The 115343-nt window shown below is 61.5% G+C and carries 99 protein-coding genes and 2 tRNA genes (1 of these 101 running past the window's edge); 49 read left to right on the top strand and 52 right to left on the bottom strand.

The features are described 5' to 3' along the window. From PLL20_02235 to PLL20_02205, 7 genes are all read left to right on the top strand, one after another. A protein-coding gene (locus PLL20_02235; GenBank protein HPD28785.1) for a DUF2961 domain-containing protein crosses the window boundary here: on the top strand, positions 1-396 show its 3' end. Its footprint begins 2046 nt before the window's first position; 396 of the gene's 2442 nt are visible here — the last part of the coding sequence; its start codon lies beyond the left edge, outside the window; the stop codon is at positions 394-396. 220 nt (positions 397-616) lie between these two features. Then, entirely contained in the window at positions 617-2146 is a 1530-nt protein-coding gene (gene rfaE2 / locus PLL20_02230; GenBank protein HPD28784.1) for a D-glycero-beta-D-manno-heptose 1-phosphate adenylyltransferase, read from the top strand. A 145-nt stretch (positions 2147-2291) separates the two neighbouring features. Next, positions 2292-2825 carry a bifunctional pyr operon transcriptional regulator/uracil phosphoribosyltransferase PyrR gene (gene pyrR / locus PLL20_02225; protein ID HPD28783.1) on the top strand — a complete coding sequence of 178 codons (534 nt, stop codon included), beginning with the start codon at positions 2292-2294 and terminating at the stop codon, positions 2823-2825. Beyond that, positions 2822-3823 carry an aspartate carbamoyltransferase catalytic subunit gene (locus PLL20_02220; protein HPD28782.1) on the top strand — a complete coding sequence of 334 codons (1002 nt, stop codon included), beginning with the start codon at positions 2822-2824 and terminating at the stop codon, positions 3821-3823. Before pyrR ends, PLL20_02220 begins: the two co-directional genes overlap by 4 nt. 326 nt (positions 3824-4149) lie before the next feature. Next, positions 4150-5559 (top strand): hypothetical protein, encoded by a 1410-nt coding sequence (locus PLL20_02215; protein ID HPD28781.1) that lies wholly within the window; start codon positions 4150-4152, stop codon positions 5557-5559. Positions 5560-5590: 31 nt separating this feature from the next. Further along, positions 5591-6883 carry a hypothetical protein gene (locus PLL20_02210; GenBank protein ID HPD28780.1) on the top strand — a complete coding sequence of 431 codons (1293 nt, stop codon included), beginning with the start codon at positions 5591-5593 and terminating at the stop codon, positions 6881-6883. Between the two features lie 62 nt (positions 6884-6945). Beyond that, positions 6946-7872: an endo alpha-1,4 polygalactosaminidase gene (locus PLL20_02205; GenBank protein HPD28779.1), complete on the top strand. Its 927-nt coding sequence runs from the start codon at positions 6946-6948 to the stop codon at positions 7870-7872. Here PLL20_02205 and PLL20_02200 read toward each other — a convergent pair. The 4 genes from PLL20_02200 to PLL20_02185 all read right to left on the bottom strand — a co-directional run bounded on the left by PLL20_02200 (position 7866) and on the right by PLL20_02185 (position 10360). Beyond that, a complete protein-coding gene (locus tag PLL20_02200) occupies positions 7866-8450 on the bottom strand; it encodes a hypothetical protein (protein HPD28778.1) in 585 nt (194 codons plus the stop codon). The genes PLL20_02205 and PLL20_02200 overlap by 7 nt on opposite strands. Positions 8451-8634: 184 nt before the next feature. After that, a complete protein-coding gene (locus PLL20_02195) occupies positions 8635-9258 on the bottom strand; it encodes an RNA methyltransferase (GenBank protein ID HPD28777.1) in 624 nt (207 codons plus the stop codon). Positions 9259-9460: 202 nt separating this feature from the next. Continuing rightward, a complete protein-coding gene (locus tag PLL20_02190; GenBank protein ID HPD28776.1) occupies positions 9461-9907 on the bottom strand; it encodes a DoxX family protein in 447 nt (148 codons plus the stop codon). A 261-nt stretch (positions 9908-10168) separates the two neighbouring features. Next, positions 10169-10360 carry a hypothetical protein gene (locus tag PLL20_02185; GenBank protein HPD28775.1) on the bottom strand — a complete coding sequence of 64 codons (192 nt, stop codon included), beginning with the start codon at positions 10358-10360 and terminating at the stop codon, positions 10169-10171. Between the two features lie 713 nt (positions 10361-11073). Here PLL20_02185 and PLL20_02180 point away from each other — a divergent pair. From PLL20_02180 to PLL20_02165, 4 genes are all read left to right on the top strand, one after another. After that, on the top strand, positions 11074-11793 hold the full coding sequence (locus PLL20_02180) for a PTS sugar transporter subunit IIA (GenBank protein ID HPD28774.1): 720 nt from the start codon (positions 11074-11076) through the stop codon (positions 11791-11793). A gap of 90 nt (positions 11794-11883) precedes the next feature. Further along, positions 11884-12222 carry a DUF6504 family protein gene (locus PLL20_02175; GenBank protein ID HPD28773.1) on the top strand — a complete coding sequence of 113 codons (339 nt, stop codon included), beginning with the start codon at positions 11884-11886 and terminating at the stop codon, positions 12220-12222. Between the two features lie 92 nt (positions 12223-12314). After that, entirely contained in the window at positions 12315-13154 is an 840-nt protein-coding gene (locus PLL20_02170; protein HPD28772.1) for a CPBP family intramembrane metalloprotease, read from the top strand. 150 nt (positions 13155-13304) lie between these two features. Further along, the gene (locus PLL20_02165; GenBank protein HPD28771.1) at positions 13305-13931 is read left to right on the top strand and encodes a TIGR00730 family Rossman fold protein; all 627 of its coding nucleotides are present in this window, start codon (positions 13305-13307) and stop codon (positions 13929-13931) included. Positions 13932-14179: 248 nt separating this feature from the next. On the opposite strand, the gene PLL20_02160 is transcribed toward PLL20_02165, so the two are convergent. After that, positions 14180-14253, bottom strand: a tRNA-Val gene (locus PLL20_02160). A gap of 450 nt (positions 14254-14703) precedes the next feature. On the opposite strand from PLL20_02160, the gene PLL20_02155 reads away from it, so the two are divergent. The 5 genes from PLL20_02155 to PLL20_02135 all read left to right on the top strand — a co-directional run bounded on the left by PLL20_02155 (position 14704) and on the right by PLL20_02135 (position 20348). Continuing rightward, a complete protein-coding gene (locus PLL20_02155; GenBank protein ID HPD28770.1) occupies positions 14704-17106 on the top strand; it encodes a hypothetical protein in 2403 nt (800 codons plus the stop codon). Between the two features lie 92 nt (positions 17107-17198). Further along, positions 17199-17495 (top strand): J domain-containing protein, encoded by a 297-nt coding sequence (locus PLL20_02150; GenBank protein HPD28769.1) that lies wholly within the window; start codon positions 17199-17201, stop codon positions 17493-17495. Positions 17496-17527: 32 nt separating this feature from the next. Continuing rightward, entirely contained in the window at positions 17528-18223 is a 696-nt protein-coding gene (gene grpE / locus PLL20_02145) for a nucleotide exchange factor GrpE (GenBank protein HPD28768.1), read from the top strand. Next, positions 18220-19986, top strand: coding sequence for an Hsp70 family protein (locus PLL20_02140; GenBank protein ID HPD28767.1), 1767 nt, complete (start codon positions 18220-18222; stop codon positions 19984-19986). The genes grpE and PLL20_02140 overlap by 4 nt, the downstream gene beginning before the upstream one ends. Continuing rightward, positions 19983-20348, top strand: a complete 366-nt coding sequence (locus PLL20_02135; protein HPD28766.1) for a hypothetical protein — start codon at positions 19983-19985, stop codon at positions 20346-20348. The genes PLL20_02140 and PLL20_02135 overlap by 4 nt, the downstream gene beginning before the upstream one ends. Here the strand turns inward: PLL20_02135 and PLL20_02130 are convergent. After that, a complete protein-coding gene (locus PLL20_02130; GenBank protein ID HPD28765.1) occupies positions 20288-21286 on the bottom strand; it encodes a glycosyltransferase family 4 protein in 999 nt (332 codons plus the stop codon). The two genes, PLL20_02135 and PLL20_02130, sit on opposite strands and share 61 nt — an antisense overlap. Positions 21287-21543: 257 nt before the next feature. On the opposite strand from PLL20_02130, the gene PLL20_02125 reads away from it, so the two are divergent. After that, entirely contained in the window at positions 21544-22830 is a 1287-nt protein-coding gene (locus PLL20_02125; protein ID HPD28764.1) for a hemolysin family protein, read from the top strand. Then, the gene (locus PLL20_02120) at positions 22827-23816 is read left to right on the top strand and encodes a CNNM domain-containing protein (protein HPD28763.1); all 990 of its coding nucleotides are present in this window, start codon (positions 22827-22829) and stop codon (positions 23814-23816) included. The genes PLL20_02125 and PLL20_02120 overlap by 4 nt, the downstream gene beginning before the upstream one ends. A gap of 141 nt (positions 23817-23957) precedes the next feature. Here PLL20_02120 and PLL20_02115 read toward each other — a convergent pair whose 3' ends face one another. Next, the gene (locus tag PLL20_02115) at positions 23958-24728 is read right to left on the bottom strand and encodes an SDR family oxidoreductase (GenBank protein HPD28762.1); all 771 of its coding nucleotides are present in this window, start codon (positions 24726-24728) and stop codon (positions 23958-23960) included. Positions 24729-24739: 11 nt separating this feature from the next. Continuing rightward, positions 24740-25735: a DUF5107 domain-containing protein gene (locus PLL20_02110; GenBank protein HPD28761.1), complete on the bottom strand. Its 996-nt coding sequence runs from the start codon at positions 25733-25735 to the stop codon at positions 24740-24742. A 90-nt stretch (positions 25736-25825) separates the two neighbouring features. Between PLL20_02110 and PLL20_02105 the strand changes: the two genes are divergently transcribed. Together PLL20_02105 and PLL20_02100 are read left to right on the top strand one after the other, a co-directional pair. Next, positions 25826-27478 (top strand): sodium/solute symporter, encoded by a 1653-nt coding sequence (locus tag PLL20_02105; GenBank protein HPD28760.1) that lies wholly within the window; start codon positions 25826-25828, stop codon positions 27476-27478. A gap of 9 nt (positions 27479-27487) precedes the next feature. Next, entirely contained in the window at positions 27488-28207 is a 720-nt protein-coding gene (locus tag PLL20_02100; protein HPD28759.1) for a hypothetical protein, read from the top strand. 44 nt (positions 28208-28251) lie between these two features. Here PLL20_02100 and atpC read toward each other — a convergent pair whose 3' ends face one another. From atpC to lpxK, 16 genes are all read right to left on the bottom strand, one after another. Continuing rightward, entirely contained in the window at positions 28252-28650 is a 399-nt protein-coding gene (gene atpC, locus PLL20_02095; GenBank protein ID HPD28758.1) for an ATP synthase F1 subunit epsilon, read from the bottom strand. A 204-nt stretch (positions 28651-28854) separates the two neighbouring features. Further along, positions 28855-30321 (bottom strand): F0F1 ATP synthase subunit beta, encoded by a 1467-nt coding sequence (gene atpD, locus PLL20_02090; GenBank protein ID HPD28757.1) that lies wholly within the window; start codon positions 30319-30321, stop codon positions 28855-28857. A 99-nt stretch (positions 30322-30420) separates the two neighbouring features. Further along, complete coding sequence (locus PLL20_02085; GenBank protein ID HPD28756.1) at positions 30421-31146, bottom strand: SGNH/GDSL hydrolase family protein; 726 nt, start codon at positions 31144-31146, stop codon at positions 30421-30423. A 23-nt stretch (positions 31147-31169) separates the two neighbouring features. Continuing rightward, complete coding sequence (gene atpG, locus PLL20_02080) at positions 31170-32048, bottom strand: ATP synthase F1 subunit gamma (protein HPD28755.1); 879 nt, start codon at positions 32046-32048, stop codon at positions 31170-31172. 42 nt (positions 32049-32090) lie between these two features. Continuing rightward, positions 32091-33752, bottom strand: coding sequence for a F0F1 ATP synthase subunit alpha (atpA, locus tag PLL20_02075; GenBank protein ID HPD28754.1), 1662 nt, complete (start codon positions 33750-33752; stop codon positions 32091-32093). 20 nt (positions 33753-33772) lie between these two features. Further along, positions 33773-34372, bottom strand: a complete 600-nt coding sequence (gene atpH, locus PLL20_02070; GenBank protein HPD28753.1) for an ATP synthase F1 subunit delta — start codon at positions 34370-34372, stop codon at positions 33773-33775. A 25-nt stretch (positions 34373-34397) separates the two neighbouring features. Continuing rightward, complete coding sequence (gene atpF / locus PLL20_02065) at positions 34398-34994, bottom strand: F0F1 ATP synthase subunit B (GenBank protein ID HPD28752.1); 597 nt, start codon at positions 34992-34994, stop codon at positions 34398-34400. Positions 34995-35108: 114 nt separating this feature from the next. Continuing rightward, positions 35109-35420: an ATP synthase F0 subunit C gene (atpE, locus tag PLL20_02060; GenBank protein ID HPD28751.1), complete on the bottom strand. Its 312-nt coding sequence runs from the start codon at positions 35418-35420 to the stop codon at positions 35109-35111. A 182-nt stretch (positions 35421-35602) separates the two neighbouring features. Then, positions 35603-36493, bottom strand: coding sequence for a F0F1 ATP synthase subunit A (atpB, locus tag PLL20_02055; protein ID HPD28750.1), 891 nt, complete (start codon positions 36491-36493; stop codon positions 35603-35605). Further along, a complete protein-coding gene (locus PLL20_02050) occupies positions 36490-36909 on the bottom strand; it encodes a hypothetical protein (GenBank protein HPD28749.1) in 420 nt (139 codons plus the stop codon). Before PLL20_02050 ends, atpB begins: the two co-directional genes overlap by 4 nt. Continuing rightward, entirely contained in the window at positions 36903-37190 is a 288-nt protein-coding gene (locus tag PLL20_02045) for an AtpZ/AtpI family protein (GenBank protein HPD28748.1), read from the bottom strand. The genes PLL20_02050 and PLL20_02045 overlap by 7 nt, the downstream gene beginning before the upstream one ends. Before the next feature lie 532 nt (positions 37191-37722). Then, positions 37723-38454 (bottom strand): cobalamin-dependent protein, encoded by a 732-nt coding sequence (locus PLL20_02040; protein HPD28747.1) that lies wholly within the window; start codon positions 38452-38454, stop codon positions 37723-37725. A 527-nt stretch (positions 38455-38981) separates the two neighbouring features. Beyond that, the gene (gene truD / locus PLL20_02035) at positions 38982-40232 is read right to left on the bottom strand and encodes a tRNA pseudouridine(13) synthase TruD (GenBank protein ID HPD28746.1); all 1251 of its coding nucleotides are present in this window, start codon (positions 40230-40232) and stop codon (positions 38982-38984) included. Positions 40233-40297: 65 nt separating this feature from the next. After that, positions 40298-41239 (bottom strand): 2-dehydropantoate 2-reductase, encoded by a 942-nt coding sequence (locus PLL20_02030; GenBank protein ID HPD28745.1) that lies wholly within the window; start codon positions 41237-41239, stop codon positions 40298-40300. 43 nt (positions 41240-41282) lie between these two features. Then, positions 41283-42122: a thymidylate synthase gene (locus tag PLL20_02025; GenBank protein HPD28744.1), complete on the bottom strand. Its 840-nt coding sequence runs from the start codon at positions 42120-42122 to the stop codon at positions 41283-41285. Further along, positions 42100-43215, bottom strand: coding sequence for a tetraacyldisaccharide 4'-kinase (gene lpxK, locus PLL20_02020; protein HPD28743.1), 1116 nt, complete (start codon positions 43213-43215; stop codon positions 42100-42102). Before lpxK ends, PLL20_02025 begins: the two co-directional genes overlap by 23 nt. A gap of 513 nt (positions 43216-43728) precedes the next feature. On the opposite strand from lpxK, the gene PLL20_02015 reads away from it, so the two are divergent. Together PLL20_02015 and PLL20_02010 are read left to right on the top strand one after the other, a co-directional pair. Beyond that, positions 43729-44205, top strand: a complete 477-nt coding sequence (locus PLL20_02015; protein ID HPD28742.1) for a hypothetical protein — start codon at positions 43729-43731, stop codon at positions 44203-44205. 58 nt (positions 44206-44263) lie between these two features. Continuing rightward, the gene (locus PLL20_02010) at positions 44264-44617 is read left to right on the top strand and encodes a Rieske 2Fe-2S domain-containing protein (GenBank protein ID HPD28741.1); all 354 of its coding nucleotides are present in this window, start codon (positions 44264-44266) and stop codon (positions 44615-44617) included. 22 nt (positions 44618-44639) lie between these two features. Here the strand turns inward: PLL20_02010 and PLL20_02005 are convergent, their stop codons facing one another. The 4 genes from PLL20_02005 to PLL20_01990 all read right to left on the bottom strand — a co-directional run bounded on the left by PLL20_02005 (position 44640) and on the right by PLL20_01990 (position 49020). Further along, positions 44640-45113 carry a PilZ domain-containing protein gene (locus tag PLL20_02005; protein HPD28740.1) on the bottom strand — a complete coding sequence of 158 codons (474 nt, stop codon included), beginning with the start codon at positions 45111-45113 and terminating at the stop codon, positions 44640-44642. A gap of 250 nt (positions 45114-45363) precedes the next feature. Next, the gene (locus PLL20_02000; GenBank protein ID HPD28739.1) at positions 45364-47508 is read right to left on the bottom strand and encodes a hypothetical protein; all 2145 of its coding nucleotides are present in this window, start codon (positions 47506-47508) and stop codon (positions 45364-45366) included. Between the two features lie 127 nt (positions 47509-47635). Further along, positions 47636-48394: a zf-HC2 domain-containing protein gene (locus tag PLL20_01995; protein ID HPD28738.1), complete on the bottom strand. Its 759-nt coding sequence runs from the start codon at positions 48392-48394 to the stop codon at positions 47636-47638. Then, positions 48391-49020: a sigma-70 family RNA polymerase sigma factor gene (locus PLL20_01990; protein ID HPD28737.1), complete on the bottom strand. Its 630-nt coding sequence runs from the start codon at positions 49018-49020 to the stop codon at positions 48391-48393. Before PLL20_01990 ends, PLL20_01995 begins: the two co-directional genes overlap by 4 nt. A 155-nt stretch (positions 49021-49175) precedes the next feature. Here PLL20_01990 and smpB point away from each other — a divergent pair, with 155 nt between their 5' ends. After that, positions 49176-49643, top strand: a complete 468-nt coding sequence (gene smpB / locus PLL20_01985) for an SsrA-binding protein SmpB (protein ID HPD28736.1) — start codon at positions 49176-49178, stop codon at positions 49641-49643. 143 nt (positions 49644-49786) lie between these two features. On the opposite strand, the gene PLL20_01980 is transcribed toward smpB, so the two are convergent. After that, entirely contained in the window at positions 49787-51160 is a 1374-nt protein-coding gene (locus tag PLL20_01980) for a sigma-54 dependent transcriptional regulator (GenBank protein ID HPD28735.1), read from the bottom strand. A gap of 211 nt (positions 51161-51371) precedes the next feature. Further along, the gene (locus PLL20_01975) at positions 51372-52817 is read right to left on the bottom strand and encodes a UDPGP type 1 family protein (GenBank protein HPD28734.1); all 1446 of its coding nucleotides are present in this window, start codon (positions 52815-52817) and stop codon (positions 51372-51374) included. A 271-nt stretch (positions 52818-53088) separates the two neighbouring features. On the opposite strand from PLL20_01975, the gene PLL20_01970 reads away from it, so the two are divergent. Beyond that, on the top strand, positions 53089-54045 hold the full coding sequence (locus tag PLL20_01970; protein HPD28733.1) for a DUF362 domain-containing protein: 957 nt from the start codon (positions 53089-53091) through the stop codon (positions 54043-54045). A gap of 265 nt (positions 54046-54310) precedes the next feature. On the opposite strand, the gene PLL20_01965 is transcribed toward PLL20_01970, so the two are convergent. Beyond that, positions 54311-54397, bottom strand: a tRNA-Ser gene (locus PLL20_01965). A gap of 413 nt (positions 54398-54810) precedes the next feature. Between PLL20_01965 and PLL20_01960 the strand changes: the two genes are divergently transcribed. After that, positions 54811-57381 (top strand): ATP-binding protein, encoded by a 2571-nt coding sequence (locus tag PLL20_01960; GenBank protein ID HPD28732.1) that lies wholly within the window; start codon positions 54811-54813, stop codon positions 57379-57381. A 139-nt stretch (positions 57382-57520) separates the two neighbouring features. Here the strand turns inward: PLL20_01960 and PLL20_01955 are convergent, their stop codons facing one another. Continuing rightward, the gene (locus tag PLL20_01955) at positions 57521-59617 is read right to left on the bottom strand and encodes a sodium:solute symporter (protein ID HPD28731.1); all 2097 of its coding nucleotides are present in this window, start codon (positions 59615-59617) and stop codon (positions 57521-57523) included. A gap of 238 nt (positions 59618-59855) precedes the next feature. On the opposite strand from PLL20_01955, the gene PLL20_01950 reads away from it, so the two are divergent. Both PLL20_01950 and PLL20_01945 read left to right on the top strand, forming a co-directional pair. Further along, positions 59856-60779 (top strand): NAD-dependent epimerase/dehydratase family protein, encoded by a 924-nt coding sequence (locus PLL20_01950; protein ID HPD28730.1) that lies wholly within the window; start codon positions 59856-59858, stop codon positions 60777-60779. A 406-nt stretch (positions 60780-61185) separates the two neighbouring features. Continuing rightward, a complete protein-coding gene (locus PLL20_01945) occupies positions 61186-61887 on the top strand; it encodes a hypothetical protein (protein ID HPD28729.1) in 702 nt (233 codons plus the stop codon). A 94-nt stretch (positions 61888-61981) separates the two neighbouring features. Here the strand turns inward: PLL20_01945 and PLL20_01940 are convergent, their stop codons facing one another. The 5 genes from PLL20_01940 to PLL20_01920 form a co-directional block, all read right to left on the bottom strand. After that, the gene (locus PLL20_01940; protein ID HPD28728.1) at positions 61982-62407 is read right to left on the bottom strand and encodes an SxtJ family membrane protein; all 426 of its coding nucleotides are present in this window, start codon (positions 62405-62407) and stop codon (positions 61982-61984) included. A 2-nt stretch (positions 62408-62409) separates the two neighbouring features. After that, positions 62410-64224: a carbamoyltransferase gene (locus PLL20_01935; GenBank protein ID HPD28727.1), complete on the bottom strand. Its 1815-nt coding sequence runs from the start codon at positions 64222-64224 to the stop codon at positions 62410-62412. Positions 64225-64239: 15 nt separating this feature from the next. Continuing rightward, a complete protein-coding gene (locus PLL20_01930; protein ID HPD28726.1) occupies positions 64240-64419 on the bottom strand; it encodes a DUF5989 family protein in 180 nt (59 codons plus the stop codon). Positions 64420-64459: 40 nt separating this feature from the next. Continuing rightward, entirely contained in the window at positions 64460-66286 is a 1827-nt protein-coding gene (locus tag PLL20_01925; protein ID HPD28725.1) for a tetratricopeptide repeat protein, read from the bottom strand. Between the two features lie 377 nt (positions 66287-66663). Further along, positions 66664-67311 (bottom strand): hypothetical protein, encoded by a 648-nt coding sequence (locus PLL20_01920; GenBank protein ID HPD28724.1) that lies wholly within the window; start codon positions 67309-67311, stop codon positions 66664-66666. A gap of 676 nt (positions 67312-67987) precedes the next feature. On the opposite strand from PLL20_01920, the gene fba reads away from it, so the two are divergent. The 7 genes from fba (at position 67988) to PLL20_01885 (ending at position 75571) form a co-directional block, all read left to right on the top strand. After that, entirely contained in the window at positions 67988-69001 is a 1014-nt protein-coding gene (fba, locus tag PLL20_01915) for a fructose-bisphosphate aldolase class II (protein ID HPD28723.1), read from the top strand. 189 nt (positions 69002-69190) lie between these two features. Beyond that, positions 69191-69685: a GNAT family N-acetyltransferase gene (locus PLL20_01910; protein HPD28722.1), complete on the top strand. Its 495-nt coding sequence runs from the start codon at positions 69191-69193 to the stop codon at positions 69683-69685. Between the two features lie 138 nt (positions 69686-69823). Further along, positions 69824-70135: an MTH1187 family thiamine-binding protein gene (locus PLL20_01905; GenBank protein ID HPD28721.1), complete on the top strand. Its 312-nt coding sequence runs from the start codon at positions 69824-69826 to the stop codon at positions 70133-70135. A gap of 41 nt (positions 70136-70176) precedes the next feature. Continuing rightward, a complete protein-coding gene (locus PLL20_01900) occupies positions 70177-71172 on the top strand; it encodes a helical backbone metal receptor (GenBank protein ID HPD28720.1) in 996 nt (331 codons plus the stop codon). Between the two features lie 369 nt (positions 71173-71541). Further along, the gene (locus PLL20_01895; GenBank protein HPD28719.1) at positions 71542-72597 is read left to right on the top strand and encodes a type II secretion system protein; all 1056 of its coding nucleotides are present in this window, start codon (positions 71542-71544) and stop codon (positions 72595-72597) included. Between the two features lie 872 nt (positions 72598-73469). After that, the gene (locus PLL20_01890) at positions 73470-74516 is read left to right on the top strand and encodes a TIM barrel protein (protein ID HPD28718.1); all 1047 of its coding nucleotides are present in this window, start codon (positions 73470-73472) and stop codon (positions 74514-74516) included. Positions 74517-74626: 110 nt separating this feature from the next. Beyond that, a complete protein-coding gene (locus PLL20_01885; GenBank protein ID HPD28717.1) occupies positions 74627-75571 on the top strand; it encodes an endonuclease/exonuclease/phosphatase family protein in 945 nt (314 codons plus the stop codon). Positions 75572-75867: 296 nt separating this feature from the next. Here PLL20_01885 and PLL20_01880 read toward each other — a convergent pair whose 3' ends face one another. Beyond that, complete coding sequence (locus PLL20_01880; GenBank protein HPD28716.1) at positions 75868-76833, bottom strand: hypothetical protein; 966 nt, start codon at positions 76831-76833, stop codon at positions 75868-75870. Positions 76834-77130: 297 nt separating this feature from the next. On the opposite strand from PLL20_01880, the gene nuoD reads away from it, so the two are divergent. From nuoD to PLL20_01820, 12 genes are all read left to right on the top strand, one after another. Then, a complete protein-coding gene (nuoD, locus tag PLL20_01875) occupies positions 77131-78363 on the top strand; it encodes an NADH dehydrogenase (quinone) subunit D (protein ID HPD28715.1) in 1233 nt (410 codons plus the stop codon). 291 nt (positions 78364-78654) lie between these two features. After that, entirely contained in the window at positions 78655-79227 is a 573-nt protein-coding gene (locus PLL20_01870; GenBank protein HPD28714.1) for an NAD(P)H-dependent oxidoreductase subunit E, read from the top strand. 92 nt (positions 79228-79319) lie between these two features. Beyond that, complete coding sequence (gene nuoF, locus PLL20_01865; GenBank protein HPD28713.1) at positions 79320-80669, top strand: NADH-quinone oxidoreductase subunit NuoF; 1350 nt, start codon at positions 79320-79322, stop codon at positions 80667-80669. A gap of 131 nt (positions 80670-80800) precedes the next feature. Further along, positions 80801-82426: a molybdopterin-dependent oxidoreductase gene (locus tag PLL20_01860; GenBank protein HPD28712.1), complete on the top strand. Its 1626-nt coding sequence runs from the start codon at positions 80801-80803 to the stop codon at positions 82424-82426. Positions 82427-82428: 2 nt separating this feature from the next. Then, positions 82429-83637: an NADH-quinone oxidoreductase subunit NuoH gene (gene nuoH, locus PLL20_01855; protein ID HPD28711.1), complete on the top strand. Its 1209-nt coding sequence runs from the start codon at positions 82429-82431 to the stop codon at positions 83635-83637. Continuing rightward, complete coding sequence (locus PLL20_01850; protein HPD28710.1) at positions 83634-84974, top strand: endo-1,4-beta-xylanase; 1341 nt, start codon at positions 83634-83636, stop codon at positions 84972-84974. The genes nuoH and PLL20_01850 overlap by 4 nt, the downstream gene beginning before the upstream one ends. 14 nt (positions 84975-84988) lie before the next feature. Beyond that, positions 84989-85582 (top strand): NADH-quinone oxidoreductase subunit I, encoded by a 594-nt coding sequence (locus PLL20_01845; GenBank protein HPD28709.1) that lies wholly within the window; start codon positions 84989-84991, stop codon positions 85580-85582. Next, the gene (locus PLL20_01840; protein ID HPD28708.1) at positions 85579-86424 is read left to right on the top strand and encodes an NADH-quinone oxidoreductase subunit J; all 846 of its coding nucleotides are present in this window, start codon (positions 85579-85581) and stop codon (positions 86422-86424) included. The genes PLL20_01845 and PLL20_01840 overlap by 4 nt, the downstream gene beginning before the upstream one ends. 106 nt (positions 86425-86530) lie before the next feature. After that, complete coding sequence (gene nuoK / locus PLL20_01835) at positions 86531-86833, top strand: NADH-quinone oxidoreductase subunit NuoK (protein ID HPD28707.1); 303 nt, start codon at positions 86531-86533, stop codon at positions 86831-86833. A 73-nt stretch (positions 86834-86906) separates the two neighbouring features. After that, positions 86907-88898 (top strand): NADH-quinone oxidoreductase subunit L, encoded by a 1992-nt coding sequence (nuoL, locus tag PLL20_01830; protein HPD28706.1) that lies wholly within the window; start codon positions 86907-86909, stop codon positions 88896-88898. A gap of 7 nt (positions 88899-88905) precedes the next feature. Beyond that, entirely contained in the window at positions 88906-90678 is a 1773-nt protein-coding gene (locus PLL20_01825) for an NADH-quinone oxidoreductase subunit M (GenBank protein HPD28705.1), read from the top strand. Next, complete coding sequence (locus PLL20_01820) at positions 90671-92251, top strand: NADH-quinone oxidoreductase subunit N (protein HPD28704.1); 1581 nt, start codon at positions 90671-90673, stop codon at positions 92249-92251. Before PLL20_01825 ends, PLL20_01820 begins: the two co-directional genes overlap by 8 nt. Here PLL20_01820 and PLL20_01815 read toward each other — a convergent pair. Further along, entirely contained in the window at positions 92217-93605 is a 1389-nt protein-coding gene (locus tag PLL20_01815; protein ID HPD28703.1) for a Gfo/Idh/MocA family oxidoreductase, read from the bottom strand. The genes PLL20_01820 and PLL20_01815 overlap by 35 nt on opposite strands. A 273-nt stretch (positions 93606-93878) precedes the next feature. Between PLL20_01815 and dapA the strand changes: the two genes are divergently transcribed. Then, complete coding sequence (gene dapA, locus PLL20_01810) at positions 93879-94748, top strand: 4-hydroxy-tetrahydrodipicolinate synthase (protein HPD28702.1); 870 nt, start codon at positions 93879-93881, stop codon at positions 94746-94748. Between the two features lie 129 nt (positions 94749-94877). On the opposite strand, the gene PLL20_01805 is transcribed toward dapA, so the two are convergent. From PLL20_01805 to PLL20_01755, 11 genes are all read right to left on the bottom strand, one after another. Then, positions 94878-95840, bottom strand: coding sequence for a type II secretion system F family protein (locus PLL20_01805; protein ID HPD28701.1), 963 nt, complete (start codon positions 95838-95840; stop codon positions 94878-94880). A 4-nt stretch (positions 95841-95844) separates the two neighbouring features. Further along, complete coding sequence (locus PLL20_01800; protein HPD28700.1) at positions 95845-96828, bottom strand: type II secretion system F family protein; 984 nt, start codon at positions 96826-96828, stop codon at positions 95845-95847. A gap of 64 nt (positions 96829-96892) precedes the next feature. Next, positions 96893-98380 (bottom strand): CpaF family protein, encoded by a 1488-nt coding sequence (locus tag PLL20_01795; protein HPD28699.1) that lies wholly within the window; start codon positions 98378-98380, stop codon positions 96893-96895. Between the two features lie 53 nt (positions 98381-98433). Further along, on the bottom strand, positions 98434-99627 hold the full coding sequence (locus tag PLL20_01790) for an AAA family ATPase (protein ID HPD28698.1): 1194 nt from the start codon (positions 99625-99627) through the stop codon (positions 98434-98436). Positions 99628-99834: 207 nt separating this feature from the next. Further along, the gene (locus PLL20_01785) at positions 99835-102048 is read right to left on the bottom strand and encodes a TadG family pilus assembly protein (protein ID HPD28697.1); all 2214 of its coding nucleotides are present in this window, start codon (positions 102046-102048) and stop codon (positions 99835-99837) included. Positions 102049-102171: 123 nt separating this feature from the next. After that, a complete protein-coding gene (locus PLL20_01780; GenBank protein HPD28696.1) occupies positions 102172-103791 on the bottom strand; it encodes a type II and III secretion system protein family protein in 1620 nt (539 codons plus the stop codon). 36 nt (positions 103792-103827) lie between these two features. Next, on the bottom strand, positions 103828-104925 hold the full coding sequence (gene cpaB / locus PLL20_01775; GenBank protein ID HPD28695.1) for a Flp pilus assembly protein CpaB: 1098 nt from the start codon (positions 104923-104925) through the stop codon (positions 103828-103830). Between the two features lie 178 nt (positions 104926-105103). Continuing rightward, positions 105104-105544 (bottom strand): TadE/TadG family type IV pilus assembly protein, encoded by a 441-nt coding sequence (locus tag PLL20_01770; GenBank protein ID HPD28694.1) that lies wholly within the window; start codon positions 105542-105544, stop codon positions 105104-105106. A 12-nt stretch (positions 105545-105556) separates the two neighbouring features. Then, positions 105557-106111: an A24 family peptidase gene (locus PLL20_01765; GenBank protein ID HPD28693.1), complete on the bottom strand. Its 555-nt coding sequence runs from the start codon at positions 106109-106111 to the stop codon at positions 105557-105559. Between the two features lie 270 nt (positions 106112-106381). Next, positions 106382-106558 carry a Flp family type IVb pilin gene (locus PLL20_01760; protein ID HPD28692.1) on the bottom strand — a complete coding sequence of 59 codons (177 nt, stop codon included), beginning with the start codon at positions 106556-106558 and terminating at the stop codon, positions 106382-106384. Positions 106559-107150: 592 nt separating this feature from the next. Further along, on the bottom strand, positions 107151-109976 hold the full coding sequence (locus PLL20_01755) for a glycosyl hydrolase family 28 protein (GenBank protein ID HPD28691.1): 2826 nt from the start codon (positions 109974-109976) through the stop codon (positions 107151-107153). Between the two features lie 146 nt (positions 109977-110122). On the opposite strand from PLL20_01755, the gene PLL20_01750 reads away from it, so the two are divergent. Together PLL20_01750 and PLL20_01745 are read left to right on the top strand one after the other, a co-directional pair. Then, positions 110123-111331: a metallophosphoesterase gene (locus PLL20_01750; protein HPD28690.1), complete on the top strand. Its 1209-nt coding sequence runs from the start codon at positions 110123-110125 to the stop codon at positions 111329-111331. Between the two features lie 268 nt (positions 111332-111599). Then, a complete protein-coding gene (locus PLL20_01745; protein ID HPD28689.1) occupies positions 111600-113543 on the top strand; it encodes a hypothetical protein in 1944 nt (647 codons plus the stop codon). A gap of 262 nt (positions 113544-113805) precedes the next feature. Here PLL20_01745 and PLL20_01740 read toward each other — a convergent pair whose 3' ends face one another. Next, a complete protein-coding gene (locus tag PLL20_01740; GenBank protein HPD28688.1) occupies positions 113806-114333 on the bottom strand; it encodes a hypothetical protein in 528 nt (175 codons plus the stop codon). Between the two features lie 144 nt (positions 114334-114477). After that, a partial coding sequence (locus tag PLL20_01735; GenBank protein HPD28687.1) for a glycoside hydrolase family 130 protein occupies positions 114478-115343 on the bottom strand: 866 nt, incomplete at its 5' end.

Raw genomic sequence — 115343 nt, 5'->3', positions numbered from 1 at the left:
CTCGACTTCGGCGCCAGGTATGCCGGGAACGACAACCAGGAACTCACCTGGCAGCCGGTCAGCAGTCAGGACGGCGTCATTATGCTGCAGGGTAGATTCAAGCCCTCTGAAGACGTCGTCGTCTACGGGGCCTGCATCGTCCGTTCGCCGAAGGCCGGGAAACGCACCCTGCTGGTGGGCAGCGACGACGGCATCAAAATCTGGTTGAACGGCAAGCTCGTCTGGGAGCACCTGGTGCGTCGGGCCATCAAGCCTGACGAGGACCGCATCGAGGTCGAACTCAAGCAGGGAGACAACCTGCTGCTGCTCAAGCTCGACCAGGGGCCCGGCGACATGGGCTGGGCGGTGCGGTTCCTTGATCCGGCGGATGAGTTGCAGTTTGCACTACCGAAGTGATTCCCGGGAGCGGCCTTTGGTTTCGCTTACCCACATTCGTGAGGACCTGTGCTTCGAGCACGACTGATGCGCTACCTGCTCGACACCGGCATTTTTGAGAATTGTCAATCGCCAGCGCCGATGCCCGATTGACGCTTTCGGTCGAGACACTTACGATGTTTGCCGGCCGTGGGGCACCCACGCGGATGGGCTGCCCTAAGGTCTTTATTCGGCGTATGTTATGGTAGCGATCCGCCGCTGCTGCGGCGAGGGCCGCGAGTTGATCCCCCGTTTGATACAACTGGTTCAATCATTCGGTCGTCAGCGGGTCTTGCTGATCGGTGATCTCATTCTGGATCGCTACGTCTACGGCGACGCGGAGCGAATCAGCCCGGAGGCGCCCGTCGTCGTGCTCCGCAAGGAGCATGACGAAGAACGGGTGGGCGGAGCGGGCAGTGTGGCTGCCGGCATGCGCGAGCTGGGGTTGGAGGTGGTTATTGTCGGTGCGGTGGGTCTGGATGACGCCGGTCATCGGATTCGGGCTTTGCTGGAGGCTCAACGGATCGGAACGCGGGGTCTGATCGCCCTGAGCGACCGTCCGACGACGACCAAGACGCGTTTCATCGGCCTGGCTCAGCACCGCCACCGCCAGCAGCTTATCCGGGTGGACGACGAGGTTACGCATCCGCTGTCGGAGCCGGACGCGGCTCGAGTTACCCAGATGGCGGTCGCGGGTGTCAAGGACGTTGCTGCTGTCTGCCTGGAGGACTACGACAAAGGCTTGCTGAGCGAATCGTTGTGTCAAAAGGTCATCGCCGTCGCGTCGGCCGCCGGCAAGCCCGTGCTCGTGGATCCAGCCCGCCTTGGCGACTACAGCAAGTATCGAGGGGCGACGTTGCTGACGCCGAATCGGGCCGAGTTCCAATTGGCGTCGGGCTGCCGTGATACATCGGTGGAAACCATTCTGGTCAGCGCTCACGGGGTGATCGAGAAGTACGACCTGGGCGGACTTCTGGTTACGGTTGATCGCGACGGAGCGATTCTGGCGGAAAAGGGCAGGAAGGCAGTGCACATCGCGACGCGACCTCGCGCGGTCTACGACAATACCGGGGCGGGCGATGCCGTGTTGGCCATGCTGGCGGCGGCAATTGTCGCCGGAGCAACGTGGGAGGAGGCCGCCCGGCTAACCAACATCGCCGGCGGTCTGGAGGTGGAGAGATTCGGCTGCGTTCCGATCACGCAGGAGGAGGTCATTGCCGACCTGCGTCTGTCAGCCGGGGCGGGAACCGGCAAGATACGCACTGCCGATGAACTCGTCACGGAGTTGTCTCTCCGGCGAAGCCGCCACGAAACGGTGGTATTCACTAACGGCTGTTACGACATTCTGCATGCCGGTCACGTTCGTTTCCTGGAACAGTGCAAAGCTCTCGGCAATATCGTAGTGGTCGGTCTCAACTCCGATGCTTCCGTTCGCGCTCTGAACAAGGGCAAGGACCGTCCGATCGTTCCCGAGCGGCACCGAGCCGAGGTGATCGCGGCATTGCAGAGCGTGGACTACGTGGTTCTGTTCGATGAACCGACGCCGCTGCGGCTGATCGAGAAGATACGACCGGAGGTGCTCGTCAAAGGGGAAGATTGGAAGGACAAAGGGGTCGTCGGGCGTGAGTTCGTCGAATCGCAAGGCGGGAAAGTGATTCTGCTGCCGCTGGTCGAGGGTTTGAGCACGACGAGACTGATCGAGCGGATTCGCGCGGGGGCGTATGACGAATAATCCCGATGCGGCCATCGCTTCCGATCATGGCTGACTGCTTTATGGGCTGGAGGCCCGCAAGAATCTGCGGCATGATATCGGCCAGTCCGCGGGAATCCTGCAAACCTTGCCCAAAGGGCGTCGGGCCGGTACCCTATCGTGGATCATGAAGTCATCGTCATCAGAAGTGTTGCTTGACGCCGCCGGCATTGCCGCGGTACTTGAGCGAATGGCCCGGGAGATCTTCGACAGCCTTCCGGAAGGCGTGCCCGTGGCGATCATCGGGATCCTGCGGCGAGGCGAGGTTCTCGCGCAGCGTATACAGACCGCCCTGCTTCGGTTGGGCGCTCGGGACATTCGCCACGGAACGCTCGACATCACCCTGTATCGCGACGACCTGGCGAGCATCGGTTCTCAGGCCCGGCTAAGGCAAACGGCTATCGACTTCGACATCGAGGGTGTGTACCTTATCTTGGTGGATGACGTCCTGTACACGGGGCGGTCGATTCGATCGGCCATGGACGCCCTGGTGGACCTGGGACGCCCCAAGGCGATTCGCGTCGCGGTTCTGGTCGAGCGGCCCGGCCGCGAGCTGCCCATTCAACCCGATTTCGTGGGTGTTCGTATCGGACGCGAGGATATGCCCGTCACGGTCAGCCTGGCCGAGTCGGACGGAATCGATGAGGTGCGCGTCGGATGAAAACCGACACAAGAACCGCGGCTGCGCCGGCAGGGGCCGGGCCGGCCCCGAAGCCGGAACCGGAGTTCACGTGGGCGCGGCGACACCTGCTGGGGCTGGAAGACCTGAATCGCGAGGAGATCCTGCACATCTTCCGCACGGCCGAGAGCCTGCAGGACATCTCGACCCGGAGCATTAAGAAGGTTCCATCGCTTCGTGGGCGCGTCGTGGTCAACTTGTTCTTCGAGAACTCGACGCGAACCAAGACCAGTTTCACGCTGGCAGCCCAGCGGCTATCAGCCGATGTCATTGATTTCACCGCCGCGAGTTCGTCCGTTGCCAAGGGGGAGTCGCTCCGCGACACCGTACGAAACATCGAGGCGATGGGCGTCGACACATTCATCATCCGGCACACGGCGGCCGGGGCCCCCCACCTGATCACCCGTTGCACGCAGTGCCACGTCATCAACGCCGGTGACGGGCAGCACGAACATCCGACGCAGGGCCTGATTGACATTTTCACGATTCGCGAGCGAAAGAAGCGGATCGAAGGGCTCAACGTGGTGATCGTGGGCGACATCGCCCATTCAAGGGTAGCCAGGTCGAATTTCTGGGGCTTGACGCGACTGGGGGCGCACGTAACGTTCTGCGGTCCGACGACCCTGGTACCACAGGCATTTGAAAAGTTTGGTGCCCGGGTGACACATAATCTCGATGAAGCCATCCGCGACGCCGACGTCATCAACATGCTGCGCATCCAGCACGAGCGGATGACCAGCAGCGTGTTCCCCAGCACGCAGGAGTACGTCCGTCTTTTCGGCCTGACCAGCGAGCGCGTCCGGCACTGCAAGCCCGACGTGCTGATCCTTCACCCCGGCCCGATCAACCGCGGGGTCGAGCTGGCCAGCGACGTGGCGGACGGCCCCAACAGCTCGATCCTCCGCCAGGTCTCCAACGGGCTGGCGATCCGGATGGCCGTCCTGTTCCTGCTTAACCAGACGTCCGAGGCAGCGAAATGATCGCCCTCTTGGGGGGCAGAAGCGTTTGACAGGCAAGACCGGCCGCACCTGTGATGAGCATGGGAGCGGTACCCTTGCGTGAGCCCGGTTCGACTGCGACGGAGCGAGGAAAACCTAAGGCGGACCACCTTTTTACGGGCCGCAACCCAAGCGCTCTGCGATCCAGAAACATGCGCGCAGAATGCACGCCAGTCGCGACGGAAGAGACTAACCGGTGTGGATGCCGGCGATGAGGGCCTGGAGGACCGGCAAGCATTCAACGGCAGCCATGCACAACAAGTCGTGTCGAGATGGCCCGCAACTGAGTAGCGAGAGAGGTATTCGGAATGAGGCGCGTATTTACTTTCCTCACATGGGGCGGGATTGTCATAGGCTTGACCTTGGCCGGAGTGACCTGCAATGCGGGCAACGACGGAGCGGATAACGGAGGCGGCGATGGAAATGGTGGAGGCGGTGGCGATGGGCCGGCCCACCTTGTTGAAGTCCCTGACCCACTCTCCGGGGACAATCCGCGGTATCCGCTTGTGACAAAGAGCGTGCCGGCCGCCGGCGGTTCCGTGACGGACGCGGCCTTCGGGATTGCCCAAACGCGCGTCGTGCAGACCGAGGGTTTGCGGCATGAGTACTCACGTCTGGACCCGTTCAACAGCGACCGTACGCTGATCCTGCTTCTGCTCACATCGGCCGGCGAGTGGCGCGTCTACCGCACCCAAAGCGTACCTTACGACCAGAGCGGCAATCTCGTCCGCACGCTTGACCTGGCTGAGCCTCGATGGGACCCCAGCGACGCGAACCTCGTCTGGGGGCTTCGCGATTTCCAAATCGTTACGGTCAACGTCCAGACCGGAGACGAGACCGTGGTGAAGGACTTCACGCAGGACGCGACGATTGCGCCGATCCTGACGGCTAATCCGGACCTTTACCGGATTACGATGAAGGATGAAGGCGAATCCTCGACCGACAATCGCTATTGGGCGTTCATGCTCCAGGGCACGGCCGACGACTACCGGCCGCGATACCTGCTGACCTGGGACCGGCAGCAGGATCTCGTGCTCGGCACCTGGGCCATTCCCCTGAACGAATCACGCATTGACTGGGTGGGCATGTCGCCGCTGGGCAACTGGGTGGTGATCGGTGCAGATTGGGACAACGGTGGGGGCAAGTCCGGCATGGTAATCGCCGATCGGGGGTTCTCGCAGTTCCACCAGATCGACTACAACGCGGGCCACTCGGATGTCGGGTTGGACAGCGAGGGTAACGAGGTCATCGTTCTCCAGAGCAACCGGACCGATTCCATCGACATGCTCCCGCTGAGCCCGAACACCGAGCCGGTCGACACCGGCGAGAGCTATGCAGGCACGGGACGCGTCCAGGTCATCCGCCTGTTCTACGACTCAAGCTCGCCCCTGGGCCTGAACAGCGGGATCCACATCTCCTGCAATGCCCCCGGCTGGTGCGTGGTGTCGACGTTCACCGAACCGGGCCTGCCCGAGCAGAACTGGCTGGACCGCACGATCACCCTGGTCAGACTCGACCCGAGTCACCCGCGCGTGTTCTATCTGGCCAAGGTTCACGGCACGGCCGGGGCCTATTGGGAGGAAACGCAGGCCAGCATCACGCGCGACGGCTCGCGCGTTGTCTGGGCCACAAACTGGAACCGGAACGTCGGCCAGGAGCGGGTCTGGCTCATACAATTGGAAATCCCGGACGAAGCGATGGCTTCGATTGGTGGTTAAAGATCATCGTTTTCACTATCTGGAGGATCCCATGATGTGGCGTCGCCTGAACAAGCTTGGGCCGATGGTGGTCATGCTGGTTTCACTCTGTTTCGGAGCGGTGTGCACTCCGAACGACGACGAGAACGGCGGCGAGGTCGACCTGCGCGACTTTTCGCTGCCGGTTCCGCTGTTCGCCGGCGACAGTGCCTGGAACCAACGTGCCGATCAGGTGTCCGTGCTCCCCGAGAGCGATCAGCAGGTCCTTGCGCTGTATCGCGTACTGCTGGGCGACAAGACCTCGCTGCGGCCGGCCGGCACGGGCCTGACGCAACCGTTCCCTTTCATGTTTGTGAATTACGACGAGTACAGCATTCCAATCTTCGAGATCGGCGACGAGCAGCAATCGGTGCTGCTGCGCGATTATGAGGGCAACCCGAGCGGTTTGAGCAATCCCAAGCTGCCGCCCAATCCGGATGATACTGTCCTGGTTCCTGCTCCGGCCGGTATCATCCGGCCTTCAGGCCCGGCAAGCACGGACGCCGATGGGCACCTCGTATTGTATAGCACTCAGATGGCGGTCGAATATGATTTCTGGAACGCAACTACCATTAGAAACGTGTTTGGCCGTAGCCTGGGCGGCGGACGGTCCGGTGCTGCGGTGCTGGCTGCCGGGGCGATCGATTTCTTTGATGTCCACGGCAGGGGCACCAACAATGACGGGCTCTACAGTGCCCGGGCAACAGGTACACCGCTACTGGCCGGCTTGATCCTGCCCGAGGACGTCGAGAGCGGTCAGATCGCCCACGCGCTTGCTTTTGCCATCCCGGGACCGCGGAACACCGCCGCTGATCCGACCACCCCCTCGAATTTGGATTACGTATATCCCGCCTCGACCACCGAGACGGTTTTCTACAGTGTCGACTCAAATGCGCTGGCTGCCGGCCAGCGCATCAGGCTGAAGACGACCATCGTCGACGACGAGGGCGAAACCATCGACGAGTCGCAACTTGCCCCTATCACTCAGATGTTTCTGGAGGCACTTCGCACCTATGGCGCTTACCTCGTGGACAATGCCGGTTCGATGGCCTTCTCCGCGGAAGATATCCACTCGGCCAACCTGGATATGACTGACGACGAGGTCAATGACTTGATCAGCCAACCGACGGGCACGCCACTTCCCACAGGCAAAACTCGTTGGCAGGTTGTCATCGAGAAGCTGAATGAGGAGCTCGAACTTATCCCAGTGGCCTGGTCGGCCAACCCAAACCAGAGCGCCGCGACGGCGACGTTTGACGTCGCGAATATCGAGGTCGTTGAGAACGCGACAGTGCCACCGGGTTGAGGAGCGCCAGGCGAGAGGGCGCATGGGCTGATTCAGGGACTTAACGTGACGGAGAATCTGCAATGAACTGTTCTCAACGGCGGGTCGCGCATCTTCCGATTTCGGGGTTACTCCTGCTCGGATGTCTGCTTCTGACCGCCATGCTTTCCGCGGCGAGCTGTGTCCCGTCGACGGATGATCCCGACGGCGATGGGGATCCGATCGACCCGAATAATCCCCCCATCACCGACGGCTCGTGGTACCGTCCGGCCGTCACGGCCACCTGGCAGTGGCAGCTCCAGCCCAACACCGCGGGCAACATCAACACGGCCTACGACGTCGAGGTCTATGACATTGATCTCTTCGACACACCCGATTCCGTGATCGCCGACCTGCACGCTCAAGGACGCAAGGTGATCGCCTATTTCTCGGCCGGGACGTACGAGCCTTTTCGTTCCGACGCGAACGAATTCCTGCCGGCCGAAATCGGCAACAGCCTTGAAGACTTTGCCGATGAACGCTGGCTCGACATCAGATCGGAAAACGTCCGGCGGATTATGCTCGCCCGGCTGGATCACGCCATGCTTCGCGGCTTCGACGGGGTCGAACCGGATAATGTGGACGGGTATGCCAACAATTCCGGCTTCCCGTTGACTGCAGCGGACCAGCTCGCCTTCAATCGATTCATCGCCAACGAGGCGCACAAGCGGAACCTGGCCGTGGGCCTCAAAAACGACCTGGACCAGATCACGGAACTCGTTCAGTACTTCGACTTCGCAGTCAACGAGCAATGCCACGAATACAACGAATGCGATCTGCTGAAGCCGTTTATCGACGCGGGCAAACCCGTCTTCAGTGCCGAGTATGCCGGCCGATACGTCAACCTGCCTCTGATTCGCAATCAGATGTGCGCCGACTCGCTGAACCTGGGTCTGCGGACGCTGGTCCTGCCGGTCGACCTGGATGATTCCTTCCGCTTCAGTTGCGATCCGTCCGGTCCAGATTACTGATAGGGCAGAGTTGCGGAGCACTCGGCAACAATTTTGATGAACTGGCTGTCGACGAGGTTGCTGGTGAAGACCTTGTCGGTCACCAGAGTCACGGTGTTCGGTTCGGCGAACTCGTACACGGCAGTCACGACACCGATCATGGGAAGTGTGCCGTAACCGGTCACTTCGACGGTTGCGGTGGCGTCGGCGACGACCTCAAGCCGATCGACGGCCTTATCAACAGAGCGAACCGTGCCGGTTGCGGTCTGACCCGAGATGGTTGTCGAGTCAGTCGACCCCACTACGATGGGATCGCGGTTCGAGTCGAGGAGGCCCCCGCTATCATCGAAGCTGAAGGCAACCGAAAAGGACGGGGTTGTCTGACCGAGAAGCGTTTCATCCTGCCCTTCCTGGACGAGGCTGGTCGTCTCGGTGCACTCCAACGTGCCGGCGTAGGTACCCTCGGGAATGCCTTGTCCGCCGGGCACCGGATCGTAGTCTCCGTTATCGCCTCGGTTATCAGGCGGCGTGCAACCGCCCGCGGCCAGAGCCGTCGCCACAACCAACAGAAGTACGGCAGTGCTCAATCGAAACGTCATGTCTGGTTCCCCATGTATCAGCGAGATTCAAAGAGCCACACCGGTAATGATACGGGCTTGGCTCTGTCGCGGCAAGGGCCGGCAGAGTCCGTGTCCGTCACCCGACAATGCCACAGAAGAGAATCGCCTCGGATAACGCCCCGTGGACGATTCCCTGCTCTCTTGGAGGCCGTTCGACCACTCATCAGCCGGGGGGGCAGGGCCGGTTGGCGGCCTCAACGCCGCTTCCTGAGGCTTCGGTTTTGTGGATCGGCGGGTTGAGTTGCGGGGTATTCAAAGCGGTCAATGGTCCGAAAACCCGCGTGGCTCTCTTGGAAACCCGGTCGTACATGATAATGGCCGCGGCCGTCGCCAGGTTGAGGCAATAGGCGGCGCCCGGAATTCTGACGGCATGCTCGCAACAGGCAACCACTTCGCGAGGCAGGCCGTAGTCCTCGGCGCCGAGCAGATAGCACGCCCGCTCGGGATGGCTGAACCGCGGCAGGTAGACGGCTTCCTCGACGATCTCCACCCCTACGAGGCTGCATGCATACGGCAGATGATCGCGCAAATCGTCCACGTCCCGGTATCGGAAGACCGGGACGTGCCGCCACGCGCGAGCCGTGTCGGCTGCCTGCAAGCGAAAACGCGGCCCCACGGTGAAGACAAACGACGCCCCGAAGGCATAGGCGTTGCGCAGAATGGTGCCGAAATTGTGCTCCTTCTTGGGGTGATAGACCCCGATGCCCCAATATCCCCGATCGGGCAGGTGAGGAGCACGAGGCTTGTCTTCACGAAGCAGCGGCTTTCGTTTGGGTGATTCGTTCATTGATCCTGAATCCCGCTCACCTTGTTCAGTATACCGGCTCGGCGGGCACGAGAGAAACCCCGTCGAGAATGCAGACAACCGATCTTTGTCGTTGGACTGCATCCTGAAGACAGTGCAGGACAGAGTCTCAGTGTGCCATTGACCGATGAGCTGCGGGTTCCACACCGGGCTTTCACGACGCACACCCTGGAATCCGGCAGGATCAGCGGCTCGTGCTCCTGCCGCGAAATGAGTCGACGCTGAACGTCCCCGGGCCCGTGACCGCCAGCAGGAAGGCGAGCGTCAGGAGAATCACGTTGGAGTGAAATGGGCCACCCTTCTCGGGAAAGAACGCACCGGCCTGATAAAGAGCAATGGTGAAGCTGACCAAGGCCAAGGCCGCCACGGCGGCTGCCAACCTGCCATAGAAGCCCACAATAAGCGCGACGCCAACGAGCACTTCGACGAAAGGCAACGCGTGACCATAGGGCATGGCAAACCAATCCGGCAACCACAACGGTTTCAGTGACGTGAAGCCACCTTTGTAGAAGGCTTCCACACCCGACTTGATCTTTCCTATACCTGCAAAGAAGAAGTAGAGGCCGAGAGAACAGCGACTGAGGAACAACGCCAGAGTCATCATACCGTAGCCTTGCTGTGAGGTGGCCATCGCATGCTCCTGTCAATCAGGACAACCACGTGAATCCGTGCCATGGCCTTCGGGCCTCAACCCGAGGTCAGTTGGGTGATAGCCTACGACAGGAAAGGATGCCGTGCCAGTGGCAGGATATGCTTTGACCGAGCCCGGGTTTGACATTTTCATTCGTGCAACGGCCGATCGTCCGAGGATGGCGAACGCGGCGGAGACGACAAATCCTCACCCCGTCGCGCCGCCCGGTCAGTCAAGAACCCAGACGACAAGATCGGCGTATCAGACGTGCTCAACCTGCTGCGGTTCCCGGAGATGCTGGAAGAGGTTTCTCAGGGTCCGCTGCTGGTCCTTCAAATCGTCGCGATAGGTCCGGGTCCTGGTGTGTCGGATTTCCGGTCCGAGATCGGCGATCTCTCGCTCCACCAAGGCCAAGAGCACCTCGCGTTCCTCAGGAGTAAGCTCGATCTTCATCGCACACCTCCTGGTCCCCTTTAATTCTACCTTCGGATCAGCGGGACAATCCACTTTTTTCTGCTCGGTCCGGGCGAAGCGGAGAAGTCTTTGACGTTTGGTCAGTGCCGCGGGGGCAGCCGGCCCGCAGAGGCAGGCCAGGGGAGCTTTACAGTCTGGGCGGCTCTTTCAGGACGCTTGCGCGTCAGCGAGGAACCCTTGACCGATCTCCATAAGTGGTCAAGGGCAGGCCGGCCCGCAAAAGGGCCGGCACCACACAGGGCCGTTGCCCCACGGTTCTGAAAAAGCCCTTATTGGTACCCCGCCCCAGATGTCACGGACACGCAGCCCAGCGGGTCTTGGCTGATATGGCCGTGCTTGGAAGCGAGACACGATCTCGGTTTATAGGACCATGGAGGTGCTAATTGCGATGAGCTGTGGCAAATACATAACGGATAGGACGTTGGCCATGCCGTGTGTCCTCACGGCTGCACGAGCGCGTAGCGTTTAAGGACGACCTTCTTCTGAAGGATGTTGCCTCAGTAGTTCTGGTGGTTGCTCAGGCTGTCCTTCTACCGCGTCCGGACCGATTACAATATTCCAGGCCGGCGGGCATCCGCACGGCGCGAGAGTTGTGCTGTTTCCGTCAAGGCTTGTATGGTTGGCCGCGGTGCTTGCCGCGAGCCGGGACGTACTGCCGCAAAGCCTTGGCGAGACAAGACCGGGTTGTACGCATGCCCTATCGCAACATGAGTCTCGATGACTTCGCGAGATATGTGGGCATGGATGCGCGCGACGTGAAGCGGCTGGCAGACCGCGGCAAGCTGCCAGGGCAGAAGATCGGCGGGGAATGGCGATTCAACCGGGCACGGGTCACGGAATGGCTCCAGCAGGAAATGCATACGCTTGGCGAGGAGCGGCTGATCGCCCTTGAGCGAGGCATCCGATCGAGTACGGGGCAGTCGTCGGCAACCGACGAGTTGACAGTGACCGACATGATCGGCCTCGAAGGGATTGACCCCTCACTGCCGGCCCGGACACGAGCCTCCGTCTTGCGTGAGCTGGTGAACCTGGCCGACCGCACGGGTCTGCTGTATGATCCGACGGGTCTTTTGAGTGCCCTTGAGCAACGTGAGGAGATGTGCTCGACTGCCCTGCCCAACGGGGTGGCATTACCTCACCCGCGACAGCCTATGCCGTATGTCTCGGCGGAACCGCTGATTTGTGTCGGCCGTGTGCCAAAGGGCATCGGCTTCGGATCGACATCGCGCGAGCTGACACATCTCTTCTTCCTCATCTGTTGTCACCAGGATCACCATCACCTGCGGGTTCTGGCGCGGCTGGTTCGAATTCTCGTACCTGAGACGATCTCAACCCTGCTTGCGGTTGAAACACGCGAGGAGATGCTTCAGATCCTGATCGCGGCCGAAAAGGAAATCGTGACCGAGAGATAGGCAATCAGGCAGCATTCCCGGGAGGCGGAGGCGGACCCGGTTTGGGCGTACTGAGCATCCGGCAAGGGTCAGGTCGTTCGGGTGGGCGCCATGTGCGACGCGAGCTGGGGAGCCGAGGAGTTTATCAGCGAGCCGATCATCCCTGCCTCGGGAACCGGCGACATAATGGCCATGGCCCGCAGTGAGCCGGGTCTGCCGGCGCGGTTCACATGGCGGCAGCGGGAGTATGTCATCACCGCCGTGCTGAAGGCCTGGAAAACCAGCTCTCCGGAAGGTGGGACCGGCCGTCTGTATCTGCGCAAGCACTGGTACACCGTGCAGACCGATGTTGGACCGCGAATGACGCTCTACTGCGAACGTCAGACCCGCAATCGACGGAATCCCAAGGCCCGCTGGTGGCTCTATAGTGTCCAGGGGCATACCCGCTAAGCGGCGCATCGGGCTTTGCTTGCCCCTTTGCGGCTCGCGGCGTATCCAACTATAACACAGGCCATCTCGACGTTTGGAGGAGCCTGACCCACATGGCACGCGCTGACGGAACGTCCCGCCCGCATACGGCGGCCGGCTGGCTGGCCTCGCTGTTGGTCTTTTTCATCGGCGCGGTCTACGTCTGCACGTGGTGGGGTCTTGGGATTGCGTGGGCCCGCCTGTGGTTGCCTCCTATACTGGCCCGGTCCTGGGGCGGCATTTCCCGTGCAGTGAGGCGGTGGGAGGGCGACTCATTCTGGCGATGGCTTCTGACGCAATACATGATTGCGCTTGTGCCGGTTGTGATCTGCGCGGTCCTCGGACGCAAACCGCGCGACTTGGGCTTGGGCCGCTTCAACGTTCTCGGGTGGCGGCTGATCGCAGTCAGTGTGGTCCTGTCGATTCCGTTCGGTTTGCTAATTATCTGGAGCGATCCTGGCTCCATACCGCTACCGCAGACCTGGTCCGAAGCAGCGTCTTATTCGGGACGGCTCCTGGCCATTGTGCCGGAGCACGTGCTGGTTTGCGGATTGTTCGTTGCACTCATGCTTCCGGACCGTCGCTTGCCGGCTCGCGTGCCGGTGGCGGCGGTCAATGGTGCCTGGCGGCGGCGAGCATTGCGATGGTTGGGGCTTGCCCAGCCTGTCGAGGGCAGCCGTGTACTGGCATGGTTCGGGCTGACCGGAACGTCACTGGTGGCGGTAGTGACATCCGGCATCCTCTTCTGGCTTGCTCACCTGGGCAAGCCCAACATCATGGAGGTGAGCCTTTCGCTGCCGGGCGGTGTCGCCGTTGCGTACGTCACGCTGCGGACGGGCTCGGTCTGGCCGGCGATCATCGCCCACTTTACGATGAATCTGATCCCGGGGGGTATTGCCATGCTCTTCGGGTAACCGGCCGCGTAGGCCGATAGCGGTCAGAAGTTGACGACTGGGGGAATATCAATGCACATAGTGAATCCCAGGCCACGTTTCGAAACCAGCCCGGAAGAAACCTGGCGTATTTTTCGCATCATGGCCGAATTCGTTGAAGGATTCGACGTCATGGCGCGCATCGGTCCGGCGGTCACCGTCTTCGGCTCGGCCAGGACCAAGCGCGGGGCGCGGACCTACAAGCTGGGCGTCGATGTAGGTCGGCGACTGGCGGAGGCAGGGTTTGCGGTGATCACCGGAGGTGGCGGCGGCATCATGGAAGCGGCCCACCGCGGCGCGGCCAAGGTGGGCGGGACGACCGTCGGCCTCAACGTGGTGCTTCCCCACGAGCAGAAACCTAACCCCTACATCGAGATAGAGGTCGATTTCGATTATTTTTTCGTTCGCAAAGTGATGTTCGTGAAATACGCGGTGGCCATGGTCTGCCTGCCGGGCGGTTTCGGCACGCTCGACGAGTTCTTCGAGAGCATGACGCTCCTGCAAACGCAGAAGACTCCGCCATCTCCGGTAATACTGATGGGCAGGGACTACTGGAGACCGCTGCTCAAGTGGGTCAGGACGACGGTGCTGAATAAGTATCAGGCGATCAATCCCGAGGATATGAACCTGTTTACCCTCACGGATGACCCGGCCGAGGCCGTCGATATCATTGTGAAGAAATACCGTCAAACGGGTACCCTGTGGGAACACCCGGTGCGCAGTCATCGACGGCGAGCACCCACGAAGCCGAAGGATTGAGGTCATTCCCGGCGAATGAGTTCGCTTTGCGGCCTGTTCCCGAGCGCGGATTCGATCAACGACCGCGCCGATCGGCCGTGGCGATTCCCGGCCGTCGCGCGGAAGGCTTGGATTGCCGACCCATCCCCCGACTTATCGATACCCTCCGTCGCTCGCCCGCGTTTGCGTGCAGAATGGGTATCCCGAAAAGCCGGAATCTGCCGGACGTCCGAAAACACGGTGAGATGATTGGAGCTGTGCCCTGGGATTGGGCGTAACAGGACTCGAACCTGTGACCTTACGGGTGTGATCCGTACGCTCTAGCCAACTGAGCTATACGCCCTCAATACCGGTTATTGTACCATGGTCCCGGGTGGAGGCAAGGTTCGGAATAAGGCCTGCGAGACTCTGGTGGTCGTGGCGAAAACTCACAGCCGCCCTTCTGCGAGAGCCTTGAGAGACCTTGACTTCGGGACACGACGACGTGCACAATACTCCTCGTGCCGAAGCTTGCGCCTCGGGAGCGGTCCGGTACCCTGGGCGGGCAGCGAGGAAGGCAACCTGGAACCCTGGCCGAGGGCGGGCCGCGCCGGAATCAGGTAGCTCGACCTTGCGAGACGGCCTTTGCTGCTAGAGGGCGGCGAGATGACATCGCTTGTGGCCAGTGCGGCGCTATTGGCCGCCTGGTGGGTCAGGCTCCGGCGCGGACCATGCTGAATGAATGAGCGCGAGTTTGGAGAACTCGCACTGAGGCGTCGTCCTGAGGGGAATTGCCCAGAGAGAAAAAACGCCAATGGGACGGAAAGGACACAAGTCCGGGCGAAACCCTATCATTGAGTACCGACGGCTCTCCACGGACGATCTTCGACGCAGAATTGAGCAGTGCCGCGAGAAAGGCGACACTCGAACCGCCATCGACATGGCCAAAGAATGCCATCGTCGGCAGCCAAGCCCGGAAAACTCCGATCTGCTCGGTCATCTCTACCTTGAGCGCGGTCGCCGGCTGATCGAGAAGAACCTGTTCGCCGAGGCACTGATGGTCCTCAATAACGCCTTGAGCCTCGGCCAGGGCAGTGCGGACCTCTTGTGGTTGATGTTCGAGTGCGGCCTTCGCAGCCGGCAATATGAGACGGCTCTGTCGGCGTTGAGGCGGCTGAACGACCCGGCCGAGCAATCGCGAGCTTCGCGATACCTGGCCGACGAGGCGATTGCACGAGGCGAATCGTTGGACCGGTTTTGCGAACCGGCGACGCGCGAGGATGTGCACAGAATACGGCGGGCTTTCGCGGCCTTTGAGAAAGGAGACGACCCGGCGGTCACGGATGAACTCAGGGGGATCGGCCTGACGAGCCCGTGCGCGGGATGGAAATGGCTGCTTCTCGGTCTGGCGGCGTACACTCGAGGTGACCGCGACCGTGCCCGCCTGAGTTGGGACAAATGTGGGACCGAGGGGCGGCCGGGACGCCTGGCGGCAATTCTCCGATCAGGCCTGTTGAACGACGGTCGGGACGGCGAGCTGACACCGGCGCTTCGCGAGAGGCTCATAGAGCATTTTGGCAGTCCTCGCCTCGCCCTCTTGACGCAAATAAAGGAGCGTCTGGCCGGCAAGGACGTGAGGGGCGCCTTGGACGGATGCGCCCGTCTCCTGGCGAGGGTGGAAGCGAGCGAACGCGAGGCCTTTGCCCAACGGCTTGGCCGCGCGATCTGCGAGAAGATGGGTAACGATGAAGATACCGTCCAACGCTTCAGGCGAGTGTTGGGACCGCTCCCGGAAGACCCATTTCTCTATCGGTCGGCGGCGCTGTCTCTCGAAGGCTCTTTCCCCTCGGACGCCATCGACGTCTGGTCCTGCTTCATCGATACATTAGAGCATGTGAAAGGAATCGCACCGCACCTGTTCCCCCGGGCCAAGGGCCTTGTGCTGCAGCGGATGGGTGACCTGGCGATGCAAGCGAGCAAGGTCGACGGCTTCGAAGCATTTCTCGGCTTGGCCTCAGGCCGCTGCAATGAGGCGATCGGCTACTACAGGCAAAGCCTCCAGGAGTATGCGGAGGATAAGACCAGCCACGAAAAGCTGATGGCCGCGTACCTGTTGCAGAACCAGCCCAAGAAAGCCGAGCGGCACGCTCGCGAGGTTCTGCGCCGATGGCCAAACGATGTTAACACCCTATTGTTCCTGGGACTCCGTTGTATCGACAGAGCTGCGTTTCGCAAGGCGTTAGACTACCTGAAGCAGGCTCTGCGAGTCGATCCCGCCGACAGTCAGGTTCGTGCGGGCATAGTGTTGTGTTATCTCAAGTCGGCCCGGCGGCGATTGCGGCAAGGAAACCTGGACCAGGCTCGCCAGGATTATGAGGAAGCCCAAGCGGTGCTCGATCCCACGGCATCCAAGGCACTCTTTTTCTGCAGATGGGCGGCGCTGGAATGGCGGGCCGAGAAGCCGGATCGGGCGCAAGAGTTGCTGAGCCAGGCCCTGGCCGGTCGCGAGGAGCGGGTGGTGGTCTATTTCGTTCTGGCAATCGAACTGTCCGTTGCGCAAGCCCCGCCGGAGGTGCAGCAGAGATTTGACAAGTTGCTCGAAGAGGCCTTGGCCGATGAGCCAAGCGGTGCGGCTGCAGCCCGGATGGCCGAGTACGTGCTTCAGATGGCCGAAGAGGGCGTGGATTACCCGAAATCGCGGATACATGCCGACCTGCTTGTCGGCTATGTCTCGCGAGCCGCGGGACGGTCGACCTTCTCGGAACTGCAGTTGCTGCAAGTCTGCGAATACCTCGAAGATCGGCAGGAGTGGAAACTGTTGGAGCGTCTGGCGCACCAAGGCTGCGACCGGTTCGTCGGAAACCCTCACTTTCCGGTGTTTCTGGGCCGCTCGCAGCGCGGCCTCGGCCGTCGACGGTTGCCGGCCCGTACGCGACGGCTACTGGAACGCGCCTACGAGCAAGCACAGGCGCAACACCGGTTCGATCTCTCGGCCGAGATATCGTCGCTGCTGGATGAGCCGCAACCCTCGATGTCGCACGGCTTCGGCGATTTCAGGTCACTGTTCAATGCGCTGGCGCACATGCTTGATGCAAGCGAGGCTGAGGATGATACCGGTCGAAAACCTTCGACCTCTCGGAAGAAACCTCGGAGCAAAGGCATCGACATGCAAAGGATATTCGAATGGATGCAAGAGGGAATGGATGAGGAGAACTAAGGCGGACCGCCTTTTTGCGGGCCGCAACCCAAGCGCTCTGCGATCGAGAAACATGCTCGCAAAATGCGAACCAGTCGCGACGGAAGAGACTAATGGCGAATCCGTACAGCATCCTGAATGTCAGGCCGGAGGCCGGCGATGAAGAGATCCGGCGGTGTTACTTGGAAGCGGTGCACCGGTTTCCGCCGGAACACTGCCCCGAGCAGTTTGTATCCATTCGGCAGGCATACGAGACCATCAAAGATGAAGGCGCCCGACTGGAGTTTCTTCTGTTTGACGCCTCACAAGGAGAATCGATCGACGAGCTGATCGAGGAGGAAAGATGTCGGACAACCCCCAAACGTGCGGGTCTGGCGGCATTATTGAGCCTTCTGGGCGAGACACGATAGTCCCGCCGGAGGCGCGGCAGGAAATCGAGGCGGTGCTCTCGACGTTGCGCCAGTGGCTGCTGGAGTCGGAACAGTGGCGTCATGCGCTCCTGGCCCCGCAAGAAAACGTTGATGCGGCAGCGCGGGTCGATTTGCACACGTTGCTGAGCGAACTGATCGCGCTGAAGCAGGAAGTCCGGCTGGAGGCACGAGGCACCAAGACCGCGCGTCAGGACCTTGATCGAGCCATCGACGAGTTTCATGAGGGCATCGAAGAGGTTTCGGCACAAACCCAGAAGCTGTTCGATCCCCTGCTGCGCGAGCGGGATCGCCTGCGGGACGGTTTGAACTCCCAGATGGATTCACAGCTACGGTCCTGGGTGGAGGTGCTATTGGATCTGCGCGAAGCCCTGTCGCGGGGCGAAGAGACCTCCCGTCAGGCGGCCCGGCGTGTCGGATGGCGTCGTTGGCTGCTGCCCCGAGGCCTTCTGGAAGGTCTCCACGAAGGATACATGCTGGGGCTGCGTCGCATAGATGCGATCCTGGAAGCCCGCGGGGTCCGTCCTATCGAGTGTCTCGGCAAACCCGTTGATCCGGAACAGATGCGGGTGGTCGATCTGGTCCGGCGCGACGATCTGCCGGCGGGCCACGTAGCGGAGGTGGTACGCGCCGGCTACACCTGCGATTCGAAGGTCATCCGCTATGCGGAAGTCCGGGCGGTTGCCCGCCAAGAAGGAGAGACAGCATGAGCTCGGAACCGATCATCGGCATTGATTTGGGGACCACCAATTCGGAGGTGGCGGTTCTCGAAAACGGCCGCCCTCGCGTGCTGACCGAAAACGGACAGGCCATTCTTCCCTCGATGGTCGGCCTGGCCGACGATGGGCGGCTGTTGGTCGGTGAGCCGGCGAGAAACCAGTGGCTGCTGGCTCCCGATCGAACGATCCGTTCGGTCAAGCGGCGCATGGGCGAGGACGTGAAACTGCGCATGGGGGACCAGGAGTTCTCTCCGCAGGAAGTGTCTGCGATCATTCTGCGAACGCTCAAGAACCGGGCGGAACGTCACCTTGGCCGCCCGGTCGGCAAGGCAGTGATAACCGTCCCCGCGTACTTCAACGACGCCCAGCGTCAGGCGACCCGTGAGGCCGGCGAGTTGGCCGGTTTGGAGGTCGTGCGGATCCTGAACGAGCCCACTGCGGCGTCGCTGGTCTATGAGGCTGGACAATCCGCGCCGCAGAAGGTCATGGTGTACGATCTCGGCGGCGGAACGTTCGACGTAAGCATCGTGAGGATCGAACAAGGCGTGATCGAGGTGCTGTCCAGCCACGGAGACACGCACTTGGGAGGCGACGACTTTGATGCCCTGCTCATCGAGCACGTGGCCGGCCGCTTCCAAGAGCAACACGGCGTCGACCTCCGGGCCGACCCCCGGGCTCATTCGCGATTGTGGCGGGCGGTGGAACAGGCCAAGATTCTCTTGTCAACCACGCCATACGCTCAGGTCAACGAGGAGTTCATCTGTGAGAAAGACGGGATTCCTCTTAACCTGTCGATGGAATTGAGCCGAGGCGACTACGAGGAAATGATCCGTCCGCTGATCGACAAGACCATGGAAGCGGTACAGGTGGCCTTGAAGGACGCCGGCCTGACTGCGGGCCAAATCGACCGAATCGTTCTGGCCGGCGGGGCCACACGAACGCCTCTTGTCAGCGAGGAATTGCGGAATCGCACCGGCCGACATCCCCACCAGGAGGTGGACCCCGATCTCTGCGTTGCCATGGGAGCGGCGATCCAGGCAGGCATCATCCAAGGCGAGAGCGTCTCCGCCGTGCTGGTTGACGTAACGCCCCACACCTTCGGCATCAATTGCCTGGGTGAGCGTTTCGGCCTGCCTTATCCCTACTGCTTCAGTCCGATCATCCATAAAAACACACCGTTGCCGGCATCACGAACGGAGGTGTACTACACGGTCTGCGAGGACCAGGAGCGAGCGGTCATTGAGGTTTTTCAAGGTGAACATCCCGACGCGCTCAAGAACGTGCGCATCGGTCGGTTCACGATCGAGGGCTTGAGCAAGGGGCCGCCTCAGAGCCCGATTACCTGCCGGCTGGACCTTGATTTGAACGGGATGCTCAAGGTGACCGCTCAGGAAAAGAAGACGGGGCGGCAAAAGCAGATTGTCATTGACAATGCGATGAGCCGTTTCGAGAAAACAGAAATGGCCGATGCGGCCCGAAGGCTGCGGGTTCTGTTCGGAGATGACGAACAAGAACAGGCATCCGCGCCCGAGGCCGATGCCGTTTCGGAGGCGGCGGAATCCGATCACCCGGCACGGGAGGTCGTGCGGCGGGCACATGCGGCGCTCAAGGACGTGGCCGGCAAGGATCGTGAAGAGGTCCTGGGACTGCTTCAGCGGATTCACGATGCCATAGAGAAGAATGACCGGGAAGATGCAGATCGAGCCGCCCAGGAACTTGACAGCATTTTATACTATCTGGAGGAGTCGAAATGAACGACCTCTCCGGATCGGATGCCTTTGGGAAAGGTCGTGAGCGCTGCCCGACCTGCAATGCCCCCCGGCAGGCGGAATCGGTCTGCTATCGCTGCAAGAGCGACCTGTCGTCATTGATCGTTCTGGAGAGCCGCGTCGACAACCTGCGGGCACACGCCCGTCGCTGTTACGCCAGAGGATGGTATCGCCGGGCGGCGGAACTCACACGGGAATTGCTTTCCCTGGAGGCATGCTCAGAAGATCTGGCGCTGCTGGCCTGCGCCAGCCTGATGAGCGGCGATTTCCCCTCGGCGGTCCATGCCTATCGCCGGAACGTTTTTCTCTCACAGGGCAACAGCAGTTGCTCCATGAGCGACACGTAAGCATCGAGGCACTTCTGGGCGCAGCACATTTGATCGGCCTGGCGCAAGGCCTCCTGAGCGCAGCGGCGGCGGGCCTCGGCATCCTCCCAGGCCGTGCGAATCCGGGTGGCCAAGGCGTGGGGTTGCGAGGAACCCACCAGAAAGCCCGTCTGCCCGTCGCGAATCAGCTCTCGGACGCTCGGACCGTCGGTCGCAACAATCGGTATCCCGGCCGCCATTGCCCAAGCCAACCAGCCGGTTGAATGACTCTGGTCATCGGGCCATATGAACATGTCACTGGCTGCGAGGAGATCGGCCGGCCCGTATTGCTCGGCTGCAATTCGGAAGATCTGTGGGCAGTAACACTCCTCGCTGAGGTGCCTTGCCCGCCCGTCGCCACGAAACCCACCTGGCAGGATCATTCGGACATCCGGCCAGATCTGGTGCAGAATCGCTGCAGCCCAAACGGCAGCATACTGCCCTCCTTTCCTTCCGGGCGGGCAAGCGGTCAGCAAGACTCGCGCATCCGCCGGGAGGCCCATTTCCGATCTGACACGTTGCCGATCTGCATGACGAATCTCCGCCGGATCGACGCTGGGCCTGATGACCCGCACGCTGTCACTCTTCAAACCCAAGCGAATCAGTTGTTCTCTGACTGAATCGCTCAGACATACAAAATTTGTCTGCTGAGCGCGTTTTCGCCTCATCAGATGCCCGAAAAGAATGCCGGGCATTCCGATAGGGCTGGACAGGATCGTCAGCGACGGCTGATCGCTGCCCTCGCGGCTGAAGTCGAGGTATGGTGACCAGTCCCACATCAACAGCAGATCGAAGGACTTCCGCCGCAACAGCCGGACAGCCCGCGCACCCGGAAGCATGGGCATCAAGGAGCAGCCGTGCACGCGCTCGATCGGCACCGCCGGCGGTAGGCGCAGCACCGGGGCCGGTCGTCCGATCATGAGAACAGCTTGCGAGAAACGCTCGGGCGGCAACCGGTTCAGGAGGAGAGAAAGGTGCGCAAGGGCGTCCTCAGAGGTCGACTCGTGCACAGCATGGAGCAAGCGGGCGGCCATGACCTCATCATGCTCGAGGTCTGGCCCGCCTTCAAGTTGAGGACACCCCGCCGTTTTGCGAGCGTTGGCGGAGACGGTACACTCTGGCTCGTCCTTCTGACACCCCATCGGCCGGCGGTGTTATCCGGGCGGGCACGGAGGTTATGGGTTTCAAAATTCTACTGCTTCTGATTCTGCTGCTGGCATCAGCGTTCTTCAGCGGGGCCGAAACAGCCCTGTTCTCGCTGAGTCGCCATGAATTGATGCGGTTCCGCCAGGATAAACGGCCGTCGAGGCAGATGGTCGCCGACCTGATGCGTCATCCGCGCCGGCTGCTGCTGACGCTGATGATCGGCAACGTGTCGATCAACCTGTTCATTTTCGCCGCCAGTCTGTCGCTGTCGCAGTCAGTGCTCGGCAGAAATTCGGCCCTGGTCCCGATCATCGGGTTGGCTTCGCCTATCCTGGTCACGTTGTTCGGAGAAATCCTGCCGAAGGGAGCCGCGATTCTGCTGAGGGTTCCGCTGGCCCCTCGTCTGGCTCCCATGGTCCGGTTTACCCAGGTCATTCTGACCCCGTTTCGTGCGTTGCTCGGAACGCTGCTGGTCGAACCGCTGACTCGTCTCTTGGTCGGCACACCCAAGCCTGACGAATACGTCACCGTTGAGGAGCTGCGCGAACTGGTCGAGATGTCGGAGCGGCACCGCGTGATCGACGCTCACGAAAACGCCATGCTCGACCAGGTCATTCAGCTCGGCGAGTTGCGGACCAAGGACATCATGATTCCCCGGGTGGACATGATCGCCTATGACGTTCACGGAAACCCGCATGACCTCGAACGGCTGATGCGGAAGCATGAATTCACCAAGATACCGGTTTACGACAAGGACATCGATCGGATTGCCGGAATCATCTATGCCAAGGATCTGCTGCTGCACCCCGGCCGTCCGCTCGCACAACTGATCCGGCCGGCCCATTATGTCCCCGAAGTGGTCACCATCACCCAATTGATCGAGGAGTTCCGCCGGAAGAAGACGCAGCTCGCCATTGCGGTTGACGAGTTCGGCGGCGTGGTGGGTCTGGTCACGGTGGACGACATCGCGAAGCTGATTGGGGGCGGGTTGGGTACTGAGGGGGAATCGGAGCAGGACAGACTCTGGGTCCGGCTTGATGAGCGACGTTACCGCGTCTCCGGCGGGATGAGCATCCATGACTGGTCCGAGCAGTTCAAGATGAGCCGGCTGGACGAGGAGGTAACCACCCTGGCGGGTCTGATTCTCGCTCGGCTGGGCCGGCTGCCGGCCGTCGGGGACAAGCTCCGGCTGGGTAACCTAGTCCTGACGGTTGAGGCACTTCGGGGACGACGTATCGAATGGGTTTTGCTGGAACTCGTCGACGGTGGATCGAGTGCCGCGCCTGTCGATGGGAAGCCCGGAGGAGACTGCCCATGATCGCGCTCCTGCTGGGCACATTTGCAACCGCAGTCACTCTGGCCATATCAGGCTTTTTTTCCGGGGTTGAAATGGGCCTTTACTGCGTCAATCGAGTCCGCCTGAGGCTTCGCGCCGAACGCCTCGAAGCACTCGATGCCCGCGCGCTGATCGATCTCACCGACCGCCAGGACGAAAGCATTCTCGGTATCGTTCTCGGCAACAATCTCGCGAATTATCTGCTGACAGTCGCGGCCACGTTTCTGATGGCCTGCGGCATTGGCGTCGAGTCCTCGAAGGTGGAGTTCTACACGGCCGCCATGCTCTCCCCGCTGGGATTCGTCTTCGCCGACGTCGTCCCGAAGAACTGGTTCCGAGCGGAAGCCGATCGGCTGATGTACCGTTGCGCCCGGCCGCTGCGAGCCATGATCCTGGTGCTCCGTCAGACGGGCATCCTCTGGCTTCTCGGGCAGGTCACACGGTTCAGCATATGGCTGTCCGGCCATGAAGCAGAGAGCCGGATGCACGGCCCACGACGTGAGGTGCTCGGCCTCTTGCGGGAAGGCGCCGCGGAGGGAGCTCTGACGACCGAACAGGCGGAAATCGTCGAGCGAGTGATGAATCTGTCGAGCGTCCGCGTCGGTTCGATCATGATTCCGCGCCGCCGCGTGGCCAGCGTCCCCATCACCGCAAACCGCAGTCAATTCCTCCGGGCGGTTCGGAGCCACAGCTACTCGCGGATGCCGGTCGTCGACCGAGACGGGAAGACGGTCTCCGGCATCGTCAGCGTCTGCGACGTGCTCGCCGACGATACCGATGCGAGTATCAGCAACTTCATGCACCCCCCCATTGCGCTCCAGGCTCAGGACTCCGCCGCGCGGGCCATCATTCAGCTCCAGCGAGCCAACGAGACCATGGCCGTGGTTAACGATCCGCGACGAGGCTTCGTGGGCATCATCACACTCAAAGATGTAATCGAGGAAATCTTTGGCGAATTGCCCGCGTGAAACATCTGATCAAGGCAGCGCCTGCCAAGAGAGTCCTGCCTGCAGCGTTCTGGCTCTCTCTCCTGTCAGATGTGCGATTTGTGCGCGCACGTGTCTGTGGCACGGGGCGCTTCAATTGCGGCCCGCAAAAAGGCGGTCCCCTTAGAATGTCACCGTCAGGCCTCCGTCGACGATCATCACATGACCGGTTATGTAGCTTGACTCCCGGCAGGCGAGGAACAGGATGGCCGAGGCGATTTCCTCCGGCCTTCCCGCACGGGCCATCGGGATTTTGCGCGCTTCCACGTAGAACCTCTTGAACCAGTCGCTTTCCAGCTCGTTCCTGCCGTTGTAGACCGACATCGGCGTGTCAACAAAGCCCGGCGCGACGGCGTTGACGCGAATGTTGTGCGGAGCGAGTTCCACCGACAGGGCTCGGCTGAACTGGTTGACCGCCGCCTTGGCGGCCCCATATCCCGAAGCCCCCGGCTCGGCCTGCGTGCCATGGATGCTGGTCACGTTGACCAACCGTCCAGGCGTCTTGTTTGCGATCATCACCCTGGCCGCCTCCCGACAGAAACGAAACGCACCCACCACGATGATGTCGAAAATGTCCCGCCAGGTCTCAAAGTCGGCGTCGGGAAACCCCACAGGGTAGGCGACGGCGGCATTGTTGACGACCACATGCAGCCCTCCGAGCTTGGTCGCGGCCGCAATCGCGGCGTCGACCGTCTTCTGGTCGCGAACATCGCCCGGCACGACGGCCAGCCGGTCGGTTCGGCCTGCGGCTCTGGCTGTTTCCTCCAGCTTCTCGCGTCGTCTGCCGACCATCACAACCGACGCCCCTTCTTGGACGAAGCGGAGAGCCGTTGCGGCACCGATTCCCGTTCCCGCCCCGGTTATGATCGCAACTTCGCCGTCCAGAAGACCCATGTGGGCAGCTCCTATCTGACGCGCCCGTCTATGCTGATATGCTCAATCCGGTCGCGTCCCGTGAATACTACCGCGGCCGTCTCCGTCTCCACGACCTGCCCGGAGTCCAGGTGACCACACCTCCCGCTCGTGGAGGCGGTCGCCAGATCACCAGGAAAGCCGGTCGCGGCCTCGGGAATGACCGTGCAGAGGCCTCGCCATCCCCCGTAGGTGGCGAACAACCATAGAGTATTGAAGAGCTGGTTGTCAAAAGCCAGACCGAAACCGCTGCGCGTCGCGTGGTCAAGATGGGCATACCAGCCCTCGTGCAATTCGGTCAGGTAGACCATCTCGAAATGCGGCACATCCACCCCCGCCGGGACACGGCTCATATCGAACAGCTTGCCGTCACGGCCGGGGACCTGCGGCCAGTTGAACTCCAACGGTTCCGCGGCCAACCGGCCCAGCCCCGGACTGCCAATGATGCCCTTTCCGGCGGGAATGACGAACTCTGACTGCGGGCCGACGGACAAAGCCGGATGGATCGACCAGACGTAGTCGAAACCATGACGACCGAGGTGGCTCAAGCGATACTTCACGCGGACGACGGGCGATGATGCCGCCAGGGTCATCCATCGTTCCATTCGCGTCGGCGTGACACCCCCTTCGGCCCAGAGGTGCAATGTCAGCTCGGTCCGACTTTGCAGGACTTCCCACTCGAAAGGTCGGGTCCAGTATTCGCCATGATCGGGGTACATCTCGTGGTTGTAAGGCCCGGCCTCCCCGTTGGGGAACAGCTCGTCCCAGCCGCCGCTGAAATTGTCGTCGTAGTTCATCCCGGACGGCATGATTCTCGGCATGATCCGAGGATGCTGCCACAGGAAGTCGCGGTCGGTCGGCTTGTGGACCCAATGATAGATCTTGCCGCCCAGTTGAGGCAGCACATCAATCCGCAGCACGTCGCTCTCGATCCGCAGAACGCTGCATTCGTTGAGCTTCCAGTCCTTCTCGAATCGAACATAGCCCACGAGACCGTCTCCTTTTCGATTGGACCCGGGATGATAACACGGTTACACTTCCAGCGGTATAAGCAGGTCCGCCCCATGGAGACGTGCTGAATGCTCGCAAGCAGTTACCAGCCTGTCGATTATGCCATCATCATTATCTATTTTATCCTTACGTTGGCCATCGGGTTGTGGTCAGCAAGAAAAGCCAAAGGGGGATCCAAAGAGTTCTTCATCGCCGAGCGGTCGCTGCCGTGGTGGGTGGTCGGCTTCACCATGGTCGCGGCAAGCATCAGCGCTGAGCAAATGCTGGGCGAGGTCGGATACGGCTTCGGGGCCGGGTTGGTGGTCTCGAACTGGGATCTGGGTGTGTACCCTTCCCTGACGCTGATGATTTTCGTGTTCCTGCCGCTGTATCTGCGCAGCGGCACGACGACGATTCCCGAATACCTTGAGAAGCGGTACAACAAGACGACGCGTCTGCTTTTTGCCGTGTACACCGTCTTCAACAACGCCTGCGTTACGCTGGTCATGGTGCTGGCGCTGGGTGCCACGGCGATGAAGTACTTCCTGGGAATCCCGCCGATTCTGGGCACGGCGATCCTGGCCGTGTTCACGGGCATCTACACCGTTTACGGCGGCATGTCCTCGGTCGCATGGACGGACACCTTTCAGTGCATCCTGCTGCTCGCCGGCGGTCTCACGCTTTTCGGGGCGGGGCTCAACGAGGTACCCGGTGGGTGGTCCGGGCTGTTGGAACGAATGCGGGACGCAGGCTCGGCACATCTCATCCGGCCGATGGATGACCCCTACGTGCCTTGGCCCGGAGTGATCCTGCTGATGTTGTCAACCAACGTCTGGTACTGCTGCACGAATCAGTTCTACGTTCAGTCCTGCCTCGGGGCCAAAGACGAACGCCACGGTCGCATGGGTGTGCTCTTGACGGCCTTCCTTGGGCCGGTTCTGACTCTTTGCTTCGCCTTTCCCGGCTACATCGCAAGTGACCTTCTGAAGCAGGGCGTGCTGCCGGCCCTGCCGCTCACACCGGACGGCCAGCCCGACGCCAATGCCACGTACCCGCATCTTGCGCAGTTCCTGCTGGGTCCGGGGCTTCGAGGCTTTCTGGTCGCCGCCGTCCTGGGGGCGATCATGTCGAGCGTGAGCGCCATCGTGAACGCCACCGCCAGCGTCTACACGATCGACATTCACCGACGCTGGCTGCGTCCGGCCGCAAGTGATCGCGAACTGGTTCGCGTCGGCAGACTGGTCGGTTTGGTTACCCTGCTCGTCGCGTTCCCGCTGACCCTGCTGGCGAGCAGCTACCGCTATATCTTCACCTACTCGCAAAATGCCTGGTGTATTCTGGCCATCCCGATCATGCTGGCGTTTACCTATGGGGCGTTGTGGAAGCGCACGACCGCCAAGGCGGCGACCGCAACGTTTGTCTTGGCCGCGCCTTTCGTCGCAGTGCCGTTCGTCTGGGGCAATCCCGATGACAACTGGCTGCGACTGCCATTCATCTCAGGCAGAATTCACCTGTTCAACTTTGCCTTCGTGCTTTGGATCGCGGCGGCCGTCTTCATGATCGCGGTCAGCCTGCTGACGAGGCCGGCGCCGGCGGAGGCCGTCGCCCCGTATGTCTGGAGACCGTCGCTCAACCTGCCTTCGCCGGAGCATCGCGGGCAGTATCCATGGTATCAGACCGTCGGCTTCTGGGCCGTTATCGCGGCAATCATGTATCTGATCATCTATGTGATATTCTGGTGAAGACCGATCATGTCAAGACTCATCGCCCTCTTCGTGCTATTCATGCCGCTGTTCGGTTGTGTCCGGATGTCCGGTTCAGCATCGCACCGCGCGAGCCCGCCCGTCTTCCCGGGCCTGCCGCTTCTGGTCGACGAGGACTTCGACAAGCCTTCGACGCAATGGGAGCTGGACGATCCACGGGCGTGGAAGTTCACGCGCGACGGCGACAGAACGGTACTATGTCTGGCCGGGAACAGCAGCTACAAGCCGCCGTACCGGTCGCCGACCGGAATGGCCTTGCTCAAGGACGTCATCGTGTCCGATTTTGTCCTTGACGCGCGGGTGCGATCGACCAAAGCTGATTATCCGCACCGTGACATGTGCCTTTTCTTCGGCTACCAGGACGCGGCGCGGTTTTACTATGTTCATTTCGGGCTGAAGTCGGACGACGCGTCCAACACGGTCCACATCGTGAACAACGCCGACCGTCGCCCAATCGTTAAGACGCGGACAGACGGCACGCCGTGGACCGAGGGCTATCACCACGTTCGCGTGGTCCGCAAGGTCGCCGCCGGCACGATCGAGGTTTTCTTCGACGACATGACGCAACCGTGCATGACCGCTGAGGACAAGACATTCACGTGGGGCCGAATCGGGGTGGGGTCTTTCGATGATGCGGGCAACGTTGACCGGGTGATCCTCTGGGGCAGGAAGGTCAGTCTTCCGGCGACACGAACGGTTGTGCCTTGATTGTGAGAGGAAATCGCGACCCGCACGGGCGCGGCGCGATGCGCCTACATCAAGGCCATGCGGAGCTGCGCCCGTGCGCCGGCCACGATCCGGTTCTTGCGACGAAGGGCCGCGTCGTCACCGGCCGGCATTTTCAGGGCTTCCTCGAGGCGGGCTTGGGCGTCGGCCGCGGAGATCTCTTCCGGACGCAGGGCTTTCTGGGTCAGAACAGTCACCTGGTTCTCGATCACCTGTGCAAAACCGCCGTCCACAAACCAAGTTTGCGTTTCCGTGCCCTTGCGCAATCGCAGGCTACCCGCGCCCAGCTTGCACAGAAGTGGAGCGCGGCAGAACAGCACGCCGATTTCGCCGTCATGGGCAGGCAGCACCACCGACTCGACGTCGCCCTCAAAGACCCGGGCCTCGGGGGTCAACACGCTGCACTTGAAGGTCTTCTCTGCCATCGCAATAACCCGGGCGAATTCAAAGCTGGGAATCAGGCATCGAGGATTTGAGATTCCACATTTCAGAGCTCACATTTCAAATCTCAAATCCGAATTCTCGCATTCGAGATCTCAGGAACACTCGCAATCCCGATTCTTCACCTCAGATTCTCCATCATCGCTTCCTCATATTCAACTCGGTCCTCAATCCACCGTTCTCAATTCTCAATTCTTCGCCAGTTTCTCCGCCTTCGCGGCCGCGTCTTCTACGGTCCCCACGTACATGAACGCCTGCTCGGGCAGGTGGTCCCATTTGCCCGCGCAAATCTCTTCAAAGCTGCGGATCGTGTCTTCCTTGCGCGTGTAGTTGCCGGGATAACCGGTGAACACCTCCGCCACGAAGAACGGCTGAGAGAAGAACCTCTCGATTTTCCTCGCCCGGCTGACCAGGAGCTTGTCCTCCTCGGAAAGCTCCTCGACGCCCAGAATCGCGATGATGTCCTGGAGGTCGCGGTATCGCTGGAGAATCTGCTGCACTTCTCGGGCGACCTTGTAGTGCCGCTCGCCAATGTACTGGGCGTCAAGAATACGGCTGGATGAGGCGAGAGGATCGATCGCGGGATAGATGCCCTTCTCGCTGATTCCGCGGGCCAGAACGATGAATGCATCCAGGTGCGTAAACGTGGTCGCCGGCGCCGGGTCAGTCAGGTCATCGGCGGGCACGTAAATGGCCTGCACCGAAGTGATCGCCCCCTTCTTGGTCGAGGTGATCCGTTCCTGGAGATCACCCATCTCGGTGCCGAGGGTCGGTTGGTAGCCGACAGCCGAAGGCATTCGGCCCAGCAGGGCGGAAACCTCCGAGCCGGCCTGGGAGAATCGGAAGATGTTGTCCACAAAAAGCATGGTGTCGGCCCCGGACTCATCGCGGAACCACTCCGCCATGGTCAGGGCGCTCAGGGCCGCCCGGAGGCGTGCGCCCGGAGGCTCGTTCATCTGTCCGAACACCATAGCGGTGTGATCCATGACCTGTTTGACGTTGCCCTGGGCGTCCTTGAAGGTCGCCTCTTGCATTTCGAGCCAGAGGTCGTTGCCTTCGCGAGTACGTTCTCCGACACCGGCAAACACGGAGTAACCCGAATGCTCGCGGGCGATGCGGGCAATCATTTCCTGCACGACGACCGTCTTGCCGAGGCCGGCACCGCCGAACAGGCCGATTTTGCCGCCGCGGACAAAGGGGGCCAACAGGTCGATGACCTTGATGCCGGTTTCCATCATCTCCGACTTCGGGGTCAGGTCGGCGAAATCGGGCGGTGCATGGTGGATCGGCCGGCGGGACTCGGCCTTCACCTCGCCGCGCATGTCGATGGGTTCGCCGACGAGATTGAACACACGGCCGAGGGTTTGCATGCCCACGGGCACGGTCACCGGACCGCCTGTGTCCTCGATCTGAGCACCCCTTACCAGTCCGTCCGTCGTGCCCAGAGCAACGGCCCGCACCTTGCCGCCGCCCAAGTGCAGGGCAACCTCGCACCAGAGCGTCTCGCGTTCGGTCATGCCCAGGACCTTACGTTCAACGTTCACCTTCAGGGCGTTGTACAACTTGGGCATCCGGTCCTCGTCGAACTCCGCATCGAGCGTGGAGCCGATCACCTGCGTCACTCGCCCGAAATTGCGACCATTTGACTTTGCCATAATTGTCGTTCTCGTTCACAACCGCCCAATGGGCTATGCGAAACAGGTTTCCGACCTGTTACTGGCCGGCAAGATGCCGGCCCCACACCTCACACTGCCTCAGGGCTGTCCAGCCTCGGGAAAGACCTTGGCCAGATCCGTTGCTCTCATCTTCTCGTCCGGCACACCGAGCGCCCGCAGCAAGCCGACAGCCATCAGCACATCGCCGGCGGGCTTCATGTGCACGCCATCAGTGGTAAAGAACCGCTCTTGCGACCCGGAATCCTTTTTTCGTTTCTCGATCGCCTTGAGAAACAAGGCATGCAAATCCACGTATTGGCACTTGTTCCGCTGGGCCACCCTCTTGCCGGCGGCCACATAAGCGGCCAGCCGCTTGTTGCCCTCCGAAGCCGGGTCTTCCTCAATCACCGTGGGTGCCAGCACCAGCACGCGAGCGCCTGACTCCTGAGCCATCTTGACCATACGTTCCAGGTTCCGCTCGTAGGCTTCGAGCACCCGCGGATCAGGCCGATCGGCCATTCGATGCCAGACATCATTGATCCCCACGCTGACGGTCACAATTGCGGGGCTGCGGCGAACAACGTCTTTCTCAAAGCGGGCGACCATGTCCTCGGCCTTCTGACCGCCGACGCCCACATTGACGATCGGCGGAATCTTCATCCCCGCGTACTGCTGGGCGAACACCGCGTCCATCGCCCTCAGGTAGCCGCCCGCCTGGGTGATGCTGTCCCCCATGGCGACGATCTGTTGGCCGGGCCCGATCTTCATCTCGGCCGGACGGGTTGCCGGCTGGGTCGCGGGCGGCGGCGCAAGCGAAAGAATCATCGAAAACAATCGTATCGGCTCCATTACCTGAGTGCCTCCGCGCCGCTGACGATGTCCAGCAATTCCAGCGTAATCTGCGATTGCCGGGCCCGGTTGTAGTGCTGGGTCAGCGTTCGGATCATGTCTCCGGCCGCATCGGTCGCGGACTTCATCGCGACCATGCGGGCCACCTGCTCGCTCACCGCCGCGTCGATGAAACACTGGAATAACCGGACTCTCACGGTTTCCGGCAGAAGTTCGGCCAGCAGTTCCTCGGGCGGCGGCGTAAAATCATATTGCACGGGGGCGGCGGCCTCGCCTGTTTCGGTATCCGGCTCCGGCGGCTCGATCGGCAGCAACTGCATGACGTGCGGACGCTGCACGCCTGCCGAGAAAAACCGCATGTATGCCACGTGGACGGCGTCGATTTCCTGGCGCTCGTAGGCAGCCATTACGTCCGCGGCGATCGGCTCGATCTCGACGTACTGCGGCTTGTCTTCAAATCGCGTGTCGGTCGCCGCCATGGCACGCCCGAGGAACTTGAAGTACGAGATGCCTTTCTTGCCCGTCACATGGATATCGACGGTCTCGCCTGCCTGTTCCCGGACTTTCAGGTGCTCGATCGCCGAACGCAGGATTCCGCCGTTGTAGCCGCCGCACAAGCCGCGGTTACTCGTGATCACGATCAAACGCGACCGCTTTGCCTGATCGTTCACCTTCAGCAGGGGATGAGACAGGTCGCCCTGCCCTCGCGAGAGCCGGCGCACCAGGTCGGTGATCCGCTCGGTGTAAGGCCGGGTCTTGGTGGCACGGTTGAAAGCGGCCTGAAAGCGTGCGGTTGCGATCAACTGCATGGTCCGCGTGATCTTGCGGATGTTGATCACCGCCTTACGGCGTTTGATGATCGCCCGTGCCTTGGCCATCCGATCGTCCTCTGCCCCTTGGCCCCGTCCGATTGGCGTGTTTTACTTGCTCGCCATGAAGCGTTTCTTGAAATCGCTTATGATGCCGACCAACCTGTCCCGGAGTTCGTCCGTCAGGTCGCCGCTTTGTATCAGCTGCTCGCGAACCTCCGGGTACTCGTCACCAACGTGCTTGAGCAAGGCGGCTTCAAACGCGGAGATCCGGCTGAGCGGCACGTCATCGCAGAAGCCTTGCGTTCCGGCGAAGATGCTGATCACCTGGTCGGCCACGTGCATGGGCGCATACTGCCCCTGCTTGAGCAGTTCGACCATCGCCCGGCCGCGGTCCAGTTGCCGCTGCGTCGCGGCGTCGAGGTCGGTGCCGAGCTGGGCGAAGGCTTCGAGCTCCCGGAAGGCGGCCAAGTCAAGCCGCAACGATCCGGCGATCTTCTTCATCGCCTTGATCTGGGCTTTGCCGCCGACGCGCGACACGCTGATGCCGACATTGATCGCCGGCCGGACGCCGCCGAAGAACAGGTCCGGCTCAAGATAAATCTGGCCGTCGGTGATGGAAATCACGTTTGTCGGGATGTACGCCGATACCTCGCCTTCCAGCGTCTCGATGACCGGCAGGGCCGTGAGGGAGCCTCCGGACCCCGGAATCTTGCGGATTTCGTAGTCCGTCCTGCCGAGCGCCTTGAGATCCCTCTCTGCCTCCGCTCTTCCCGGCTTGCCCACGTAAACCTTCTCGTTGATCGCCGGCTTGTAGTTCGCGGGGGCCGACTTGGGAACCAGCACATAGCGCGTCGCAAGCTTGCACGATCGTTCGAGCAGCCGGCCGTGCAGATAGAACACGTCGCCCGGGTAAGCCTCCCGGCCGGGCGGCCGGCGAAGCAGCAGAGACAACTGGCGATACGCCGCAGCGTGCTTGGTGAGATCATCGTAAACGCACAAGGTCGCCTTGCCCTGCTCGTACATGAAGTATTCGGCCATGGCGCAGCCGGCATAAGGCGCGATGTACTGAAGCGGAGCCGAATCGGAGCTGCCGGCCGAGACGACGATGGTGTAATCCATGGCCCCGTGCTGGCGAAGGGCATCGACCACCCCGGCGATGGTCGACTCCTTCTGCCCGATCGCGACGTAGACGCAAATCACCCCGGTGCCCTTCTGGTTGATGATGGTATCCACGCCGATGGCGGTCTTGCCGGTCTTGCGGTCGCCGATGATCAGCTCACGCTGGCCCCGGCCGATGGGAATCATGCTGTCGATGGCCTTGATGCCGGTCTGAAGAGGCTCATTGACCGGTTCGCGTCCGGCGATGCCCGGGGCATTCGATTCGAGCGGGCGGCGGAGGGGAGTCTCGATGACGCCGGCGTTGTCCAGCGGCCGACCCAGCGGATCGACCACGCGACCGATCATCGCCTCACCAACGGGCACCGAAAGCAGTTGTCCCGTGCCGCGGACGGTATCGCCTTCCATAATGCCGAGGTAATCGCCCAGGATCACCGCGCCGATCGAGTTTTCTTCGAGGTTGAAGACTTGACCGATGGCCCCGTTCTGGAATTCGAGCATTTCGCCGGCCATCGCGTTGGAGAGACCGTAGATCTGGGCGATGCCGTCGCCGACCTGCAAGACCTTGCCCACTTCGGCGACGTCGATCTCGCTCTTATACTTCGCGATCTCCTCCCGCAGGACCGACGCGATCTCGTCTACCTTGAATTTCATATTCACACCGTTTGCAATTGTCACGCCTCAAGGACGTATCCACGTCCGCCGTGAATCTCCTCAGTCGCGCGCTCGCGCATCCGCCTGAGCGTTCGGCTGATCCGCGAAGCCACGCTTGCGTCAACCTGGATGTCACCGTAATGGATGACGACACCGCCGATCAGTTCGGGCCTCGTCTGTTCGATGAGGATGGCCTCTTTCCCGATTCGGGCGCTCATTTCCTCGCGAATCGCTTGCCTCTCGTCATCCGCAAGCGGCATGGCCGTCTCGACGATGACTTCCTGCTGATGATGCTTCTCCTCCATGCGCAATTCCACGCATCGGCCCACCTTGCGCAGGAGGTTCAAGCGCCCCCGGTTGTTCATGACCTGCAGAAGGTTGACCAGCAAATCGCTCATGCGCCCCCTGAAGATGCGCTCGATCGACTCCCGTCGCGGTTCATCGTCCACCGAGTCCGCCGCCAACATGCGGCATAGATCGATCTCTCGCTCGATAAAGCGCATGAACTCGGCCATTTCGCGGGCGATGGCCTCCTCCTCGCCGCGTTCGGCCGCCGCCGTGAGCAGCGCTTCGGCGTACACGTCCGCAAGGGCCATGCTTTCATCAAAGGTATGAGCCATCTTCATTTCACCCGGTGATGCCTGTTCAGTTGCGACTTTCGGCGCCCCGCTCTTTGAGCTTTGCCAAGGCCTCGCCGACGAGCCGTCGGTGATCTTCGGGGGTCAACTGCCGCTTGAGCACCGCCCCCGCCATCTCCATTGCCAGCTTTGCGGATTCCTCGTGGAGGTCCCGCAGGGCGGTGTCGCGGGCGATGCCGATCTCGCGCTTGGCCCGCTCGATCAGCGCCTCGGCGTTGCGGCGGGCTTCATCTTCGATCCTTCGCTTGACCACTTCCGCGTCGCGCCGCCCCTCTTCGACAATGGCACTGGCCTCCTGCTTGGCGTTCTCCAGCCTTGCGGTCAGCTCTTTCAGCCGCGTCTCGGCCTCCTCGCGATCGCGCTTGGCGCCGGCCAGGGAATCGTGAATAAACTTCTCCCGATGCTGAAGACCGGTCAGCAACGGCTTCCAGGCAAACCTGCCCAGAATGACCAGCACGAGCATAAAGATGACCAGAGACCAGACAAGATTCCCCAGGTCTCCGCCGAAAAGGTTGGGCCGGCCGTCCTCACTGGCTAACAGGGTGCCGGCCGTCGCAAGATGAAGTACCGCAATCACCATGTAATTGTGCGCTCGAGCTGTCATCCGTCTCCATCTCCCGCATGGCCGTCTCGAAACCGCATGCAAGAAGCCCCGCGCGCCGCTCACGCGCAGACGCACTCGCAGGGCAAGCGGCGCCGAAGCCGTTCTCGCTCACTCTCAAAAGAACAGCACCAACAGGCAGACCACCACGGCAAACAACGTTGCACCTTCGACCATCGCCGCGGTAATCAGCGTCGTCAGGTTGATCTGGCTGGCAACCTCGGGTTGCCGGGCCATGGACTCGACGGCGCTGCCGCCGATGCGGGCAATGCCCGCGGCGCCGCCTATGATCACCAGGCCGGCACCGATGGCCGCGCCCAGAAAGCTCGCGCCCTTATCCTGGAGCAACAAAAAACCCTTGCCTTCGGCCGCTTTGTCCGATCCGGCTGCCGCAGCCTCGGCGGCCATCGCCGGTGCCGCCAAGACCATCACTGCCAACGCCGCCGTCATCATCACTCGCTTCATGTCTCGCATTCCTTTCTCTTGTGAAGCCGGTGGAAACGGCTCCTGCCGCTCGTCAATCCTAACGCCATCGCCTCTCGGCCTCGCGGCCCACGGTTCCACTCCGTGGGCATGGCAGGGTGACTTCTCAATCATCGACGCGCCACTTCTCAGTGACCAGGCTCCGCCCTGACCTCCTCGCCTTCCTGCTCTTCACCGTGTTCGGAATGAATGTTGACCGCCAAGCCGATGAACACCGCGGTCAGGAACGTAAAGATAAAGGCCTGGAGAAACGCCACAAAGATCTCCAGGAACGTTATCGCCACACTCCCAAGCACCACAAACGGAGCCACAACCAGCAGGGCTAACGCGGCGCTGGCTGCGCCGGCCATCGCGATGAAGCTCAGCAACACGCCCAGGAGAATGTGCCCGGCCAGCATGTTAGCAAAGAGACGAATGGCGAGCGCCACACACTTGACCAGCAACCCGAATACTTCAAGAACCGCGATCAGACAGTTGATCGGAAACGGCCCCATGAAGAAGTGCTTCACATACGCCATCCCGTGAATCCGCAACCCGTTGGCGATCACCATCACGAGTGTGCACGCGGCAAGCGTACCCGTGGTGTAGATGTTGCCCGTCGCGGTTCCGTAGATGCCATGCCCGAAAATCGGCTTGGTAATCGGCTCAAGGGGCAAGAGACCCAGGAGATTGCAGGTCAGAATGAAGAAAAACGCCGTCCACAGATAGGGAATGAAGCGGTCCGTATAGGGCCCGAGATTCGGTTTCGCCACAAACTCCCGAAGCATTTCGCAGATCGTCTCGACCACGTTTCGGCCGCCGCGCGGCGTCATCCGCGTGATTTCGTCTCCCCTCTGCGGTACTCGAACCAGTCGCGGCAGCAGGATGATCAGCAGCACGGCCGCCACGATCATCATGATGATGTGGTTCGAGATCAATGTGAACGTGTGCAATGGGCCATCGTGACCAACCCTCTTCCACGCGTAATCGACCACGTGCGTCAGAGGATTTGAGCCGGTTGCCAGAAGATCCATCATCATGCCCGCTGCCCCGTGACTCTGTTCCACCGAAGCAATACGACGGTCTCAAGCTTGACCATCACCACGTACGCGATAGCCACCCACGTCAAAAACACCTTTGGTTCTGCCCACCGACGCCAAGCGATCACGACCATCGCGCCTACGGTCAGCACCAGCCGGATCAGGCCGACCTTCAGTCCGGCCTGCAGCCGCCCTGCTGCGTCGTCCGAAACCATCCGCCGCAGCGCCGGCAAGAGCGTGGCGTACACCACCAGCACTACAAGCAATTGTCCGGCAACCATTCCCTCCATGCCCGCCCGACCCCCGATGCGCCATGTCGGATAGCAGCCTGCGGCAGCCAGAACGACTGTCGCCATCCCGGGCAGGCAGAGCAACCACGGAACCTTGGATGTCGATACCACAGACGAGCTCACCACGATGTCGTCCCGTCAGGCCCCACGTCTTTGCGATTCTTTCTTTCTCGTGCTCGTGGCGGTTCCGCCATCTCATGCGTGGCGCGCCGGATCAGATTGTAGAGGCCTCCCACTATCCCCACGATCGCGCATACCAGCAGGCCCCAGGGTCTCGTGCCGAAGTGGCGGTCGATCCACCAACCCAACAGGCAAGCCCCACCCACACCCGCCGCCAGTTCGACACCCGCGCCGGCCAGTTGCATTATGCCTGGCGGCAACCGCCAAGGTGACTTCGGGTCGCTCATCGCGCTCTCCGAAAGCGGCCGTCCTGTCGATTCCCTTCCTGCCAGATGAACGTTTCCGCACAGACAAGCTCGTGCAGCCACCTGCCTGCGGTCGAGGCGAGTCGCCCTGCATGGTTACCTTGCCGCGCCCGGTCCGCGCCGAGACCCAGCCGCGCAGCGGATCGGAAGTTTAGGCTCGCTCATCGCGAGGGTCAAGCCGCAGACCGAAAGCTCACTCGACGTAACACTCTATCGGCACGGGAAGTGCAAAAAGCTGACCGGCGGGCTTCCGCTCTCCGGGATCCGGTGTGTTGCTCAACAAGGGCGAACCGGCAAGGTTAGTACGGCAGGCTGATTGCCGACGTTACAGTCTCATGACTGAGACATCCGAGACGGCCGGCCGTCTGATCGAATCGTCGGAAAACGAACAGGCCTCAGCCCCACTGCCTTGGTTCCGAAGTCGGCCGTGAGGCTGGGCCTGTCTCACTGCCCCCCATGCGCCCGTCCGTGGACGGTCCGATCCAGGCCTCCTCCATGAAGCCGGCGCGGACGTCTACGCCTCCAACTGCGCCAGCAAAGGGGGACGACGACGGCGACGGCGCTTCTTGGGAGCGCCGGGAATTCGAATCTCAGGTTTGCGCGGTTGCGCGCTTGCTGCAATCTTCAAGGCCTCGGCGGCATTGGGCGCAAACAAGTCGGCGTTGACCTCCTTCCACAACCCCTCCGCACGATTGAACACGCCGCCGGAAATCATGATGTTCATCGTCGGATTGCTGCCGACCTCGCGAATCAGATCAATAAGCCGCCGTACGCCGGGAACACCGCCGGGCTGCGTGCCAAAGATCATCAGGATATCCGGGCGCAGCCGCCCCACCAGTTCCAGGATCTCATCATCGGGCACCCCTCCGCCCACAAAGTACACGTCCCAGCCATCCGCCTCGAAAAGGTCGGCGCACATCTGGGCGCCCAGCTCCTCGGGTTCTCCTTCCGCACAGGTCAACAGCATGCGTTTGCCGTTTGCCTCGCTTCGCGGCAGTCTTGCCTGTAACTGGTCAGCGAGTGAACGGCTGATTCGTACAGCCATGTGCTCAGCGGCCAGGCTGATCCGGTCCTCGCGGTACATCTGCGCTACGTGCTCCATCGCCGGCCAGATCACACTTCGGTAGACCTGCCTCGCTTCAAGCCCTTCGTTCATCGCCTCTTCGAGCACATCCCTGCACTCCTGACGTCGCCCTGCCAGTAGAGGTATCATCAACCTTTGGAAATGACGCTCTGCACTCATCATCACGCTCCAGGCTCTTCGGCCAACGATCGGCGCAGGGAATCTCCGCACCGCCTCACCACACCGGGTTTTCTGATGTTCCCACCCGTCGCATCATGCGTTAGATGGAAAGTCTTCCGCTAGGGAAGCCTGACATGCCGGCTGCTCCGCGCCAGCAACGATGAAATGTCGCCTCTCACCTTGCCCCAATTTTCTGCCCCTACTCAGAACCTCACCAAGTCTACCCTGTATGTCAATCTGGGTAATCTGGGAATCATGGCGAGACTTTCATCGGCGGGACCTCTGAAAAAACTTGAACGGCCCTGCGTAACTTGCGCTAAAGCCCCCCACCGAAGAGAAAGACGGACGACTTGCGTCCCATAAAAACGGCCATTCAGGCTGCTGACAAGGAACCGCAGCTTAGGTCGCGCTCCAGCAGGCAAAAATCGTCCTTCCCCGAAGCACAGAATGCAGTGTCGAAAACCCGGCTGGATCGCGCCGCATACCAATCCTTTTTCGGCGCCGAAGGGAGGGAATGCCTTGTTGAGGCGTCACTCCTCCCCCACCTCAGTGCCTTGTCCGACAGTCTTGCAGATTTCACGCAGCACCGTCGTCGCGTAGCAACCGGCTTCGAGCCGCATGCTCAGCAGGATGTATGGTCCAGCATCATCTTGTCCTGCATCGACCTCGACGTCCTGCGGCTGGAAACGCAGCGGGCGCCGACCACCTTTGACGCGATGCCTGCCGGCCTCGCGCCATTCATCCGGTTTCGTGCCCTCCGCGTTAATGAGAGCCGTTTCCACTTGCCCGGGCTCGCCGTGGGGGTAAGTCATGCGATAACCAAAGAGCGGGCCAGTTGGAGAGATCTCGAAGGCATCGCAACGGGGTTGCTCGCCGGCGACGTCCTCGACCCGGAAGACGGCGCCTTGCGGATGCCGCCAGGCCAGATCACCGACCATGAGCCGATCGAGACCACCGATCCGCCCGGCCACAATCTGGTTGAACAATTGAGACTGGTACGCCGAAATGTAGAACCGCTGGAGCCGCATGTCGATGGAACGGATTGCCTTGCGAGCGTTGCCGTTGAACTTGATCAACATCCGGCAGACGCGACGCTCGTTATTGAACGGGTAGGGCCAGGCATTTGCCGCTCCCTGCAGGTCTCCCTGGTCGAAGAGTTCACGGGCCCGACGAACGTCGCCGTAATCAGAAGGCTTCACTCGCCCGAGAAGCACCTGAACCATCTCGTCGTAATCTTCCCGCAGAAGGGCCCGGCCGATCTGCCACGTGTCTCCGCGCATTCCAAATCGCTGCGGGCCGAAGTAGTTCGGTACTCCCCGCTTGCTCAACACTTCCATCGTTGCGCGGACATCACCGACGCGAGCCGGGTCAACGTCGCGGATCCTGATGAGGAAGCGATTGCCGGCCAGGTGTCCGAGCTTCAGTTTGTTGGTGTGCCGCGAGACGTCCACAATTCGCATGCGAGGAATTGAAAGGGTCCGAATGGCATCAGGATCGGCATGCTCAACGCTGAACATCTGCGTTGTCACGGCATCGGCGTCTTTGAGACCGGCGTAGCCGACATCGCGAGGCGGCCGACCAAGCGCCCGGGCTATTTCGGCCACCGCGCGCATCGTGGACAAGCCGGTTTTCTCGACCCGGAAATAGACATGCGTCCCCTGGCCCGAGGGCGGGTAAAGCGGCACCTCCTCGACGACAAAGTCTTCGGGACGCGTCTTGATACGACCGCCGATTCCCGGCACGTCCGCAGTCAGGTACGGCAATTCGTCCACGTTCAGCATGAGGGCCTGCCTTATCTCATGGCTTTGGTGCACAGCCTTTTCAGGGAGGAAACCACCGTAACGGCTCACCAGCGGCTTTCCGAAACGTTGATCTGGCCGCGGTTGAGCCTGTCCAGAAACGAAACCAGATGATACTGCGTTTCAATAGCGGGAACGGGTACGCCTGCGGCGGCCGCCTGACGCACCGGTTCGCCCAGAATGGCTTCGACCTCGAGCGGTTGCCTGTTCTGGTAGTCGATCAACATTGACGGCCTGTACGGCGGCATGTCCAGAGTGTTGGACATCATTTTCTCCGTCATGACGGGAATATCGATGGAACAGCCGTGGGCGTTGCCGGCTCGGCCGGTCTCCTGCATCAGCGTCCAGGCAAGTTGCCTGAGGCCGGGGTCGTTGACGATCTCGTGCGTGGTCACTCCGCCGGCGGTAACGGTCAGCGTACTGAAAGGGATGTTCCACATCAGCTTCTCCCATCGGGCCTGTTTCAGAGAAGGCCGCACCATGGTTTCGATGCCCGCCTCGGCAAAGAGCCCGGCCATCGCTTCAACCCGCTCGAGGTCGTCGAGGAAATGGCCGAATGCCACCCGCCCATAGGCCAGGTGATGCACCACGCCCGGCTCGCCCCGGTTGATGCATACGAAAGCCATTCCGCCGAACACGCGCTCGGGCCCGAACCACTGCACGAAACGTTCTTCGATGCCCAATCCGTTCATGAGTGCAAGGATCGGCGTCTCCGGACCGAGACAGGGTCGGATCAGCCGCTCGGCGTCGTCGATCGCCGTCGCCTTGAGCGCGCAAATCACCAGATCGACCGGCCCGATTTCGGCCGGATCGCCGAAAGCCGCCGCCTTGATTCGAAAATCGCCCTCGCAGCTCTTGATGGTCAGGCCGCTTCGCCTGACGGCCTCAAGATCGCGGCGCATCAGGAAACGAACGTCATGACCGCACCGTGCCAGCTTGGCCCCGTAGTAACAGCCCACCGATCCGGATCCAATGATCGCGATTCTCATGACCGCATGCGTGCAAGCGGCGCGGCTTTCCGGCCGTAAGGTCCTAGCCTGTTGCCGTCAATTCCGCCCGCCGTTTGCGAACCAGTTCCTTTTTGTCCTGAGGCATGTCCTGTTCGGCCAGCAACACGTCGCACCCTTCGATAAACATCTCACGGGCAAATCCGGTGTCCCAGACCCGATCCCCCACCGCGCGGTTTTCAACCGTCTTGAGAAAGCCCTGGAACTCCTCGAAGTAACTGCCGTAGATGTGGAACGAATCGGCGATGTGGATGTACTCGCCGACTACGACGCCGATGTCTCTGGCCATCTGCGCCTGAAGCTCCACGAACGCGAACATGTTCATGAAAGCCGCCTTGTAAGCATCGTTCGACCGCATGTGCACGTTCATGTTGAGCCGACCGTTCTGAATGCGAAACCACATCCGCTGCAGGCAGGCGGGGTCGCTGATGCCGAGATCCTCCCACGCTTTCCAGGTCACCGCCTGAGCCCGCCGCGTGTACCAGCAGTCCTTAAGCAGCCTGACGCACGTGGCGATCTGGTCGATCTTCCCGCCGCCGGCCCACGGTGGGTCATACTCAAACAGACGTTCGTGATACGTGTATTCCCACTTACCCTCTTGTGGGGCAATCCAGTGATCGTGAACGCCCAGCAGAACCTCATCGCGATACTTCTCAAGGTCATCGAGGCCCCCCGGAAACGCCCGATGCAGGCGGGGTTCGGACATGGGCTCGGTGACATGAATCATTGCCGTCACGTCCCGGCTGTTGGGATCCTCGGGCTTGTCATATTGGGTGGGAAAACGCTCCCCCTGCTCCCAGCACGCGATGACCGCTTTCTCCCATGCCATCGGCAACGTCTTCTCAACGATGTGAATGCTCTTCATCCAGGTCTCCGTTTTCCTTGGCGGCCAGGGTCTCCGGCTCGGAGTGCTCCTTCAGCACCTCGTCGATCAGTCCGGACAGTATTGCTTCGCCGTCATCCAGCATGTCGATCTCGACGTGAAGGGCGACGACCGGCAAGGGCCAGTCGACCTTCAAAGCCTCCAGTTTCACCGCGTCTTTCTCGGTGGTGATCAACGCGTCGAGCTTGTTTTGTTCGGCCCAGCGTCGAATCATCTCCGCATCAGCGGCGGTGTAGCAGTGGTGATCCGGCCACCACTGGATTTGCGCCACGCGAATTCCCATGTCAGCCAACGTGCGCTCAAATGCGTCCGGTCTGGCGATGCCTGCGAGGCAACCGATCCTGTCGGCCGGGGGCATGGGTACGGGAGCACCATCCAGCCCGGTGAACCCGCGTGGCCGGTGCACCGCGCGTACCACCGGGGCTTCCGGATGCAGCCGTCGGACGTTCTTTTCCAACTCGGCCACCTGGACTGATCCGGCAAGATCGCATCGGGTCAGAACCACGGCGCCAGCCCGGGCCATCCCTTTCAGAGGCTCCCGAAGCAGACCACGGGGCAAGAGATGCCCGAATCCGAACGGACGGGTTGCATCCACAAGCAAGAGATCCAAATCGCGACCGATCCTGCGATGCTGGAAGCCATCGTCCAGAATCACAGCCTGGACCCCATAATGCTCGACCGCGACGCAACCGGCCCCGTACCGGTCGGGATGGGCAACCAGAACCGCCTGCGGGTATTGCCTTGAGAGCATCAGCATTTCATCAGCCAAGCCTTCTTCGGACGCCTTATAGCCCCTGCTCAGAACGGCGGGCTTAAGCCCCCTGCCAAGAAGCTGACGACACAACCACCCGCACATTGGCGTCTTACCGGTCCCGCCGACCGTCAGGTTGCCGACAGAAATCACCGGGACATCAAGCCATTTGGGCAGCGCTACCGAGTCATACCAGGCATTCCTCACTACCAAGAGGCTGCCATACCCCTTCGAAATAATCCAGAGCGAGCCCCGGGCCAACGAGGCAAGCAGACCTCGCCGCTGACCGCTGACGATCTCCATGTAAGTCGTTGACTCGGCCATCTTTCTCTTCAAAGGCAGCCGCCGACCACCTCACATGGCCGCCGACGCGCCGGCGACCTTTATCTCACCACCTCCTGCGAGCGTCAAATGCCCCGGGCGGTCTTGGCGCCTGCTGAGAACCTGCAACCGGGCGGGGACCGGGCAAAACGGTCCGCCTCCTATCAGCGACGCCGGCAGCTCGATCGCTCGGCCGAGGCGATGGCCAATCTGAAAACAACCGCCGGATAGAGATACACAACCCGAGGCAAATATGGAGATACGCAGTGTGCCAGCCCGATAAGACATAAGGCGCGGCGCGCCAGATTGACGGCGCTGTGGGCGAATGAACGCCAAGCAAACGCGTTTGGAAAGCGTAAGTCTATAAGCAACAAACACTTGCGTCCCCAAGTCGCCGAACAACGGCCTTTGATGGAACCATCCGAGTCCGCCAAGGCCTTCGCTGTGACCGCGGGAGGACTTGATATGCGGTTGGTGTTTCCCGGCCCTATCCGTACAATGCGTGCGGTGGAAGCAATGACTCGAAGCAAAGACTATCCGATCGTTCGTTTTCTGATCGGATCCCTCTACGGGATCTCGATCCTTTCGCTCCTCTTCGGGCTGGCCTCCGGGGCCTACTTGTGGGTCCATGCGGAGGCCCTGCGAAGCAGCGTGATAGCCGGTGGTCCGCTGGCCGGCACTCTCAGCCGGTTCTCAAGTTCTCAGCAACTTTATCAGGCGGCGGCTATCCTGGCCGGGGCGGGGATGGTGGGCTTCCTGGTCTTCGGGGCCCTGGGACAGATTTTGGCCATTCAACGTGACCGGGCCATCAACGCGTCGCTGCAGACCCAACTGCTGGAAGACATCCTCGAACTTAACGAGGAGATCACCCTGGCCTCGCGACAGTCTCGGGTGGAGATCTGCGAAGGTTGCGGCCGTCTCGGGTCCCTTCACCGCATCGAATCCGGACAATGGGTATGTCGCGAATGCCGGCTGCAGCTTCGGACGGCGTGACCGCCTCACCTCGCCGGATCCTCACGGCCCGCGACGTGCCGAGCGCGCGAGCGAACACATGCCGGATTACGTTTTCGTCATCGATGCCAGGGACGTCCCGCCCGGACGCGCAGTACCGGCGATGGTGAACGATCGCTGGTTCGCCGTGTGTAATGACAACGGCATCTTCCACGTAACCGCGTTCAACTGCCCGCATGAGAACGGACCGCTGGGCAAGGGGTACGTACGCGATGGGGCTCTGATCTGTCCCGTTCACCACTGGCCGTGGGATCTCAAGACCGGCCTGACGGATCCCCGGATGCCACACCTGCGGCTGAAGATCTACCCGTGCGAATTGCGCGACGGCAGGGTATACGCGGACATCACCCACCCGATCCCGATAGGGAATCGGAACCTCTCCGGATCACCGTAACCCTTACGCAGGAGCCGACAGATCAGACGTCAGCGAGCGGCGGCTCAGGCGCGGCGGATTCGAGCGTTTGCGCAGCCTCGTCCTCGTTTGAAATGACGTGTCCGCTCAGCCTGCCTTTGAACTCAGCGCCGATCTCGTGAATCATGCCGCTGATGTGACGGCATCTGGCGACCCGGGCAAGCAACTCGACGGTATAGCCTTTCCGAAAGGGGATCTGAATGCGGAGCATCTGACCGACCTGCAGCATGCGGTGATGAAGAAAAGCTAAACCATGAAGCGAGATGTTGCGCGTGGGAACCTTGAAGCTGACGGCCTCCCGCGAGGCCTTATCCAGAATGGACACCTTCACATTGACCGACCGGAACGGCTTGCGAATCGAGCGGCGATGCTCCGAGGCCTTTGTCTCTTTGCATGCCTTGTCCATGTCATCCAACAAGGCGTTGAGCTGCTCGTTGGTCAGTCCGAGCAATCCGAATTGTTGCTCCGTCACAATCATGGGCCGGACCCGAGCTAACAGGGTTGAACGCCGACGCGGAACAGAGGTGGCGCTCTTCGTTAATGTCCTTCGGGGAAACAAGGAAGGGGCTTTAGCAGAGCCTACGGCGGAGAGCCTCTTTCAAACGAGTCCGCCGCTGCCGGGAGAGGGAATGACTGCCTTGGCGCGATGAATCGGATCACCAAGGACCGAGAATACCGGCACGGTTGATACAGGGACAACCGCCGCAGACGGCATCTCTCGCGGCACCTCATTCCGACGGCCGTGTTGAATGGGCAAGGCGCAGCTCGAGGTGGGCTTTGAGCCTTTCGGGGCCCGGGCGCCAGACGGCATAACCGGCGGTTGGAAACGGACGCAGAAAACCGGCGATCTGCTTCAGCAAAGTGACGGGCTGAACGGTCCGTGCCGACTCCGTCACCGCAGGCATGGTTATCGCCACGTCCTTTTCACGACCGCCGCGAAGGATTCGGAGGGTTACCTTTCCGCTCTCCCCGGCCACCGACAGTAATTGCCGTAGCGATCGAGAAGGGTCATCCTCGCTGAGCACGTGTCCGTCGACGCGCAGTATCAGGTCACCGGGCTGAAGAACACCGAACGCGGGATAGCCGGGGAGGGTCTGGCCTACCTCGACCGCCGACCGGACCGCCCGGGCGGTGGGCACGACGCCCAATTGAACGCCCATGCTCCGCTGTCGACGCTCAAGATCCCGCCACCACTCCGCCAGCAGCATCTGCGGATGGTAAGCCGAGACGTAAGCGACCCACGAGTCCAGCATCTCGGCGAGGTCACGGGGCTGGCCGAGAAGCAACATCTGCCCGACCGTTCCAGACTGGCTGACTTCGGCAACCAGGTGCGGCATCAGCCCGGGGGGCAGCAACTGTCCCTCCCCGCGCCTGGCAGCGACAATTTCATGTACGACATCTGTGTTCGTGCCGATAATCAGCCAGCGATCCCAGACGATCCAACTCAGTTCGAGATTAAGGAGGAAGGGGCATTTGGTGCGCGACTCAAAAAGGCGCCTGAGCGACACGGAGACCATCTGGCCGCCGCCGCGTTCGGGAACCCTGCTAACCACTCCGCCGGCGTCACCGGGCGAACGGCTTGCAACCAGATACTGGAGGTTGAGCGTGATCCGCTCGAGAGCTGCTTCAACCGCATGTGGATCATCGGTTTCCACGAGCATGGCCAATACGGGAAGAATCAAGACCGGCTCGCGCGCCGCGGGGCCGCTTGCCGCGCTCGCGGGTGCCGCCTCAAGCGAGGCGGAAGGCGCCGAAGACGCCGGGGCAGGCATGGTCGTCGTGCCGCGAGCAGTCGCAACATCGGGCTGGAAACTGCTTGCCGTCCCGGCGAACATCGGGCGTCGGGCCAACACAAATACCGCGCTGTCTCCCAAGTGATCGAGTAGTTGCCATTCGATGGACCTGCCGGGCATATCCGCCAACAGTACCTCGATGATTCCAGTCGGGTCATCCACCTGAAGACGCCTGAAACGTTCGACAAAGTCGATCGGCCGGGTCCAAGCGGCAACAACCGAAGCCGGCAACCTCGACAATGCGTCGGCGGCCAACGGCGGGGCCGGCTGCGGTTGGGAATCCGGATCAGCGTGGGCGTCGACATCGAACATCAAACCCGCCGGGCTGACGCCGACTCCGATCGCGACGGACCGCAACTGCACCCAATCCGCAGGCCACCACTGGCCGAGAATGAACCTTGCTTCGGCCGCCCGCGCGGTCGAACCGGCGTAAAAGATGATCTGCGCTCCCGTTGGCAGGCCGGCCATTCGCTCGCGAAACTCGGCCATGTCGCCCAGAGTCGCGCCGCCGTCGCTTTCCCAAAGGGCTACCGTGCGCCGATACAGGTTGATGGACTCGCCCGACCGGCCCAACACGGCGACTCGTCCGTCGCAGGCCAGTTCGTGCTCCTGCGAAAGCCTGTACACACGCACCTTCGGAGAAGACGAGGCCAGGTGAGGTTTCATGACCGTCTCGAGCCCAGAGACGTCCTCCGGCTCGGCAAGCAGTACGGCATCACCCAAACCACTCCAACCCTCGGCCGCGAAGGCGATCGGACCGGAGAAAAGCAGATCGGCGGCCTTGGGATCCTGCAAGCCCACGGTCTCGGCAAACCATGCCCGCCAAGCGGTGGGCTGAGCAGCCGGCGGTGTCGTGTCTGGTTGCGTTGCTGCGCCAGACCCTGACGTGACCAGGTCCCCAACCATTCGAGACATCATCAGATCAAACGGGGTGCCTGCGAAGGAGCCCAAGGCGTGGAATTCGAGATACAAGCGGGCATCCGCGGGAACCGACCGGGCGAGCAAAGCCGGCGAGGTGGCATCCGCAGCCATGGTGCCGGCCATGCCAAGCCCCAAGCTCAGCCAACATGCCGCCGCCATACGCAATCCAGACCCGCCGGGCATGGCAAAACAAACCCCCTGACGGCCCCCGCCGTTTTACCATTAAACAACACACGTACTATACCATTGGATGACCCGGCAACAACCGTGGCCGGATACGATTGGATCACAGCGGTTCGAGCAGTTGATCGTTGCCGGAGTCGCCACTGTTCTCGAAACCCGTCCCCGGTGAATTCAGCAACTCCTGTTCGGCACCCGGCTGATCCGCCGACCGCTGACCTGAGGATGCCCTGCGCGGCGAACCGGCGTCCTGAGCCGCAACCTGAGCGTTCGTTTCCGCCAAGGCTCGCTGGAACAGCAGCTCGAGATGGGAGAAGTTGTTCTTTGCTCTCTCAACGGTACGGCTGGTCCGTTCGACGACGGTCGTCAGGATCGAGTCCATCAGAGCAGACGAAGGCATCTGGGTGGCGGGCAGATTCGGATCCGGATTCCCTTGTGCGGAGGACCCGCCATAAACCGCTGTCGTGCTGCCAGGGGGCACTTCCACCCGGACCGCGACACCCGTCTTGGTTTGTCGCTGCGGGGCATCCGGCCACATCAGCGTGAGGCACAAGGCGATGCTGGCGGCGGCGGCCAGCGGGGAAGCCACCACCACAAGGGTACGAGCCCAGTGCCGGCGGCGGGGTTGAGAGGCCAATTGAGCACGACGGGCCAAGAGAACGCGATCGGTGAAGGAGTCGCTGAGCTTCGGTTCACGGCGCCGATCCAACATAATCACGTCGCCGCACGCCTCGAGCATCGCCAGCTCGGTCTGACAGGCTGAACAGCTCAACTGGTGAGCATGCAATTCCGCCTGCAACGACGGGGACAACTCCCCATCAAGGTAGCGGTCGAACAACTGTCGTGCATGTTGACAAGTGATCATGACGCCGCTTCTCTTAAAGCCTGAACCTGTGTCCAATCCTTTACCAGACCGGACAATGCGTCCCTGAGGCGACCCCGGGCACGGTGCAGATGACTCTTGGCCGTGGCCATGGGTATCCCGAGCGTTTGCGCGATCTGGTCACAACTCATCTCTTCCCGATAAAACAACAGGATGGCCGCTCGCTGCTGCACGGAAAGCTCGTCAACGGCCTCCCAAATCTTGTCCTTCAATCGCCTGGCTTCCTCGCTTTCGGCCAACTGCATGCAAACGTCATCTTCGGATGCCGAAAGATTCGAGAAATCGACCTCGCCCGTCAGGGCCTTCTTGCGCCGGATCTGGTTCAAGCACAGCCGATAAGCAATGGTGAACAACCAAGTGCTGAACCGATACTCAGGCGAAAACGAGTCGAGCGAACTGAACGCCCGAAGGAACGCCTCCTGGCAGATCTCTTCGGCGTCCTCATGATCCCGCAGGATTCGCCACACAAAGGCAAAAAGCCGGTCTTTGTGCGAATCGACCAAGCGGCGCGCGGCATCCTCGTCCCCGCCTCGGGCTTGGGCTACCAGCCTTCTCTCCATCCGCCTGGTCAGCCTCTGAACACCGTTCTCGGCCTGCCGCAGGATCATGTCTCTTCTCGGTTAATTATACATGCGCGCGCCGCCATAGTTGCACTTGATTGGCAGCTTCTAGAGCACCCGCTAGAATACGCCCTATAGCCTGGCCCGACAAGCCCGGCCCGGCTTCTATATTGTCGGTTTAATCTTCTGGGAAATCAACAGTTATGGCCAGCCAGACGCCCGAGCAGCGACGGATCGTCAACAAGAAGGCCAGGCATCAGTATCACATTATCGACACCGTCGAGGCCGGCATTGTCCTGACTGGCTGCGAGGTCAGGAGCATCAGGGAGGGACGAGCACAAATCACAGACGGCTTCGTGCGCATAAATGGCTACGAGGCAACACTTTATGGATGCCAGATCGATCGCTACGAACACGGCTTTCAAGCAAGCTACGACCCAAAACGCAAGCGCCGGTTGCTCTTGCATCGCCGAGAGATCCGACGACTGTCCTCCCAGTTGGCCCAGAAGGGCTGCACCCTGATACCGATAAGCATCTATTTCAATTCACGAGGTCTGGCGAAGGTTGAACTGGGCTTGGCCATGGGCAAAGCACAATACGACAAACGCCAAGATCTCAAGAAACGCCAGCACCAGCGGGATATCGATCGGGCTACCGGCCGCCGCCGATGACGGGGTGAGGACCTGATCGACCGGCTCCCATTCCGCCGGGTCTTGATAGCCTGTATGTGGCAGGGAGTTGTGGGCGTCACAAAGAACGACGGCCGGCGTTTCCACCGGCCGCCGAAGAACCCTTAAACGGCAGGCACGACCAGCTAGGCCAATTCGCGTTTGGCAGGCTTGCCCACCATACCGTACTTGGCCATCTTGTCCCTGAGCGTCGTTCGTGGAATGCCAAGAAACTGGGCAGCCTTGGCCTGATTGCCGGCGGCCTTTCGCAAAGCCGCGTCAATCAGCGATTGTTCGACCCCGGCGATGGTTTCCGTCAAACCCGGATGCATGGTCGTCTGAGCCACAACCTCCTGGCTCGCCTGGCCCGCCGAGGGCACCAGGATATCACGCGGTTGAATCTCCGGCCCGGTGGCGAAGGCAACCGCTCGCTCAAGCACGTTTTCCAGTTCGCTGATGTTGCCCGGCCAGTGGTAGGACATCAACACGTCCATGGCGTGGGTGCTGATGCGGGTCGGCACCGGCTTGCCCTCGGCCGCCTTGGCGGAGTGGCGCAGATAATGGGCCGCCAGCGCGGGAATGTCCTCGCGGCGATCTCGCAGCGGCGGGATCACGAGGTGCACGGCATCAAGACGATAGTAAAGATCCTCGCGGAATTGGCCGGCTTCGACCTTGCGCCGGAGATTCTCCTGCGTCCCGAACACCAGTCTGGCGTCCAACCGCACGCGTCCGCCGCCCACGCGATTGAAAAAGCCCTCATCCATGGCCTGCAGGAGTCGGGCCTGCAACGGCATCGGAAGAACCTCGATCTCGTCGAGGAACAACGTTCCTCCCGCCGCCTCCTCCAACCGCCCGATACGTTGAGCGGCCCCCTCGTCGCCGGTTCCGAACAATTCGCTTTCCAGGACCTCGGCGACACACGCGGTGCAGTTGAATCTTACCAGCGGACCGGCCGACCGCTTGCAGAGCTGGTGGATCGTGGCGGCAACCCGCTGCCGGCAGGTACCGGCCTCGCCCTCGACCAGGACGGTTCGGTCGCTGTCAGCCACGGCCCGTATCTGCTCGAAGAGCCGCCGACTGGCATAGCTCTGGCCGACCAGTTGGCCCAGTGTTTCCGGACCGCCGTGACCGTTGCCTTCCGCCGACCGGCAGGCCAGCAACCGATCCAGTTTCTCAACGAGCGCCTCCGTCGCGAAAGGCTTGTTGATGTAATCGTAGGCCCCGCGCTTGATGGCCTCGACCGCCGAATCCACCGTGCCATAGGCGGTCATCAGAATAACGTGGGTTCTTGGCGAGCGCGACTTGACCGCCTCAAGCAGTTGAATGCCGTCCATCTCCGGCATACGCACGTCGGTGATGACGACATCCACGGGGCGCGTCTCGATCAACTTCACCGCAGCCGCTCCGTCGGCGGCCTCAAGGACGGTATAGCCTGCCCCCGCCAGTTCGATCTGAAGCGTCGCCCTTTTCAGTGGCTCATCATCAACGACCAGCAATGTACCCTTGGATGAGTCTGTCATGATCAAAATCCCTTCGTGAACGATTGCCGATGTGTCATCCACTCCACATTCCACTCGCAGGCAATCCCAGCGGCCCTAGTCTAGCGAGCGGTCAACGATTTGCAACTCTATTCTCGTGCCCCTTCCGGTGCCCGTCAATGCGTTTTTGCATCCGAAGCCGTCCAATCGCGAATCCGGCACCCTACGCGACGTGCCAAGACCCCATTCGGCGCTACTCCCAGTAGTGGGCACCCCCCGGGGTGATCCTGGGAGGTGTTGACATTTGCTCGCGCAAATGGTCCGCATCCAGAGCCAGAAGAGGACTGATCTCGAACAGACCATCCGGTTCCCCCTCGCGCCAGGGAACGGCATGACCGGCAGACTCCAGCCAGCGGGCGGCGCGCCGATTCAAGTCCCGGCGCGAGCTTTCGGCGCTGTCGACGCCGGTTACGTTCTTGACCGGGCTGAACTCTTCTTCTCTGATGGTTTGCAGGATCAGAGGTTTCCCAGCTAACGGAATGGCGTCGAAAATAAAACTCTCCAGCTTGACAGCATTGGGCTTCTCAGGCTCGATTCGCCGGCCCCTCTCATCGACGTAAGGCACCTTCTTCACCGCGCGATGCCAAGGCAGCCCAAAATGTGCCTCATCGGCCGTCAGTCTTTCCACAAAACGGCGGCTCAGCAGATGAATGGCGATGCTCCCGGCATCAAAAAGCCGGTTCCCGTTGGCATCGCGGGCATGCGCCAGCTCGTCGGGAAGGTCGGAGTACTCGATCACCATGGCCTTACCGTCGCCGATCACGAAATTCCCCACTCGTTCGAGATCGTCGACCTTGGGGATTGTTTTGCTTGACATTTCCGAGCCGGTCATATCGTGCAGCCCGATGAACAGCGGATCGATGGCCTTAACAAGGGGGTTGTCCACCTGGAAATAGCTCAAATGCTCAATGCCGGCCTCGGCCATCTCCGCGAGCATTCCCGATCGCCGCAAGGCCAGCAAGCTGCCTCCGTGTCCGTCAGGGGAAAAGGCAATCCGGTGTTTCTGGTCAAGCAGAATCTTCCCGTCCATTGAGAAAGCCGGCATGATGCCTTGCCGGAAAAACCGAACACGCTGCGGCCTGAGGCCAAAAAAGTGATTGGCTTCGAAGAACGCGACCGTGTCGGCATGGTTTTGAGGACTGGTCATGATGTACCAGTGCAAGTCGGCCCCGTAACGACGATTCGTACCGCGGATGAATTCGGCAAAGAGCTGAAAAAGGGGCTTGCTCTTGACGGGAGAAATGGGGAAAGCCCCCTTAGGACCGTCAAAACCCAGCCTTGTGCCTTGGCCTCCGGCCACCGTCAGAGCGGCCACCTTGTTACGGCGTATCAGGGAGACGCCCCGCTTTACCGCGTCAGCATACAAGCCCACTTGGTCGATTCCCGGCCGGGCAGGATAGCAGACGACCGGTCGGATGTCGCGAGGCAGGGTGAAAGGCCGATCGGCCATCACATGACTCTTGATCAGACCCGACAAGCCGGCAAGGTTGATCCGGTTAATGTCTTCCAGCAGGAGCTCTCTTTGCTGATCGTCCAACTGATGCCAATGGGCCAGCAGATGGGTCTGATTGGCCTCCCGAAGACGGGCTTGGATCGCCTTTGCCTGTTCCGACTCACTCTGGATTATTGGAGAGTTCATGCGCCGCTCACGCAACCATCCGGTTCACGCGTCCCTCCAGTCAAATAACCTTATGGTCGACAATAGGTTAGGGGCGCAGACCCGGGTGTCGCGGGACAAAAAGGCAGACCTCAGGGCACCCCTGTCGATCGTCGATAACTATAGGCGCGACAGCGTTCTGGTCAACAAACAACAGTGTCACGGGCCACCAGGCGGTGCGCCGGGTGTCGGGATGCGATCTGAGAACCGCCGCACATTCCTGAAACGGGTCGGCCAAGCAGGTTTGGCGACGATGGCAGGAGGACTGCTGGCCGGCCGCAGCCTGCAAGCCGCTCAGGATCCTGCGACCACTCTACCGGTTCTGCAAACCAGGCCGGATACGGGCCCCATTGACAGCCTCCTGAAATCCACGGTCGTTCACATTCGCAGATCCGAGGTCGTCGACCGCCAAACCATTCATCCTCCGCTTGTTCGTGAGATGCTCGAAGAGAGCCTCAAGGTGCTGACCGACACGCTGCGGCCTGCTGATGCATGGAACAGACTGTTCAAACCGGAGGACGTCATCGGAATCAAGTTCAACCAGGTCGGGGCAAAGGAATTCAACACCACGGAGGCGATCGCGGCCCAACTGGTCGCTTCCCTCGGCGACGCGGGTTTTTCACCGGCTCGGATCATGCTCATCGAAGTCCCGGCACCGCTCGGCGCTAGTTTGGGCACACGGCCCGAGGTCACCGGCTGGAGTGGCGGCGAGGTAGCCTTTGACGGCGGGTCGGAGGAGTTGGCGGCCGTCTTGCAGGAGGTCACTGCCATCATCAACGTACCATTCCTCAAGACGCACAACATCGCCGGCATCACGGGCTGCCTGAAGAACCTCTCGCACGCGTTGATACGGCATCCCGGCCGCTATCATGACCACGGCTGCGCTCCTTATGTGGGCAACATCGTGGCCCTCCCACAGATCCGCAACAAGCTGCGCCTTAACATCGTCAACGCCATTCGCGCGTTATACAAGGGTGGCCCAAACGTTCGACCGGACGGAACGTGGGATCACGCCGGACTCATCGTCTCGCAAGATCCTGTCGCAGCCGACGCCGTCGGTCTCGAGATCATCAACGACCGACGCGGCCGTCTCGGCTTGGCGTCCATCGGCACCGGCTCCGGCCACGTACCGCATATTCGCGCCGCCGCAGAGTTGGGCCTCGGCACCGACGACCAGGACTACATCGAACTGCGAGAGATGGCAGAGTGATCCTCGCCGCGATGACCAACGCGTCGTCGCGATTCGTGCTCGCCGGCCGACGGACCGGATGATAGTTCCGGCAGTAGATCCGGAACCGACCGCCATGCTCGCAAACGGCGAAGCGGCCGACTCGGCGTCGCCAAACCCTCATGAAAAAGACCATGACCAAGAATCAACCCGCATGATTGTGCGCAAGAACATGCACAAGCGGGAGAGCTCCGAAACCGCTAGTGCTTATTTGGCAAACACTTACGATTGCCGAAGGCATGAAAAACGGAGAGGGGGGGATTCGAACCCCCGGTACCATTGCTGGCACACTGGTTTTCGAAACCAGCCCGATCAGCCACTCCGGCACCTCTCCATGCGATGGCCAGTTGCCCGTCGTCAACTCGCCGTCCCTCAGAGTACCAAACGGGCAAGGGGTGTCAATCGACCACTCTGCTCACCGTGCAACCAGTCATGTTGCCGTCCCTGGTTCCCGTGAGCAGCCGGAGCATCATCTGACACCCCCTTCTTTCCAGCGGCGCTTTGTGAACTCGTGGTCGGAAATGGGACACCTACGGCATTGGAGGACCGGAAAAAGGCCCAAGGGGGCCGATAAGCCCCGAGCGGTGGTTCCAATCGCCGGGCATACACCCGAATCCGAAACCCGGACGTCACCGCGTCTTATGGCACCGCTTGATCGCTTCGATCTAACCAATGAGCGAACGGCGCGGCGCGTGACGGGAAGCCCTGCCGCTACGCACAAAGCCTGCGCCGTTACCGAGGCCGTGGATGAAGAGCATCGCGAACAGGTTTCTGTTGCCAACCGGCGTCTTCGTCGTGCTGTTCACGACGTTTCTGCTCCTGCGCGCCTACGCCGACCGCCTCGATCAAGCAGCCCTCCTGCTCAAGCAGCAGGCCGAACTCGCACTCGAATTCGATCTCGCCATCCGCGACTACGTCGGGGCACAGATACGCCCCGAGATGGAGAAACGAGTCGCAAAGGACGAGTTCCATCCGGAGACCATGTCGACCTCGTTCGTCGCCCGGAGCATTTTCGAGCGAGTCCGCGGCCGATTCCCCCACTACATCATCCGGTTCTCGTCGGACAACCCCCGCAACCCGGTGAACAAGGCCGGCCCGGATGAGTTGAAGATGATCGAGTACTTCGACGCCAATCCTCAGGTGAACAACTGGAGCGGCGAAATCCGACTGGACGGGCGGCGGTATCTGGCCCACTTCAGCGCCAGGCGAATGCAGGAAAGCTGCCTTCGCTGCCACGGGGAGCCGGAAGATGCGCCGGCTTCACTGATCCGGCGATACGGCAATGTGGCCGGCTTCCATCGCCCGCTCGGCAAGGTGATCGCCCTCGACACCGTGGCCATCCCCGTAGACTCCGCCCAGTCTGCGCTGAAAGCCCATATGGTCCGCGACTCGATGACCATGCTGGTCGGCCTGGCCGGCATGCTCGGCATGATCGCACTCGTGTTCCGCAAAACGGTGTCGAAGCGGCTCACGGCTATCGCTCAACACTTCCAGCTCCTGGCGACGGATCCCGAGAGCCGCGAGGTCCAAGCCCTGCAGGTCACGCAGCAGGACGAGATCGGGAATCTGGCCGAAAGCTTCAATCGACTGTCCGAGAGGCTGCGTTCCGATCGCGAGTTGCTCGAACAGCGGGTTGCAGAGCGCACCGCCGAGCTGCGTAAGGCCAACGTCGAATTGGCGCACGAGATCGCCGAGCGCAAACAGGCCGAGAAAGCCCTTCAACTCAACAGCTTCTCGGTCGAGCATGCCCGCGACAGCATCTTCTGGATCAGCGAGGACGCACGGCTCTTCTATGTGAACGAGGCCACCTGTCGGCGGTTGGGATACTCCCGCGAGGAACTTCAGTCCATGACCGTTCACGACATCGATCCTGATTTTCCCCCCGACAGATGGCGTGCTCATTGGCAACACATGAGGAGTTGTGGATTCCTGGAATTCGAGTCCCGTCACAAACACCGGGACGGGTCGGTGTTCCCGGTGGAAATCAGCGCCAACTACCTCGAATTCGACGGGCAGGCATACATTTTCGCCTTCGCTCGCGACATCACCGAACGAAAGATCGTGGAAGCGGACCTGCAGCATGCCAAGGAAGCCGCCGAGACGGCCAATCAGGCCAAAAGCGAGTTCCTGGCCAACATGAGTCACGAGATCCGCACGCCGATGACGGCCATTCTGGGCTATGTGGAGGAGTTGAGCAAGGGTTGCCCATACTCATGCGAATTCGGCGACTCATACATGCGGGAGTATACCGAGATCATCGCCAGAAACGCCGAGCACCTGCTGTTGATCATCAACGATATTCTGGATCTCTCGAAGATCGAGGCCGGCAAGATCGAGGTCTTTCGAGCACCGGCCTCGTTGAGACGGGTAATCGAGGACGTCGAATCGATCATGCGCGTCAGGGCCGGGGAAAAAGGCTTGCCGTTGTCGGTCGAGTGCAAGGAAACCGTCCCGGAGGTGATCCGTACCGATGTCGTGCGGTTGCGTCAGATTCTCATCAATCTGCTCGGAAATGCCGTCAAATTCACTGACTCCGGAATCGTGTCTCTGACCGCTTCGTTCATGGAGGATAGCGGCGGGAATGCATGCATCTGCGTGGACGTGTCGGACACCGGAATCGGCATCGGCGTCGAGCAGCAAAGCAGGTTGTTTGAGCCTTTCACGCAGGTGGACAGCTCCAGCGCACGCCGTTTCGGCGGTACGGGCCTTGGTCTGGCCATCAGCAAGCGGCTCGCGGAGATGCTCGGCGGCACCCTCACGCTGCTTGAGAGCGCGCCGGGAAAGGGCAGCACCTTCCGTCTGACGCTGCCCTTCGATCCGGTCGATGAGCCGGAGCCGAGCAGAGAAGCCTCTACGGCGGCGCAACTCGCCGCGGAACCTGCCGCCGGCCCAAACGCGGGCGATTTGCTGAATTGCAACATCTTGCTGGCGGAGGACACACGCGACACGCAAATGCTCGTCGTCCGACTGCTGACAAAATGCGGGGCCAGAGTAACCGCGGCGGACAACGGCCGGGAGGCAGTCGAGAAGGTCATGGCTGCCCAGGCGGCGGTACACCCGTTCGATGTCGTTCTGATGGACGGCCAGATGCCCGTCATGGACGGTTTGAAGGCGACTCGAATGCTGCGGGCGAAAGGCTACACCGGTGTTATCATCGCCCTCACCGCGCATGCCATGGCCGAGGACAAGAACAAATGCATCGAGGCCGGGTGCGATGATTATGCCACCAAGCCGATCAAGATCGCAGCGTTGCGCGAAACCATCCGGAGAAATCTGGCGAAGAGCCGTTGCCTTGCCCAAACAAGCTCCGACGCATAGGGCCTTGTCGGGCGACGGGAACCTGCGTCACGCCGGCCGGCTCGGAACCCCCGCCCGCTGCCGGCAAACGTGAATGGCTTCCACCCGTGCGATCCCAACCCCTTGTGAGAAGCTCGCATCGCCCAACCGGCCTCTGCGCTCAGGAAGCAGGGGGGAATACCGGATTGGCCTTCGTGAGGGGCGAGTCGTCGGCCGGCAGGTTGCGATACCAGACAACCAGCAGCCAGCCCAGACACACCAGGAAAACCACCAGCGTGATCGCGAAGTCTCTAAACGCCCCGATGATAAGCTGCATCGGCAGCAGGAACAACGTGACCTGCCATCCGAGGGCAAAGGGCAATGACAGAATATCGCGGCGGTTCTCGCGATCCATCTCAGTTCGCATGTCGGGCGGCAAGAGCTTTTTCAACGGCCCCCAGAACCCGAACGGACGCGTCGTGCGGTAAAAGTGTTCCACCACTCTCGGATCGGTCGGCTTGGTCAGGAAAGTGCCGATGATGCAGCCGGCAAAGGAGACGCTGGTGTTCAGACCGAACTTCAGGTACGGACCCATGTCCGGCCAGATGATCCGCTGCGCCACCGCCCCGACGACCGCAATGAAGGTCCCCACCACGACTCCCCCGGCGTTGAACCTCCACCAATAGAGTCGCAACAGGTTGGGAATGGCAAGTCCGGCCGTCACGCCCATGATGATCCAGTCCCAAATGTCGTTGATGTTCTTGCTCGTGTAGGCCATCGCAAAGCCGCCCGCGGTCAGAAGAACCCCGAACATCCAGCTCACGGCGATGAGTTCCGGGTTGGACGCCTTCGGTCGAACGAAGGCCTGCCAGATGTCGCGGGTGAACAAGGCGGTCGAGATGTTGACGGTCGGAGAGAAAGTGGACATCGCCGCCGCCACCAGAGAAACCAGCATCAGCCCGCGCAGGCCCATCGGAAGATATTGCAGAATGACCGCGGGCAGAATCCGTTCCGGGTTGATCTGTCCTTCGTAGCTGACCATGTCCAACTTGCTCTGCCAGCCGTCACCGAGCACCCCTCTCAGGGAATCAGCCAACGGGGGATATTTCTCGGGGTGCCGGCTGATGTCGGAGAGCTTGTCTTCCCACCTCTCCCTCGGCAGCAGTCTCTTCATCAGATCCTTGTCGGCCAACGCATCGGGGCCTCGGGCGCCTGCCTGCTCAGCAACATAGCGCTTGACCATCTGGGATGCCTGGGCGAGAACCTCCTGATTGGGAAACATGCCCTTGACCAGGAACAACCCCATGGCCGCGAAACCCATCATCAGCGGCCAGCGAAACGCCATCAGCCAGGTCCAGAAGAACGTCAGCAGGCCGCACTCCCGCTCGCTGCGGGCCCCGAAGTAACGAGGATCGGCGCCCGCGCCCAATCCGCCCAGAATGTTCCGGAATAGATAAAAGACCGCCAACACAAAGATGAATTGGTAGTCGGAATCGTAGTCCTTGAATATGGGAGTCTGCCAGGAAGGGACGCTGCTCATCCAGTCGGGGTTGCCGGTTACTTCCTGCGCTAAAGCACCCAGGTCGCCGTCGTAGCCGACCACGTGGGTGACGGCCAGCACCGAGATGATGACGACGGCCACGAGGATGATGAAAGACTGAAAGAGGTCGGTATAGACCACGCCGTAAAAGCCTGACATCAAGGTGTATGCCACCGTCAGGGCAACCATCAATACCGCACAGGTCTTGGGCCCGAACGGCAGAAACATCGACAGGAACGTGCCGGCGCCCTGCATCAGGTAGGCGAGCATGCCAATACTCGGAACAATGCCGCCGATGGCTCCAATCAGTCGGGATGCCTTGGCCATGTTGTCGGAGCCGAACCGGTAAACGTACCACTCCGCACCGGTCATGCACTTGGAGCGATAGTGCCATTTCCCGACCCACAGCATCATAAAGGCCAGGATGAGAACCGCGCCGCCTCTGAACTCGACGTACAATCCTCTGGGCCCCAGCATATACAGAAAGGAGACGATCAGCATCGTGCCGGTCATGTCGAGGAAGTTGAGCATTCCGGACACGCCGAGGGCCCACCAGGGCAGTTGTCTTCCGGCAAGAAAATAGTGCTCCAGGCTGCGCGAGGCTCGGCGCTTGAGGTATACCCCGATACCCACCACGATGGCGGCGTATACCGTCATGACCGCATAATCGACGCCGTTGAGGTATCTGAAGTACTCGAGGCCGGCCACGTAATCGAGCAGATGGGACAGGTGCTCCACCGGAATACTCCTGCGATTCTACATTCTCATCCACCAGACCGTCGAGGAATACCGAAGGGTCAACGGCGGCAAGCGTATGGGCCGACAAGAACCTCGTCAAGCTTGCCCGCCCATAGTCCGAGCCCTGCCGGTTGGCATGCCGCGGCCCTGCCGCTATACTCCCCCGCGGTCGGGTCGGTAATAGGCTGGCAAGCGGCAAGCCGATCGACTTTGGCAAAACCGGAGAGGTTCATTCAGCATGCGCGTGCTCATAACCGGATCGAGCGGACAGATCGGGACAAATCTGGCGTTGGCCCTTCAGGCCCGCGGCGACCAGGTCGTGGGCATCGATTGCCGTCCCAATTCCTGGACGGACGAGATCGAGACCTGTCTGATCGACCTGAACACCGCTCGCGAAAAGGACTACCCGGCAGGGCCGTTTGATCTGGTGGTCCATCTGGCCGCGTATGCCAAGGTTTTCGAGCTGGTCGAACACCCCGAGCGGGCCCTGGAAAACGTTACCATGTGCTTCAAGGTGCTCGACTATGCGCGCAAGCACCGCCTGCCGCTCATTTTTGGGAGTTCACGAGAAGTGTACGGGGACATCCGCCGCCACGTCACAGAGGAGGCAGAGGCGGATTTCGTCGTTGCCGAGAGCCCCTACTCGGCCAGCAAGATCTCCGGGGAGGCGTTCATTTACTCTTATGCCGAGTGCTACGGTCTGCCCTACCTGGTTTTTCGCTTCAGCAACGTCTACGGCCGCTACGACAACGACATCGAGCGGCTGGAGCGCGTTCTTCCGCTCTTCATGCGACGAATTGCACGCGATGAACCGATCATCGTTTACGGCAAGGAGAAGGTTTTCGACTTCACCTACATTGACGACTGCATCGACGGCATCCGCCGCGGGATTGACGGCCTGCTCGCCGGCCGCGTCGTTAACCAGACCGTCAACGTGGCCTATGGGCAAGGCAGCACCCTGGTGGACGCGGTGAACATCATCTCTTTGGCACTGGGAAAAACACCCAAAGTCAGTTACGAACCTGCCCGCCCCGGCGAAGTCATGCGATATGTCGCGGATATCTCCAAGGCCCGGGAACTGCTCGGCTATGATCCCCAGACGCCGCTCACGGCGGGCATCCCCCTGGCTATCGCCTGGGCCCGACAGAGGGGAGAGCTCTAGAAAACCTTAATCCATCAAGCGACCGCCGTCCAGCCACCAAGCGGGGATGCGATCCGACAGGCCTACGGGCAAGAATCTCGCCTCGGGCACCTGGCCGACGGGCATGGCAATCGCCGAAGAGCCTCCTGCGGCCGATTCCTTGACGTTGCAATTCACCGGCAATAGCATCGGGCAAGAATACCTTTATCTGGAACGAAGCAGAAGCTCTCAAGGTCGGCTTCGTGGGAACCACTCTCCGTGGTCGGGGATAAGCCTGGGACCAACCAACCGTCAGGGATGATCCGGCAGCAAGGCACGGAGGTCAACGTTCGGCGCGGAACGTTCCTCCGAGACGCTGCGCCGGTCGGCCCATATGAGGGCCTGTGGTTATGTGATCGTTGCCTGTACAACAAGGGAGAGAGAGATCATGTGCAAGCTTGTATGCCTCGCGCTGTACCTGGTGTCGGCGGCCTCCGCAGTGGCCGGTACGCTTGGCCTGGCAAACGAGATTGCCAACGGCGACTTTGAAACGGGGGGCTGGACGCCGTGGACGCAATCATCGTTTGGCTTGTTCAACCAGGGACAAGACGACGTTCCGGTCAACCCCGCCGGCGGCCAAAAGTGGGCCGGCCAGATCTTGCGCTGGAACGGCAACCACAATGAGCCGGCCGGCGTGCTCAGGCAAGTAATGGACGGAACCCAATCCCCAGGCTGGGAACCGGCCGGGACAGGCAAGCTCATCGACCTCGAGTTCGATTATCTTCTTGATTCCGTCGGTAGTGATGCTCAGCGAAAGGTGGGCCTCCTCGTCTACCTCCATTGGCAGGGCGACGGCAGCGAGCCGCCTGCCCCCGACGGCCTCGATTGTCATCGTCATCTCGTGTTCGAGGAGTGGCGGTATCCCGACACGGGAGCGCCGGAGTGGAAGCACGCGGACATCCGACTGGAACTCCCCTTCCAGCCCAGGTTTCTGGAGCTGGCGTTCGAGTCCCACGTGCATTTTCCCAAGCTTGGGGTTGTGGGTATCGACAATGTTGATCTGGAAAGCCGGTGCCTTCCCGAACCCTTCAGCCTCGCTTTGCTGGCGTCAGCCGTTATTCTCGTCCTGCGGCGGCGTCAGCAAGCTTGATCTGCAGATTACGAATGGTACAAGCCCCGCCGGCCACACAACCGCACGGCGTGCCCCGATCAAACGTCCAAGCCCCGTGGGAGCCAAGGCGGATTCAGAACTGTCTGCGCATGTCACCGCTCTCAAAAGGTTTGGGCTCGCGCCTGACCCAGTAGCTGCTCGTACCGGGCTCGCGCCAACGACGATTCATCGGATCTCGCCGTGCAAGCCGCAACAACAGTGACGTAGGCGTTACGATTGCGTAAAACACGATCGTCAACAGAACACGAGTATTGAGCCAACCCAATCCTGCCCCCAGCATCGCCCACGTGCGTCGGACAGGTAGAAGCACCAAGGGGAATGCCAAGCCTGATACCATCAGCACGGAACCGGCCACGGCCATCGCGGCCGGCAGGTACAGCGAATGTCGTCGGCAGCAGAAGACCACTGCAAGAATTATGAGAGCCAATCCCAAGACTGCGCCGAATCGACGTAGCTCCGCTCTCTGGGAAGGTTCACCATGGATACCGCAGCCACGCATGGTCAGTCGATGATCTCCGCCGGGGAAGGAATCGATTGCCGCTTGGACTCAGGCTGGCAACCCTTGGCCAACAGGTAGTCCCCGAGAACAAGGTAGTCCATCTGCGTTCGCATGAAACAACGGTAGGCGTCCGACGGTGAACAGACGATCGGCTCCCCGCGAATATTGAAGCTGGTGTTGATGACCATCGGGCATCCCGTCAGGTGTTCAAAGGCGCAAAGGAGCCGGTGAAAGCGATCATTATCCCGGACATCAACCGTCTGAATCCTTGCCGAGCAGTCCACGTGGGTAATGGCGGGCACGTCGCTACGAATCTCCTTTCTGCGATCCAGCCCTTCGCGTCGTTCGCTTTCAGAAGGAAGACGTCGGTGCGACTCGCGGACGCGAGCCACAAGCAACATGTACGGGCTCGGACGATCGAGTTCGAAGTAGTCGGTGACGCGCTCCAGCAAAACGGCCGGAGCGAAGGGGCGAAACGACTCGCGAAACTTGATCTTGAGGTTCAGGGTGGCCTGCATCTCCGGTTTTCGAGCGTCGGCCAGTATGCTGCGGTTGCCGAGGGCTCGGGGCCCAAACTCCATACGGCCGTCAAACCAGCCGAGCACGTGCCCGGAAGCGATCAGCTCCGCTGCGCGTTGAGCAAGTTCGCTGAACGAATAATGGTTCGCGGGAATATGTTCCTGCTCCAGGAATCGCTCGATCTGGTCGGTCACGAAGCACGGACCGAGTTGCGCGCCTTGCATCCCGTCCGCCCCGCCGCCCGTCTCCCGCTCGCGGCCGAGGTATTGGTGCCAGACCGACAAGGCTGCACCCAGCGCACCACCGGCGTCGCCGGAAGCCGGCTGAATCCAGATGTCATCGAAGGGTCCCTCGCGCAGAATGCGCCCGTTGCCGACGCAATTGAGCGCTACTCCCCCGGCCAGGCAGAGATGGCGGCATCCGGTCTGCTCGTGAACGTGGCGAGCCATGCGCAACATCGCTTCCTCGGTAACGTATTGGACGCTCCTTGCGATGTCGCAATCCCGCTGGGTAATCTCGGATTCAGGTCGTCGCGGCTCGCCCCCAAACAGGCGGTGCAGCCGACGGCTCGTCATCGTCAGGCCGGTGCAGTAGTTGAAGTAGTCAAGGTTAAGCCTGAAAGAACCGTCCTCCTTCAGCTCCATCACCCGTTCGAGAATAAGATCGACGTATCGGGGCTCACCGTAAGGAGCCAGGCCCATGAGCTTGTATTCGCCGCCGTTGACGCGGAATCCGCAGTAATAGGTGAATGCCGAATACAGAAGCCCCAGCGAATGGGGAAAGCAGATCTCGGCATCGATCCGGATGCGGTTGCCCTCCCCCACGCCCCAGGCCGTGGTCGTCCATTCGCCCACGCCGTCGATGGTCAGTATCGCCGCTCTTTCGAAGGGGCTGGGGAAAAAAGCGCTCGCCGCGTGCGACCCATGGTGTTCACAGAAGAGGATCTCGCCACAACCGGCCAGTTCCTCCCGAATCAGGTTGCGCAGCCAGAGCTTGCTCTTCAGCCAGACCGGCATCGCGGTAAGGAACGACCGGATTCCCCGCGGAGCAAACGAGCAATAGGTTTGCAGCAGCCGATCGAATTTCAGCAACGGCTTGTCATAGAATACCACATAGTCAAGCTGATCGCCGCCTATGCCGCCTTCCCGCAGACAATACCGGATGGCCTCGCGGGGAAAAGAGGCGTCATGCTTCCTGCGCGTGAATCGTTCCTCTTGGGCGGCGGCAACAATCCGCCCGTCCCGCAGCAATGAGGCCGCACTGTCATGGTAGAAAGCCGAGATGCCGAGGATATGCACCGCCAAGCGCGTCCCTCAGAACACCGTGTAGATCAGTGGGGCCAAGGCGGATGACTCCGCAAAAACGATAAGACCCGCCAGGAGCAGCAGCACGATCGCCACGGGCAACAGCCACCATCGCTTGTGTCCCCACATGAAGGCAAGCAACTCCCGGAGAGTCGACAACTTCCCGTCATGTCGTTGAATCCGAGCCATCGGACAGCCCATGAACCTCATGCGGAGGCGATTGTAGAAACTAACGAATCATCTGTCGAATCTCCGCGCTCGCGGCGGCCAACCGCGATTTCGCCTCCGGATGCACACGAGCCGACTCCTCCACATACTGCAAGGCCTGCTGCGCGTATTCGGCAGCCCGTTCCGCATCTTCCGGCCGGGTCGAGGCGGCGAGAAAGCGGGCCATCTCCAGTTTGATCTCGACCGCTTCAGGGCTGTGAGGCTCCGTCGTACGCTCGGCGCGGCGCAAATAAGGCATTGCTTTGTCGGTTTGGCCGCTCGACTCGTAAAGGCGGGCTACCGCGAAGTGCAGCGAGCCTTTGCTGCCTCCCTTGATCCATTGATCGATCACGGGAACGATTTCCTGCGGCAGCGATGCCATGTCACGCGCGGTACTGGTCAGGAGTTCAGCGGCCCGGGCGGCGTTTGGCGTGCCCGCAAACGGGTACGCCTGCATCAGTTTCAGGATGTGCAGGGATCCGATCAGCTCGGTCAGTTGGTCGCAGCCCAGCACCTCCGCCGCCCGTTCAAATTGCGGAAGCGAATCGGGCTCTATGGCACGCAGACCAAGACGCTCACATTCCGCCGCGAGCGCATGGCAGATACTCCGGGCGATCAGGTAGTGCCCGTATACCGTGGGGTGAAGGTGATCGGTCATCAGGTTCCAGCCGATGAGTCCGTCGGGACTGGCAGCTTCGAAGGCCGCGGCGGTGTCAACGAAGATGCAACGCTTTCCGGCCACGCTGCGGATCACCTCACTGAATTCGCCGGTGGCCCGAAACCGCAGGCAATCCAGATCTCGAGCCCGGCGATAGAGGGCCCTGGCCTCGTGCGGCTGTCCCAGATGCTGCTGGCACTGGGCCAGGCGGTAAACCAGCTCCGCATGGGTGTCATCGATTTGAGCGGCTCGCTCGAGAAGCGGGAGAGCCTCCCCCCATCGGCCGGCCGACACCATACCGGCCCCTTCCTGAAAGTCCCTGCGCCATTGGTCTTCTTGCTGTCGCGAGAGACCCTCACGATTGGCAGAAACCATCGGCACCAGATCTCGCTCGTTGCTGACCAGACCGCAGAGAACCATCGGAACGCCTGCTCCCTGCGCTGCTTGAACCATGTCGTTCAAATTGGCCCGGAAGTTTTCGCGGCACGCGCTGTAGACGCCACTTCCTAGTCGGATCAGCCGGTCTTTCGCCATCATTTCCATCAGTGTTGCCGCAGACTCCGGCGGCGGAGGCGAGCGGAACGTATCAAGCCCGTCCCGGATGACCTGGCTGAGTCGCAACTGGCGAATCCACATGTGGGTGAGAACAGCCTTCCGGCTTGTCCCGACCCCGTGCAACGACCCCGGCCCATAAAACCCGTAGAACTCGTTATGCCCTGCATACACCACCAGGAGGTCGGGCTCGTATTCAAGCACCTCGGGAAGCCAGGCTCGCAGACTGTAGCTGTTGACCGCCGTGACGCCGCAATTGATGACCTCGACGCGAATCTCGGGCCAAGCCGCTGCAAGCAGCGCCTCAAGAAATGCGCACATGGTAGCGTTTCGCTCATAGGGCACCCCCTGGACGCTGCTCTCGCCAAGAAAAAAAACCCGAAAGATTCCGGGTGGCTTCGGGTCGCGGAAATCGTGGACTTTGAGGACGCCTTCGCCGGGACGGTGGGGAGTCGGGCGCAACGCGAAACGCTTCCAGGCCACCGGATTGAGGCCGATGATTCGTCCGCCCTCGACTTCGGCTCGACGCACCATCAGATCCGGATCGGGGCCGTAGCCGACAACCCGTAACGCCAGTTCCATCAGCACGAGCAGGATGAACGAAAAGCCCAGCAGAGCAAGCCGCTGCCACCATTTCATCCGCTTTTTCGGCAGCCCTGTCGCGATTGTGCCCCGTGGGTCCTCAAGCCTTCGTTTGCTTCGCCGATTCACGCTTCCAGTTTGCTCCCATCGGCTGGCGCACGCAAGGACCCACATACCCGATGATACTCAGGGAATGCTTCACCCGGACCGATTCAACTGGTCGAACATCCAGTCCCCGGCTGCCGTCCTGTCGATTACCGGCACCATGTCTGCGCACCGGAAGCCTGCGAGCCGGAACACGACTCGCAAGCTTCCAGTAGTCCATTGCGCTGCGCGTTTGTCCGCGTCGCGCCTGCGGAACAGCCCCTCGGCGGGGGCCGGCAGCACGCCGATCGGTGCCGACCGCACACCTACCGCCGCCGCGAATAGGATCTTCAGCGACGTCGACGCAACAGGGGCAAGCCCAACATGAGCAGGGCGGCTGCCGCCGGCTCAGGAGTCTGCCAGACCTCGACCGTGTCCACCAGAATCTGGTAGTAGCCGTTCATGAACCCATCGACCTGGATAAAGATCGTCTCCCAGCCCTCGACGCAAGGCTGGATCAGCTCGAGTCTGTTCCAGTCGCCCCAGTACGGCGCAGTCCAGATCACGCTCGGGGCATTCGGATCCGTCCCGCCGAGCGGGTCCTTGCCCAACCGGACATTCAGGGCACCCGGCGTCAATTCCCAGCCCCAGGTGCAGCTAAGCATGCGGACCCACGCCTGGATGTGCTTTTCGCCCTCAGGAATGTACTCGTCGTAAAACCTCTTGTACATCCCGAAGCTGCGACCGCCACCGCCGCCTTCCCGGATCCCGGCGATGCCATCCTGCTCGTCAGCTCTGCGGTAGCACGGCCCCCACAGGCTGAATCCGTTTCCCGAGGGGTTCCCGATGGTCGCGTTCCCATACGTCGTCCAGCCGTTCATGTCCTGGTCCGGCAGGAAGTCGTCCTCGATATAGACGATTGTCCCCGGCGGCGCATCGGCCCACACCAACGCGGGAATGCACAGCATCACCGCAATTGAACCTAGTAACATCTTCATCGCCTTGCTCCTCCAAAAAGAGAACCCACTATATACTTGAACCGCTGATTGCCGAGGGCGCGCGCCTCGGCACCAATCCTCAGACCGATACCATATGCAAAGGCTGACTTCGGCCGAACTGATTACTGCTCACGAAGTCCACAGCCACATCGCCACTGGTCGAAGCCGGCCAACGCTCAATGTTCTTCTGACCGGGATTGCCTTCCCATCCCCCGGCCCCTCCGCTCTCCCATGAAATGTGAGTGCTGCTCGAGTTCATCAGCCTTTAGACATGCTCGGCCACTCGAGCTTCCCGACCTTCAACAGCCTCATTTTCCTCAACAAAACACGGTGTGTCAAGGAGAAACTTTCCCTTTTACCAAACACAACTCCTGCTGCCTGCTTCGAACGCCAACATCCGAAAAGATCGTCCCACGGCAAGACCACATGTTCTCGTATAACATCTTACTCGACAATAGGTTACAAGCAGAGGGTCGGGTGACGATCGGTCCTGCGGCCAAGGCCGCCGTCCCGACCGGCTTCCTCCGGTTCCGCTCGCTCGATCCGGCTAGGTGCAATTCCTCGCGGATGCTGGTACACTTCCGCGTCTGCCTGCCCGGACCGGGGCGCTGCCAAGCCCTGGCCGGCCGATAGCGAAGGGACGAACCACAAAGCGTGTTTGAGGAGATCAATCGACATGCCACTTGTACCGATGCGCATCTTGCTGGACCACGCGGCTGAAAACAACTACGGCATCGCCGCACTGAACGTCAACAACATGGAGCAGATCCAGGCAATCATGGAGGCGGCCAAGGAAACAGACAGCCCCGTGATCGTCCAGGCCAGCCGCGGAGCTCGCAAGTACACCAACGACGCTTACCTGCGACATTTGATGCTCGCCGCCGTCGAACTGTACCCCAAGATCCCGATCGCCATGCACCAGGACCACGGCAACAGCCCGGCCACCTGCAAGAGTGCTATCGAGCAGGGATTCACCAGCGTCATGATGGATGGCTCGCTCAGCGAGGACGGCAAGACGCCCAGCAGCTATGAGTACAACGTGAAAGTCACCAGGGAGGTCGTCCAGATGGCCCACGCCGTGGGCGTGACCGTCGAAGGCGAGATCGGCGTGCTCGGCGGCATTGAAGACGGCCACGGTGCCGGCGGCACCGGCCTCGAACATGTCACTGACCCGGCCCTGGCCGAGAAGTTCGTAGCCGACACCGGCGTCGACGCCCTGGCAGTGGCGATCGGCACCAGCCACGGCGCCTACAAGTTCACCAAGAAACCCACCGGCGACGTCCTCAAGATGGACATCATCGAGGAGATTCACCGCCGCCTGCCTAACTGCCACCTGGTCATGCACGGATCGTCAAGCGTCCCTCGCGAGCTGGTCGACCTCATCAACAAATACGGCGGCAAGATGAAGGAAAGCTACGGCGTGCCCGTCGAGGAAATCCAACGGGGTATCAAACACGGCGTCCGAAAGATCAACGTGGACACCGACAACCGCCTGGCCATCACTGCCGCGATCCGCAAGGTCTTCGCCGAGACGCCCGACAAGTTCGATCCTCGTGATTACCTCGGCCCGGCCCGCGAGATGATGAAGCAGATCTGCATCGCTCGCATGACCGCCTTCGGTCAGGCCGGCAACGCCGGGAAGATCAAGATCAAAACCTGTAAGGACATGATCAGTTTCTACAAGAAGTGAGCGTCCTTTGTCACCCTTCGGCCGGTTGCGGCCGGATCAGAAAAAACACGAGGCTTCCGCAAACCCGCGGTGGTAAACCGTGGGTTTGCTTCTTCCGGGCCGGACTATTCTTGTTGCTGGGTCCGCGCCACAGGGCTATTCTGTTGCGGTAAAGATTGCCGTTCTGGAAAAGTGAAACCGGCCCGGATCATGGTGAATCTGCACATCCGCGAAATGACTGAGACTGACATCCCTCGCGTCAGTGAACTGCTGAGGGATTGCTTTCGCTGGCTGGGCGACCGCGAACACTTGACTGCCAGGCAACTGGCATTCCTGGTCGACGACCGCTCGTCGGAGCAGACGGTTCGCGAGGAATCCAAATCCCGCCCGCACCTCGTCGCCTGCACTGAAACCGGCATTGTGGGCATGGCGGCGGTGCACGGTAACGAAATCGCCCGGCTTTACGTCGATCCGCGGTACCACCGGCAAGGGGTGGGCAAGGCCCTGTTCGAGGCCTGCGAAGCGATGATCCGCCGGGCCGGCCACGAGGAGATGACCGTCGCAGCCCTCGTGGATGGGGCGCTGGCTTTCTACCAGACCATGGGCATGTCGATCACCGGCCGGGTGGTGTACGAGCCCGAGATCTTTCTCGGTCGCGAGGTGACGTTGCTGGCCAAGAAGGTCGCTTCTGCTCCGATGCCATGACAGAGCCGCCGCGAGTGTCGCGGACCCGTCTTGTCCCGCGCGGGCACCTGACAACGGTCCTGCGAAACCAATCTGGTGGTATGATACGAACTCAAGAAAGACGGGCATGCCCGGCATTCTCAGAGAGGAGTACGCACCATGGCCATGCTTCTTGAATTCTCGATGTTCCCGCTGGGCAAGGGGGAATCGGTCGGTGAATACGTCGCTCGCAGCCTTGATGTCATCGATCGCAGCGGCGTGCCGTATCAGTTGAACGCGATGGGCACCGTCCTCGAAGGCGAGTGGGACCAGGTCATCGGGGTCGTGGGTCAATGCCTTGAAAGGATGAGCCAGGATTGCGACCGGATCGCCTGTACGATCAAGTTCGATTGGCGCAAAGGGGCGACCGGACGCCTGCAAAGCAAGATCGATAGCGTGGAGAAGCGGCTGGGACGGAAGCTGAAGACGTAGGGACGGGAATCTGGGGCCCGCAGCAGGCTGGTGAGGTCGGCGTGCGACGTTCTTACTGGTTGATCCTGGCGACGGGGGCTGTCTTTATTGCGGCCGTGGGGCTGCGCGTTCGCAGTCACCTGGTGGCGAGCGGGCAGCCGCCGGCCGTGACCAGCCGGCCGGCCGGGCGGGCCCTCCGCATCAGCGAACCTCGCGATTACGTCGCCAACCCGTGGGTTGACCCCTCCGAACGCGATAAGGGTCCGAACCGGCTGATCTCCCTTGCCCCGAGCATCACCGAAATCGTCTGCGCTCTGGGGTTGCGCGACCGCTTGGTCGGCCGTACCCCCTACTGCACTCATCCGCCGGGCATCGAACGCGTGGCCGATGTCGGTTCGCTGGTGACGGTCAACCTCGACATGATAAAGACCCTCAAGCCCGACCTCATCCTCGTCACGCGAAACAGCGGACAGGTAATCGATGCCCTGGGCAAGCTCGGCCTGCCGCATGCCGCTCTTCCACACGATACGCTTGAAGAGGTCTACACCGCCATCGAACGCATCGGCAGCCTGTGCGGCCGGCCCAAGACCGCAACCGCGCTGGCCGCGTTTATTCGCAATGACTTGGAAACGCTGCGTCAGACGGCCCGCCGTTTGGACCTGCCTCGCCGCCGCGTTCTGATCATACTGGGTGATCTACCCGTTCCACCCAGACCGGTCTGGGTGGCCGGCCCGGGTTCGTTTCTGGAAAGCCTCTTGCAGGCGGCGGGCCAACAAAACGCCGCCGCGGGGGCCATGCCCGTCTCGCACGGCGAAATCGGCCTTGAGCGGCTGCTGACGCTGGACGTTGAGGCGATCCTGACGTTCGGCGAGCCTCTGACCGATCGGCAATGGGACGATCTCTATCGAACGTGGGCAAAGGTCGGGGGGATCCCCGCCATCCGCGAGCGGCGTGTCGCCCGGGTCGGCGGCTCGGAGTGGCTCAGCGCCGGCCCGCGGGTGGCCATCGCCCTCCACCATTTCATCACCGCCTTGGCCGAGGGCGAAGGGACGAATTGAGAATTGAGATTGGAGAATTGGGAATTGACCGGATGGGAAAGCGAATGGTCAGTTCTCAGTGATCCGTCGTCAGTTGGGCGGAGACACCGGCCCTGCCTCGACTGAGAACTGAAGACTGACAACTCGGGCTGCCGGCCCCGGGGGTCAGGCCTGTCCCAGCCTTCTTGCGGGACTGTGCTATCTTATATCTTCCTCACGCCGGGTATAATGTTCATTAGCCAGAACCGATGGCGGGGCTGGACGGAGATCCCTTGAATCGGACATGATGGGTGGGAGAAGGCCCCCCGTTTTCTGCGCGCCTGAGCGTGGGACTTGCGGCGGGGACGGTATCTTGCAGAGCCCGGTCACCTCGGCATCCGGAGAGGACGCATGAAACCGTCGGCTCGAACCGGTTTCACGTTGATCGAAGTGCTGGTCGTCGTGGCGATCATCGCTCTCCTCGTTGCCATCCTCATTCCTTCCTTGATCAACGCACGCAATCTCGCGCAGAGATCGGTGTGTGCCAGCAATCTGCGACAGGGCCTGACCGGGGTTCTCCTGATGCAGGCCGAAACGCAAATGCGTAAGGAGCAGTGGAGTCTGAACTATGGCTGGGCCGTTGACTCCTTCAAACGCAACGCCGGGGCCCCCAATATTTTCCTGTGCCCTGCGGACCCTGACCCCAAGCCCATCCCGGCGGTCTACGACGAGCAGTACGGCCACCAGGGCTCTGAGGGCATCAGCTCCGGCGCATCCATCTTCAACCGGTTCCGACGCAGCGGCGACAACTGGACTTTTGATTTCCAGGATCAGGTTCTTGGCAACATGTTCGGCGGCGATTCGTACTCGGAGCCCACCGGCGACTGCCTGATGGACTTCACCGCCACCCCAGGACAAACCACAACCACGGCGACGGTCCGGCGCGACGTTACGTACTACGACCACCGAGGCTATTCCTATCGAGGCGAGCAACTGTGGACCAACACGGCCTCGAACGGTCCGATCACTGTCCCGCTGTTCTGGAGCAGCTTCGGCGCCAATGCCAGTGCCGGCCTCCGCAATGTCAAAGGATCGCCGATTGTCGTGGTGGAGGCCGGCAAGCTGGGCGTGTTCGCCGAGGACTTCGGGGCGACCAGCCAGGGAAGCCGCCCCCGCGATCATCTTGGCAAGGTGCTCCGCTTCCGCCACGGAGGCAAAGCAGTGAGGCCGTTTCTCGGCGGACGCGGCTCGGACTTCACCAAACAATTCCACCTGCCCACCCAGGCCGTCGACGGCCTCTATGAACCACGGACCAGGGCCAACTCGGGCTTCATGGACGGGCACGTGGAGGCATTGGCATACTACCAGTTATTCCAGGCCGATCCCTCCAACCCGGAAAATGCTCCCACAATCACTCGTTCGCTTTGGATCGGGTCACGAAAAGGCGGCCCCGAGCAAGGATACTGACGAGCGGGGAGTAGTGCCGGTAGGAATTACGAGTTGAGAATTGGGAATTGGCCGGATGGGACGGAGGTGCCGGAAGATAGGATGAAGGCGGAAGGATGAAGGATAAAACAAGGCCGGGGCGGCCGGCTACAAGAAGTGTGACCACAGATCACAGCGATCGCACGGATGTAAAAGGCGAGCGAATGGGACCGCCATGACGCCAAGAGAAGATGGACGGCGAGTGGACAGTGGTCCGTGATCGGTTAGGCGAGGAAGCCGGCCTCTCGGGCGTCCGGGCCCACCGCGCGGCTCGTCAGATTGTGGGATCATCACGAGCCGGCGCGCAGACCCTCGAACCTGTCGACTTCTATACAGAAAAAAGCGATCAGCATTCGCCTTTTGGTTTTGAGCTTTCAGATCGAGCCACGTCCCCGCGCAGAGCTGTGGACATGACACCACGCGTTGGTACCATTCAAAGGGGCAGGATTGCGGATTTGGGAATGGAGATTTCAGAGAGGCGAGCTTTCAGCATTCTGCTGTCAGCTTTCAGCTCAAGCATGCCCACGCAGAGCCGTGGGCATGGCACCCGGCGGGTCCCGTCAGCGGCTTGTTCACCGGTGTCTTCCATAACACAGGCTGGCACGGGGAAGCATAGGTTCCGCGAAGCGAAGGCGACCCGTGCTGCGCCGCTCCCTCACGGTCGCGGTTCTGAAAGAGCCCTGGCACCCTCCCGCCTGAAGCGTCACGAACCCCCTCGCTCCTCCTTGGCAGCCGCCTTGCCGGGGAATGACCCTTGGGGTACCCTACCATCGGCAATAGCGTGTTCCGGGCTTGCCGCCCGGGCATGTTGCGATGCATTCGTATTGGAGCCTTGAACTCGAAAGGAACGTAGCGTGGCTAAAAAGCAGACCAAGAGATACCGTTTCTCGTTCGGACCCTGGAACATTCATGAAGGCGCCGACCCCTTTGGCCCTCCCGTCCGGCAACCGGTCAGCTTCGCCAAGAAACTGAAGGTCTACAAGGATCTGGGCTTTGACGGGGTCCAGTTCCACGACGACGACGCCGTGCCGGAGCTCGACACCCTGCCGGCCTCGACCGTGCTCAAGCGTGCAGCCCAGCTCGGCAAGATCCTGAAGGACCACGGGCTGGTCCCCGAGTTCGTGGCCCCCCGCCTGTGGGAAAACCCGATGACCATTGACGGCGGCTACACCTCCAACAGCGCGGCTTGTCGCCGATACGCTATCGATCGCTCGTTGCAGGCGATCGACATCGCCTTCGAGCTGGGCGCCAACCAGATCGTTCTCTGGCTGGCCCGCGAAGGCACCTACATCCGCGAATCTAAGAACGCCCGGATCGCCCACGAGTACCTCATGCAGGCGATCAACAAGATGCTCAACCACAACAAGGAAGTGCGCATCTTGATCGAGCCGAAGCCCAACGAGCCCATGGACCACGCCTACGTACCGACGATCGGGCACGCCATTTCGCTGGCCTATCTCTCCGATGACCCGTCGCGGGTCGGCGGGCTCATCGAGACGGCCCACGCCCTGCTGGCCGGGCTGGACCCGTCGGACGAGATGGCCTTCGCCCTATACCACAAGAAGCTCTGGAGCGTGCATCTGAACGACCAGAACGGCTTGAAGTTTGACGAGGACAAGAGCTTTGCCGCCGACAACCTGCGGCGAGCGTTCAACCAGGTCCGAGTGCTCGAGGAAGGCGGCTTCGGCCTCAACGGCGAGATGGTCGGTCTGGACGTCAAAGTCATGCGGACACAGAAACAGTCCAATAATACCGCCCACCTGGCCAACAGCAAGCGATTCTTCGAGCTGCTGCTGGCCAAGGTGAGAACCTTCAACCGCAAAAAAGAGGCGGAGTTCATCCGCAACCGCGATTACGAAGGACTGGAGCGCATGGTCATCGAGCACCTGCTCGGCAGGTAAGGGTCGGCCTGCTTTCTTCGCCAGAACCGGGGCATTCCGCAAGCAGCAGGTGCGGAATGCCCCGTCTGTTTGGGCCGCAACGGGCAACGAGGCCCCGTCGGGAACGTCAGATGATCGCGTGGTGCCGAAGAAACGCCGGGAGCATCGCTGACCAAGCCGCTGCCGTCCTCGCGGTTTATTGGGTTGTCGCTCTGCTGATCAGGCTGACCGTCCGGGATAGCTTTGTTCCGGCATCCACCATCTTCTACGCAACGCCCATCATTGTCCTGGCAGGCATCGCCGCAATAGCCTGCTTGTTGCTCCTGGTCCGGCGTCGTCGGCGTATGGGCTGGTTGTGCCTCGGTGCCGCCGTGGCTTGCATGGCATGGTGGCACTGTGCGACCCGTTTCACTTCCGCGACGGCCAGCGACGGCAAAGGCGTGCGGGTCCTGGCCTGGAACACCGCAGGGCGCGCCTTGGAACGGCCGGGCGTCATCGATCAGATCCGTCGGGTCAATCCGGATATCATCGCCATGAATGAGGCCGGCCCGGCCACCAAGGAACGAATCGCCCAATACGCGGCGGCGTTCCCCGGATACAACATCTCGACAATCTATCATGGTATGATACTGATCACGCGCGGCGAGCTTGTCGAGCATGAATGTGGCGATTTGGCAGACCGCGCCTGGTACAAACACACGTCGGTGCTGGTCGGCGGTGTTCGTCTCAGCGTCATCCAACCGGAGATCAGGAGCAACCCGTTTTACTCGCGGGCGGCGGCGATACAGACCTTGACTCGCTTGGCTTGCTCGATGTCAAATGAGCCGACGATCATCATCGGGGATTTCAATACGCCTGCAGATTCGATCCACCTTCGCGGACTTCGGCAGGATTTCCTTAATGCCTTCGAGGCAGCCGGCAAAGGCCATTACGCAACGTGGCCGATACCATGCCCGGTGCTGGCCATCGACCAAGCATGGGTCAGTCGGCTGCTTCGGGTGACACGTTGCGAGTTGGGCTGGACGTGGAAGTCTGACCATCGGCCGCTGATCTGTGAAATCCAACTGGCGAATTGAGCGGCGAGGAAAAACCGTTCGGATGGCAGGGCGGAAGCTCTTTGCCCAATCCTCAACCAGCATCACCGGCAAAGGTAAGCAAAAGTTGAAACGTGGCCGGCATTCCTAAGGCAGGCCGCTTAAGAAAAGCATCGCGGATGAAGGCTTATTGACATCAACACCCACCCGTCAGACTCCCCTTCTTCGACGACGTCTTCCGCACCTCAAGAAGAAACCGTTTGGAGAAGAGGGCTGCAAAGCCCGCTTCAGGTACCGGCACGCCATTTGATTCTGCAGCAGGCCCGGCTTGTCTGAAGTCAGGGCATAGCCGGTGTCTTGCAGTCTCGCGGCCGCGCTGGGGAGGGCACGCTGTCATCCGGCAACCGGCCCAGCAGGACCTTGGCGGAACGTCGGAACCCGGCGGCAGCGCGGTGCGACACAGGCTTGAGATGCCCCAGCCATTCTTGCTTGTAGCGGCTGTACATATCGAAGATGCCTGGATCGTGACACGGCAGCAGAATCGCTCCGGCCTCGGCCATACCGACCAGCCGTTCGGTCGCCGCGAGCAGCCGGGCGTGAGTCACCCGCAGCCGCGCCAGAATACCCTGCTCGAGCAGGTCATACCGATAGACGTCATCGCTGCAGACCACCGCCGCGCCCGAGGGAGTCTCGATGCGCACGGCCAGGCTGCACACCGAATGCCCCCCAAGATAGCTCACCGTTACGCCCGGCATGACCTCGCCCTCATCAAGGACCGCCAGCCGGCCGGCCTTGTCGGCGTCAAGCAAGAAGTCGGAGAACGCGAAATCGACGTAACTGTTCCAGCCTCCGTTCACCCGTTTTGTGAGGTTGTCCTCCCAGCCTGTCCTGGAAACGTAAATGCGGGCGTTGGGGAATCGCAGGATCGCCCCGCCATCCTTGCCGTCGGTCAGGCCATGGTGATCAGCGTGCAAATGAGTAAAGACAATGTGGCCGACACTCTCGGGAGCGATGTTCAGCCGACTCAGCCAATCGAAGATGTTGCCGTGCGGCTGACGCACATCGTCGGGGGCGCCCGGCAAATCGCGGAAGAAGCCGTAGCGCCTGAACATCCAGTTGATGTAGGGCAGTCCGACAGGCCCCAGATCGATCAAGGCACGACGCCCGGGACCGCCATCCGCCAGGAACGCATAAAGCGTGAAATCAACCCGATCCTCGTCGCTATGAGGATCGCCCAGGACGTGGTTCTTGCCGAGCGTGCATTGCCCGACGTGCATCGGCACGAGTTGTAGGCTGCTCTTCAATACCACGTCCCTTGCCGTCCTGGGATCGACGTTCCCGCACAAGCAATGTCCCACCCCTTTGAATCGCAAGTCACTATAGGCTCGGAATCCGCACAACTCAAAACAACATCGCGCGGTCCTGCCCCCGCCTTGCCGCCCCCGCGCCAAGACCCTATCATCTTCGTGACGCCGGGCACAAAGGGCGCTCCGCCGAGCCAGTAACCAGGCTGGACGCGACGGGTGCCGAAAGAACCGGGCGCCATGGTGACGACAGGGGCGTGTTGAGTGTCCGTAAGTTCGCCACAGCCAACGACTTTCGTGCGACAGGGGCTGCTCGAAGGTCCCGGCCATCGCGAGCTTTGGTGCCTGAACTTCGGCCCCCAGCACCCGGCCACGCATACCACGCTTCGGCTTGTCCTGGAACTGGACGGTGAGACGGTAGTAGCCTGCACCCCGCATATCGGCTATCTCCATAGCGGGTTCGAAAAGCTCGGCGAGCATCTCGACTACAACCAGTACGTGACAATCACGGACCGCATGAACTACATCAGTCCGATGGCCAACAACATCGCATGGCACCACACCTGCGAGAAGTTGTTCGGCATCGAGATCACACCCCGCTGCAAGGCCATTCGAACGATCATCGCCGAGTTGGCGCGCATCCAGGACCACCTGCTTTGTGTGGGGGCCGCCGCCTTGGACCTTGGCGCATTCACGGCCTTTCTCTACGGCTTCAATGAGCGGGAATGGATCAACGACCTTTTCGAAGAGGTCTGCGGCGCCCGCTTCACGACCAGTTACACGCGCGTGGGCGGCCTCATGTTCGATATTCCGCCCGAATGGCCCCGGCACGTGAAGGAGTTCCTCGCACGCCTTCCACGGGCGATCAGCGATCTCGAAAACCTGCTGAACCGCAACCGGCTGTTTATCGAGCGAACCAAGGGCATCGGCTATATGAGCCGGGACGATGCCATCTCCTGGGGCTGGACGGGTCCGCTGGCCCGAGCTTCCGGCGTGCGTCGCGATCTCCGCAAGGATGAACCGTATCTCTGCTATGCGGACAATTGGGACGGCAAAGGCTCGTCCGGGGTCTCGTTCCAGGTGCCCATCGCTACCGGCGGTGACGTGCTCGCTCGTTACCTGGTCAGGATCGAGGAGATCAAGCAGGCCGCAGGCATCATCCACCAGTTGATCGACAACATTCCGCCCGGGCCGGTGAATGTGCTTCCAAACGATAAGGTCACACTGCCCGACAAACGAGAGGTCTACTTCAGCATCGAGGGATTGATTCACCACTTCGAGCTGATCATGACCAACCGAGGGTTTACGCCCCCGGTGGGCGAGGTATACGGGGCCAATGAGACGGCCAACGGAGAGCTGGGCTTTTACCTGGTGAGCGACGGCGGGCGCTGTGCGTACCGCGCCCGCTGCCGGCCGCCGAGCCTTGTTCATTTTCAGGCCTTCGAACACCTGATCGTCGGGCATCAGATCAGCGACGTAGTCGCGGTGTTGGGTAGCCTGAACATCATCGCCGCAGAGTTGGACAGGTAACGGATGAAGATCGCCAATGGAACCCCACGGGCAAGCCCGGGGCCGTGCGGCGGACTTCGACGAACACCGTGAGTCAGCAAGGGCCGACGAGGGCGTCGGCCTCACGGTCAGAGTCACAAAGGGCCGACGAGGGCGTCGGCCCCACGGTCAGAGTCACAAAGGGCCGACGAGGGCGTCGGCCCCACGGTCAGAGTCACAAAGGGCCGACGAGGGCGTCGGCCCCACGATCGGAGTCAAACGGACTGACATGAGCGTCGGCCCGGTGATCCGCGAAGAACGACAGAGAAAACGATGGCGTGGCGAACGATCGACAGGAATCAACCGGCACCGGACGACGCGGAATCTCCGCAGATCAGCGAGGCGGTGAAGGCGAGAATCCGCGGATTCTTCACCCGGTATCCCAGCAAGCGGGCCGCCCTGCTGCCGGCCCTGCACATCGTGCAGGAGACTTATGGCTGCGTGAGCCGCCGGGCGATGCGCGACTTGGCCGAGCTGCTGGAGCTTGCTCCATCAGAGGTCATGGACACGGCATCCTTTTACACGCACTATTGGACCAAACCGAGAGGACGCAAAGTGATCGTCGCCTGTCGGGGTCTCTCGTGCGAGCTGATGGGCGTCCAGGAGGTCAATCGGGCGGTTTGCGAGCACCTGGGTATCAGGGAGCACGAGACCACCGCAGATGGTGAATACAGTTTCGTGACGGAGGAATGCCTCGGCGCGTGCGAATACGCCCCCTGCCTGCTGGTCAACGAGCGGTTACACAAAAACGTGCGCCCCGAGGACGTGCCCCGCATTCTGGCAGACCCCGACAATGACAAGATCGGCTTGGAACGGAGTGATTTGTATGACGGGGTGAAGGCGTGAGAAGGCACCGTTCCGGCCTTCGGTGCGCTACGGCGCGGCAAGCACGGTTCGGCAAGAGGGCGTGAGGTGCGCCTGACGACAGCGCAGTGATCATGAAACGGTTTGAACCGGTCTTGTTGAGGAATGTCGGCGTCGCAGGGGTGCGGCGGCTGGAAACGTACCGCGCGCGGGGCGGATACGCCGCGGCGGCCAAAGCGCTCCGCACGATGACTCCCCAGCAGGTCGTCGACGAAGTCAAGCGATCGAATCTTCGCGGTCGAGGCGGCGCAGGCTTCCCGACCGGCGTGAAATGGTCGTTCCTTCCCGCCGACAGGAGCATCACATATCTCTGCGTCAACTTCGATGAATCCGAACCGGGCACGTTCAACAACCGATACATCGTCGACCATGACCCGCACCAGTTGCTCGAAGCCATCCTGATCGCAGGATACGCCACACGGGCAACCGTCGCATATATCTACATCCGCGTCGAGTTCCACGAGACCTTCCACATCCTTCAGAAGGCCCTCGACGAGGCCTACGCGGCAGGCCTGTTCGGCAAGCGTATCCTCGGCTGCGATTACTCGCTCGATTGCCACATTCATCGCGGCGCAGGGGCGTACGTCTGCGGCGAGGAGACAGGGCTGATCGAATCGCTTGAAGGAAAGCGCGGCTGGCCGCGAATCAAGCCGCCCTTTCCCGCCATCAAGGGCCTTTTCGGACAACCCACGGTGGTCAATAACGTCGAGACGCTCTGTTGCCTTCCGCACATCATCGAGCAAGGCGCGGCCTGGTTCCGCTCCATCGGTACACCTGGAAGCAACGGTCCCAAGCTGTACACGATCTCCGGGCCGGTCAACCGCCCAGGCTGTTTCGAGGCGCCGCTGGGGCTGACGGTGCGAGAGCTGATCTACGGCGACGATTTCGGCCGTGGCATGATCGGCGACAAGAAGGTCAAGGGCGTGATCCCCGGCGGGCTGTCGGTCGGGATCCTGACCGGCGATGAATTGGACTGCAAGCTGGACTTCGAAGATCCGGTGAAATACGGCCTGCTCGGCCTGGGCACGGCCGGGGCCATCGTCATCAACGAGGAAACCGACATCCGCAAGGTGCTGCTGAATGTAACCCGGTTCTACGCCCATGAATCCTGCGGCCAGTGTACGCAGTGCCGCGAGGGATCCGCCTGGATGTATAAGATCGCCAAGCGCATCGCCGCCGGCGCGGGACGCAGCGAGGATCTCGACATCCTGATCGAGAATTCGCACAACATGGGCATGATACCGGGCATGAGCATCTGCGGTCTTCCCGACGGGGCGGTGTATCCGATCAGAACGATCGTCGAGAAGTATCGAAGCGAGTTCGAGGAGCACATTCGACGCCAGGAACCGGCGGCGGTGGCGCAGACGTTGCGAAGGATCAATCCCGCGGTGTACGAGATGCCGATCGCGGGGAGAAAAGGATGAGGAGGCTACTAGGCTGCTAGACCTCTAGACTACTAGGAAGTGAGCATGTTCGATCTGCCGGGGCGGCAACCCGACCAGGTTCTGTTCGTTTCCTAACAGTCTAACAGACTGACAGGCTAATAGACTGATCCGTGCCCACAATCATCATCGATGGCCGAACAATTCAATGCCGCGACGGCATTACCGTGCTCCAGGCAGCTCTGGATGCCGGCATCGATGTGCCCCATTACTGCTATCACCCGGGCCTGTCTGTCGTCGCCTCATGCCGGCTGTGTTTGATGGAAATGAAGATACTCGACCCCAAGAGCGGGGACCTCGAATGGTCGCCGCGGCTGATTCCCAGTTGCCAGACGCCGGTCCGCGACGGGCTGGAGGTTCGTTTCGAGACGGAGAAGATCCACGAGCACCGCAAGCGCATCATGGAGTATTACCTGTTGAATCATCCCCTGGACTGTCCGGTCTGCGATCAGGCGGGCGAATGCTACCTCCAGGATTACAGCCTCAAGTTCGGCGAGGCCGTTTCGCGAATGGTCGACCCCAAGACCGTCAACCCCAAGAAGGATGTGGGACCGCGAACCCTGCTCTACCAGGACCGCTGCGTGCTCTGCTCTCGCTGCGTGCGATTTACTCGCGAAGTCTCCGGGACGAGTGAATTGTGCATCGTGAACCGCGGTCATGTCGCTGAAATTGATGCCTTCCCCGGCCGACCACTGACCAACAAGCTGCAGGGCAACGTCGTGGACATCTGTCCGGTCGGGGCGCTGCTGGACAAGGATTTCCTCTTCGCCCAACGGGTATGGTTCCTGACGACAACCAACTCGATCTGCCGGGCGTGCAGCACCGGCTGCGCGATCCGCATCGATCAAAACCGCAACCGTGTTTACCGGCTCAGGCCTCGATGGAACGTTGGCGTGAACGACTGGTGGATCTGTGACGACGGGCGGTTCGGCTGGAAGTTCATTCTCGATGAGAAACGGCTGTCGACGCCCGCCGTTCGTTGCGAAAATGGCCACGAGCCGCTGCTCTGGGAATCGGCTCCGGAGCTCGTCCGCCGGCGACTAAGCCAAACAATCGACCGGCACGGCCCCGCATCGGTCGCCGTCCAGTTGTCTCCGGAAATGTGCTGCGAAGAGGCTTGGCTCCTGGCCGACTTCGTCCGCCGGATCGCTCCGCACGCCGCCCTGTCGCTGGGCGACGTCCACACGATTGGCGAGCCGGAGGTTTTTCCCGTCGGGGCGGCCGAGGAGTCGGCCAGATTCGTCATCCGACCCGAGAAGCACCCCAACCGCCGAGGCATCGAGGCGATTCTAACGGCGATGGGCGGGCCGGTGCTGCCACGTGAGGAATTATGGAAAGAGGCTGCCGCCGGGCGTTTTCAGGCCCTGTGGATCGTCGGCGGTTACCCCGACAACGACTGGCCCACACAGACGTTGCCGGACGCGGCCGCAAAACCCGAGTTGCTCATCGTTCAGGACATGTTCCCCAACAGGCTGACCGCACGGGCCGACGTTGTGCTGCCCTTCTGTGCGTGGACGGAGCGTCAGGGGACGTTCATGAACCACGCCGGCCTGGTACAACCGTTTGAGAGAGCGGTCGATCCGCCCGAAGGAGCCATGCATGACGGGCAGTACCTGTACGCGATCGCCGGCCACACAGGCTTGTATGCGAGTGAGAAGGTGCGGAAGATGATGATCCCGACGGTGCCGGCCATGGCGGACGTGCACGTGCCGGAACCGCAGCCGAGATTTCAGCACTGAAGATGATCGACTTGCTCAAGACCCAACTCGGCTTCAGCGTGGCACTGATGGTGGTGCTCATCACTATCATCATGGGGTTCGTCGCATATGCTATCCTGCTGGAGCGCAAGGTATGCGCATGGCTCCAGGACCGAATCGGGCCGAACCGGGCCGGGCCGCTGGGCCTGCTGCAGCCGATAGCCGACGGGGTGAAGTTCCTGCTCAAGGAAGATTTCACACCCCGCGGCGCGGATCGGCCTTTGTTCTTCCTTGCGCCGTGCATCGCTTTTGCCGTTGCAATGATCGGCTTCGCGGTAATCCCCTGGGGCGGCCCGCTTGACCTGGGCGGGCCCGAGCCGGTGCGCGTGCAGGTGGCCGGCGTGGACATCGGCCTGCTCTACATTCTGGCGGTCGGGGCCATGGGCGTGTACGGGCTGGTACTGGCCGGGTGGTCGAGCAACAACAAGTTCTCCTTTTACGGCGGAATGCGGGCCGCCGCCCAGACGCTCAGCTACGAGATCCCGATGGGGCTGGCCATCCTCGTCGTGGTGCTCACCACCGGGCAGGTTCGGCTGGAGAAGATCGTCGAGTACCAGATGCAGTCCACGTGGAACGTTCTGCTGCACCCGCTGGCGTTCCTGATACTGCTCGTCACGGCCTTCGCCGAGACCAACCGCATGCCTTTTGACCTGGCCGAGTCCGAGCAGGAACTCGTCGGGGGCTACCACACCGAATACAGCTCGATGAAAATGGCCTTGTTCTTCCTTGGCGAATACGCCCACCTGATCACAGTAAGCGCGTTCATGACCGCTCTGTTTCTCGGCGGCTGGGAGCTGTTCCCCTTCAGCACGCGGCTCGGCTGGGGCTGGCTCGACTGGATCTACAAGTCGCAGACGCTTGCCGCCGCCTTGTGCCAGTTTGCCATCGTGCTCAGCAAGGTCGTCGTCTTCATCCTTTTCTTTATGTGGGTTCGATGGACGCTCTTTCGGCCGCGATTCGACCAGCTCATGCGGTTTGCCTGGAACGGCCTGGTGCCGGCGGGCATCGCGTTGGTCGTCCTGACCTCGTTGCTGCTCTATAAGAACGTCGTCGCGTCGTTCTGGTCGCCGCTGTGCAATGCAGCCGTGTTCGGGGCGGCCGTGTTGAGATTCTATGTCTGGTCGCCGGCCATCACCGGCCGCCAGGCCAACCTGCCGCCCATCGAAGGCTCGCTGACAAGGAGGTTCGAATGAACGTTCTGACACTGATTCTTGCGGCCGCAACCCTGGCCGCCCCGCTCCCGGAGGCCGACATTCTCGGCCAGGCGGACGCACGGATTGAGAAGCATCGCAAGGGCGATATCGTGCTCCGACTCACCAACAATGGCAGAGTGCCTCCTGCCGGGCTTCACGTGCGGATCAGACAAACGCGCCATGCGTTTCTCTTCGGCTCCAATATCTTCAAGCTTGGCGCCTGCGGGAGCCCCGAGGCCAATGCCGCTTACGAGCAGCATTACGCCGCCCTGCTCAACTACGCGACGTTGCCTTTCTACTGGTGGCACTATGAGAAAGATCGCGGAAGGCCTGATTATGACAAGACCAAGGTGATGGCCGACTGGTGCGCCGCCCACAACGTGATGACGAAGGGACATCCGCTGGCCTGGAACTGGTTCGATCCAAAATGGCTTCCGGACGATCCGAAGGAGGTGTTGCGACTTCAACTCGAGCGGATCGAGGAGTGCAGCCGCCGCTTCGCCGGGCAGATCGATATCTGGGACGTGGTCAACGAGGCAACGCACTACGATCGGCCGGACTGCAAGAAGAACTCTCCCAGACTGACCAAGATCATTCGTGATATGGGAGTCGGGCCCTTTGTCCGAGCCGCCTTCCAAGCCGCGCGCAAAGGCAATCCCAAGGCCACATTAATCATCAATGATTACGCCGTCGGCGACGAGTTCGCCGCAAAGGTGATCGACGAGTTGGTGGACGACGAAGGCAGGCCCCTTTACGACGTGATCGGCATTCAGTCTCATCAGCACGGCGGAGCGTGGCCGGCCGAAAAGATCTGGGACGTCTGCGAAAGGTTTGCCCGCTACGGCAAGCCGTTGCACTTCACTGAAACGACGTTCATTTCGGGCGCCCAAGGCAGGAATCTGGCCGAGCAGCGGCAGCAGGCCGGCTCCAAGTTCAAATGGGCCAGCACACCCGAGGGCGAAAAACGACAAGCCGAAGAAGTCGTGCGGTTCTATACCATCTTGTTCAGCCATCCGGCCGTCGAGGCGATCACCTGGTGGGACTTCACGGACTATAACGCATGGCAAGGTGCCCCCGCCGGTCTGCTGCGCGAAGACATGACGCCCAAACCGGCCTACGAGGAGCTGATGAAGCGGATCAAGGGTACGTGGTGGACCACCGAGACCGTGGCGACCGTGGAAGGGAACGGCGAGGTCCGCTTCCGCGGATTCCTCGGCGATTACACGGTGACAACAGCCGATCTCGGCGGATTCTCGGATCGGCCGCTGAGCGGAGACTTCTCTATCGGCAAGACGAACCAGAAACCGATCGAGGTGGACCTGGCATTCATCCCATGACGGCGGGATCGCGCATGATCAAGGATGAGGACATCATCGAGATCACTGAGCCGAAGTTGACGGCCGCGGACAAGCTCTATCTGCCGCAGATCATCAACGGCCTCAAGACCACGTTCCGGCATCTGTTCGCCAAGCGGTTGACGGTTCAGTATCCGGAGGAGCGGGTAAAGGTCCGCAAGGAGATCTATCGCGGCGTCCACCGGCTCAACCGCGACGAGCAGGGCCGCGTGGCCTGCGTGGCCTGTTTCATGTGCGAGACGGCCTGCCCGGCTCATTGCATTCATATCGTCGGGGCGGAGGCACCGTGGCCCGATCGCGAGAAGTACCCCGTACGTTTCGACATCGACGAACTGGTGTGCATCTACTGCGGCATGTGCGAAGAGGCCTGCCCGGTAGATGCGATCGAGCTGACGCCGGAATACTCGATCGTGGAGTACTCGCGGCAGGAGATGATCTTCGATATCAACAAGCTGCTCGAAGTGTTCGATCAGACGCGGGACGAGAAGCCGCGCAAGAACCCGCCCATCACCGGCTATGGCGGCACCGGCGGCTTGATTTCGCCGTCACCCCGACCATACGGCAATGAAACGGAGGCCGGTAGCTTGTGACCACGACTGGCATGTACATTCTGTATGCCTTTCTGGCCCTCGGCGCGGCGGGCGTGTATTTGTCCATGCCCGCCGGTCGATCAACAGGCCGACCGCTGCGATGGACCGCGCGCATTCTCGGGGCCGCATCGCTGGCGGCAATCGCAACGTACTGTGTTCGCTGGATCGGTGAGGCGTTCGATGGACGAGCGTTCTTTGTTCTCTTCGCCCTGGTGGCGATTGTGGCGGCGGTCCGGGTGGTGACGCATCCGAAGCCGATCTACTGCGCGCTGTACTTCGTGCTCGTGGTCCTGGCGGTGGCCGCACTATGTCTGCTGGCCCTGGCCGAGTTCCTTGGCGCGGCCCTGGTCATCGTGTACGCCGGAGCGATTCTTGTAACCTATGTCTTTGTGATCATGCTGACGCAGCAGCAGGAAACCGATCCGGCGAACCTGACAGGACGTGAGCCGCTGGCGGCGGTCACGCTGGGCTTTCTTCTGTCCGCTGCCGTCGTCCAGGCGATGGTTTCGGCTGATTCCGCCTCGCAGATGGCAAACACCGGCGTGCTTGTCGGTGCCACTGAGAGCGAAGGACGGTCGCTTGCCGCGTCCACAAACGCCGGGCAGTCGTCCCCCGTCGACGACGAGTCCGCCGGCAACGTGCGGTTGATTGGCAAGAGCATGATGACCACCTATGTCCTGGCGGTTGAAACCGCGGGCATCCTGCTGCTCGTCGCACTTGTCGGAGCTGTGAGTCTGGCTCGCAAGCGGATCGAGGCTGAGGCTTTGACGCCCGCCGAATTGGCGGCGCAGGCGGAAGAAACGGATATCAAGCGGCGCGGCCGTGAAGCACCGCCGTTTTGAAATGGGATGGGCCGACGGGGGCGTCGGCCCCACTGCGTTGGGCTCGGGGATGCATCGCGGAAAGATGGGCCGACAGGGGCGTCGGCCCTGCAACGCCGGGAAAACGATGGACCTGACGAACGCTTACATTCTGGTCGGCGCGATCCTCTTCGGGATCGGTGTCGCCGGTTTTCTCGCCCGCCGCAACATGATCCTCATGTTCCTGTCCACGGAAGTCATGTTCCAGGGAGTGATTCTCAACCTCGTGGGTTTCGGCCTCAAGCATGGCCATTTGACCGGACAGGTGTTCTCGTTGTTCCTGGTGGTGGTCGCGGCCGTAGAGGCCAGCTTGGCCCTCGGATTGGTTGTCCTGCTGTTCCGCCGAAGGACAACCTTGGACAGTCACGCCTGGGAGGAAATGCGGGGATAGACTCGCAGCGGCCGGCTTGGCGGCTCATGCTTCGCCAGGCAATGCCGGCCGCGGCAAAACGGACAACACGACGATGATGCTGGCCGCAGTCGACACCGACATTCTGAACCTCGCCCCACTGGTCCCTCTGCTGCCCTTGCTGGGAACCGCGATCGCGGGACTGGCCGGCCCGCGCGCGATCAAGGGCGCCAGTCACTGGCCGATCATTATCGGCGTCGGTGCGGCCTTGGTATGCAGCATTCTCCTTCTTCTCGAGGTCGCCTCACTGCCGGTTCGAGCCTATGATGACCCCTATATCTTCTATTCATGGTTCGTTCCGGCGGCCGGCGTCTCGTTCAACATCAGTTTTCAGGTCGATCCACTGACAACGATCATGCTGACCACCATCTGCGGCGTTGCTCTGTTGGTCGTGATCTACTCCCGCGATTACATGCGACATCATGGACGCCCCCAGCGCGGCTACGAACGGTTCTTCGCCTTCATGGGCCTGTTCGTCTGCAGCATGTGCACGCTGGTCCTGGCCGGCAACTTCCTTCTGCTCTATCTCGGCTGGGAAGCAGTCGGTTTGTGCAGCTACCTGCTTATCGGCTTCTACTATCAGCGCCCGGCCGCGGCTGGAGCGGCAATGAAGGCCTTTGTGGTCAACCGCATCGGCGATTTCGGCTTCGGCCTGGCCGTTCTCCTGCTCTACCGCTGGCTGGCCCCGCACGTGCCGCCCGGCGAAAGCCCGCTCGACTACGCCACGGCCTTCAGCTATCTCGGACATCTGACCGCCGGCCAGACCACGACTATCGCCCTGCTTCTGTTTTGCGGGGCGGTCGGCAAGAGCGCCCAATTGCCGTTACATGTGTGGTTGCCGGACGCCATGGAAGGTCCCAGTCCGGTCTCCGCATTAATCCACGCCGCCACGATGGTCACGGCCGGCGTCTACATGGTCGTGCGATGCGGTCCCGTTTTCGCGGCTTCGCCGGTCGCATTGAACACGGTTGCGGTTGTCGGGGCGGCCACCGCCCTATTTGCCGCAACCATCGCAATCGCCCAGTACGACATGAAGCGGATCCTGGCTTACTCGACCATCAGCCAGTTGGGTTACATGTTCCTCGGCGTCGGCGTTTTCGCGGCGGACTCGGCCATCTTCCACCTGTTCACTCACGCCTTCTTCAAGGCCCTGCTGTTCCTGGGGGCCGGCAGCGTCATGCACGCCATGGGCGGCATCATCGACATCCGCGAGTTCCGCGGCCTGAAAAGCATCATGCCCGTCACCTTCCTGACATTCTTGATTGGCTCGCTCGCCTTGGCGGGCTTCCCCCTGCTGTCCGGGTTCTTCAGCAAAGACGAGATCATTCACGCCGCCTTCGTGTTTCATCCGGTGTATGGAATTCTAGGCATGACGACGGCCATCCTGACGGCGCTGTACACCTTCCGCATGATGTTCATTGCCTTTCACGGCGAACCGCGAATTCCCGAAGGCGTTCATCCACACGAGACCGGCCGCTGGATGCTGGTGCCGCTTGTCCTGCTGGCCGCGGGGACCGTCACCGCCGGCTACGCGGGCGTGGCGATTCGCCCAGGGGGGTTTGCAGGACTGTTCGAGCCGAGCGGCGCATTCCACGAGTTTCTCGCCCCGGTCGTCGCACCGTTCAAGGAAGCATCGATTCCCCGCTTGGGACACCGGACTCACGGCGACGGATATGCACTGATGTATGTGTCAGCAGCACTGGCGATCCTGGGCATAGCGGCCGCCTACGTGCTTTTCGTCCGGCGTCCGACATGGTCGCAGACCGTTCGTCAGGCGTTTCCCCGAATCCACGGGCTTTTGGTTAACAAGTACTACGTTGACGAGGCGTACGATGCCCTGATCGTCCGGCCCCTGTGGAGGTTGGGCGCTTCGCTGTACGCCCTCGACCAGTTTTTCATCGACGGCACGCTGCGATTGATCGTGGCCGTTCCGCAGGCCCTCGGTGCGGCGCTTCGCACACTGCAAACCGGAGCGACGCAAGGTTACGGCGTGGTGATGACCGGCGGCATCGTCCTGATGGCATTGATCGTCTGGCTGATGAAGTAGAAACCTTATGACTGAGTTGGCGGAAACCTGGATCTTGACACTGCTGATCACCCTGCCACTGGTGGGTGCGGTTGTCGTTGGCCTCGCCGAGGCTCGCGAAGCGGATGAGGCCGCCGCCCGCCGGATCCGCCGCACTGCAATGGGCTTCTCATTGGCCACCGCGATATTGACCCTCCTGGCAATCCTGCTATTCTTCGGGGCAGTAGACCGCAGTGGTCGATCTCTTGCCGAGCAGGGACGCTATGCGCTGTGTCTCGACCGGCTGTGGGTCAGCGACGAAGAGACCGCCCCATCGGCAGCTCGCGGGGCCGGCTACGTCGATTTCCGCTATCATGTCGGCGTAGACGGTATCAGCCTATGGCTGGTTGTGCTGACGGCCGGCATCGCCCCGCTGACACTATGGTCGGGCTTCGCGTCGATCCGCCGGCGAGTCAAGGAATACCATGTCCTGATGCTCCTGCTCGAAGCCGGCATGATCGGCGTGTTCTGCGCCCGAGATCTGCTGCTCTTCTACATCTTCTTCGAGTTCACGCTGATCCCGCTGTACTTCATCATCGGCATCTGGGGCGGTCCGAAACGGCAACAGGCCGCTCATAAGTTCTTCATCTATACCTTCGCCGGCAGTGTCTTAACCTTTGCAGGCGTTCTCTTCCTGGCTTACCAGGCGTATTCGCTGCCGGCTTCGGCAAACGGCGTCGGTGTGTTCACTTTCGACCTTGAGACACTCTATGCCCTGCGGCTGCCGCCCGAGACGCAATGGTGGCTCTTCGTCGCCTTTGCAGCCGGCTTTGCCATCAAAGTGCCGCTGTTCCCCCTCCACACCTGGTTGCCATTGGCCCACACTGAAGCACCCACGGCCGGCAGTGTCCTGCTGGCCGCCATCCTGCTCAAACTCGGCACCTACGGATTCCTGCGGTTCAGCCTGCCGATGCTTCCCGCGGCAACATTTGCGTTTGCTCCTCTGATGGCCATACTGGCCATCGGCGGAATCATCTGGGGAGCCCTGGCGGCGTGGGTTCAGCAGGATATCAAGAAGCTCATCGCCTATTCCTCTGTCTCGCATCTCGGCTTCTGCATTCTCGGCATGTTCAGCCTGAAATCCGCAGGGCTTGTCGGCTCGGTGATGTACATGCTGAACCACGGCCTCTCCACTGGAGCCCTGTTTCTTGTCGTCGGCATGATCTACGAGCGGTATCACACCCGCCGATTCGACCAGCTTGGCGGACTGGCTCGACCCATGCCCTGGATGGCGTTCTTTCTTGTCTTCTTCACTCTCAGCAGCATCGGCCTGCCGGGTCTTAACGGCTTCGTGGCCGAGTTCCTCGTCCTGCTCGGCACCCTGACGTCGAACGCCGATGGCACCGGCCCGCTAGGAATCATGCACGCCGCTTTTGCCGCCTCGGGTGTAATCCTCGGAGCGACTTACATGTTGTATCTGTGCCGGCGGGTGCTGTTCGGCCCCTTGCGCGAGCCGGCACGGGCGCCCGAAGACTACGCCGGCCTGTCCCGTGATTTGGACAAACGCGAAATCGGCATTCTGGCCCCCATTGCCGCCGCATGCCTCGTCCTGGGCCTCTTTCCCAATGTGATTCTCAGCAGCATTCGTCCGGCGGCAGACAGACAGATTCTGGCCCGGCTGCGAGAGACGCCTGGGAAAACCCAGGATTCAGGAATCACCGTCCAGCGCCACGAACTACCGGATGAAACATTCTTGAACCGTCGTTCACCACTCGGGACTACTCGTCGAGCCTCATGGCACGGAGGCCTCGACTATGAATGATTCCTCCCTTCTTCTTCTGGCCCCCGAGGTGACACTCGTGGCAGGCGCGTCGCTGGTCTTGCTTATCGGCTTGGCCCGACAAGAAGCCGTGCGAGCCAGTTCGTTTCTCCTGGCGTTTCTCACCGCTTTGGCTGCCTTGGCAATAGCATGGGCAGCCGGCCCGCTGGAACGGCCGATCCGCGCATTCGGCGTCGAACTGACCAGCCTGACCTGGTATGTGCGTTTGACGGCCTTGGGCATCGGCCTGGTCGTGCTCTTGGTTCACCATCACATCCCGCAGGAGGAACAGCGCGGCGAAATCTTCAGCATGATCCTGTTCAGCCTGACCGGCATCATGCTGACGACCATGGCCGACGACCTCGTCCTGCTGTTCCTGGCCGTCGAACTGGTTAGTGTGCCCACTTACATATTGGTTTCCATGGGACGAAGTGACATCCGTGCCCAGGAAGCGGGCTTCAAGTATTTCTTCCTCGGCGCATTGGCCGCCGCACTGCTCGCCTACGGCCTGAGCTTTCTCTATGGAGCATCCGGCGACACCTGCCTGAGCCGGATGAATCTCGACGGCAACCATGCCTACGTCATCATCGGTATGCTCCTGGCCTTCTCGGGCATCGCATTCAAGATCGCAGCCGTGCCCTTCCACGCCTATGCCGCCGACGTCTATCAGGGCTCGGCCTCCCCCACCGCCGGGCTGCTCGGCTTCTTTCCCAAACTGGCCGGCTTCGTTGCGCTGATCAAGCTGCTCATGCTGGTCCAGCCGCGAGGGACCGGCCCGCTTGGCTGGGAGATTCCCGACATCGGCTTTGCATTCCTGTGGATTGCGGCGGTGGCAACAATGATCGTCGGTAATGCCCTGGCCCTGTTGCAGACCAACGTCAAGCGGATCCTCGCTTATTCGAGCGTCGCTCATTCCGGCTACATGCTGGTAGCCGTGCTGGCCGGCCCCGTCGCGGGAGGCGGACCGCTGCGAAACGGCCTCTCCGCCATGCTCTTTTACGTCACCGTTTACGGCCTGATGAACCTCGGGGCTTTCGCGGTTCTGTCAGTCACCCGAGCTGACGGGCGCGAAGTCGAGGAATTGGACGACTTGGCCGGCCTGTCGCGGTGCCATCCGTCAGCGGCATTCGCTCTGGCGGTCTGTGTTTTCAGTCTGATGGGCCTGCCTCCCACGGCCGGCTTCCTCGGCAAGCTGTACATCTTCAGCAGCGCCCTGTCAGTCGACCCGAGCCACCCCCATCGCCTTGCCCTGATCGCCTTGGCCGTCATTGGCGTCATCAACGCCGCCATTGCCGCCGCGTATTACCTGCGAATCGTCGCCGCCTGCTATCTGCGGCCTCCCCGATACCGGTTTGCTCTCGTCACCCGCAGCCGACCGCTCCAGTTCGGTGTGTTCTGCTGCTGCCTGGCCGTCCTGCTGATCGGCCTTTGGCCCGCACCGCTGATCCGCATGTCCAGCCAGCCGTTCCTCGAGCTGCGCCCGCCGAGCATGCTGGCCAAGAACTCCCCTTTTCCCCAGCCGCCCAGCCGCCGACAAGCCATCAAGCACGACACGGCTGGTCCGCATCGAAGATAGGTATGGCCGGTGTCGTCTTCCACTTGCCGCGTGTGAAATCGGGGAAATCGACCGGTCTCGACCGGCCGGCCACAGATTTGACGGATAGATCGACAACCGCGCTCCAGGTCGCGGCATCGTAGACATCCAGGTCAGGATACCATCCGTGTCTGAGAGCCTTAATCAGGCGATAGTCCTCGATGAAGTCCATGCCGCCATGGCCGGCCCCCTTGGCTTTCTCCTCCATCGTCACCCACAACGGGTGGGCGAACTCCTTGCGGTAGGCCTCCGGCGACTCCCACTCATGCTCCTTGCTGCGGCCCTCGACGTAGATCTGGTCCGGGAACCCGCGGAAGATGCCTTTCGTCCCCTGAACAAGGTTGATCCGGCTGTACGGCCGGGGGAGGTTGGTGTCGTGCTGCAGCATGATCGAGACGCCGTTGACCGTGCGCATGAGGGTGGTGTTCACGTCGCCGAGCACCGATTTCTCCTTGCGGCGCGGATCATCCGGCGGGAAATGCTCGGCCGCATAAGCCTGCATCCCCCTGGCGGCACTGCTCATCGAGACCAGAAAATCAAAACGATCGCCCCGGTTGATGTTCGTGTACCAGGCCAGCGGACCAAGACCATGGGTCGGATACAGGTTGCCGTCAAGTCTCCAGCCGTGAGCCCGCCGCCAAAGACCCTCGCCGGCGCTGCTGAACTTGAGCGCCCGCAGGTCATGAAGGTAACCGCCGGCCGCATGGACAATCTCCCCGAAAAGGCCCTTGCGAACCATGTTCAGCACCATCATCTCGGATCGGTCGTAGCAGCAGTTCTCCATCATGATGGCGTGACGGCCCGTCTGCTCGGACGTCTCGACCAGCTGCCAGCATTCTTCAAGCGTCATGGCCGCCGGAACCTCCGTCGCGGCGTGTTTGCCGGTCTTCATCGCATACAGGCAAACGGGAACGTGCCACTCCCAGGGCGTCGCGGTGTACACGAGATCGAGATCCTCGCGGTCGCACATCCGTTTGAAGTCCCAAGGGCCGGCGCTGTAACCGACCGGCTTGGGCTTGCCCGCCTGCTCGGCCAGTCTCTGTACATGAGCAACCTTCTCGGGCACGATGTCGCAGACCGCACGCAACTCGGCCCCTTCGATCTTCAACAGGTTATTGCAGTGGTTCGTCCCCATGCCTCCCACGCCGACAAAGCCGATCCGCACGACGTCCCGCGGCTTGAACGCGGGAATCGCCGCGGCCGGACCCACCCGCGTCAGACCGGCACAACCTTCCAGGACCACGACCCCCATCGCCGCGCCGGCCGAAGCGGCCGCCCCCTTAAGAAAATCGCGACGGTTGACTTCGGGCTTGCGTTCGCTTGACGGTTTCTCCATTAGGCTGCTCCCTTCTCATACAACGGCCCCAAAACGCCCGGCGACCGCTTGACCGGGCAGACTCGGATTCGCTTCACGACCGCATATCCTGCACGGTTGCACCCGCCAGTCAACCACCTGATCGCCTCCTTGCCGCTGCGGGGTGCCCGGACTTGGCAAAACCGGGCAGAGGCTTACAATACCGCCCTGTTTTTGACGATGGGAGCTCCCGTCCGGCCCTCGGCGCTTGACCGCAGGCCGGCGGGAAGGATTCCACTGCAACGGAGTCAAAGCATGTTCAAAGGCAGCATGGTGGCATTGGTCACCCCCTACGCCAACGGCGAGGTCGATTGGAAAACGCTGGACGCACTCGTCGATTTTCATCTCGACAGCGGCACGGAGGTACTGGTTCCGTGTGGCACGACCGGTGAAAGCCCGACCCTGACCCACGAGGAGAATGACGCGGTGATCGCGGCCGTCGTTCGTCGGGCCAAGGGTCGTGTCGCCGTCCTGGCCGGCACGGGCTCCAACAGCACCGCCGAGGCCTTGGTTATGACCCGAAACGCCCTTAAGAACGGGGCCGACGGGGCCCTCCTGGTGGTGCCCTACTACAACCGTCCCACCCAGGAAGGCTTGTTTCAGCATTTCAGTACCTTGGCCAAGGCGGCGGATTTCCCGCAAGTGCTCTACAACATCCCCGGCCGATGCGGAACGGAGCTGAGCGTCGATACCATCGTCCGGCTGCGAGAGACCCACAAGAATATCGTGGCCGTCAAACATGCCACCGGTTCAATGGACGGCGCCAGCGAACTCCGCGTCAGGTCCGATATCGACATCATCAGCGGCGATGACTCCATGACCCTGCCGCTCATGTCCATCGGCGGCGTGGGCGTGATCAGCGTGCTGGCCAACATCGTCCCCAAAGACGTGAAGGCCCTCACCGATGCCGCCCTGCGCGGCGACTGGGAAACCGCCCGCAAATGGCATCTCAAGATGTTCAAGCTGGCCAAGGGCCTGCTGACGCTTGAGGTCAACCCCATCCCGATCAAGACCGCCATGGCCATCAAGGGCATGCTGACGGAGGAGTTCCGTCTGCCGCTCTGCCCCATGAGCCCGGCGAACCGTGAGCGCCTCCTGGCAGTCATGAAGGAATACGGTCTTTGAGATCCGACGCGGCCCGGCTGGTCGGGTTTGGCCCCCTGGCGACAGAAAAAACGCGGGCGGTCTGAAAAACGGACCGCCCGCTCGTCTTCTTGAATCACCATCGGTCCCAAGAGCAGGCCGCCGTCTCAATTAGTGCGGCGCCCCAGAGATGCCTCCCCTGCTGAATGCCGCGACCAGCTTCATGGCGGCCGGCCCGGCCAGAACCACAAAGATCGACGGGAAGATGAACAGAATCAGCGGGGCCATCAGCTTGACCGTGGTCTTCTGGGCCCGCTCCTCGGCCCGAAGTCGTCGTTTGACCCGCAACGAGTCGGCTTGCGTCCGAAGTGCCTTGGCGATGCTTGTGCCAAACTTCTCGGCCTGGGCAACCGTTGAAACAAGGGCGCGAACTTCGTCCACGCCGCATCGCGCGGCCATTTTCTCAAGGGCTTCCATACGAGGCAGGCCCATCTGGCCTTCCGCCACGGCGATCATCATTTCCTCGGCCAGCTCCGGATGCACGTTGTGCATGTCCTCGCCGACCTTCATGATCGCTGCATCCAGACCCAGACCGGACTCCACCGAAACGACCATCAGATCGAGCACGTCGGGAAGACCGTTGCGGATTCTCTCCTGACGCGAGCTCTGCGCGAGTGAGAGCCAGAAGTTCGGCAACATGAAGCCGATGCCGCCGGCGAAAGCCGCTATGCCGAAAATCTGCCTGGTCTCAAGCCCCATTCCCATGGCAAACAGCAGGGCCACCAGCAGAACGCCGCCCCCCATGATCGTCTTGCTGGCCAGGAAATATCGCAGGGCCGCCTCGCTGCGATATCCGGCCTGAGACAGCCTGCTCCGCAGCTTGTTCATTTCCTCTTCGCTGGCCGGCATCACCGGTCGCATCGCAATCGGAGCAACCTTCTCGATCATTTCCTTCGCGGCCGACCGTTCCCGCTTGGGCGCCACGGTGAGCAAGGCCTCGGCCTTGTCCAGGCGTCGACCGGCCATGCGACGCCGGATGTGATCGCTCTCCGCCTTCTTGGCGGGCCACAGCGAATACACAATGAGCCCGACGCTCGCCACAATCAGTATGCCGAACAGTACCATTTCGCTCATGGTGTCACACCTTGATGTTCACTATCTTCTTGATCATCGCCATGCCCATGAGGTCCATTCCGATGGCGATTCCGAGCATCTTCCGGCCCGAATCCGTGTCCGTCAGTTCCGCGGCGTACCCCGGATTGACCACCATCATCCCGAAGAACACCAGAACCGGCAGCAGCAGCAGGACCCAACCCGACAACCGGCCCTCGGCGGTCAGGGCCCTGACGACGCCGAACAACTGGATGCGGTCACGGATCACCTTGCCGATCTTCTCCAGTACTTCCGCCAGGTCGCCGCCCGTCTGACGCTGGATCAGCACCGCGGTCACGAAAAACCGCACGTCCATCTGGTCCACGCGCTTCGTCATGTTCAACAGGGCGTCTTCAACGGTCAGACCGAGGTTCTGTTCCTGGAATACGCGGGCAAACTCGCCGGCGACCGGATCAGGCATCTGCTGGCTGATCAACTGGATCGCACTGGCGAGCGAATGACCGGCCTTCAGGGCCTGACACATGAGATCGAACACCTCGGGCAGTTGCTCGACCAGTTTTCTGATGCGCCGCTTGCGCTGCCAGATCATGTACAGAATGGGAAGTCCGAAGATGGCGACGCTGACCAGAAGGATCACCAGCGGACTGATCTGAAGCAGAACCATGACCAGCACCACGGCCAGTGCGGCACCCGCGAGATTCACCAGCACCTTCGATGCCGACCAGCCAAGGTCTGCCTGGTCAAGAACGGATTGCAGCTTCTTTACCAGATGGAGTTTTGCGACCAGCGACTCGAGGAAGTTCCCCTGAGTCTCGGCGGCGGTCTTGCGAAGCAGCGATTCCCGCACCTTCAGCTCGCGGTCGACGGACTTCGCACCGCTCAGGCGATCGAGCATTTTCCGCTGCTCCCCGCCCCGGAGGTCCATCACGACCTGAAAGATGCCGTATGCCAGAAGCGTGGCTCCGGCAAGCGGCATAATCAAGAACAACAAAGCTGACAACGATTCCACTGGTCACCCCGTTCCGTTCTCTCGGATCGCGCCGCCCGGCAAAGCGGCTTTCTCTCCATCAGCTTTATTCATCCTTATCCTTCACCAACACCTGCCGCTCAAACAGCGACGGGCTCACGTCACATCCGGCGTACTTGAGCCGGTCCAGAAAACTCGGCCGGATGCCTGTCGAGACGATCTGGCCGTATGCCTTGCCCTGCTCATCGATGCCAAGCTGCTGGAACTGAAAAATGTCCTGCATGGTCACCACGTCGCCTTCCATGCCCACGACTTCCGTGACGCTCACGATCTTCCTCGGACCGCCGGTCAACCGCTGCGCCTGCACGATCAGGTCCACCGCCGACGCGAATTGCTGCCGAATCGCCCGCACCGGCAGGTCGAAACCCGCCATCATGACCATGGTCTCCACGCGTTGCATCGTGTCGCGCGTGCTGTTGGCGTGCAAAGTGGTCAGCGACCCGTCGTGACCGGTGTTCATCGCCTGCAACATGTCCAGTGTTTCCGCACCGCGGCACTCGCCCACGACGATCCGGTCGGGCCGCATACGCAAGGCGTTGATCAGCAAGTCGCGAATCGAGATCCGACCCTTGCCCTCGATGTTCGCCGGCCGGGTCTCCAGCCGAACCACGTGCGGCTGCCGCAACCGCAGTTCCGCCGCATCCTCGATCGTTACAATACGGTCCGTCGGCGGAATGAACGACGACATGTTATTCAGCAGCGTCGTCTTTCCCGAGCCCGTACCGCCGATGATGACGATGTTCAAATGGGCGATCACGCAAGCCTTGAGGAACTCCACCATCTCAGGCGCGCACGACTTGAACCGGATGTAGTCGTCCCAGGTGATCGGGTCGTTTCCGAACCGCCGGATCGATACGCTCGGACCGTCAAGCGCCAGCGGCGGAATGATCGCGTTGACACGCGATCCGTCCTTCAACCGGGCGTCCACCATCGGGCACACCTCGTCGCATCGCCGCCCCACCGCGCTGACGATCTTGTCGATAATGTGCAGCAAATGCTCGTTGTCGCGAAACTGAACGTCGGTCAGCTCCAGCGCGCCCTTGCGCTCAACGTAAATCTGCCGCGGGCCGTTGATCAGAATGTCGCTGATGCTCGAATCCTTGAGCAGCACCTCCAGCGGACCCAGGCCGAACGTCTCATCAAGAATCTCTTTGACCAGTTGCTGCCGCTCGTTGTGGTTGAGCAGAACGTTTTCCTTCTCGCACAACGAGAGAATGACCTCCCCGACCTGATCGCGGATGGTCGGGTCATCATTGTCAATGGCGTTGAGATCGAGCTGCTCGACCAGTTTGCGGTGGATTCGCGTCTTGAGGGCGTAGTACTTCTCCAGCTTGTCATCGTCGGCCTGGCGAACCTTGGCCTTGTCAGGCTGCACCGCAGGCGCGGGTTTGGGCTCGTCCTCCACGGCGACGCCGCCGCCCGGCTGCGTCCCCGACAAGGGCGGCCGCGGCCCGAGAATCGTTTTTCCGCCCTCCGGCTTCTCGGTTCTGGGCGGGATCTTGGGTGTGGCAGGTGTCCTGACTTTACCAAACATGTCTCATCCCCGTGTCCGTAGTTTGCCTTCCATCACAACGGCGAACGCTCCGGTCACACCGCGTTCAGCAGCCGGCTGAACAGGCCGCCCTTGCCGCCGTTTTCATGAGCCTCGTCCGCGTTCTCCGGCTGGGCAATCCGGCGAGCAAGCTCACGAAGGGCCAGCCGAATCCTCGACTTTGCGGAGTACTCCTTGAGAGACACCCCCATATTGATGGCGGTGCTCACGGTCTTCCAGTCGTCGGGCAACTGGTGGGCCACGTCCTTCTTCAGCGTTTCCTCCACGTGGCTGATCTCGAGATTGTTCGAATCACGCTCCACCCGATTGCAGATCAGGTGGAACCGGTCCATGTTGTAGCCTCCCGCGCGAAGCTCATCGAGCATCCGGTGAACGTTTCGCACGCTGGTCACCAGAAGCTGCATGATGAGCAGGTTCATGTCCGCCATGTCCAGCACGGCCAGGCCGCCCGGGTCGTACCGACTGGGCCCGTCGACGACCACGTATTCATACATCTGCTGCAGCGAGCTGAGCACCGCCACACAGTGCGCGGCGGTGATCTGGTCGGCCTCGCTGAAGTGATTCGGCCGGGCTAGTACGTGAATGCCGGTATTGTGCCTGACCATCGCCTTTTCGATCACCCCCGCGTCGATCTTTTCCGGCGTGTCGCATAGGTCGGCAATCGTGTAGTCAGGCTGCAGATCGAGCATGGTGCTGAGCTGCCCGAACCGGAAGTCCAGGTCCACGATGGCCACAGGCTTCTTCTTGGCGAACTCCGCCAGTTCGACGGCCAGGTTCGTCGCCACGGTCGAGGCCCCCGAGCCGCCGATCGTCCCCATCACCGAGATCAGCACGCCGCGCTCATGGGCGGACTCGTTCTGGGCGAGGACCTTGTCCAGCGCCGTCGCCACCAGTTGACGATCCACGGGCTTGGTGATGAACTCCTTCACCCCCGCCCTCATGGCCGCCAGTACATATTGCCCGTCCGTGCTCGAGGTGACGACAAACACCGCGATCTCAGGATGGTTGCTTGCAACGCTGCTGGCGACGGGCAGCAGCGCCTCGGGCATCGGGTCGAGATGGATCACCACCACTTCGGCCGGAAAATGGGTCACGGCCTGCTCAATCAGCGTCGCCTCATCCACCTCGGCGACGATCTGAACGCCCGGAATGCTCAGAAGGTCGGCCCGAAGCGCGGCCGAGTACTCCTCATCGGCGTTGAACACAATAACGCGTACAGACTGCCTCATTGCTCCCTCGAGCCGGGGGCCAGCCGATACGCCGTCTGATAAGACCAAATCCAAGCATCAAACCAACCGGCGGCGCCGTCGCCCGGCGCCCCGGTTGGTTCTTGCCAAAGACCCTGTCCGTCCCGACTGCGCATCCCCCTGCCTGCCATCTGACAAAACCCTCATGCGCCCGGTGCCGCCTTCGGCACCGGGCGCGGAGCAGACACGTCAATCGATCAACACTCCAGGCCGCTTGCCGCCCAATTCGCGGAAGATGGCCTTCAATTGGTCCTTATAGGACTCGATATCGCCCTCCGCATGGAACCACGACCCGCCGCCGATCGAGGCGACTTCCGCCATCAGATCCTTGTCCGCCGAAACACCCACACTCACCGTGTAGATGCGGACGCCGCGATCCCGGGCATCACGAGCTGCCGCCTTGGTGTCCTCACGAGCCTGGTAAGTGTTATAGGACACCGGGTTGCGCGTCTGGTTGGCAACACCATCAGTCAACAGCAACATGATCTTGGCGGCGTTTCTTCGACCGTTGGGGCTGTTGAACAGCACCTCAACACCCTCATCAATGCCTTGGGCAATGTTGGTGTAGCTGGTCCACATACCGGCCTGCAGAGTATCCACCTTGGCCAGCAAGCTCGGGAAATCATCCACCAGCCAGGACATGTTGTTCGGCTTGTCCGCCGGCCCGTAGCTGACGGTACCGTAACTGGCCATGCCGACCAGATCGTCACCCTCAAGGCCTGCGATGATGTTGACGCACTCCTTCACCGCGTCTGCCACGGCCCCCATCGGTTGCGTCGGAACACCCGCCATGCCGGGCGACGCCGCTTCGCCAACCTGGCATTCCTGCAGATAGTCGACCCAGGTCTTCAACCCGAAACTGTACCGCAGGTTGGGATCACCGTAATACTCCTTCGCCGGGTCATAAACGCACATCCCCGAACTGCTGCTGATCACGTAGTCAATATAGCTGTCCCACGTGCCGCCTACCTTCTTGCTGTAGCTGTCCGGGTTCACGTTCTGGCTCGGATAGGCAACCATGGGAACGACTTCACCGGCGTCGATGACGTTGTCCCCGTTGCCGCCCGGCTGGCCGCCCGGCTTGCCGCTCTTCCAGCGGTCAAGTCCCAAAGCGACCCGAACACGCCGTTTGTATGCGGCCGTGGTGCTGTCACCCGACGAGCTGTTGATCACCGACATCTCCGCGGCGTTATACTGCCCGTAACCGCGCATCTTCAGCGTCTGGCTGACGAATGCACTGCTCAGGCTCCAGTTCGCGCCCTTTTGCAGCTTCACCAAGCCGGCGTCGGACGCAGGGTTCCAGCTCGGACCCGCCGTGGCGTCTCCCCAGGTGTTCATGTTGCCCAGGAGCGGTCCCGGGGAAAGGTTATACTTGGCCGACGTGTCGGCCTCGCCACCGGCCTTGGTCCCCACGACCATCAGGTATTTCAAGCAGTCATTGGGAACCTTGAAGGAGAAGTCCTCCGTCTCGACGGCCCCGTCCTCGCCGAGCGAGGTCTCGTCAAACTTCAGGCCCGCAACACCCGTGGTCGGATCGACGCCCGTCGATACCGGGTAGCCTCCGCCGCTGGTTGCGGTGCTTTGTGCCATCGACCACGCATCTTCCGGCAAACCGAAAGTGACGTGACTCAACGCCGCCGTCTCTTCCAGGCCGTCGCTGGTCAGGTGAACGGTCACCGTGGACGTCCCGTCACCGTTGTCGGTAACCTCGACAACCGAGGTAAACCCCAGTGAGTCGGTCTTGGGCGCCAAAGCATGGTTGTTATCCTTCAGCCCGCTCCATACCTCATAGTTGTGGATCTCTGTTTTCTTCACCGCGCGAAGCGAACTGTCGTCGTTGTGCGAAGCTGACAGGTCCAGCACCACGGCAACGTCGCGCGGCGTCAGGGCCGCCGTAGCCTGGGCGCTCACGTCGCTTTGAGATATGCCCAGAATACGGGCGAAGAACAGCGGAACCCCGCCGTTGGGCGAGTCCGCCGTACGCCGGGCGCGAACCCGAACGGCATTCGCGGGTGTCCCCCCGGGCTCGAATGTGTATTTCGCTCCGGCCTCTTCAAGGTACGCTCGCCCGAAAACCACGTCCGACTCTTCCAATACCAACGCCTGTCCCAGCACGGTGTTGGCTGCGGCATAGTTCGCCGCCGTCTGCCGGGCGCTCTGCATCGCCAGCACATCGCTCTTGCCGCCGCCCAGTTCCTGCACCGCGGCGAGTGCCGCCGCGTCGGCCGTACGCTGGAGCTCAGCCCTCGCGTTGTACAGATACCCGACGTCTACAGTCAGAGCGGTGAATCCGAGCAGGACCACAAGGCATACGGCCACTTGTGCAGCTACCGCGCCCCGCCGCCCCCGCCGAAGATGGCGACGCCGGCGCATGGCCCCGTCTAGTCTCTTTGAGCCACACATTTCACCCTCCTAATCCCGTGCCCCCCGGCAGGCTGGCCTTCCATCGCTCAGGCGCCGTTGGCCAGACCTTGCTCCTTCCCTCGTTTCCCACACGGATGCTCCTCCGTGAACCCCCGTGACACTCTATCTGTTGACAACCGCCTCAGACGGATCCGCCGCCCCCCACGGGCCGTGGATCGACATCTGGTCCGGCGGACTGGCAAATTTGCGGACGTGAGGCGCCTGCTCGGTCAGCAGCGCCCCTTCTCTTTCCTTGTCCTGCGGCATCGGCTTGCCTTCCAAAAGTCCCAGTCCAAACAGGTTCCAATCGCTGACGTCCTGCACGTCCTTGCCCGGCACGCCCGGCACCTGGTCGGGCATCATCCCGCTCACCAGCTCCGGCGTCACCAGAATGATCAGCTCCGTCAGATCGCGCTGATAATTAACCGAGCGAAACAGCGCCCCCAGCACCGGCAATTCCCCCAGTGCCGGGAACTTGTTGACCTCTCCTCGAATCTGCTCGCGAAGCAGGCCCGCGATCGCGATCGTGCTTCCGCTGGCCAATTCGATGGTCGTCATCGTCCGCCGCTGCGAGACGCCGGGAACGACGTATGATTCCAGCGTCACCGCGTTGGTGTAGTCGAGCTCGCTCACCTCCGGCGCCACCGACAGGCGAATCATCTGTTGGCCGATCACCGTCGGAACAAACGCCAGCTTGATCCCGTAGTCCTTCCATTCGATGGTCACGTTGTCGCGCTGCGGTACCGGAACCGGAAACTGCCCGCCGGCCAGAAACTCGGCCTTCTGACCGGTCAGAGCCACGAGGTTCGGCTCGGCCAGAATGCGCATCAGCCCGTTCCTCTTCAGCGCCCGTACGAACATCTCCATCTGCAGACTCTTTGAACTGATCGCAAAGCCCGCGCCCTGCTCCGTCGAACCGAAGAGGAAACGATTCCCGAAAAAGTTCGACGTGCCGGTCACATAATTCCGCGACGGCAGCAGCGCCGACGGATCGGTCAGCCCGATCATCTCCCGCACGGTCTGCGCCGGGTTGGCCTCGAAAGACGCCCACGCATCGATGCCCAGTTCCCGGATGGCCGTCTTGCTGACTTCCGCCACCGTGCAACGAAGCAGCACTTGCTGCTCGCCGGCGACGATCATCTGGTTTTGTACCTTGGCCCCCGAAATCCTGCACAAGTCCGTGATTCTCGCGGCATCGTCCACGTTGGACACGCGCCCGCTCACCACCACCGAGCCGTTCACCACGCGCAGCTCCACCTTGGCATCCGGCACCAGCTTGGCGATTGCCTCCCTGATCTGGGCGATGTTCGGCTCGACCTCGACCGCAAACAGCAGCCGATCTTCGCTTTCGCTCCACAAGATGATCTGCGTGATGCCTACCTTGTACGCCGACACCAGAATCTGCTTCGGCGACAACACGGTCACGCCGGCAATCTCCGGACTGGCAACCTCGACCCGCTTCACCGGTACGTTGATGTCCACGACGGTGCTGCTGCCCACCGTGACGGTCACGCGCTCCTCGGCAAGGTCGTCGCGGTGCACCGTCGCCTGCACGCGACCCTGGCCGTTGCTCAACACCAGCGGCGACGCCTTCTCGACGGCCGATTGGCCGACGATCAGGGCGTCGGTGGTCCCGGTGCTCTGGCCGCCCGCCGTCGAGCACAACAGGACGGCCGCCGCGCATACCGCCAGCCAGGGGCGCGGTTGGTCACACGTCAAGATGTCTTTGAATCGACCATTCATCCGGATCATCCTCGTGTCCCCTTTTTCGTGTCCAGATCATTCGTTGCTCGGCTTGTCGAACACGCTCGCGTGCCCCTCGACGTCGGCCCCTTGACCGCCGGCCGCGGATTCCGGTACCGGCCCGGACTCGACCGCGTCAGGCTGTTCATCGACCCGCTCGGCGGCCACGTCCGCCGAAGGTGAGTGACTCAGATCCTTGTTCGGCTTGCGTCTCCCCGTGGACACCGGATGGTTGCTTTTCCCCTCGGAATCAAACTTCACCTTGAATGTCTCAGTGCCCGATAATACCTCGACCGTCCATTCCTTGTTCTCGGGAGCCGGCAAAGCCTTGAACCCGGTTCTTACATCGTCCGGAGACTTGGACGTCTTGGGCAAATTGCCGAACAGCCGTGCAAGTAGTGAATCCTCATTCCGCTTCGCGTTCCGCGGAGGACCGTCCGTTAACAAGTCCTGGTCCGTCAATGTCACCGGTTTCGGCTCGCGCCGGTCTTCCTGGCTCCGCATCGCCAACCGCAGTTTCCCTTTCATCGAAGCCAGATGAAGCTTCGAGGCCTCCTCAGGCTTAACCAGAACGGTGACCGACCGCGTCACCGCGGCGCCCTCGGCCCCGACCTCGGTCTTCTGCCCCACCGCAAGTACCTCAACGTTCTGCAGGATCACCCTGCTGATGTTTGAGTTCCTGCCTTGGCCGGCGACGACCATGACCACGTCCACGCGAGCCCCGGGCTTGACGAACCCGCCGACGCCCGCAACTTCATCCACTTGGATTGCGACCGCCCGATATCCGTCCTGGATCTTGGCCACCATGCCGGGCGGAGTGCCCTCCGGGGCCAACAGACTGGCAGTTATCGGCATGCCCTTGGGAATCGTCTGGCTGCTCACGCGGCCGACGACCTGCTTGGGATCGGTGAAACAGCCCTCCGGCAACAGCGGCTTGGGCACGGCCACGAGTCCGACCATCGACTCACTGATCTCGACCGTCGAGGCGATGTCCGCCGCCGCACGTACGACCTGAACCGTGTCGGACACACTCGATCCCTTCGCCTTCTTCAGAACGTTGAAGAAGATCTTTATCGCAATGCCGCCTACCGCCAGTCCCACGACCAGTGGGATAACTGCGCGACTCTTCATCATCTGATGCTCCTTCCGCAGCACGAGCGAGCGGAACCGGCCGGTCCTTGCCGCCGGCCTTGCCACATATGCTCGTGAGGGAACGACGCCATGTCGTGTCCCCCTGACCCTTGAGGCCTTAACTCCTGCGCACCCCCCGTAGCCGCCCGGTCTTCGGACAGCTCCGCTGGACCGCGCGACGCTAGAACGTGCCTTCAGACCGCATCGAGCAGGTCGATCTCAGATTCTGCGTCGAGATACCCAAAAAAGACGCCAAGCCCGTGATCGAAACCTCCGAATACGGCACCGCAATGCTGATGGTCACGACCGGGTTGTCCACGTCTGGCGACCGATTGATCGTGATCATATCCGTGGTGACATTGACGCCCGTGCCCGACATCGCCTCGATGAAACGGGCGTAGACCTCGGCGTCCGTGCTGCCCTGCAACGTCGCCAGGCGACAGCACTCGCGAGCGGTGTTCGTGATCGTTTCGTGCACCATGAAACTCCATCCGAACTCCATCACGCCGAAAACCAGCGTCAACAACAGAGGCGCAACCACCGCCATCTCGACGACCGCCGCTCCCCGGCGAAACCGCCGGCTCAACGTCCGGCTCCTATGGCCCTTGTGCGTGCGTGTCATCACTTCGCCCTCCTACGCCGCGTTCATCAATGCCAGTTGAGCGAAGAAAACGCCCAACGTGCCGATGGTCAGCGGCACACCGTACGGCAAGAGCTGCGATGTCTCCCCGAAACTCCTGGCGGAACCGAATTCACTGAAAATGGTTGAGCGGTTGGACAGCTTGTGCATGATCGTGGCAATGTTCGCCCAGGCGTTCCACAGCCGCCCGCTGCTCACGATCATGATCACGGCGATGACGCCGCCGGCCAGGGCTCCGACCAGGAACGACCATAAGGTCAGCGCCGGGCCGAGCCACACGCCGATGGCCATCATCAGTTTGACGTCACCCGCCCCCATGCCGTGCATCAACCACGGCAGAATGAGCACACTGAAACCGACCGCCAACCCCAGCACGCCCCACCCCAGGCCCTGCCACCCGAAAAACCAGCCCTGGGCGGCAAAACCCGCACAGGCGATGGCCGCATTAAGCCAGTTGGGCACCCGGCGCTCCTTGTAATCGATCCATGAGGCCCACAAGATCCCCGGGACCATGATCGCACACGCCGTCAGCCAGTACTCATAACACATCTTTTCTTCGCTCCGTTGCCCTTCGGCGCCGGCCTTTCACCCGGCGAGGCCGTCAGCACCCTCCACTGTCGCAACCCTCACCGCCTGTCCCCTCAAGCAGGTGTGGGCGTCCGACCCACCCTGGACGGACGCCCACATCAGTGTCTCGCGTCATCCTGACGTCGTCCCGGCTCTTCCTGTTCGCGGCGGGAGACTGAGGCCTCGAACCAACCGCGCGAAACCGGGACGCGGGCGGCCGCCGCGGTTGTCACGGCGGTCCAGCATCATGCATTACCCGCCGATACCCTCGGTGACCTCAGTGAAGATCTCCGTGACCCGGCCGCCCAGGGCGGTAATCGCCGTCAGAGCGGCAATAATGATCAGGGCCAGCATGACCGCGTACTCCGTCGCGGTCGGGCCGTCCTCGTTCTTAATGAACGCCTTGGCTCTATTGATCAGGTTCTTCATGACGTCTCCTTTGCTTACCCCTACGGAAAGCATCGCCCGCCGGCATCTTTCCCTCCGCCGGCAAAGCCTATTTCCCCATCACACGTCGGATTTCGCCGACTGAAAACCGGCGCATCCTCCTGCCGGTGACACGCTCCAATCGTTTCCTGTTCCGGCCCGCCTTCTCATCTCACCTCGTGCGGGCCGCTCCGTTGCGAGGACCGGCAGGTCTTGCTTGTTCCCGCCTTCCATGCGAGAACCCCTCTCGGCTTCCCGCACTCGTGATCGTCGAACGGCTCATGAAACATAAGAAACAAAAAAACCGCACGCAAACGCACGCCGCAAAAAAACCTCACCAGATTGGCATACACATATCGGAAGTGCCGACCACAAGCTGCGAATGCCCGTCTTATGGGCCCGGCCGGAAAAGAAATTCGCCATCTTCACATGCGTCCGAGATTCAACCGAACGTCCGCCACCATTATCACGCTTCTGACGACTCGGAACTTCTTACCTGGCAGGCAAGCACGATAAACATCATCGTCGCGCAAACCCGGTTGCATCAGAAGGGATATCGCCTACGGACCGGATAATGCGACGATGCATTCGGCCGTCAGCGAAGAGTGCTCTCGAATAGCTCTGCCGGCGGAGCCACGGCGTCCGAGACATCATCGAACCGGAAGACGCCGCTCCAGCCCGCCGACCCGCCCGCCGGCCAGGATACATATAGTAAGCGGAACTGCGGACAACGCGCGTGTCGAACATGAAAGAGCGGCTGTGGCTCCGAACGAGCGATATCTTTCGCGGTCACCTCGACGCCCCAGAACTTCACGTCCTCTATTGGCCGGGAACCCAAACCCTCAATCCGTGACGTGGCCCAGGCACCCGCCCGGATACGCTCGAAAAGAATATTCCTCATCGGACCTTCCGACCGATTCAGGATCAGAAACGGACGTCCGCTCTCAGGGGCGCCCGCAAGCGGCCGCACATCCAACGTCAGATCCTTGAACACCGCCGTCTCGATCCCCCCCGCACCGTCCGCGGCCACCACCGATATGCCTTCTCCGCTGCAGAACAGGTCGCTGTCCCGGACAACAACGTCGCCAACGACCTGATCGCTTTCCGGACCTACGCTGATGCCCGGCCCTGCCGAAAGCACCGTCGCTTCTCGGACCCGTATTCCTCGAGTGTGACCGACGGCCCCACCCACACCGGCCGACCGAATGCGAATGCCGGCCCCGGTGCTCGAAATGAATGACCGCTCACACGTCACCGACTCACACCGATTCACGTCCAGACCGCCGATGCCCTCACGGTTGCCGACGGCCAGAATCTTCGACCTGTTGATTTTGACGTCGCGGCTATCGGAAACCTCGATCCCCAAACCGGAGGAGTTACGCACGAGCAGATCTTCCAGGACAATCGAGCGAGCATTCCGAACGGCTACCGCCGCCACCGGCGGCAACCCTTCGTCCCCCCGGCCGTCGATCACTCCCGGCCCCGTCAGTCGCGCATCCTCGACGCCGTCAAACAGGATCATCGCCCCATCTGTCGATCGGCCGCTGCTGTACACAACCGAACTCACCGCCAGGTGCAGCGTCACGCCGCTGGGAATGCGGATCGTGTCAACCTCCAGGTCGCCGCTCGGAACGAACACAACCCCACCACGCACCTTGCACGCCGCATCCAACGCCGCCTGCAGCTTGCCGGTCACGTTGTCACGATTGCCGACAACGCCGAACCGGCCTGCGTCGATCACGTTGTCTCCCTCCAACTCCGGCGCGTTGCCGGGGTACGCGTCAAAAAAAGCGAAGAGCCGATGCCCGTCCGGGCTCTGTTCGAAAATCCTCGTGCCCTCCTCCGCCACGTAAAGCTCGATTCCGTTCTCCGACGTCTTGAGTCGGTCCCGAAGCCTCGACGGTTGCGCCGAGACGACCTCGCCGCCGGCACCCGGCTTGACCTGCAGCCGGACTTCATCCTGAAACCAGGCGTGCGTGTAAAATGACCGCTCGTCTCCGCCCACGCGAACGACGGGCAGATGGCCCGCCTCGCACTCCACGACGAACGGTCCGCCCGGCCTGTCTATCGAAACACCTCGTACCTCCGGCCGTGGCGTCAACCCCTCTTCGACGATGAATTGAAGATACTCCTCGAGGTTGGTGTACCCGTCGCCGTCAGCATCCCCGATTGCGTCATCGCGGTCGGCGGGATCAAATCCCTGCGCAGTCTCCCAATCGTCCGGCATCCCGTCATGGTCCGAATCGCGAGGCGCCGTACCCGACGCCATCTCCGGATAGCCGCCAACCTGCTCGGGACGGTCGATCTTCTCTCCCATAGACAACCGGACGTTCCGCACAACCCTCGCGTCCACCGGATCGCGGGTCGGCAGAACGGCTCCCGCAAAACGCAACACCGCCGCATAAGCCTCCTCGGCCGACGTGGTCGTCACCGGCGGCATCTCAAACGGCTCGGACGCCCGATGCTCCGCCGCCGAACCATTCACCATCGACTCCCATTCCCCCGACGAGTCATCAGGATGGTCGGGACTGCGATTCCTCTTCACATAGATCCTTCCCATCTCACCGGGCCGCTCGCAGATCGCCTTGATCGCCTGGCTGCCGGGACCGGGCTTGTAGTAATTGCCGATGAAGTTGACCTCGGGGTTTCGAGAAAAGGTACCCGTCAGCCACCCCCAGCCATAGACGACGTTATTGAAGAACGCATGACGCCCGCCCTGGATGCGCGGGTTACGGCTGTTGCACAGGGCCAGAAGGTTGTGATGCAGCGAGCAACGCGTGGGACCGCCGCTGAGAATCAAGGCCATGCTGTGCGAACGATCCTCCCCGATTTGCTCCCCGCTGAACGGCCGCCTCAAGCCCTCGCTCATAATGTTCCAACTCAACGTCACATCATGCGCCGGCGCGCGGATCCCGACGCATTCGTCGATGCTCCATGAAAAAGAACAATGATCGACTACAATGTCACGAGCGTCCATTCCGCCGATCTGCAACGCATCCTGCGTGTTGTACGGCTCCGCCAGGCTGGCCCCCACGCGCGAACGAATGAATCGCACGACGACGTCATGCGTCTCGATGAACAACCCGGCATCTCGCAGCAGAATCCCGCCGCCGGGCGCGGTCTGCCCGGCGATCGTGACGAACGGCTCGGTCACGCGAAGGTGGCTCTTCAGCCTGATTGTCCCGCCAAGGCGAAAAACGATCGTTCGCGGGCCTTTGGCCGATACGGCCTCCCGCAGAGATCCCGGCCCGCTGTCGTCCAACGTGGTCACCTCAATGACCCGGCCGCCACGCCCCCCGGGCGTCTGCGCACCAAACCCCTCGGCCCCCGGAAAAGCGGGCAAAGCCGACGCCTGATGACCGGCACAACCGCAGGCCGCCAGAACGACCGGAATACAGCATCGCAACCCCCTGCAACACATATCGGACACGGTACCGCCGCCGGCGCGTCGCGGCAACCATCGCCACATCCGGAAAGTCGCAGAACCAGAGCCCCCCGCGAGCGTAGAATACGCAACGAGACGAACGTGCCTGGATTAGCTCTCCCATAGCGAGTATCGTCTTGCAGATGTCGCTTACCTACGCCACGGCCACCTGCCTGAAACTGGCCGCAATCGACGCCGGCATTGCCTTCGTCGTCCTGCTGGCCTTGGCTGGCATCCGCCGCCGCAAGAACCGCAAAACGGCCGTCACCATCACAACCACCCTGCTTGCCGGGACAGTCCTCGTCGGCGCGTGCGCCCTCAAACTGGTGCTCCTTCATCGCCGCGGATGGGATCATTTCGGCCTGTTGAACGCCGTCTACACGGAAATGGTCTTTGCGGTGCCGCTGTTCAGCGCCGGCTTGTTGATTGCCGCCTTTCCATGGCCACGATCTTTTCTGCGGGCCACCCGACCTTCGGTGGTTGTCGCCCTCCTGGGACTGTCAGCCGCGCTCGTGGGGGTCTACGCCAGCTTCATCGAGCCCTACCGGCTCATTATCGAGACCGTCACCTTGCCTCTGCCCGACGATCGCGACGGCTTGGCGCCCCTCCGAATCGGCGTGATCTCCGATTTCCAGACGCCCCAGGTCACCGACCACGAAAGAACCGCCGTCCGGATGCTCATGGAACGACGGCCGGACATCATCCTTCTGGCCGGAGACGTCTGCCAGGCCAACCTGGCCGAGCGCGAACGCCAGATCCCCGCGTTCCGCGAGCTCCACGCCTCGATGTCGGCCCCCGCCGGCGTCTATTGCGTCCTCGGCAACCTTGATTACCTGTCCTGGGTCAAGCGAACCATGGAAGGAACCGGCGTCCGCCTGTTGTACAACGAGATCATCACCGTGGAATTCAAAGACCGGCGACTCCTGATCGCCGGCTTGAGCGGAGCCTACCTCGGACGCGCGGAAGAAAACGTCATCAGACGCTTGCAGGAGACGGGCACTCCCCGCGACATCCGCATCATCCTCAGCCACCGGCCTGACGCCGTTCTTCACCTCTCTCCACAATCGAATGTCGACCTCGTCGTCTCCGGCCATACCCACGGCGGCCAGGTCCGTTTGCCCTGGGTCGGCGCTCTCGCGCGATCATCAGCCATCCCCCGCCGGGCGGCCGGCGGCGGCCTCTTCCACATCAACGGACACCCCCTCTACGTCAACCGCGGCATCGGCATGGAACGCGGCTCCGCCCCGCAAATCCGCTTCCTCTGCCCACCAACGGTCTCCTTCATCAACCTCATTGGCCCCGACAAACCAAGCGGTTTGCCGGCGGGAACAGCTCTTGATGAACAAGGGTGAAAAACGCGCCTGCCGGGAGGATTGTGCGAAGAATTCTTCGGATCACTCCGCAACGCCCAGGCAAGAAGATCAGAAAAAGACCGCCTGTCGATGCCTCCACGGCTTCTTTTGTGCGAGAAGTGCTTTTTTCATTTGGAGCGGCTAAACTTTTGCGATCGGGTGGCGTCTAATCGGAAAGGACCATGGCCCGCCTTGGCTTGACGATTACCCCAGGAACGGGTATAGCCATGAACGTGCCGAAACTGACCCTCGAATAAGGAACAACAGCATGCAAACCAGACAACCAAAGCGGATGATCAATCTCATCGTGTGCTCGCTCCTCCTGGCGATACCGGGCACGATCCTGCCCGCCCAAGCCCCGGCCGGCGAGAAACCGGCCACCTCCGCCAAACCGGTCAAGCCGGCCCCGCCCAAAGATCCCACCGCGGTCCTCAAGGCTATCCCCGCCTCCGCGACCGCGTTCGTGGCCGTCCGAAATATCGCCGAGGTCGATTACGACGTCGCCGATATTCTGGCCAAGCTCGAACTGCCTCTGGATCAGTTGGGCTTCCCCGGGCTGGTCGCCATGATTAAAGAGCAGGTCGGCATCGACGAAGGGCTGGAGCTCAACTCCGGAGCGGCCGTTGCTCTCCTGGATTGCAGCGACGTCAAGAAAGTCGACGAAGTACACAAGCGGGCGGTGATTTTCCTGCCCACTGATAAGCCTGATGCCTTAGTCAAGGCCTTGGGCGGCACTGACAAAGAGGGCGATACATACCAGCTTACCCTCGGATCCGAACCGGCCATCGCCGCCGAGAAAAGCGGCTTCTTGGTCATCGCATCGGCCGAGGCTGCGGACGCCCTCAAGGAAGCCGTTCAGGCCAAGGAAGGCATCGACAAGGCTATGGCCCCCGACCGGCTGAAGGCCTATGGCGACGCCGACCTCTTCGCGTGGGCCGGCATGCGACGCATTTCCAAGGAGCTTCGTGCTGAACCGATCAACACCCTCAAAGGCATGATGATGGCCGGCACCCCCGGCGCCAAGCCCGAGGAAATCGACGACTCAATCGCCGAAATCACCAAGTTCCTTGACGAGGTGAAGGAAGCATCTTTCTCCTTGACTCTGGACTCCAAGACCGGACTCAAGATGACGTTCTGGTACCAGGCGACGCCGGATTCCGACATCGCCAAACGCCTGTCGGCCGTCAAGCCCGGCGACGGATCCCTCCTCGTCGGTCTCCCCGACGAGCCCATGATCGCCGCGGGCGGCTGGATGAACACACTCAGAGATGAGGATGTCAAGAAGGTCGTGGACCAGATCCTCAAGCCCGAGATGGTCGGCACCGACGTCGACGAAGAGCAGATCAAGAGCATCAAGGAATCGCTCGTCAAACTCGCAACCTCGTTCGAGCAGGCCGCCGTCAGCGTCACCAGCCTGCCCAGCGAGAGCCAGGACGGCCTGATCGGCGCCACCTTGGTCGCCAAAGTCGCCAACAGCCAACAGGCCCAGGGTGAAATCCGCAAACTCTTCAAGACCGTCAAGGACACTCTCGTCAAGACGGCCTTGGGCAACGGCTCGCTGACCGAGGAAGACTCCAAGACCATCGACGAGGCGATCCAGCTCAAGGAAAACGCCGAGAAACTGACCGGTGCGGCCGTGGATCACTTCGTGATCGACCTCGCCAAGATCCCCGATCTCGAAGAAGAGCAGCTCGAGCAGTTCAAGAACGTCCTCGGACAGGAAGGCATCATCATCCGCATCGCCTCCGTCGGCGAAAGAAACGTCGCGATTACCTTCGGCGGCGGGGCCAAGCGGTTTGCCCAGGTCGTTGACATGGTACAGAAGAATCAGGCGCCCTTGGCCGACCGCAAGGCCATCAAGATGATCGCCGATCGCCTCCCGGCCACCAAACGAATCGGCGAAGGGTACCTCAGCGTCGACCAGTTGCTCTCGACCATCTCGGATGTCTTTGCCAAGACCGGTCAAATGATGCCCATCCCCTTGAACATGAGCAACGCCGCTCCTTTGTCGATCATGGTTACCCAGGTCGAGCCGACCGCCGTCGAGGCCAACGTGCTGGTCCCGATCGAGTTGGCCCAGTCAACCGCCGAGATGGTCAAGCCGATGATGATGATGTTCATGGGTGGCATGGGCGGACCCGGAATGACCATGCCGGAAGAGGAACAAGAGGAAGAGATGGAACCAACGCCGACCCCCCCAGGCGTGAAATAGACCGCGACCCAAGGCGGAGCGCGACGGCATTGCGCCGGAAGCTCCTTGCGCCAATAACAACGGGTTTTCCAGACCGTCGGTAGTCCGACAAAACGCCGGCCCAACCTCGGTCCCTCTGAACTCCCAACCGGCGACAGGCAAAGACCACCGGTTACCAGCAGTCGCCCAAGCATGCAATCAAAAAGCCCGCCTTGCCTCACGGCTTCGCGGGCTTTTCGTCTTTCATTCCGGCCTGGTCCCCGACCGCCTCACTCGCGGCAAATCAAAGCTGTGACCGTAGGGTTCGCAGAAAGCCCTGATAAACACCGGGCGGAACATTGGCCAGGCTCGGCGGCGGCAGTTGATCGGTCGCCAATTGGTCTACCACCTCAAGAGCCTCGGCCTTCTGACGCCGCAGAACGGCGAGCTTCTGGGCCGCCAGATCAAGGTTGGCATCTCGCATCGCCATCAGGTAAGCCACCACGGCCTCGCGAGCGTTGCCCCCGCCCGTCCCGCCGCCGAACCCGGCACGCGAGGGCGGACGAACCCCTCGGCGCGCAGATGGCTCATCGTTGCTGATCGACTCTCGCATCAGAGCCCGATCCAGCGCCCGTCGTTCTTCCTCCAAAGCCTGCTCCCGTTCCAGCTCAGCGGCGTCCTCGGGAGTCATGGGCAACTCTTCGATCTGGTCGGGCGGCATCGGAATGTACAGCTCGTGCCCGCAGGCCGGACATTTGGCCCGAGTGCCGGCCCGCTCGCTCGTGGCACGCAGCATCTTGCCGCAGCTTTCGCACCTCAGTTCGATAGTCACAACCCGCCTCCCGTCTTCTCTGCCGCCCGCAACCCGTCGTGGAGTCTGTCCGGAGTCTACACCCCGCGGACAGTCGTTTCGGCAAGCTCAACACCCCCCACGCCCATCCACAATCTATTCTATCCCCGATTCAACGCCAAGTCTTCACCGAACACTCGCCAGCAGTTCGTCGATCGTCGTCTCAGCGGCGGCAACGCACCAATCGGCAGCCCCGTAATACACGATCACCCGGCCATCAGGCTCGGCAACCGCCCCGCAGGTGAACACGACGTTCCCGAAAAAGCCCTCCCTTTCATAAGGTGCTTCCGGAGACAAAACAGGAGCGGGCGACCGGGCAATGATCCGCTCAGGCCGCTCGCCATCAGCCAGCATCGCCCCAAGGCAATACCGCTGCGCGTCATCAACCCCGTGGTAGATCTCCAGCCAGCCTTTGGACGTCCTGAACGGAACCGCCCCCCCGCCGATCCGCCGGCAATCCCACATCCCCGGCCGCGTACCCGCCACATACTTGTGATCCCCCCACCGCAGCAGATCAGGCGACGTGGCCAGCCACATGTCCGCCCGGCCGAACATGCCCGACACCGGCCGATGATAGCACACATACAGTCCGCCGATCTTCTCCGGAAAAACCGTCACGTCGCGGTTGTCGGGAACAAAGATGATCCCCATCCGCTCATAGGTCACAAAGTCACGTGTCACCGCCAACCCCGTCGAAATGCCCATCCGCGAGATCGCCGAGTAATTGACGTAGAAGCGATCGCCGATCCGGGTGATGCGCGGATCCTCGATGCCGAATTCCTCCTCCCGGCACGCCGGAAACACCGCCGGAGTGTCCGCAACCGTGAAATTGCGACCGTCCTTGCTGCGAGCCGGACGCAGGTGCGAAATCGACGTCAGATACGTCGATCCTTGATACTTGAATACCCGCGAGTCGATCTCCTCGACATCCGGGCTCCCGCTCCGCACCCGCAACACCTCAAGGCCCTTCGAAGGATCGTCAGGGCAAAGCA

The organism is Phycisphaerae bacterium, assembly GCA_035384605.1.
GTDB lineage: Bacteria > Planctomycetota > Phycisphaerae > UBA1845 > PWPN01 > JAUCQB01.
This window is presented reverse-complemented; position numbering and strand designations above follow the sequence as displayed.

Excerpts from the sequence above, each read along its gene's own strand:
- PLL20_01760 (HPD28692.1), bottom strand. The coding sequence starts at position 106,558 with ATGAAGAACCTGATCAATAGAGCCAAGGCGTTCATTAAGAACGAGGAC.
- PLL20_02185 (HPD28775.1), bottom strand. The coding sequence starts at position 10,360 with ATGAAGATCGAGCTTACTCCTGAGGAACGCGAGGTGCTCTTGGCCTTG.
- PLL20_02150 (HPD28769.1), top strand. The coding sequence starts at position 17,199 with ATGGCGAATCCGTACAGCATCCTGAATGTCAGGCCGGAGGCCGGCGAT.
- PLL20_02190 (HPD28776.1), bottom strand. The coding sequence starts at position 9,907 with ATGGCCACCTCACAGCAAGGCTACGGTATGATGACTCTGGCGTTGTTC.
- smpB (HPD28736.1), top strand. The coding sequence starts at position 49,176 with ATGGCCAGCCAGACGCCCGAGCAGCGACGGATCGTCAACAAGAAGGCC.
- atpH (HPD28753.1), bottom strand. The coding sequence starts at position 34,372 with ATGGCTCATACCTTTGATGAAAGCATGGCCCTTGCGGACGTGTACGCC.
- PLL20_02010 (HPD28741.1), top strand. The coding sequence starts at position 44,264 with ATGCCGGATTACGTTTTCGTCATCGATGCCAGGGACGTCCCGCCCGGA.
- PLL20_01770 (HPD28694.1), bottom strand. The coding sequence starts at position 105,544 with ATGACACGCACGCACAAGGGCCATAGGAGCCGGACGTTGAGCCGGCGG.
- PLL20_02210 (HPD28780.1), top strand. The coding sequence starts at position 5,591 with ATGATGTGGCGTCGCCTGAACAAGCTTGGGCCGATGGTGGTCATGCTG.
- PLL20_02220 (HPD28782.1), top strand. The coding sequence starts at position 2,822 with ATGAAAACCGACACAAGAACCGCGGCTGCGCCGGCAGGGGCCGGGCCG.
- PLL20_01925 (HPD28725.1), bottom strand. The coding sequence starts at position 66,286 with ATGAAATGGTGGCAGCGGCTTGCTCTGCTGGGCTTTTCGTTCATCCTG.
- rfaE2 (HPD28784.1), top strand. The coding sequence starts at position 617 with ATGGTAGCGATCCGCCGCTGCTGCGGCGAGGGCCGCGAGTTGATCCCC.
- atpF (HPD28752.1), bottom strand. The coding sequence starts at position 34,994 with ATGACAGCTCGAGCGCACAATTACATGGTGATTGCGGTACTTCATCTT.
- PLL20_02120 (HPD28763.1), top strand. The coding sequence starts at position 22,827 with ATGATCGCGCTCCTGCTGGGCACATTTGCAACCGCAGTCACTCTGGCC.
- PLL20_01975 (HPD28734.1), bottom strand. The coding sequence starts at position 52,817 with ATGAACTCTCCAATAATCCAGAGTGAGTCGGAACAGGCAAAGGCGATC.
- PLL20_01940 (HPD28728.1), bottom strand. The coding sequence starts at position 62,407 with ATGCGTGGCTGCGGTATCCATGGTGAACCTTCCCAGAGAGCGGAGCTA.
- PLL20_01990 (HPD28737.1), bottom strand. The coding sequence starts at position 49,020 with ATGATCCTGCGGCAGGCCGAGAACGGTGTTCAGAGGCTGACCAGGCGG.
- atpE (HPD28751.1), bottom strand. The coding sequence starts at position 35,420 with ATGGTCTTGGCGGCACCGGCGATGGCCGCCGAGGCTGCGGCAGCCGGA.
- PLL20_02025 (HPD28744.1), bottom strand. The coding sequence starts at position 42,122 with ATGAAGAGCATTCACATCGTTGAGAAGACGTTGCCGATGGCATGGGAG.
- PLL20_01850 (HPD28710.1), top strand. The coding sequence starts at position 83,634 with ATGAACGTTCTGACACTGATTCTTGCGGCCGCAACCCTGGCCGCCCCG.
- atpG (HPD28755.1), bottom strand. The coding sequence starts at position 32,048 with ATGGCCAAGGCACGGGCGATCATCAAACGCCGTAAGGCGGTGATCAAC.
- PLL20_01750 (HPD28690.1), top strand. The coding sequence starts at position 110,123 with ATGTCGCTTACCTACGCCACGGCCACCTGCCTGAAACTGGCCGCAATC.
- PLL20_02045 (HPD28748.1), bottom strand. The coding sequence starts at position 37,190 with ATGAGCGACCCGAAGTCACCTTGGCGGTTGCCGCCAGGCATAATGCAA.
- PLL20_02130 (HPD28765.1), bottom strand. The coding sequence starts at position 21,286 with ATGATCGGACGACCGGCCCCGGTGCTGCGCCTACCGCCGGCGGTGCCG.
- PLL20_01870 (HPD28714.1), top strand. The coding sequence starts at position 78,655 with ATGGCGTGGCGAACGATCGACAGGAATCAACCGGCACCGGACGACGCG.
- PLL20_01815 (HPD28703.1), bottom strand. The coding sequence starts at position 93,605 with ATGGAGAAACCGTCAAGCGAACGCAAGCCCGAAGTCAACCGTCGCGAT.
- PLL20_02165 (HPD28771.1), top strand. The coding sequence starts at position 13,305 with ATGGCGCGCATCGGTCCGGCGGTCACCGTCTTCGGCTCGGCCAGGACC.
- PLL20_01980 (HPD28735.1), bottom strand. The coding sequence starts at position 51,160 with ATGACAGACTCATCCAAGGGTACATTGCTGGTCGTTGATGATGAGCCA.
- PLL20_02085 (HPD28756.1), bottom strand. The coding sequence starts at position 31,146 with ATGATTCTTTCGCTTGCGCCGCCGCCCGCGACCCAGCCGGCAACCCGT.
- fba (HPD28723.1), top strand. The coding sequence starts at position 67,988 with ATGCCACTTGTACCGATGCGCATCTTGCTGGACCACGCGGCTGAAAAC.
- atpA (HPD28754.1), bottom strand. The coding sequence starts at position 33,752 with ATGAAATTCAAGGTAGACGAGATCGCGTCGGTCCTGCGGGAGGAGATC.
- PLL20_01945 (HPD28729.1), top strand. The coding sequence starts at position 61,186 with ATGTGCAAGCTTGTATGCCTCGCGCTGTACCTGGTGTCGGCGGCCTCC.
- nuoH (HPD28711.1), top strand. The coding sequence starts at position 82,429 with ATGATCGACTTGCTCAAGACCCAACTCGGCTTCAGCGTGGCACTGATG.
- PLL20_01895 (HPD28719.1), top strand. The coding sequence starts at position 71,542 with ATGAAACCGTCGGCTCGAACCGGTTTCACGTTGATCGAAGTGCTGGTC.
- nuoL (HPD28706.1), top strand. The coding sequence starts at position 86,907 with ATGATGCTGGCCGCAGTCGACACCGACATTCTGAACCTCGCCCCACTG.
- lpxK (HPD28743.1), bottom strand. The coding sequence starts at position 43,215 with ATGGCCGAGTCAACGACTTACATGGAGATCGTCAGCGGTCAGCGGCGA.
- PLL20_01950 (HPD28730.1), top strand. The coding sequence starts at position 59,856 with ATGCGCGTGCTCATAACCGGATCGAGCGGACAGATCGGGACAAATCTG.
- PLL20_01960 (HPD28732.1), top strand. The coding sequence starts at position 54,811 with ATGAAGAGCATCGCGAACAGGTTTCTGTTGCCAACCGGCGTCTTCGTC.
- PLL20_01825 (HPD28705.1), top strand. The coding sequence starts at position 88,906 with ATGACTGAGTTGGCGGAAACCTGGATCTTGACACTGCTGATCACCCTG.
- PLL20_01920 (HPD28724.1), bottom strand. The coding sequence starts at position 67,311 with ATGAAGATGTTACTAGGTTCAATTGCGGTGATGCTGTGCATTCCCGCG.
- nuoF (HPD28713.1), top strand. The coding sequence starts at position 79,320 with ATGAAACGGTTTGAACCGGTCTTGTTGAGGAATGTCGGCGTCGCAGGG.
- PLL20_02155 (HPD28770.1), top strand. The coding sequence starts at position 14,704 with ATGGGACGGAAAGGACACAAGTCCGGGCGAAACCCTATCATTGAGTAC.
- atpC (HPD28758.1), bottom strand. The coding sequence starts at position 28,650 with ATGGCAGAGAAGACCTTCAAGTGCAGCGTGTTGACCCCCGAGGCCCGG.
- PLL20_02175 (HPD28773.1), top strand. The coding sequence starts at position 11,884 with ATGTGCGACGCGAGCTGGGGAGCCGAGGAGTTTATCAGCGAGCCGATC.
- PLL20_02200 (HPD28778.1), bottom strand. The coding sequence starts at position 8,450 with ATGACGTTTCGATTGAGCACTGCCGTACTTCTGTTGGTTGTGGCGACG.
- PLL20_02115 (HPD28762.1), bottom strand. The coding sequence starts at position 24,728 with ATGGGTCTTCTGGACGGCGAAGTTGCGATCATAACCGGGGCGGGAACG.
- PLL20_01785 (HPD28697.1), bottom strand. The coding sequence starts at position 102,048 with ATGTGTGGCTCAAAGAGACTAGACGGGGCCATGCGCCGGCGTCGCCAT.
- PLL20_01930 (HPD28726.1), bottom strand. The coding sequence starts at position 64,419 with ATGGCTCGGATTCAACGACATGACGGGAAGTTGTCGACTCTCCGGGAG.
- PLL20_01905 (HPD28721.1), top strand. The coding sequence starts at position 69,824 with ATGGCCATGCTTCTTGAATTCTCGATGTTCCCGCTGGGCAAGGGGGAA.
- PLL20_01790 (HPD28698.1), bottom strand. The coding sequence starts at position 99,627 with ATGAGGCAGTCTGTACGCGTTATTGTGTTCAACGCCGATGAGGAGTAC.
- pyrR (HPD28783.1), top strand. The coding sequence starts at position 2,292 with ATGAAGTCATCGTCATCAGAAGTGTTGCTTGACGCCGCCGGCATTGCC.
- nuoK (HPD28707.1), top strand. The coding sequence starts at position 86,531 with ATGGACCTGACGAACGCTTACATTCTGGTCGGCGCGATCCTCTTCGGG.
- PLL20_01970 (HPD28733.1), top strand. The coding sequence starts at position 53,089 with ATGGCAGGAGGACTGCTGGCCGGCCGCAGCCTGCAAGCCGCTCAGGAT.
- PLL20_01765 (HPD28693.1), bottom strand. The coding sequence starts at position 106,111 with ATGTGTTATGAGTACTGGCTGACGGCGTGTGCGATCATGGTCCCGGGG.
- PLL20_02000 (HPD28739.1), bottom strand. The coding sequence starts at position 47,508 with ATGGCGGCGGCATGTTGGCTGAGCTTGGGGCTTGGCATGGCCGGCACC.
- PLL20_01845 (HPD28709.1), top strand. The coding sequence starts at position 84,989 with ATGATCAAGGATGAGGACATCATCGAGATCACTGAGCCGAAGTTGACG.
- PLL20_02170 (HPD28772.1), top strand. The coding sequence starts at position 12,315 with ATGGCACGCGCTGACGGAACGTCCCGCCCGCATACGGCGGCCGGCTGG.
- PLL20_02180 (HPD28774.1), top strand. The coding sequence starts at position 11,074 with ATGCCCTATCGCAACATGAGTCTCGATGACTTCGCGAGATATGTGGGC.
- PLL20_02040 (HPD28747.1), bottom strand. The coding sequence starts at position 38,454 with ATGATGAGTGCAGAGCGTCATTTCCAAAGGTTGATGATACCTCTACTG.
- dapA (HPD28702.1), top strand. The coding sequence starts at position 93,879 with ATGTTCAAAGGCAGCATGGTGGCATTGGTCACCCCCTACGCCAACGGC.
- PLL20_02140 (HPD28767.1), top strand. The coding sequence starts at position 18,220 with ATGAGCTCGGAACCGATCATCGGCATTGATTTGGGGACCACCAATTCG.
- PLL20_02005 (HPD28740.1), bottom strand. The coding sequence starts at position 45,113 with ATGATTGTGACGGAGCAACAATTCGGATTGCTCGGACTGACCAACGAG.
- PLL20_01745 (HPD28689.1), top strand. The coding sequence starts at position 111,600 with ATGCAAACCAGACAACCAAAGCGGATGATCAATCTCATCGTGTGCTCG.
- truD (HPD28746.1), bottom strand. The coding sequence starts at position 40,232 with ATGCTGAACGTGGACGAATTGCCGTACCTGACTGCGGACGTGCCGGGA.
- PLL20_02215 (HPD28781.1), top strand. The coding sequence starts at position 4,150 with ATGAGGCGCGTATTTACTTTCCTCACATGGGGCGGGATTGTCATAGGC.
- PLL20_02030 (HPD28745.1), bottom strand. The coding sequence starts at position 41,239 with ATGAGAATCGCGATCATTGGATCCGGATCGGTGGGCTGTTACTACGGG.
- PLL20_02100 (HPD28759.1), top strand. The coding sequence starts at position 27,488 with ATGTCAAGACTCATCGCCCTCTTCGTGCTATTCATGCCGCTGTTCGGT.
- PLL20_01995 (HPD28738.1), bottom strand. The coding sequence starts at position 48,394 with ATGATCACTTGTCAACATGCACGACAGTTGTTCGACCGCTACCTTGAT.
- PLL20_02125 (HPD28764.1), top strand. The coding sequence starts at position 21,544 with ATGGGTTTCAAAATTCTACTGCTTCTGATTCTGCTGCTGGCATCAGCG.
- PLL20_02105 (HPD28760.1), top strand. The coding sequence starts at position 25,826 with ATGCTCGCAAGCAGTTACCAGCCTGTCGATTATGCCATCATCATTATC.
- PLL20_01820 (HPD28704.1), top strand. The coding sequence starts at position 90,671 with ATGAATGATTCCTCCCTTCTTCTTCTGGCCCCCGAGGTGACACTCGTG.
- PLL20_01780 (HPD28696.1), bottom strand. The coding sequence starts at position 103,791 with ATGAATGGTCGATTCAAAGACATCTTGACGTGTGACCAACCGCGCCCC.
- atpB (HPD28750.1), bottom strand. The coding sequence starts at position 36,493 with ATGATGATGGATCTTCTGGCAACCGGCTCAAATCCTCTGACGCACGTG.
- PLL20_01795 (HPD28699.1), bottom strand. The coding sequence starts at position 98,380 with ATGTTTGGTAAAGTCAGGACACCTGCCACACCCAAGATCCCGCCCAGA.
- PLL20_01805 (HPD28701.1), bottom strand. The coding sequence starts at position 95,840 with ATGAGCGAAATGGTACTGTTCGGCATACTGATTGTGGCGAGCGTCGGG.
- PLL20_02135 (HPD28766.1), top strand. The coding sequence starts at position 19,983 with ATGAACGACCTCTCCGGATCGGATGCCTTTGGGAAAGGTCGTGAGCGC.
- PLL20_02205 (HPD28779.1), top strand. The coding sequence starts at position 6,946 with ATGAACTGTTCTCAACGGCGGGTCGCGCATCTTCCGATTTCGGGGTTA.
- PLL20_01755 (HPD28691.1), bottom strand. The coding sequence starts at position 109,976 with ATGTGTTGCAGGGGGTTGCGATGCTGTATTCCGGTCGTTCTGGCGGCC.
- cpaB (HPD28695.1), bottom strand. The coding sequence starts at position 104,925 with ATGATGAAGAGTCGCGCAGTTATCCCACTGGTCGTGGGACTGGCGGTA.
- PLL20_02015 (HPD28742.1), top strand. The coding sequence starts at position 43,729 with ATGACTCGAAGCAAAGACTATCCGATCGTTCGTTTTCTGATCGGATCC.
- PLL20_02195 (HPD28777.1), bottom strand. The coding sequence starts at position 9,258 with ATGAACGAATCACCCAAACGAAAGCCGCTGCTTCGTGAAGACAAGCCT.
- atpD (HPD28757.1), bottom strand. The coding sequence starts at position 30,321 with ATGGCAAAGTCAAATGGTCGCAATTTCGGGCGAGTGACGCAGGTGATC.
- PLL20_01910 (HPD28722.1), top strand. The coding sequence starts at position 69,191 with ATGGTGAATCTGCACATCCGCGAAATGACTGAGACTGACATCCCTCGC.
- PLL20_01885 (HPD28717.1), top strand. The coding sequence starts at position 74,627 with ATGATCGCGTGGTGCCGAAGAAACGCCGGGAGCATCGCTGACCAAGCC.